The sequence below is a fragment of the Mycobacterium sp. SMC-15 genome (assembly GCF_045310925.1).
In the GTDB taxonomy this organism is placed as follows: Bacteria; Actinomycetota; Actinomycetes; order Mycobacteriales; family Mycobacteriaceae; genus Mycobacterium.
In genome coordinates this window covers 1-98,547 of sequence record NZ_JBJIAJ010000016.1, presented here as the reverse complement: position 1 = coordinate 98,547, position 98,547 = coordinate 1, and the positions used below count along the sequence as shown (strand labels likewise).

The following is a 98,547-nucleotide window of genomic DNA, read 5'->3' as shown; positions in this document are numbered from 1 at the left end:
AATCCTACTAGCCGACAACGACGAACCCACCTACCTACAACTAGTCAACCCAACATTCAGCGAAACCTTGACGCGCTGATGCGCATCGAATTGGGGAAGGGGAAATTGTCATGACGCTCAATGTGGTTCCGGAAGGTCTCGCCGCCGCCAGTGCAGCGGTCGAGGCATTGACTGCCCGTCTGGCTGCCGCGCAGGCCAGTGCCGCACCGCTGATCACCGCGGTGGTGCCGCCGGCGGCCGACCCGGTGTCGCTGCAGACCGCTGCCGGTTTCAGTGCGCAGGGCAGTGAGCACGCCGCGGTGGCAGCTCAGGGTGCTGTTGAGTTGGGCCGCGCCGGTGTCGGTGTCGGTGAGTCTGGCGTCAATTACGCCGCCGGTGATGCCGCGGGTGCGTCGACATACTTCTTGGGCACGCGCGGCTGATGTTTTCCGCCCCGGTCTGGATCGCCTCCCCGCCGGAGGTGCATTCAGCATTGCTGAGCAGCGGCCCCGGAGCGGGTCCGTTGTTGTCGGCTGCCGGGGCGTGGAATTCACTGAGCGTCGAGTACGCCTCAGTGGCAGACGAACTCACCGCAGTGCTCGGTGCAGTGCAGGCCGGTGCATGGCAGGGGCCCAGCGCCGAGCAGTACGTCGCCGCGCACGCGCCGTATCTGGCGTGGCTGGGCCAGGCCAGCGCCGACACCGCCGGGGTAGCGGCACAGCACGAGGTGGCCGCCACGGCGTACACCAGCGCACTGGCGTCCATGCCGACACTGGCCGAATTGGCCACCAATCACATGACGCACGGGGTGCTGGTCGCCACCAACTTCTTCGGGATCAACACAATCCCGATTGCGCTCAACGAAGCCGACTATGTCCGGATGTGGATCCAGGCGGCCACCACCATGAGCACCTATCACACAGTGTCCGGTGCGGCCCTGGCGTCGGCGCCACGCTCGGTGGAGGCACCGCCGGTGGTCAAGTCTGATTCGGCGCTGCCCGCCGACGACACCTCTTCGGGCTCCGGGGATTTCTGGACGGACCTGTGGAACCAACTGGTCCGGTTGTTCGAAGATCCGATCGGAACCATCAGGGCCATACTCGCCAACCCGTCGGCCTGGTTCCCGCTGTTGTTCTTCATCGCCTACGAGGCGTTCTTCATCCCCTTCGGCTGGACGTTCTGGTCGGTACTGCTCAGTTCGCCGTTCCTCTTGATGGGCATCGCAATCGGCGTGGTGAACGCGCTGTTGGCGGACGACATGGGCGAGCCGGTACCTGCCGCCGTAAAGCCGACGCCAGTCATGGTGCGCGGTGAACAGGCCCTCCCGCTGCCCGCGGCGGTGGGTGTCGGATCGGGCACGGTGCCAGCTGCGGGCGGCCCGGCAGCCGCTGGTGCACCGGCGGCCGGCGCGGCCCCAGGCGCGGTCCCCGGAACCCCGCTGCTCGCCTATTTGGTTGCGGGAGCACACCCCGGGAACAGCTTCGGTCCGACCCTGACCGATCGGGAACGGGGAAAGGCTCCCGCGGAAGGTATCCCCGCGGCCGCGGCGGGAGTGCGATCGGCGACACGCGAGAGTGCCCGGGCGCGACGCCGCAAGCGTGCGGTCATGCGAGACCATGCCGACGAGTTCATGGATCTGGATTCGGGCCCCATCAGCGGTCCGGCCGACGCTGCTGCGGTGGGTTCGGATCGGGGAGCCGGCGGCCTGGGCTTCACCGGGACGGTAGGCAAGCGCGGCACCGCAACGGCGTCGGGCCTTGCCACGATGGCCGGCGACGGGTTCGGTCGCGGGCCAAGTATGCCGATGTTGCCCGATACCTGGGGCGAGAAAGATCTTGGCGACTCCGCTGGGGAGTCGGAATCGGAACCGAAGTAGAAGTCAGGAAAGGAGTGCAGCGATGAGTATGTTGGATGCGCATATTCCGCAGTTGGTGGCGTCGGAGTCGGCGTTTGGTGCCAAGGCGGCGTTGATGCGGTCGACGATGGCGCAGGCGGAGCAGGCGGCGATGTCGGCGCAGGCGTTTCATGTGGGTGAGGCGGCTGCGGCGTTTCAGGGGTCGCATGCGCGGTTTGTGGCGATGGCGGCGCGGGTGAATGCGTTGCTGGATATGGCGCAGGTGAATCTGGCGGATGCCGGTTCGACATATGTGGCGGCTGATGCGGCTGCTGCGTCTGGTTACACCGGGGTTTAGGGAGGGTTTGTCTGATGTCGCAGATTATGTACAACTACCCGGCGATGTTGGCCCATGCGGCTGAGATGAATGGGTATTCGGGCACGTTGCAGGCTGTGGGTGCTGATATTGCCAGTGAGCAGGCGGCGTTGTCGGCGGCGTGGCAGGGCGATACGGGGATGACGTATCAGGCGTGGCAGGCGCAGTGGAATCAGGCGATGGAGGAGTTGGTGCGGGCCTATCACGCGATGGCCACCACGCATGAGACCAACACCTTGATGATGAACGCGCGCGACACCGCCGAAGCCGCCAAGTGGGGCTGATCCCAGTGATCCGCTCGATGAGGGAAGGCCGTGATGGGGACTGAACCCAACGCGGCCGAACTGACCGTCGAGCAAGCCTGGTACATCGCGGAAACCGTTGGTGCCGGGTCTTTTCCGTGGGTTTTGGCAATCACCATGCCCTACACGGACGCCGGGGAGCGGGGCGCGTTCATGGCGCGCCAGCGCGAGGAGCTCACCCGGATGGGAGTTGTCTCGCCTGAGGGCACGGTCAATCCGGCTGTGGCCGAATGGATCCGGGTGGTGTGCTTCCCGGACCGGTGGCTGGACCTGCGTTATGTGGGTTCGGCCGCCGGCGGGGCTCCCGAGATGTTGCGCGGTATCGTGGCGCGCCGCGACCAGAACACCGGCAAACCCGGCCGGACGGTGGTGGCACTGCGCAATGCGCAACTGGTCACGTTCACCGCGATGGATATCGACGATCCGCGCCTGCTGGTCCCGGTGCTCGGAGCAGGCCTGCGGCAGCGCCCACCGGCCCGGTTCGACGAGTTCACTCTGCCGGCCCGGGTAGGCGCTCGCGCCGACGAGCGGCTGCGTGCCGGTGCTCCACTCGCCGAAGTGCTTGACTACCTGGGTATTCCCGCCTCGGCACGGCCGATCGTGGAGTCGGTGTTCAGCGGGCCCCGCAGCTACGTCGAGGTTGTCGCGGGCTGCGCGCGGGATGGTCGGCACAGCACCACTGAGGTCGGGATGAGTCTGGTCGACACCGATGCGGGCCGCATCCTGGTCACCCCGTCGCAGGCCTTCGACGGCGAGTGGGTGTCGACCTTCCGGCCAGGAACAGACTTTGCGACTGCAGTCGCGATCGAACAGTTGACCGCCACCCTGCCCGAGGGCACATGGTTCCCCGGTCAGCGACTGTCCAGAGATTTCACCACCCAGCTGTCCTAAAAACAGCGAGAAGAACGTCCTAGCAGAGAAAAAGAATAGGGAACACCAATGACCGAAGCCCCGGTGCTGACCAGCGCCGTCATGCCGATTGTCCGCATCGCGGTCCTGGCCGACAGCCGGCTGACCGAGATCGCCGTGCCCGCGGAGTTGCCGCTGCGCGAAATCCTGCCTGCGGTGCAACGCCTGGTGGCCCCGGACGCCGGCGACGATGCCGAGCCGGCTCCCGGTGCCACCAACCGGCTGAGCCTGGCGCCGGTCGGCGGCGCACCGTTCAGCCTGGACGCCAGCCTGGACACCGTCGGGGTCGTGGACGGTGACCTGCTGGCGCTGCGTCCTGTCCCGGTCGGTCCGGCGGCGCCGGGCATCGTCGAGGACATCGCCGATGCTGCCGTCATCTTCTCAGCGTCTCGTCGTAACCCCTGGGGCGCCAAGCACATTCAACGCGCTGCGTTGGCCGCCGGGACGGGTCTGATCCTCGCCGCCACCGGGCTGGCCGCCGCGCACCGTGCGGTCACCGGTGAACCGGCCGGCCTGTTCGCCGCAGGGGCCATCGCCCTGCTCACGGTGCTCGCTGCGTTGCTGTGCCGCACGCGGTCGGCCGAAGCCGCACTCACCCTCTCGATTGCGGCACTGGTACCGCTTGCCGCGGTGGGCACCCTGGCGGTGCCTGGGCAGTTCAGTCCGGCCCACGTGGTGCTGGGCGCGGCCGCGGTCAGCGCATGGTCGCTGATCAGCCTGATCTTGCCGCCGGGCGGTCGTGGCGAGCGCGGGATCGCGTTCTTCACCGCCGCAGTGGTTGTCGGCGTCGGGGTGCTGGCGGCGGCTGCCGTCAAGACTTTCTGGGAACTGCCGTTCGTCACCGTCGGCGCTGGCCTGATCACTGCGTCTCTGCTGCTGACCGTTGCCGCACCGCAGGTTTCGGCGTTGTGGGCGCGGCTGCCGTTGCCGGTGATCCCGGCGCCGGGCGACCCGACCCCGTCGGCGCTGCCGGAGAGCGTGCTTGCGGATCTGCCTCGCCGGGTCCGTGTCACCGACGCCCACCAGACCGGCTTCATCGCCGGCTCGGTGCTGCTCGCTGTGCTTGGTTCGGTCGCCATCGCCTTTGCACCTGAGGGGCTTTCGGGCTGGGCGTGGTACGTCGTCGCGGGTATCGCGGTGGCCTCGGTGCTGCGGGCCCGGGTGTGGGACTCGGCGTGGTGCAAGGCGTGGCTGCTGGCCGAGCCGCACCTGACCGCGATCGCCCTGCTGGTCGGCTACGCGGCCACCGGCCGGTACACGGCTGCCTTCGGTGCCGTGCTGGTCTTGGCCGCCTTGGTGGCGGTGTGGGCGGTGGTCTCCTTGAGCCCGTCCGTGGCGTCGCCGGACAGCTACTCGCTGCCGGTCCGCCGCCTGGTGGGCTTCTTGGCTTCCGGTGTCGACGCCTCCTTGATCCCGGTCATGGCCTACCTGGTCGGTATTTTCGCCTGGGTTCTGTCTCGATGACCGTTGCCGCTCAACACAGTCGGAGCCGATCGGCGATCCGCGGAGCTGGCGTCGCGATGCTGGCCGCCTTGCTGACCAGCTCGCCGGCGTTGGCCATCACCCCGCCAACGGTCGACCCGACGGTGCCGCCGCCCAGCGGGGCACCCGGCCCCGTCGCTGCGATGGAACAGCGCAGCGAGTGCGTCAGCTCGGGCTTGATGCCGGGCAGCAACCTGAGCTCCGCGACGGCCGGACAGCGCATGCTCGACCTGCCCGCCGCGTGGCAGTTCTCTCGCGGCGAGGGCCAGACGGTGGCCGTCATCGACACCGGGGTACGGCCGGGCCCGCGCCTGGGGGCGGTGGACGCGGGCGGCGACTACATCGGCACCACCGACGGACTGACGGACTGCGACGGGCATGGAACCCTGGTTGCCGGCATCGTGGCCGGCCAGCCGGGTGATGACGGCTTCAGCGGGGTGGCCCCGGCGGCCCGCCTGCTGTCGCTGCGGACCGCCTCGGCGACGATCTCGCCGCGCCTGGGCGGAGACGATCCGCGGACAACTCGGGTGGTCACCGACATCACCGCCCTGTCGCGGGCGATCGTGCACGCCGCCGACCTCGGTGCGCGGGTCATCACCATCTCCACCACCACCTGCCTGCCGGCCGACCGCAACGTCGACCAGACGGCGCTGGGCGCGGCCTTGCGCTACGCGGCGGTGGAAAAGGACGCGCTGATCGTGGCGGCCGCCGGTGACGCCGGCCAGACCGGATCGGTCGGCGGCGGTGGGGAGGCGTGCGAGTCCAATCCGCTCACCGACCTGAGCCGCCCGCAGGACCCGCGCAACTGGGCCGGGGTGACGTCCCTGTCGGTGCCGTCGTGGTGGCATCCCTACGTGCTCTCGGTGGCGTCGCTGTCGTCGAGCGGCCGGCCATCCGGATTCACCATGGCCGGACCGTGGGTCGGTGTCGCTGCTCCCGGCGAAGACATCGTCTCGGTCAGCAACCGTGAAGACGGTGGTCTGGCCAACGCCCTGCCCGGCAACCAAGGCCGGCCGGTGCCGCTCACCGGCACCGGATACGCCGCCGGTTACGTGGCCGGCGTGGCCGCGCTGGTCCGCGGTCGCTACCCGGACCTGAATGCGATGCAGGTGGCGCACCGGATCGTTTCCACCGCGCACAACTCCGCGCGTGCACCTTCGGATGTGGTGGGCGCCGGAATGATCGACCCGGTGGCCGCCCTGACCTGGGAACTGCCCCCGGTCGCCGACCCGGCCGCCTCACCCGCGAAGAAGATCTCCCCACCCCCGGCGCCGCAACCCGAGGACCCGGCGCCACGGATCGTGGCCTTCGCCGGAACCGCGCTGCTGGCCGGGTTGGTCGTCGCCGTCGCCACCGGCGCCGCGGCGGCCGCTCGCCGACGAAAGGAAGACCAGCTGTGAGCTCGCACCGAACCACCATTCCCCGGCCCGGACCGGCCCGGATCACCTTGGTGCTGTTGGCCGCCACGCCCGCGCTGATGGCCAGCCCCTGGGAGACCACCGCGCAGCGCTGGGCGCTTGCGGTGGGAGTCGTCGTGACGATCCTGCTGCTCGGCTGGTGGCGTGGCCTGCACTTCACCACGATTGCCCGCCGCCGGTTGTCGATGTTGCGTTCGCGCGGCGGCGCGCACACCGACCGTCGGGACGCCGCCGGCGCCCGGGCGACGGGGGCGCTGCGGATCACGGCCTCGGCAGCAGGGAATGCTGTTCCGCTGTCGCTGATCGCCAGCTACTTGAACCGGTACGGCCTGCGGGCCGACACGGTGCGCATCACCAGTCGCGCCGGTGCGGGAACCACCGACACCTGGATCGGACTGACGTATGCGGCCGCACCGAATCTGGCCGCACTGCAGGCCCGCTCGGCGTCCATCCCGCTGCAGCGGACCGTCGACATCGCCGTGCGACGCCTCGCCGACCATCTCCGCGAAATCGGTTGGGAAACAACGATCGTTGCCGACGACGAGATCCCCACGCTGATCGACGCCGGTGCCCGGGAAGCATGGCGCTCGGTGGTCGACGGCTCAGGTGACCATGTCGCCGCCTACCAGGTCGGGATCGACGCGGCGCTGGCCGACACGATCAGCCGGATCCAGGCTGTCAATGCCAGTGAGACCTGGACGGTCCTGGAAGTGGCCGAAGACGACGGCCAGCAGACCATCGCCGCGGCCTGCGCGCTGCGTACCGGTTCGGCACCCGACGGTGGCGCCCCGCTGGCCGGACTCCTTCCGCAGCAGGGCAATCACCGCAGTGCGCTGCTGGGCTTGCACCCGCTGTCCGGCAGCCGCCTGGACGGCCACACCACGGTGTCGGGCGACGATCTCGCCGGCCTGCGGTGGCCTGTGTCGGCTGCGGCTGCGGCCGCGCGCTAGCGGTCGTAGCGCTAGAACATGTAGGGCCGCAGGAACGCGGTCATCCTGCGCAGGTAGGTCGGTTGGCTGACGTGCAGCACATGGTTTCCCGGAAACCAGTGCAGCGCGCACCGATCCCAGTGATGCCACAGCATTTCGGATTGTTCCGGTGGTGCCAGCCGGTCGCCAAGACCGGTGATGATCAGTCGCCGTTCCTTGGCCACCAGCGGGGCGTAGTTCAGCGGTGAATGGTAGGCCGTCGCAGCGACGAATTCGTCGCCGGCGACCTGCCCCAGCCGTTGTCCGCCGTGCAGCACCAGGTTGGCCGGAAACCAATCGCGGATCTCCGATTCGACGGCGACGACCGGCACATTCGGGATCACTGCCTGCAGGCGAGGTTCGACGGCGGCCAGCAGGGCAGTGGTGTAGCCGCCCAGTGACAGACCGGTCAACGCGAAGCGGTCGACACCGGTGGACTCCAGATAGTCGACCATCGATCGGAAGTCGTGGACCGCCTGGGCCATCGCCTCGGCGAAGCCCGACATGCCGTGCGAGAAGTAGCCGTATCCGCTGAAGGGGGAGTGTTTCTCGGCCCGGCGACCGTGGAAGGGCAGCGTAAACAGGGCAACGTCGTACCCGGTGCGGAAGAACCACGGCAGTGAGAAGAAGAGCCCGTTGAACAAGTAGGGCGAGCCCATGAACCCGTGGATGACGCACAGCGTCGGCCGGGGTCCGTCGTCGTGACGCCAGTGCTGAAATCGTGCGGTGTTGTTGTTTCCCAGGGCATGCCACGAATCGCGCATCGCCGGATTGACCGCTTCGAAACCGCTGCGGAACGAGACGTTTTCGACCGTGCCACGCGCGATCCGCTCCGCGATCGGATTGGCCCGCCGCGCCGAAACCCTCGGCAGCTCCGCGGGTGCGGGGAAAGACCGGATCGGGTCGTGGTGGGATGCCAGTTCGGCATAGAACGCCAGCCGTTCCCGCTCCTGCCGCGACTGCTTGCGCCCCACCGCCGTGGTGAGCACCGACGGGATCATCGCCGCGGCAACCAGGGAGGCGACCGCGGTGCGCAAGCCGATGTCAGCGAAGGCCGACGCATCCACGATAGCCTTCTCTCGCAACGACAACTCGCTGCGCCGCGGCAGTCCCTGTGCGCCGGCGTCGGCACCCGGAATATCGGGAATGGGGATGGGCGGGTTGATCGGGGTGACGTCAGTGCTCACGGTCGCCGGCCTCTCTCGGGTACTGGTCGCCCTGGCCCTACGGCCACCGGTGCGTCGTCAATCGGATGGTAACTCGATGGCGAAGAGCCGCGCGGCATTGTCGTGCAGAACCCCGCGCAGCCAGGTGTCGTCGATGCCGGGAAGGGCGGTGATCGCGTCGAGCGCCTCACGGTAGCCGTACGGGATATTCGGAAAGTCGCTGCCGAACAGAATCCGCTCTCCCGCGGTGCGTAGGCGCGGATCGACGCCGGTCGGGAACGGCATGAGCTCGTCGACGAACGCGGTGAAGGCCATTGTGGTGTCGAGGTGCACGCTTGGCGAATCCAGGCAGATATCGAGGAATTCGTCGTATTCGGGCATGCCCATGTGCGCGATGATCAACGTGAGTCGCGGGTGGCGGCGCAGTAGCCGTCGCACCGGTTCAGGCCCGGTGAACCGGCCGGGCTGCGGGCCGGACCCGCAATGGATGACGACCGGGATGCCGCAGTCCTCAATCACTCCCCAAACCTCGTCGAGCAGTGGATCGGTCGGGTCGTAGTCGCCGACCTGAATGTGTGCCTTGAAGATTTGGGTTCCAACGTGGATTGCGGCCTTGACGTAGTCGGCCGCCCCGGGCTCCGGGTAGAAAGTCGCCGTGGGCAGGCAATCCGGTGTGTCGTTGGCGAATTGGGCTGCCCACTGGTTGAGCCAGGCCGCCATATCCGGCTTGTGCGGATATACCAGGGAGGTGAAGCGGCGTACCCCGAACGCACGCAGGGCATCCACTCGCTTGGACTCGTCCATCCGGTAGTTGATGGGCCAGGGCCGGCCGACCATCGGGCCGGCCGCATCGAAGTACTGCCACACCTTGTCCATCACCGACTTGGGCATGAAATGGGTGTGGACGTCGATGATCCCCGGCAATCCGAGTCCCGACCAGACCCGGCGGACCGCGGCGGCTTCGTCGTCGTGTGTCATGCGATCTCCCAGGTGTTTTCGGATACGAACTCGCCCAAGGGCTGTCGGTAGGCCCACTCGTCGATCTCCAATGCCGGCCGGTCCGGAAATTCTGGGACGGGCCCTAGGCACAGGATCGCCACGGGCTCGGCGTCCGAGGGCATTCCCAGCAACTGCGCCAGCGCCGCAGGTTCGAACAATGACACCCAGCCCATGCCCAGCCCCTCGGCGCGGGCGGCCAGCCAGAGGTTCTGAATCGCGCATGACACCGACGCCAGATCCATCTGCGGCAAGGTGCGACGACCAAAGATGTGTGCCTGCCTGCCGTCTCGCAACGCCACCACCAACAGTTCGGCGCACTCGCGAATGCCTTCCACCTTCAGGGCCAGGAACTCCTGTTCGCGACGGCCCAGCGCCTCGGCGGTGCGATGGCGTTCCTCGTCGACCAGGGCGTGGATCCGCTGTCGAAGGCCGTCGTCGGTGATCCGGACGAACCGCCACGGCTGCATGAGGCCCACACTGGGGGCGGCGTGAGCGGCCGCCAACAGGCGCGCCAGGACGTCGGGGCCGACCGTGCTGTCGGGCACGAATCGGCGCATGTCGCGTCGCTCGGTGATCACCCGGTACACGGCTTGGCGCTCCTGCGCGGTGAACGATGGATCAGCCACGGGATCATGGTAGGAGCCACACGAAGGGACGCTCGTCATGAAACGTTCGCAACTGCTCGACCACTTCTCCGCCGATGCCGCCGCAAACCTCGTTTACGGCGAACCTCACCAGACTCCGGACGGGGCGACGGTCATCACCGCCGCGCGGGTGACCGCGTCGGGCCCGGGCGGTTCGGACGTGACCGCCACACCTCTGGGGGTAGTGGTGATCCGCGGTGACAAGGCCAAGTGGGTGGCCGCGGTCGATGCGAACCGGATCGCGCTGGTCGGGGTGCTCACCGGGTTGCTGTCCGCCGTCATCGCCTCCCTGGCGGTACTGCGCCGTCCGCCCTGGCCGGACCTGCGTGGCACCGGGTCTTCCCGCGGTGGGAACTAGGTGGTGACGTCTTCGGCGGCGCGTGCAGCGCTGATCTCGGTGGCGGTCGCGGCGATGGTCTATGCGCTGATGCTGATGGGTTATCTGCAGGGCTGGGGCTGGCTGGCCCGCGTCGACGCCGCCGCACTGGACGCGAGCTACGACGTCGCGGTCAAACACCCGATCTGGGTCCGGTTCTGGGATGGCATCTCCACCGTTTTCGAACCGGCGGTGTTCCGGGCGGTGGGCATGGTTGCGGCCCTGGTCGCCGTGCTGCGCCGTCGGTTACGCGCGGCGTTGTTCCTCTTAGCTGCCGTGGAGACCAGCGGGCTGCTGACCGTGCTGGCCAAGGGCTCGGTCGGCCGGCCGCGGCCGGTGACGGCGCTGGTCGCGGCGTCCTCGACCTCGTTTCCCTCGGGGCACGCCCTAGGGGTGACGATCGGTGTCGGTGCGCTGCTGCTGCTGGCGCTACCCGCGCTGCGGCGCAACGCCAGGGTGGCGGCCGTGAGCGTCGGCGTCCTGGTGGTGGGTGCGGTCGGGGTCTCCCGGGTAGCGCTCAACGTGCACCATCCCTCCGACGTGCTGGCCGGCTGGGCGCTGGGCTGGGCCTATCTGACGGTGTGGGCTCTGATGCTGCAACCGTGGCGGAGAGCGGAGTTGACCGGGTCCGCGGGTGCGTCGCAGGATGATCGTGATGACCAGCAGTAACGCCGATCCGGTGGGCGCACTCGTTTGCTCCCGCAAGGGCTGCAGCGCCGACGCGGTGTACGGCATGCTGTGGAACAACCCGAAACTGCACACCCCCGAACGTCGCAAGGTCTGGCTGACGTGTCCGCAGCACCGGGAGTACTTCCGCGACTATCTATCGTCGCGCGGCCTGCTCAAAGGTGAGGCGCCGGTCGAAGATCTGCCGCGCCGGGCGGAGCCGTGACCGCGGCGACCTGAATTCCGGCACGCCGTGAGCGGTGTTTGACCCGCTTCGGGCGTGCGCAGATGATGAGTCAATGCGCCGACTTGTGAGCTTGTTCAGCGCTGCCCTGTGCACGGTTGCTGCCGCGCTGACCGCGGCGCCAGGAGCCCAGGCCGATGTCATGCCGTGGTTTGCCCGCTCGGTGGGCAACGCCAGCCAGGTGATTTCGGTTGTCGGGGTTGGCGGTTCGGACGCCAAGATGGACGTCTACCAGCGCAGTGCGACGGGTTGGCAGCCGGTGGCCGCCGGGATCCAGACGCACGTCGGTTCGGCGGGCATGGCCGCCAAGGCAAAGAGCGGCTATCCGGCCACTCCGATGGGCGTCTTCACCCTGCCGTATGCGTTCGGCACCGCGCCGAACCCGGGCGGGGGACTGCAGTATGTGCAGGTCGGTCCGGATCACTGGTGGGACGGCGACGATCACAGCCCGACGTTCAACACCATGCAGGTGTGCAAGAAGGCGCAATGCGCGTTCGACACCAGTGAGAGCGAGAACCTCGAAATCCCGCAGTACAAGCACGCTGTGGTGATGGGGGTCAACACCGCGCGCAGTCCCGGTGACGGCGCCGCCTTCTTCTTTCACACCACCGACGGAGGCCCGACCGCGGGCTGCGTCGCCATTGACGACGCCAAGCTGGTGCAGATCATTCAGTGGCTGCGCCCAGGCGCGGTCATCGCGATCGCGAAGTAGTTTCCTCAGGCCTCTTCGCAGTAGGACGCGCGGGCGATGCTGACGAACTGGGACGCTCTGGTCAGGGTCAGGCTGGGGTTGGCGTTCTTCACGGCCTTGGCCGCCTGATTGGGGGAGTGCCCCCCGACGAGGTACTCGCACACCGAATGCCCGCCGGCGACCGCATCGGCCGCATCCGGGTAGGAGATGCCCATCTTGTCGAGCGCGCTGAGGAAGCCGCTGTCATCGGTATCGGCGGCCGCCGGTGCGGCCAGGCCGAGCGCACCGGCCACCGCGAAGGCAGTCACGGCGAGTGTGCGGGACATGCGAACCGTCATGGTCTTCCTCTGTCAATCGGTGATCGAGTCGGGGCAGAACGCCACTTGGGAGAACGTCACGAACCGGGCGGCGTTCTTCACCGACATGCTGCGGTTGGAGATCCGCACGGCACGCGCGGCGGAATCTGAGTGATGTCCCTCGCCCAGGTAGGCACAGACTTCCCGGCCGACGGCGACGGCGTCGACCGGATTGGTGTATTCGATACCGGCCTGCTCGATCGCGCTGATGAACAGGGCGTCGGTATCCGGGTCGGCGGCTGCCGGTGCGGCCGCGCTGACCAGCGCCGCAGCGCCGATCGCGATCAAGGCCCATCGTGGATTTATCACAGTGACAACAGGATGGCTGACCTGAATTAACCCCTAGCGGCAACAAAATGAACCATCGGTGAACACCGTCGGTACGGTGTGCGCCGGATGCGTCGCGCCGGTAGACGGCCGCCTAACAGTTCATTTACCCGCTACCCTGTTGACCACTTCGGCTTAACCTATGGTTCACCTGCGTGCCGTTTCGTAAGGATCGGAATAGCCGTTCGCAAACCGCTGAAGGCCACTGGAGTGCCACCTAGTGCCGTGAGCGAGGAGACATCGTGTACCTGGACTACGGGGTGCTGCCCCCGGAGATCAATTCGGGACGCATGTACGCCGGCCCCGGATCCGGCTCCATGCTGACCGCCGCTTCTGCGTGGGAGAACTTGGCCGCTGAGCTGAATACCGCTGCGGCGTCCTACGACTCGGTCACGTCAGGCCTGGCCGCCGGGCCATGGACCGGACCGGCGGCGACGGCGATGGCCGCCTCCGCGGCACCGTATGTGACCTGGTTGCGTGGCGCCGGCGTCCAGGCCGAAACCACGGCTCGCCAGGCCACCGCGGCGGCGGAGGCCTACTCGACTGCGGTGGCCGCGGTGGTGCCCCCACCGGTGATCGCCGCCAACCGCGTCCTGCTCAAGCAGCTGGTCTCCACCAACTTCTTCGGTCAGAACTCCCCGGCGATCGCCGAAGCCGAGCTCCAATACGCCGAGATGTGGGCCCAGGACGCGGCCGCGATGTACCGCTACGCCGGTTCCTCGGCGGTCGCATCGGCGTTGGCCGCGTTCAACCAGCCGCCCCAGACCACCAACGCGGCGGGGCAGTCTGCCCAGTCCGCCGCGGTTGCCCAGGCCGGGGTCGCGGCGGCCGGCAACGGTGCGGCCACCGACATCTTCAGTTCGTTGATTTCGATCATCGGTCAGATATCGCCGTTCACCGGGTTGGCCACCCAGGGCCTGAGCGCCACCATGACCGGTTGGTCGGGTACGGCCAACATGCTCAGCAACGTCAACAACGGGATCGGCCTGGCCGCGTTTCAGGCGGAGAACCCCGGCGGCCTGGACGAAATACTGCACCCGCCCAAGATCGGCCCGGCCGGTTTGGGCTTGGGTGGCCTGGGACTGGGCAAATCCGGACTCGGCAGCGCCGGGCTGGGTGCCGGACTGGGCAGTGTGGGGTCGTCGGCAAGCGCCGGCACTGCGCTCAAGATCGGGGCGTTATCGGTGCCCCACGGCTGGGCGATGCCGGTCACCCTGACCTCGGCGGGCGTGCCGCTACCGGCCGCCGCGGTGCCGGCGGCGCCGGTCCTGGCCGGCGGTGTGCCAGGCGGGGCGTTCGGTGAGACCATGCTCGGTACCTTGGCCGGCCGGGGTCTGGGTGCGGCGACGTCGCGGGCTGCCGCTCATCGCCGGACCGTGGTGCCCCGTCCGCCGGCCGCAGGTTAATCCCCCAACGACATGGACTTTGCGTTCCTCCCCCCGGAGGTCAATTCCGGCCGGATGTACACCGGCGCGGGGGCAGCACCGATGCTCGCCGCGGCGGCCGCCTGGGATGCCCTGGCCGCCGAACTGGAGACGGCTGCGGTCGGCTACGCCGGGGCGATCGAGAGTCTGATCGGGCACGCGTGGTCCGGCCCGACATCGGTGGCGATGGCCACTGCGGCGGCACCCTACGTGGCGTGGCTGCAGGCCGGGGCCGCCAACGCCGAGCGGACCGCGATACAGGCCAAAGCTGTTGCCGCGGCCTATGAGTCCGCCTTCGCGGCCACTGTCCCGCCGGCGGTGGTGGCCGCCAACCGGACCCTTCTCGCCACCTTGGTCGCCACGAATTTCTTCGGCCAGAACACTCCGGCCATCGCCGCCGCTGAGGCCGCGTATGCAGAGATGTGGGCCCAAGACGCCGTCGCGATGTACGGCTACGCGGCGGCGGCGATGCCGGCCAGCGCACTGCCGGAACTCGACCAGCCGCCGCAGACCACCAACCCGGCCGGGCCCGGCGCGCAGTCCACGGCGGTATCGCACGCGGCCGCCGGCAACGGCCAGGCATTGACGCAGGCCACGCTGCAGCAGTTCGCGAATCCGGCGGCCTCAACAGACCCACCGACGTGGTGGGAGACCCTTACCTCCGAATTGGGCCAGCTGACGCCGTTCAGCAGCATCGCCAGCAGCGGGCTGAGCTTCGACTCCAGCTTGTACACCGTGGTGAGCAACGGCGCCGGCTGGGGACGGCTGGTGTATGTCCGCGGTGGGACGGAGGGGGCCTTGACCTTCCTGGGGATCGGGCCGCGCGGTGTGCTGTCGGCGTCCACGACGCCGGTGACGGGGCCGGGTATCGGTAGGGCGATCCCGATCGGCGGGCTGTCGGTGCCGCCGAGCTGGGCGACCGCAGCCCCGGAGATGAAGCCCATCGCCTACACGCTGGCCGCCGCGCAGACCCCGTTGCCGCCGGCCGCCGGACTTCCGCCGGGAATGGCGTGTCAGGAGGCGATGATGGGAACGACCGCGGGCCAGGGCGCAACGCCCGCCACCACCGACCGCCGCAGCCAGAAGAGCAACGGCAAGAACGACGATCAGGACGGCAAGCCGATCACCACGCTGACCAATGGAAGCGGCTGGCTGGCGTCGTCCTGGGCGTATCACACCCGGCAGCGCGAGGGGCAGCCGCTGCCGTCGCACTGGCGGACGGGCTAGCGATCAGCTAACCGCGATCGCGCTGCAGGTAGTGGGCGACCATGTCGATCAGCGCCCGCCGCTCGGTCTGCCAGTCGATGGGTCCTCCCATGATCATCTGCGCCAACACAATTCCCCGCAGCGCTGCCCAGATCACCTCGGCGACACCGGAATCCGCGGGATCATCTGAGACCAGCCGCCCCAGCCTGTTGATCGCGGAGTTCATCTGCAGCAGGTGCTGATGGGACTGCTCGCCCAAACTGCCGCGAGTGGCCCGCAGGATCTCGAATGCGGCCAGTGAGGTCGGGCTGGCGTAGCAGCGCCACGCGGTGTCCACCACTGCCTCGATTCGCTCATGCAGCCCCAGCTCGCTGACGTCGACTGCGGACAGGCTCGTCAGCAGTTCGGCCACCCCGTCGTCGACCACGGCCATCAACAGGCCGTTGCGGTCCCCGAAGTGGTACTGGATGACCCCCCAGGTCACCCCGGCCCGCTCCGCGACGTGCTTGGCGGTCGCCGCGCCGAAACCCTCTTCGGTGATACAGCGCACCGTCTCGTCGATGATCCGGGCGCGGGTGTCGTCGCCGCGCTTGCGGGGCGCGCTGGTCCGTCGAGTGGGGCCAGTCGGCCGGGCGGAACCGGCGGAAATAGTCATTGTTGACTTTATAACATAGACACAACTATTTTTTAGCTCGTGACCGAATCCAGGTATGCCTCGCTGTCCCGCGAGGAGTTGGCTGTCCTCGTGCCCGAACTGCTACTGATCGGGCACATGATCGACCGCTCCGGAATGGCCTGGTGCATCTCGGAGTTCGGCCGCGAGGAAATGGTGCAGATCGCCATCGAGGAGTGGGCGGGCTCCAGCCCCATCTACACCCGGCGTATGCAGCGCGCGCTGGGCTACATCGGCGACGACGTGTTCACCATCTTCAAGGGCCTGCAGTTCGACATCGGATCACCACCGCAGTTCATGGACTTCCGCTTCACCATCCACGATCGCTGGAACGGCGAATTCGAGTTGGCCAGCTGCGGCGCGCTGCTCGACGTGGAGCCGATGGGTGACGACTACGTCTTCGGCATGTGCCACACCATCGAGGATCCGACGTTCGACGCCACCGCGGTGGCCACCAACGTCCACGCGCAGTGCCGTCCCGTACATCGCCCGCCCCGCACGCCGTCGGACCGGCAACCGCACTGCCACTGGACCGTCATCATCGACGAGGACTACCCGCCGGCCCAGCCGATTCCCGCGTTGGCGGTGATCAGTGAAAGCAAAGCCGCCACTTGGCAACTCGACGACATCGATGCCGCCGACGAAGGGCTGGCGGACTACACCGGACCGCTGCTGGCCGACGTCGACTTCACCGCGTTCTCTCACTCGGCGTTGGTGCGTATCGCCGACGAGGTGTGCCTGCAGATGCACCTGCTCTACCTATCCTTCGCGCTCGCGGTGCGGGCCCGGGCGGACTCCGACGAACTGGCCGCATCGGTGGGTCGGCGTCAGCTCACCGGCCTGGCCGGGCTGGGCGCCCAGCGAATCAAGAACGCGCTGAAGCTTCCTGGAGACATCGACGGTGCGCGACGCACCTTCGAGCTGCATCCGTTGCTCAATCCGATTGGCTACGTGCGCGCCGACATCGGCGAGAACACCATCGCGGTGCACCCCTCGCCCGCGCACGACGACGGCGCGTGGATCACGCTGTGCTCGCCCCAGGACGTCAACCCGCTGCAGGCCATCGCGACCGCCGTGAACCCGCTCCTGCGGGTGGAGGTCGAGGGGTCGGCAAACGAGTGGACGGCCCGGCTGATCGAGACCGACACCGAGGCAAAGGAAATGCCCGAGGTGATGGTGACCAAGGTCAGCAGCGGCGCGGATTTCGTGTTCCGCACCCGCAAATCGCTGCCGCTGACCGTGGTGTGAATCGGCTGATAGCCCGCCGACCGCCGGTGTGTCGGCGTTCCTGACCGGTTCGGCCCCGCCTATGGTGAGGCCATTCCAGCCGTTGTCGATCCAAGGTAGTCAGCCATGTACGACCCGCACGACGACGAGGCCACCAGGGAAGCAGAAGCGGTCGACGCAACTGACATGGCGCCGACCGTGATGTCTGCTCCGGGTTCCGGTGCTGTTGTGGACGCGTTCGCCTGGTCTCAGGAGGACGGCAGTGCTGGTGCCGAGCCGGTGCCCTACGTCGAGGACCCCTACTACGACCAGGATCTGAGTACCGGACGCCGCCCGACGGTTTCGGTGCCTGCTGCGCCGGTCCCGGGCCGTCGCGCGCCTTCGCGGCTACCGCGGTTGGCGTTCGGTGTGGGCATCGTGGTGGCGCTGATCGCTGTTGCCGGAGCGCTCTACAGCTTGGCCCGCAGTCAGGACGACGAGACGCCGGTTGCGCCCGAGACCAGTGCCGTGGTGCCGCCGACCCCGACGCCCAGTGCGCCACCGCAGCCCAGCGCCCCTGCGCCGCCGCCCGTGGCCACAACGTCGACACCGCCGCCGCAGACCACCACGGCGCCGCCGCCGACCACGACGACGGCGCCGCCCACCACGACCACCACGACCACCACCGCGCCACCGACCAGCACGACAACGACCACGACGGCTCCGTCTACGACGACGACCACGACCGTCCCGCCCACGACCAGTGAACCGCCCAGCACCACGGTGCCGCCGGCCACCACCGTGCCGATGACAACCGAATACCTGCACATTCCCTTGGTGCCGATTCCGATCCCGATCACGGTTCCGCAGAACTAGCTTTGGGCGTCGCCTGAGACCGTGGCCGGATTCGCCCCGCGCAGGCACACTGGGGTGTGGCGACCGGGCGAAAGGAGCTCGCAATGGGCGACAACGGTGCGTTCGGATTCGATTCCGAGGATTTGGACCGCATGATGCGTGAGGCGGGCGAGGGGCTGCGCGCAGCATTCGACCGCTTCTCCGGGACATTCGGCTCCGCCGGGGAGAAAGCCGGCTGGGGTGCGATCTTCGCGGACCTGGCCCGGGCGGCGCGGGCTGAGCCGGCGACCACCGGCGAGACCGGTGACGGCGTGTGGGCTATCTATACCGTCGGCGGCGACGGGGCAGCGCGCGTCGAGCAGGTTTACGCCACCGAGATCGACGCGTTGCGCGCCAGTCAGCGCAATCCCGACCCGAATCGCCGAGTCCGGTTCCTGCCTTATGGGATCGCCGTGGGCGTGCTCGACGACAGCGTCGAAGACGATGAGGTGACATAGGCCACGTGGGCGGGCTTGTCTTGTTTGACACCGGTGCGGTGTGGGTTAGATTGCCACCGTGTCCGAGATGAACCGCCGCCAGGTCATGATGATGCTGGGTGCCGGCGCATTGGCTGCCGCAGCGCCCACCCCCCAGGCCAGAGCCGTTCCCGCGGTCCCGGGAGCGCCCGGCGACCCGGCGCAGCCGCCGTCTGGTCCCGCTGCGCCTGCGACGCCCCCGACCGGTGCCGCCAAGCCCGGTGGCTTCATCTGGCATGACGAGTTCGACGGGCCGGCCGGCTCGGCCCCCGATCGGTCGAAGTGGACGATCTCCAATCACCGGACCCCGATCCGTCGTCCGGTCGGCTGGGACCGGCCCGAGTACTTCTACCAGTACCGCGACAGCCGCAAGAACGTCTTCCTCGACGGCAACTCCAACCTGGTGATCCGGGGCACCCAGGAGGGCAACACCTTCTTCGGCGGCTTGGTGCACGGCAACTGGCGTGGCGGCATCGGCACCACGTGGGAAGCCCGCATCAAGCTGAACTGCCAGACGGCGGGCTGCTGGCCCGGATGGTGGTTGTCCAACGACGACCCGGGCCGTGAGGGCGAGATCGACCTGATGGAGTGGTACGGCAACGGCGAGTGGCCCTCGGGCACCACCGTGCACGCCAACCCCTACGGCACCGCGTTCGAAACCTTCGCGCTCCCGGTGGACGGCAACTGGCACAACTGGCGGGTCACCTGGAACCAGAGCGGGATGTACTTCTGGCAGGACTATGCCGAGGGTATGGAGCCCTACTTCTCCGTCCCGGCCGTCGGCATCGAGAACATCGACGAACCGGGCCGGGAGTGGCCGTTCAACGACCCGGGATACACGGTGTTCCCGATCCTGAACCTGGCTATCGGTGGATCCGGCGGCGGTGACGCCCGAGTGGGGAGTTACCCGGCCGACATGCTGATCGACTGGGTGCGGGTCTTCTAGCCTGCTGTCCGCCTCGCCCGCCGTGCCGGTTCCGGCCGGCGGAGAGTTCGTGCACTAATCGCGACACGGGTTCTTTTGCTTCCGCCCCTCGCCGGAAACGTTAACGAAACAGGCTGTCTTTCACAGGATCTCGATCAAGTTAGCCGTCTTGGCTACTGGTCGGTAGGGCTTTGGAAATCGTACGCGGCACGACGAGGCGGAATGTGATTTGCGCCACATCATCGGAGTCTGCATGTGGAATCTGTTGCAGCTCAGCGGCATTGGCGAGCGACTCGACGCCCGTCAAGTCTGGGCAGGGTCCGGCAAGCAGGTGGATCGCTGAGGTAGCGTCCCCCTCGCTCGCCATCTAAGGCGATGCTGAGGGAGACACGACTGCCTGACGGCAAGTCCACAGGAGGGGATTTCTTTGATGAGTCAAGGTCACAACGGCGGCGCGCGTCGGCGCGTGGTGGGCGCTGCGAGCGCCGTGGGTGCGTTCCTGGCGCTGGGCCTGAGCCCGCTGGCCGCAGCTCCGGCCGCCAACGCGGACTTCGACTTCGACTTCGGCGATGTGCTGAGCGCGCTCGGTTGGGACGACTCGGCCGACGGCACTGCGGCCTTTGACGGCTCGAGCTTCGACTTGGCCCTGCCCGGCGCCGCGGACAGCACTGGGCTGGAAGGCATCTACGACTCGATCTACAGCAGCATCCACTCGATGGGCGACATGCTGATTCCGATCTTCGATGCGACCGGCATCAACACGCTGTTCGCGTTCGATGGCAGCTGTGGCTTGGTGTGCGATGGCGTTGACGCGTCCATCAGCGACGACGGTGTGCTGACCGCAGCCACCAACGGTGGTCTGCTGTTCGGCGACGGCGGCAACGGCATCGCCGGGTCCGCGGGTGGCGACGCCGGCCTGATCGGTAACGGTGGCGACGGCGGCGCCGGCGCGTTGGGTGCCATCAAGGACGCCGAGGGCAACGTGATCGAGGGCACCAACAACGGTGGCGATGGTGGCGCCGGTGGTTCGTTGCTGGGCAACGGCGGCAACGGCGGCAACGGTGGCGTCGGCGCCGCCAACGGTGGTAACGGCGGCAACGGTGGCTCGGCGGCGATGCTGGGTGCCGGTGGCGATGGTGGCGTCGGCGGTGCCGGCAGTGCTGGAGGCAAGGGCGACAACGCAACCAACACGACGGCCGCGGAGACCGGTGCCAACGGTGGCAACGGTGGCAACGGCGGTAACGGCGGCAACGGCGGTTCGCTTATCGGTAGCGGCGGCAACTCGGGCGCCGGCGGCGCCGGTGGTACTGGTGGCGCCGGTGGCGACGGTTCGCTGGTCAACACCACGTTCAACAACAACGGTGGCAACGGCGGCGTCGGTGGCGAGGGCGGCGCGGCCGGAGCGAAGGCTGGAACCGCGGGCATCCTCGGTGGCAGCGCCGGCACGATCGGCACCGGCGGCAACGGTGGCGTCGGCGGCGCCGGCGGTACTGCCGGGTTCGGTGCGACCGCCGGTACGGGCGGCACCGGCGGTGCCGGCGGTGACTCGACCTCGGGCAACGGTGGCAACGGCGGTGCCGGTGGCACCGGTGGGGCTCGCGGCTCGAACGGTCTGGCGTCCGGTACCGGTGGCGTCGGCGGCGTGGGCGGCGACAGCGCCACTGCTACCGGCGGCAACGGCGGTACCGGCGGTACCGGCGGCAGTGCTTCGGGCGGGCTTACGGCCGGCGACGGTGGCCACGGCGGTGCCGGTGGCGCCTCCGGCGAGACCGCGGGAGCACCGGGCTCCGCAGGCGCCGACAACAACGGGACCAACCCCGGTGCTGGCGGCCAGGGCGGCGAGGGCGCTGCTCCGGCAGCCGGCTAAGGGCCGCTACAACAGGCGACAGGAGCCCCGCACACCTTCGGGTGTGCGGGGCTTCTGCCATTGATGCCTCGGCCGCTGTAGTGGTTTCATGCGAAGGTGGCCGAGATAAATCGACGCAGCCTGATGTTGACGACCGGATTCGGCATGCTTGCCGCCGCGATGCGCATGCCGGAGGCATGGGCCCGACCGGGGCCCGCCGATCCGCTGCCCGACGCGCCGTCGCAGACCTACCTCTTCAGCGACGAGTTCGACGGCCCGGCTGGTTCCGCGCCGGACCCGGCGAAGTGGGCGGTGGCGCAGGCCCGGGAATCGATGAAGGACCCGACGTTTTGGGAGCGTCCCGAGAACGTCGGCCAATACCGTGACGATCGCAAGAACGTGTTCGTCGACGGCAAGTCGAACCTGGTGCTGCGCGCCGCCAAAGATAGCGACAACTACTACAGCGGAAAAATCCAGAGCCGGTGGATGGGCGGTATCGGGCACACCTGGGAAGCCCGGATCAAGCTCGACTGCCTCACCGCAGGGGCTTGGCCCGCCTGGTGGATGGGCAACGACGATCAAGGCGAGATCGACGTGCTGGAGTGGTACGGCAACGGCAATTGGCCATCGGCGACCACCGTCCACACGAGATCGAACGGTGCCGAATGGGCAACCCAACAGATCTCGATGGACAGCGCCTGGCACACCTGGCGGTGCCGTTGGGACACCGACGGCATCCGGTTCTGGCGCGACTACGTCGACGGAGCCGCACCCTACTTCTCCGTTCCGGCGAACTCGATCGCGGACTGGCCTTTCAATAATCCCGGCTACCACGTGTTTTCGGTGTTCAACCTGGCGGTGGCCGGTTCCGGTGGCGGTGATCCTCGATCGGGCAGCTACCCCGCCCAGATGCTCGTCGACTGGATCCGGGTCTTCTAAAGCGGTCTTACCTCGCCGGTCTCGCCGGGGCTGGCACCGTCTTCGCGCGCCTGGAGCCAAGCCACGCCTTGTTCGGCCGCTCGGATCAGCGCGCCACGCTCGCCGAAATAGGCGGCGAACAAACCCAACCCGGGCAGTGCCCCCAGACGCTGATAGAACTTCTTGGGGTGCGGGCGCTTGCTCACCTCGTCGAAAGTCGCCCGCAGGATGCCGGCCAGCTGCCAGACGGTGCGGGTGATCACCACCGGGGTCGATGACGTGATCGACTTCAGCGGCTTCCACCCCGGCGGCGGTGTTTCGGGAAGCGGTGCGGGATCGGGTTGCGTTGGTACGTCGACGTTCTCGGGAAGATGGCGCCCGCACAACACCTCGGCGAGCAGCCGCACCTGCTCGCGCCGGTCGGTGACGCCGTACTCGCGGGCCAGCGCGCACAACACGATGGCGTGGTTGACGAATCCCGCCAGCTCGCCCACCGGGACCACTCGGGTCAGCCAGCCGAACACCCCCGGGGAGGCGACCACCACGGTGTTGAGCGCACCCACCCGGTGCACCCACCAGTGCACCCGTTGCTCGCGACTCATCCGCTCCCACGCCGCGGTGCCGGGCAGATCCGCGGCGTTGATCAGCTGGGCCCCGGCGTTCAAGGCGCGGTTGGTGACGTTGGGGCCGCGACCGGCGTCGTGACGGCGCCGCCGCAGCCGAAACCGCCGGATGCGATGGGACAGGCCGCGGGGCGGGGTGAGCAGTCGGCGGGTGCGTTTGCGCAGCCCGATCGGATCGGCCTCGGCGAGCAGGTCGAGCAGCGGATCGATAACCGCGACCGCGCGGCCCAGCGCGTCGGCGACCTCGGTGTCGGTCAAGGTGGCGTGTGGCTTCGGAAACAGACCCATACCGGAGATTGTGGCGGGATCAGCCGGCTTGGGGGCCGTTTGGGGCGAGTGCACTGCGCAGCGCGACGTCGGCCAGCCGCCGCGCATGTTCCTCGGTGAGCGTGCAGTGGCCGCTCATGCGGCGAAAGATGAGCGGCCCGAACAGCAGATCGATGACGTCATCGATGGCTATGTCGGCGTCGACGTCGCCGCGGCTGACTCCCCGTTGCCACAGTTCGGTGATGGCCGCGCGGCGGCCGTCGAGAAAGTAGTCCCGGAAATAGGCGGCGCCCGCCGCGTCTTCGACGCAGGCGGCGAGCAGCTGCGCGAATACGTCACCGCGACTACTCGCGTAGAACGCCGAGACCCGCACCACCTGCTCGGTGAGATCGCCGACGGTGCTTCCGGTATCCGGCAGCGGCAGATCCTGGGCCATCATCGCGCCGAAAGCCTCGGCGGCCACCGCAGTTCGTGACGGCCAGTGCTTGTAGATGGTGGCCTTGCTGGCCCCGGACCGGGCCGCGATCGCGTCGACGGTGGAGGCGGCATAGCCGCCCTCGTCGAGCAGTTGCGCGGTCGCATCCAAGATGGCCTGGTGGATGCGATCGCTGCGGGCACCGGTAGGTCGGACGAAGGTGGATTCGCCCGACCGGCCGGCGGTTTCAGACGACATCGTCGAAGTCGGTCGATGCCGAGACGCCGCGCCACTGCGCCAACTCGGCCTGCACGTGGGCCAGCTTGCCCTCGACTGCGGCGATGGTGTCATTGCCCAGCAGCAGGCGCACCGGGGGCCGCTCGGATTCGACCACATCGATGATCGCGGCCGCCGCCTTGACGGGATCGCCGGGCTGGTCGTGGTTGCGCTCGCCCGCGGTGATGCGCATCTTGCCCGCGGGCCCGTCGGCGTAGTCGTCGATGGTGTGCTGCTGGACCTGCAGGCTGGACGAGTCGAGGAAGTCCGTGCGGAAGTAGCCGGGCTCCACCACCATCGCGTGGATTCCCAGGGGCTGCAGTTCGGCGTGCAGCGCCTCGGAGAGGGCTTCGACGGCGAACTTGGTGGACGCGTACACGCCCCATCCCGGGGAGCTGACGAACCCGCCCACCGACGAAATGTTGACGACGGTGCCGGACCGCTGCGCCCGCAGTACCGGTGTGACCGCGCGGGTGACGGTCAACAGACCGAACACGTTGGTCTCGTAGACAGCGCGAACCTCGGCGTCGGTGGCTTCCTCGACCGCGCCCAGCAGTCCACGGCCGGCGTTGTTGATCAGAACGTCGATGCGACCGAAACGGTCCACTGCCGCCTGCACGGCCTGGCGGGCCTGCGTCTCGTCGGTGACGTCGAGGGCCACGGCGAGCACGTTGTCGTTCTCGCCGAGCGCCTCGGTGACTGTTGCCGCGTCACGCGCGGTCGCGACCACCTGGTGGCCGCGTTCCAGCAGGTCACGTGCGATCTGCAGACCGAACCCGCGGGAAGCTCCTGTGATGAACCAAACGCTCATGTTCTCGCCTTCCGTAACTGAACTGCACGGCTAGTTTAGCTAATGGGACCGGGCGATGCAAGATTTGAGTCGAAGCCGCAGGATGTGCGGCTATATTCGCTGGTATCGACATCAACACCCGCAAGCTGCGCCACTTCGTTGTGGTTGCCGAGGAGCTGAATTTCAGCCGCGCCGCCACCAGCCTGTGTATGACCCAGCAGGCGCTTAGCCGCGAGATCAAGGAAATTGAGGCGTCGGCCGGTGCCAAACTGCTGAACCGCACGACGCGGAAGGTGACGCTCACCCCGGCCGGCGATATCTTCCTGGCCGGGGCGCGGGAGATGCTGGCGACGCTGGACGCCACCACCACCGATATCGCACGGGCGGTCCGCGGACTGTCGGGGACGCTGCGGCTGGGTTTTGGCCCCGGTGGCGCACTGGAGTTGACCGGCCTGATCGTCGACGAGTTCCGTCGTTGCTATCCCGGCGTCGACGTCACCATGCGTGAGTTCCCGATCGGCGACCCGTCGGCCGGGCTGGCGTCGGGGGTCAGCGATGTGGCGCTGCTGCGGTTGCCGGTAAGCACCCCCGATATTGAGACGGAATCACTGTTCGTCGACCCGGTCGTCGCGATGGTCTCCGCCAACCATCGACTTGCCGCCTGCTCCTCGGTATCGGTGCTCGATCTCATCGACGAACCGATTACGGTTACCGACACCACCGATGAGAGTCACCGTGCCTTCTGGTGTCTGGATGCCGTGCGCGATGATGCGACCGCGGTCCGGCGGTTCCCGATCAACTCGGTCACCGAGGAGGCACAGCTGGTTCAGGCTGGGGTGGCGGTCGCAATTACTAGTGCGGCAGTCACGCAGTACCTGCCGGCGCCGGGCGTGCGCTGCCTGCCGGTCGACGACTGGCCGGGATCTGTGGTGGCGGTCGCCTGGCTGCGCGATGAACCGAGCCCGCTGGTGGCGCGGTTCGTCGAGGTGGCTTGCGCCGTTCGAGACCGGGAGGTCGACGTGGTACGTGCAATCGAGGGCCGACTGGCGGGGCGCTCCTAGGGCGAGGGCCGCGCCTTTGCCTCGCCAGGGTTCGTTCATTTGCCGTTGCAAACGGAAAACATCGTTGACACATGACGCCGTTAGCGTTCGCGCTATGAGAATCGCCGTCACAGCGGTATTGCTGGCTACTACGTTCACGGGCGTGGCTGCGCCCGCCACGGCCGCTGCGGCGTGCGGAGATCCCGGCCAATCACTGTGTATCGGAAGCGTTCCCACCGCCGACGAGGTGCTCGCCGCGGTGGCCGAGTTGACCGACCCGAACATCCCCGCGGCGAACAAGACCAACGTCGTCACCCCCGGCTTCACGCCCGAGGAAGCCCAGACCATCGACGATCGCCTGCGCGAGACCCAAGAGGCCGGACTGTTGCCCTACCACTTCGTGGTGTCCGACATTCAGCCCGCGGGCGACAATCTCGCCGGAGCGACCGTCACCTCCGTGGGGGGCTTTCATGAAGAGAGCGCACCCGAGCCCATCGGCCTGATCAACCAGGGCGGGCACTGGCTGATAGCGCACGACACCGCCGTCTCCGCGCTGGAGCATTTCTGGCACAACGCCAACCGGCCGTTTGTGCCGATCGTGCCGTGGGTTAAATGAGCGGGTCTCCTCAGCAGGCCGGCACTGCTCAAACGTGGAGCCGATGACGGGAATCGAACCCGCGTAGCGACCAGTCATCTTTTCTTGAGGCGGTGCCAGGCGCGTCTAATCAAGCCGCCCCTCGAGCGTTGAATCTCCACTGCGTGTTGATCGGCGTGCCGGGCTCGTTGCGCCTGGACCGGGCTGAGATTCTGACGCCAGTCGACTTCGCCTCGGGTGATGAAATAGTGGGAGTTACACGGGAGCCCCGTAGCTGCCACCGACGGCCATAGCGAGACCTCGCCATCGAATGTGATCCGCCATCGGGCTGGGGAGAGCTTGGTGACGACTTGATGCCGGCATCCGCAGGGGCATAGATGACCGGCTGTGGAGTAATTCGGCGAGACGTACAGGATGCCGGGCTCCATTGGTGTAGGGAACGACTCGACGAATTCGGCGGCGTAGCGATCCGCGCGGGTCATGTCGTGTCGCCGTTTCGAAGTTCATTGAGAAACAATTTGTAGATGGTCTCGGCCGCCGGAGTGTGGGTGGCGTAGAAACCGAGATGACGCTTCCAGCTGATGACGGCGAGTAATGCGTTGAGGGCGTTCAGGTCTGCGACTTGTATGTTCGTACCGTAGTCGTCCTGGCCCGGTGTCGCCGGAGGGTTGACCGGTGACGTGATGTGGTTGTCGGGGAGGTACATGGTGGACCGGACGAGTCCGGTGAGACCCCCGTCTTCTTGATGGAGTCCCATCCCGACGTCGACAAACGGGATGTCGTGCTCGCTCAGCCAAGTCATGATGAGGGGCCGCTGGTCGGCGTCCGCCGCCGCAAGGAAGACGAAAGTGGTGTTCGCGAGCAGATCGATGTTGCTCATGGTCAGGTGTTCGGGATGTGCAGTGATGCCGGTGTGCATCCGGGAGTACTCCTCGGCGAAGTACTCCGCTTTGTTCCGTCTCGCCTGAAGTGTTTCAAGTGCAGCGGCGCCGGGTGCGCGGAAAGCATTGTGATTCTCGAACACGTCACCGTCGAAGAGGTCAATGCAGTCAACCCAAGTCTTCGCGACCTGGTCAAGGATGTAGCTCCCGCTGCCCCCGACGCCGATGACGGCGATTCGGTGGCCACGAAAGACGTTGTTCAGTGGTGTGAGTCCTGCTCGGGTGGAATTGGTATCGCGGTAGACGAGGGGCAGGTCGTCTTCGACGGCTTGGAAGGCGGCTCCGGGCGTCGTGGTGAGGGTCGAGTCGACTTCACGAGCGGGGATGCTGAGGATGCGAGCGTAGGAGCGCACCTTCTCGTACAGGCTGGGATAACTGCCGCCGGGTGGCTTGAAGGACAACATGAAGTTGACGCTGCCTGCTTTTCCGAGGTCACGGGGGCTCGCGCCGCCGAGGGGCGCTCCGCGCTCGTCGCGTGGTTCGTTGCCGCTGAACCAGATGGTGTGGTCGCCAATGGCATCGGTGATGACACCGCCGCTGTCATTCACCGGCAGAACCAGCCGGCCGTCGGCGCGCGGGCCGTCAGCGGTCAGGTAGGGCACACGATCGATGATCAGGTGTCCGGTCTGCAATTTCAGGTCGTAACCCTCGGCGAGCAGACGACCAATGGGTTCCTCAGGACCGATTAGTGGGTTCGACATCGAACGTCATTCCTTCCTTGACGCGAACACTCTCGCCCGGCCGCAGGGACTTATCTGGGCCGTGGCCCCGGCTGATTTCGACGGTCGTGCCCGCGGGGTCGTACGGTTGGCCGGGGGAGGCGAGCTCCACTACCTGCTCGAAAGTGATGTCTTTGCCGCCCCACAGGTGGGGCTTGGTGTTGACGATGATCGTGACCCCTTCACTCTTCGTACTGACGAACTCGTCTCCGTCGCGGACGGTGATCAGCTGCTCGTCGGCGAACCGCTCACGTCCACCTGCACCATTGACCCGAGCCAAGTCGTATTTCGCTGGGTCGAGCCCGGCCAACCGCAGCAGCGCCGCCGCAGTCTGGTCGTCGTCCCAACTTGTGTGCGGCTCGCCGTCGATCGTGAAGTGCACCTTGCGGCGGGTGTGGAACTCGTTGCCATCGTGCAGATCGACGATCTGCTTGTCCTTGATGTGCGACTCGATGCCGTGCTGGTCGACGATGAACAGGTCATAGTCCCTCGGGTCCCGGCCCGCGAGGCGAAGCAGCGACGCTGCCTCCTGGTCATCGTCAGTGACGAGGCGTTCGACGTTGTCGATAGTGATGCGCAATGTGGTCACGATCAGGCACTCCTTCTGCTCGGCGGGAGGTCAACCCGCGGCGTTGTTGCGACCGCGGTGCTCCACTGTGCGCGTGTTCGCATGTGTGCGTACATCATGACATTAGCATCATGCGTCGGCAATGTCTGTCAGCGCGGTGCGCGTGCGCTAGTTTGCGAACATGGCGAGTCGTGGCGCGGGCAAACCGCTCGGTGATCGGGTAAAAGATGCGAGGGTCGAGGCGGGCCTTACCCTGCGCGGCGTTGCGAAGTCGCTAGGCCTGTCGCCGTCCTACCTCAACGACATTGAGTACAACCGACGCACACCCTCGGATGACGCGCTGCAAAAAATCTCAGCTCTGTTTGGTCTCGACCTCGACGAACTGCTGGCCGCCGCAGGGCGTGTCGGCATCAGTAAGGATGCCGAGCAGTATATTCGGGAAAACCCCAGTGCTGGAGTTCTTTTCAGGCGTGTGACCAATGAGCGAATTCCTGAGGCGGAGCTCAAGAAGCTGATCGAGGCCGTTGACGAGTTGAAGCGAGATCGCGGACTGGAGTGAGCGATGCAATGGTATTCCGGCCCCGAGGGCGACCAGCGAATTTGGTACGAGGCTGACGAGATTGAGCAGATGGCTGTCGAGCAACTCCGAAAAGCAGAGCTGTTGCCGAGTCTGACGGATCCAGTAGCCGATTTGGAGCTGCTAGTCGAGGGTTACCTGCGATGCGATCTTGACCTGTATGCAGACCTTCCGTCGGATGTACTCGGTTTGACGATCTTCGACCCTAAACGGAAACCGCGAGTGCAGATCAACAGTGAGTTGACCTGCGCTCGGGATGAGGAGGGTGCCGGCACCGCCGCGATCGGACGTTGGAGAGCAACCATCGCCCACGAAGCGTCGCACGTTTACCTGCATCGGTACCTATACGAACCCGAGTTCGCGCGGCTCGCCGGAGCTGCGCAGCCGTTAACTGAGGCGGGTGCGAGAGTCGAGTGTCTGCACCGCGATATTTCGCCGGAACCTGTAGATGCCGTTTTGACGCGCCGGAGATCCGACTGGCGCGAGGTCCAGGCAAATCGAGGAATGGCGGCGTTATTGATGCCACGCAGATTGTTTAATCGGGTGGCACTCAGAGAAATGGGGCGCCTAGGTCTTGGGACGGCCGTCGCTGTTGACTCTGCTGAGCATCAGACATTGACTTCCGTGCTGGCCAGTACGTTCGAGGTATCGCTGCAGGCAGCCGGAATCCGTTTGAAAACTGCGTCGTTCGTCACCGCGGCGTAGGCGCCGGGACCAATGCCCAGATGCTCTGCCGCGTTTTGGCCGCACCAAAAGGCTGCCGTGGAGATGGTTCCCAACAGAAGCGCGGTTGGTGCTCGACTTGACTGCTCCGCTACGGCACCCGAGGTTCTGCAAAGCGGTGTACTGGCCTGCGGTGTTGCGGGCGAACCGGAAACGTTGTACCGCTGACGGGCTAGCTGACCGGTTCGGCGTCCCGGGCCTCCTGGCCGGTACGAGCAAGGATGTTGTCGCACAATGCCCTGAACTGTTCTTCGCTCGCCAACGCCTTCTTGTGTTGGTCGCCGAAAATCACGTCATCCACCTGTAGTTCGAAAATGGCCCGTCGCATGTTCTGCGCATACGGAACGAGGCTGTGATAGTTCTTCAGATCGCCGAGATCCGCGCCCCGGGCGAGGGCCGGATCAGCCAGGGTGGCATCTGTGCCGGTCCCATCTCCGAATTCGGACAGTGGCAGCAGTAGACCGTCGTGGAATGCGCCGGGCATCTGTTCGATCCAATGCCTGAATGCCCGCGTTGCCTCGCCCCTGTAGATATTGAACTGTTGTCGGACGTAGCCAAGCGTCTTTGGCAGTCCCAACGGAATGTCGAATGCCAACCCACGCGGGCAGACGGTCAATGCGGTGGCCCACTGCCGCACCCAAGTCTCCAGGCTGCCGCCGACGCTGGGTAGGGCCCGGATGGAGAACAGGTCGGCCGCCAGCGGCACAATCAGGTAGTCGCTTCCGAGGAGCACAGCCCTGTTCAGCGCGCCAACATTGGGACCAAGGTCAACAAAGGCATAGTCCGCGTCAACCTGGTCAGCAAGTTGCTGGATCAACCGATAAGGCGCACTCGTGACCCGGAAGCCGCGCTCGTTACCAGCCAACGCTTCGGTCCAGGCACTCGGCATGATGCCTTCGAAGTTGGTTAGACCGAGGTCGCCAGCCGCCAACCAAACTCCGCCGGGCCGTACGACGTGCGCCTCAGGGAGTGCGATGTCCCCGGAGCCGCCGACCAGCGGGTTGAACGCGTGCGCCACAGTCTGGTTTGTCGCACCGGCAACGAACAGCTGTTCCAGGGCTTCGTCGGGAAGGCTGATGGCGGTCAAGTTCGCCTGCGCGTCTAGGTCAACCATGAGCACGCGCATCCCGAGACGGGACATCTCGATGGCCGTGTTGAAGAGCATCGTCGTCTTGCCAACGCCGCCCTTGTGGTTGAAGAAGGAAATGATCTGCACGCGCGCCCCTCCACTGCCCGAGGCCCCTTTGCTGGAGCCGCCCTGCCAATCGACATTACGCGAACATCAGTTCGATGCAAGTGGACCGCAGATGACTCTTGACGGACGGGAGTAGAGACAGGGGTGCCCACCCCGGCGGCGTCTTGCAGGCAGAGCAAGGGACCGTTAAGGGACCGCCGGGCGGGTGAGGTGAGCTGATCGGGCTAAAACCCCTGCTCAAACGTGGAGCCGATGACGGGAATCGAACCCGCGTATTCAGCTTGGGAAGCTGATGTTCTGCCATTGAACTACATCGGCACTGGTGCGCTAGCAGGCTAGCATCCGGGCGCCCAGCCGCTCCGCGAGTGTGCGGAATCGTTGGCCGAACCGCCGAAAACCGAATCAAACCGCACACTCGGTGGCCACCACGGGCTTGGTCATCCGGCCCGGCCCGCGGGTCGAGCGATACGCTCGTGCCGTGCTGCTCTCCGATCGCGATCTGCGGGCCGAAATCGCTGCTGGCCGGCTGGGCATCGACCCGTTTGACGACGAGCTGGTACAGCCGTCCAGCGTGGACGTCCGCCTCGACAGCCTGTTCCGGGTGTTCAACAACACCCGCTACACCCACATCGATCCGGCCAAACAGCAAGACGAGCTGACCACGCTGGTCGAACCCAAACCCGGCGAACCGTTCGTGCTGCATCCCGGGGAGTTCGTGCTGGGCTCCACGCTGGAGTGCTGCACCCTGCCGGAGGATCTGGCCGGCCGGCTGGAGGGCAAGTCGAGCCTGGGCCGCCTCGGCCTGCTGACCCACTCCACCGCGGGTTTCATCGATCCCGGCTTCTCCGGGCACATCACGCTGGAGCTGTCCAACGTGGCGAATCTGCCGATCACGCTGTGGCCGGGTATGAAGATCGGCCAGCTGTGCCTGCTGCGATTGACCAGTCCGGCCGAGCACCCGTACGGCAGTACGCGCGTAGGGTCGAAATATCAGGGCCAGCGCGGGCCGACGCCGTCCCGCTCGTACCAGAACTTCATCAAGTCCGGTTAGCCCTCGGACCTGACGGCCGCCCCGCGGCTGCGATGAAGCCGGTATCGGCCAGCCCTGGTGGGGGTTCGGCCCACATACCTGGCCGATAAGCAGTAACAGGGGAGGTTTCGTGGAGATCGTTCTTGGGGTGTCGGTGGCACCCTCGGCGGTCCGCATGGTGTTGGTGGAAGGCGAGAACGCCGACGGGGTCACCGTGGAGCACGACGACTTCGACGTGATGGATGGCGCCCAAACCGCGCCGGAGCGTGTGGTGTCGGCGATTCTGGGCACCCGTGAGGGCGCCCGCGAGGGCGGCTATGAGCTGAGCTCCACCGGCGTGACCTGGAGCAATCCGGCCGAGGCGAACGCGCTGCGCGAGGCGCTCGCGGGCCGCAAGGTCGAAAACGTGATGCTGGTGTCGGCGTTTCTTGCCGCGGCAGCGCTGGCCCAGTCGGTGGGCAGTGCGACGCGTTACGCCCGGACAGCGCTGCTGTTCGTCGAGCCGGAAGCCGCCACGCTGGCCGTCGTCAATTCCGACGACGGTTCGATCACCGAGATTCACCGTCAGTCGCTGTCGAACGACGATGAGCGTGCGGTCGGCGAGATCACCGAGCTGGCCGCCGGTGCGCAACGGCTGGAGTCGAACCCCGACGGCCTGTTCGTGGTGGGCTCGGGCGTCAACGTGGCGATGATCAAACCGGAGTTGGACAAGGCCACTCCGCTGCCGGTCAGCGTGCCCGAGGAACCGGACATGGCGCTGGCCCGTGGGGCAGCGTTGGCCAGCGCGCACGCCCCGCTGTTCTCGTCCTCCACCCGGGCAGTGGCCTGGGCGCAGGACCCGGGCACCGGCGAAATGGATCCGGCACTGGCCGGTGCCGGATACGCCTACGTCGCGCCCGACGGGGTCAACTACGACGAGGTGGACTACAACGCCACCAGCGATAACGAGCCACTGGCCTACAGCGCGCTTCCGGACAGTGGCGTGGTCCTGGGGGCCGCGCTTCCGGATCTCGCCGACGATCCCGAACTCGTCGACTCCCGGATGCTGGACTTCAGTACCGGCATCCAGCCGCGGGAACGCAAGCCGATGCTGGTCACCGGCGGGGTCGCGGCGATATTCGTGATCGGGGTGCTGGGGCTGGCGATCGCGTTGGCCGTCGGGATGCGGGCGGCCAACCAGCACCGACCTGACGTGCGGGCGAACGTCGTCACCCATCAGGCACCGCCGCCGGCTGCCGTCGTCACGCCCGCACCGGCGCCTCCGCAGGCCCCGCCCGCTCCGGCCGGCGAACCGGCTCCGCCGCGGGCTCCGGCGCCAGCTCCCGCTCCAGTGCCCGAGGCCCCGGCTCCAGCAGCCCCCGCACCGGTGGCACCGCCTCCACCGCCTCCGGCGCTCCCGCCGCCACCGCTTCCCAACCTGGGGATTCCGGGCCTGCCCGGCGGTCCGCCGCTGTTCGGCCCGCCCCGGGGCGGTTGGGGCGGCGACGACGACTGGGGGCCCGGTGGTGGTCATGGCCGCGGTGGCGGTCATGGCGGTGGCCACGGTGGTGGTCACGGCCGCGGTGGTGGCGGGTTCCCGTTTAAGATCCCCGGCCTTCCTTTCTGAGTGGGGATTCACATCCAACAGTCGTAAGATGGGCTAATAATTCGCCGGCCGTAGTGGAGGAGGTGCGGTGGACATCGTTCTGGGGGTCTCGATGGCACCGCCATCGGTACGCATGGTCCTCGTCGAGGGGGAGCGCGCCGGTGGCGTGACCGTCGATGAAGACGGATTCGAGGTGGATGCCGACGAGAAGGCGTTCCCCGACCAGGTCGTGTCGGCCATCCTGGGCACCCAGGAAAGTGCCCGGGAGAGCGGCTACCGGCTGGCCTCGACCGGGGTGACCGTCGCCAACCAGCTGCAAGCCGGCCAGCTGCGTGATGCGCTGGCCGGTCACCGGGTCGAGAACGTGATGCTGGTGTCGGCGTTCTTGGCCGCGGCAGCACTGGCACAGACGGTGGGCGGGTCGATCGGCTACGAGCGGACCGCGCTGATGTTCATCGAGCCCGATGGCGCGACCCTGGCCGTCGTCGACTCCTCGGATGGCTCGATAGCCGAGGTGCAGCGGGTGGCCCTGCCATCCGATGACGCCGCCGCGGTGGGCGCGCTGACCCGTCTGGCCGCCCAGGCCGGCCGCCTGTCGTCGCGACCCGACGGCCTGTTCGTGGTCGGTTCCGGAGTCAACGTCGGCATGGTCAAGCCCGAGCTGGACGCGGTCAGTGCCATCCCGGTGAGCGTGCCCGAGGAGCCCGAGACCGCGCTGGCGCGCGGCGCGGCGCTGGCCAGTGCCCATGCGCCGCTGTTCGACTCCTCGACTTCGGCACTGGCGTGGGCACGCGACCCGGGCACCGGCGTGATCGACCCGGACTTGGTCGCGCTCGCCTATGCCCACCAGGCCGACTATGACGCCACCATGGGCGAGTATGCGCTGGCCTACAGTGCGGTGCGCGACGACACCGCCGACAGCGGCTATCTGAACCTGGTCGACGGTGACGGCTTTGACGGCGCTGTCATCGAGGACGACGACTACCCGCCGAGTTCCGGTGTGGATCTGTTCGAGGACAGCAAACCTCTTCGGCGACGCAACCCCTTCCTGCTGGCCGGCAGCGGGCTGGCGGCGTTCTTCGTGGTCGGGGTCTCCAGCCTGGTGGTGGCGCTGGCGGTCAGCATCCGGCCCACCGCCGCAGATCATCCGCCGCCCGCCGGTCACATCGTGGTCCCCACCCAGCAGGCCCCGGCCCCGGCGCCTGTCCCCGAGGCGGCGCCCCCACCTGCCCCCGCGCCGCCACCGGCGGCCCCGCCCGTCACCGAGGTCCCGGTAGCTCGGCCGGCGCCGGCCGCGCCTGCTCCTGCGCCAGCACCGGCGGCTCCGGCTCCCGCCCCAGCGGCCCCGGCTCCCGCGCCGGTGGCCCCGGTGCCGATTCCGGTGCCCATCCATGTGCCCGCGCCGGTCGAGGCGCCGGCACCTGCTGCACCGGTCCCCGCACCGCCTCCGATCCAGCAACCCGAGCTGCCGCCGATCTTCCGGCCACCGTCCAACAACGGCGGCAACCCTTCCTGGCTGCCGGGCAACAACAACGGTGGCGGCAACAAGGGTGGTAACCCGTCCTGGCTGCCCGACAACGATGGCGGCGGCAAGAAGGGTGGTAACCCGTCCTGGCTGCCCGACAACGATGGCGGCGGAAAAAAGGGTGGCAACCCGTCACCCTGGCTGCCCGGCATCGGCGGCAACGGTGGTGGCGGGAACCCGTGGTTCCCGGGCCTCGGCGGCGGCGGCAACGGCAACGGTGGTGGGCGCGGCGGTGGCGGTGGCGGCGGCTCCTGGTTCCCGGGCCTCGGCGGTGGCGGAGGCGGAGGCGGCCACGGCGGTGGTGGCGGTGGCGGCAAAGGCGGCTGGCCCTTCTGAGCCGGCACAGAATCCACTAGCCTGACGGCGTGGACTACGCCGCAGCATTGCTCGATGAGACGCGCGCGTTCGGGGGGCTGATCCGCGCCGGCGATCCGCAGTTGGCGATCCCGACTTGCCCGGAGTGGAACCTCACCCAACTGTTCCGGCACTTCGGGCGTGGAAACCGTTGGGCCGCACAAATCGTCGCCGATCGAATGGACGGTCCCCTGGACCCGCGTGACGTCGTCGACGGCAAACCGCCCGCCGAGCCCGACGCAGCCCTCGACTGGCTGCACGACGGCGCACAGCGTGTGTTGGACGCGGTGGCCCACGCTGGGCCGGAGACGCCGGCGTGGACGTTCATGGGTCCACGTCCGGCCTCGTGGTGGGTGCGCCGCCGGCTGCACGAGGCAACCGTGCACCGCGCCGACGCCGCGCTGGCGCTCGGCGTTGACTTCGCCCTGTCCCCGGAGTTGGCCGCCGACGGGATCGGTGAGTTGCTGGACCTGATCCCCACGCTCATCGCGCGCAATGGGCAGACGTTGCCGCTGGCCGAAGGCCACAGCGTGCACCTGCACGCCACCGATGACGGCCTCGGGCCGGCCGGGGAGTGGACCATCAGCAGACCGAGCGGTACCGACACGGTGAGCTGGTCGCATGAGCACGGCAAAGGCTCGGTGGCCCTGCGTGGTCCGGCGCGCGACCTGTTTTTGGCGGTGATGCGCCGGGTGCCGATAGCCGATACCGACATCGCGATCTTCGGCGACGCCGCGGTGTGGCAGAACTGGGTCGACCACACCGCCTTCTGATCGGGCGGTAGTTTTGGCGACCATGAGCACATCGGAGATCGCAACGGTCCTCGCCTGGCACGACGCCCTGGCCGCCGGTGATCTGGACACCCTGGAACAGCTGTCCAGCGACGACATCGAGGTGGCCGACGCAAACGGGGCCGGGCAGGGGCATCAGGCGTTGCGCGGGTGGGCCGCGTCGGCGCAGGTGAGCGCCGGAATCGGCCGAATGTACGTGCACGACGGCGTGGTGGTGGCCGAGCTGACCCCGGTGGGAGCGGGCACAGCCCAGGCGGTCGCCTTCCGGGTGGTGCGCGATCACGTCACCGCGGTGTTCCGCCACGACGACCTGGACCACGCCCTGGCCGCCACGGACCTCTCCGAAGCAGATCGGGTCGATTAGCCCGCTGTGTTGATGACGTCGACCCGCTGCGCCCGGCTCCGCCGCGCTTGCGATCGCCGTTAGGCTAGGCGGCATGCGCGGGATCATCCTGGCCGGTGGCTCCGGCACCCGCCTGCATCCGATCACCATGGGCGTCAGCAAGCAGCTGCTGCCGGTGTACGACAAGCCGCTGGTCTACTACCCGCTGTGCACGCTGATGCTGGCGGGAATTCGGGACATTCAGGTGATCACCACCGGCCACGACGCGCCCGCCTTCCAGCGACTGCTGGGGGACGGCAGGGCGTTCGGGGTCGACATCAGCTACGCCGTCCAGGAGCAGCCGGACGGACTGGCGCGAGCGTTCGTGATCGGCGCCGACCACATCGGCACCGACTCTGTTGCGCTGGTGTTGGGGGACAACATCTTCTACGGCGCCGGCTTGGGAACCAGCCTGCGGCGTCACCAATCCCTTTCCGGTGCAGTTATTTTCGCGTACTGGATGGCCGACCCATCGGCCTACGGTGTGGTCGAGTTCGACGCGAACGGGTCAGCGGTGTCGGTGGTGGAGAAGCCGACCTCGCCCCGGTCGCACTACGCGATACCCGGGCTGTATTTCTATGACAACGACGTCGTCGAGATCGCCCGGGGCCTCAAGCCTTCCGCGCGCGGCGAGTACGAGATCACCGACATCAACCAGACCTACCTCGAGCAGGGCCACCTCACGGTCGAGACCCTGGCCCGCGGTACCGCGTGGCTGGACACCGGGACTTTCGACTCACTGCTGGACGCCGGCGATTACGTCCGCACCGTCGAGCGGCGCCAGGGCCTCAAGATCGGTGTGCCCGAAGAGGTGGCCTGGCGGATGGGCTTCATCGACGACGCCGCACTCGCCGCCCGGGCCGCGGCGCTGTGCAAGTCCGGCTACGGCGACTACCTGATGGGCTTGTTGGATCGTCGGTGACGGGTGCTCACTGACGAATGGCGTCGGCCGCACGTCGCAGTGACAGCTCGGCGCTTGTCCGACTGTCGCCCATCCCGACGAACAGGTCGATGGTCATCGGGCTGAGGATGTGAGTCAGCGCCCGGCCGTCCTGCTCGAACGTGCCGACAAGTTCCAGCAGCACCACGCCGTGGATCATGCTCCAGATTCGCCCGGCCAGTTCAACGGCGTCGTCGGCGCGGATCCGGCCGGTGGTGACAATACGATCCACGGCGGCGACGAGTTGGTCGAAGGTCGCTGTCGCTACGGGTATTTCGGGGACGTGAAACTTCTGGGGTGCGGCGAGCCCGAACATCAGCCGATAGCGTTGCGGGCTGGCTAGCGCGAACTCCCGGTAGGCGTAACCCATGACGAAGAAGTCCGCCATCGGATCGTCGGTCTTGGGTGCGGACGCCAGCGCGGCGCCGAAACGCTCGAACGCGGCGGAGACGATTGCCTCCAGGAGCCCGTTCATCCCGCCGAAGTGGGTGTAGACCGCCATGGTGGAGGCGCCGATCTCGGCGGCGACCTTGCGGGCCTGCAGAGACTCGGGGCCCTCGCTGTCCAGCAGTCGGGTACCGGCCTCGATCAGGCGATCGCGCGGGCTCGAATTCACCCTTGCCATCCTGCCATAACAGTGTTATACATGGTCCATAACATTGTTATGGACAGGAGGTGTCCGATGACCAATCCTTACCTTCAGGGCGGATTCGCGCCGATCGCACAGGAGCACACCCTCACCGAGCTGGCGGTGACCGGGACTATCCCGGACTACCTGGACGGGCGCTACCTGCGTAACGGGCCCAACCCGGTCGGCGAGATCGATCCCGCGTTCTATCACTGGTTCATCGGGGACGGCATGGTCCACGGCGTGCGCCTTCGCGACGGCAAGGCCGAGTGGTACCGCAACCGGTACGTGCGGGGCCCGCAGACTGCGGCCGCGCTCGGCGAATCGCCGCGCCCCGGCCGGCACGGCGGGGCTTCCGGGATCGGCGCCAACACCAACGTGATCGGCCACGCCGGGCGGACCCTTGCGCTGATCGAGGGCGGGATCTCCTGCTACGAGCTGACCGACGAGCTGGAGACCGTCGGCACCTGCGACTTCGACGGCACGTTGTCCGGCGGGTACACCGCGCACCCCAAACGTGACCCCGACACCGGTGAGCTGCATGCCGTGTCGTACGCGTTCAACCGCGGAAACACTGTCCAGTACTCGGTGATCGGCGCCGACGGTCGGGCGCGGCGCACCGTGGATATCGAAGTCACCGGTTCTCCGATGATGCACGACTTCTCGCTCACCGAGAACCACGTCGTCTTCTATGACCTGCCGGTCACGTTCGACGCCCGCCAGGTCGCCGAGGGTGCAGCGCCGCCTGGCCTGCGGCTACCGGTGCGGCTGATCATGTCGGCTCTGATCGGCCGGGTGCGCATTCCGGATCCGATCATGGCCCGGTTGCCGATGCCCAAGAGCGGTGTTCGCACCATGCCGTATCGGTGGAACCCGAAATACCCTGCGCGGGTAGGAGTAATGCCACGTGACGGGGGCAACGACGACGTTCGGTGGTTCGAAGTGGAACCGTGCTACGTGTTCCATCCGATGAATGCCTACGACGAGGGTGACACCGTCGTCCTCGATGTGGTCCGGCATCCGAAGATGTTCGACACCGAGATGCGTGGCCCCGCCGAGGGGCTGCCCACGCTGGAACGGTGGACCATCGACCTGGCCGACGGCAAGGTCCGCGAATCTCGGGTTGACGATCGTGGTCAGGAGTTTCCCCGCGTTGACGAACGACTGGTCGGCAAGCGGCACCGGTTCGGCTACGCGGTCAGTATCGGCAACGGCGTAGTCCCCGACGCGACGCTGCTCAAACACGACCTGGTCGGCGGGTCGGCAGCGACGCGTTCATTCGGTGAGGGAAAACAGTTGGGTGAGTTCGTCTTCCATCCGGCAACGGCGGACGCGGCCGAAGATGACGGCGTTCTGATGGGCTTCGTCTACGACAGCTCGACCGACACCAGCGAGCTGGCGATCCTGGATGCGGCCACGCTGGAGGACATCGCGGGCATCCACCTGCCGCACCGTGTCCCGGCCGGATTTCACGGCAACTGGGTGCCTAACGGCCAATAGGGGTGCGACACATGACCACACGATTCGTCACGCCATCGGATTCTGCTGTACGAGTAGGTGACGCGGAGCGGGGCCGCACCGCCGACCATCTCGGTCAGGCGTTCACCCAGGGCTACCTGTCGATGGAGGAATACGAGACACGACTGGCCTGGGCGTTTGAGGCTCAGACAGCCGGAGCGCTCGAGGATCTCCTCACCGATCTGCCTGTCGCGCAGATCATCAGGAGAGACCCCCGCCGTTCTGCGCAACGCAGCGCGGCCGCCCGACGGGGCGTCCAGATTCACCTGGGCGTCTACCTGGCCGTGTCCGTGTTGATGATCGGCATCTGGCTGGTGACCGCGGTGACCGCCGGTGCGTGGTACTTCTGGCCGGTCTGGCCGATCCTCGGATGGGGCATCGGGATCGTCTCGCACGCGATTCCCGTCGGGGCGTGTGCGCGCAGGGCTTCGGGTGCCGTCGAGCCTGTTGTTAGCGAGTTCGGTACTCGAACTTTCTCGCGCTAACTACAGTTTCGGCGCAAGCGCCGAAGAAACTAGGGGCGGTAGCTGACCAGGAAGTTGCCCAGCCGCTCGATGGCGCTGGACAGGTCGCGGGCCCACGGCAGGGTCACGATGCGCAGGTGGTCGGGCGCCGGCCAGTTGAACCCGGTGCCCTGGGTGACCAGGATCTTCTCCTGCAACAACAGGTCCAGCACCAACTGCTCGTCGTTGTCGATCGGATAGACCTCCGGGTCCAGCCGCGGGAACGCGTAGAGCGCACCACGGGGCTTGACGCAGGAGACACCGGGGATCTCGTTGAGCTTGCTCCAGGCCACATCACGCTGTTCGAGTAGCCGCCCACCCGGCAGCACCAGATCATCGATGCTCTGGTGGCCGCCCAACGCCACCTGAATGGCGTGCTGGGCCGGCACATTCGGGCACAGCCGCATGTTGGCCAGCAGGTTGATGCCCTCCAGGAAGCTGGTTGCGTGCTCCTTGGGGCCGGTGATCGCCAGCCAGCCGGAGCGGTAGCCGGCCACCCGGTAGGCCTTCGACAGGCCATTGAAGGTCAAGCACAACAGATCTGGCGCCAGGGTGGCCAGGCTGGTGTGCTCGGCGTCGTCATAGAGGATCTTGTCGTAGATCTCATCGGCCAGCAGCAGCAGCTGGTGCTTACGGGCCAACTCGGCGATCTGGCCGAGGACCTCGCGGCTGTAGACCGCCCCGGTCGGGTTGTTCGGGTTGATCACGACCAACGCCTTGGTGCGTTCGGTGATCTTCGATTCCATGTCGGCGATGTCGGGCTGCCAGCCCTGGGTCTCGTCGCACAGATAGTGCACCGGGGTGCCACCGGCCAGCGAGGTCGACGCCGTCCACAGCGGGTAGTCCGGGGCCGGGATCAGCACCTGGTCGCCGTTGTCCAACAGCGCCTGCAACACCAGCGAGATCAGTTCGGAGACGCCGTTACCGAGGTAGACATCGTCGACGTCGAAGCGGGGGAAGCCTTCCACCAATTCGTAGCGGGTGACCACCGCGCGCCGCGCCGGCAGGATGCCCTGGGAGTCCGAGTAGCCCTGCGCATACGGCAGCGCCTGGATCATGTCCCGCATGATCACGTCGGGCGCGTCGAACCCGAATGGCGCCGGGTTGCCGATGTTGAGCTTGAGGATGCGGTGCCCCTCGGCCTCCATCCGGGCGGCCTGGGCGTGGATCGGGCCGCGGATCTCGTAGAGGACGTCCTGCAGCTTGGTCGACTGCGCGAACGTACGCTGCCGTGGCTGACTGCCGGTGGCAGGCCAGGGCATCTGGTGCGGCAACGAATGAGCGGTCACGTTGGCAATAATCCCATAGCTGTCCAATCAAAATTTGCCCGAGAAACAAGTTGGGGCCGTATGTGCACCCATACGGCCCCAACCTGTTATCTCAGCGTTTGCCAGGCGGTCGTGCTCCGCGCTGGATTCCCAGGCCCTTCACCGGCGGCTGTTCCTTGGGTGCCTCCGCTGCCGGAGCCGCCTCGGGAGCTGCCGGAGCCGTCTCGGGCTCGTCAGCAACCGGCGCGGAAGCCGGTTCGGGGGCGGCTTGCGCGGGCTCGGCGGCCGGAGCGGCCGGGGCGGCCTTCTTGGCGCCGGGCTTGCGGGCGCCTGCTGCCATGCCCAGGCCCTTGACCGGCGCAGCCGGTGCGGCGGGTGCCGCGGGTGCGGCCGACTCAGCGGGCGCCGCGGGAGCGGCGGTGCTGGCCTCGGGCGCGGGGGCCGCGGGGGCTGCGGCCGGGGCCGCCTTCTTGGCGCCCGGACGCTTGGCGCCGCCCGCCATCCCCAGCCCCTTCACCGGGGCAGCGGCAGCCGCCGGTGCGGGGGCGCTGGCCTCGGGCGCGGGGGCCGCGGGGGCTGCGGCCGGGGCCGCCTTCTTGGCGCCCGGGCGCTTGGCGGCGCCGGCCATCCCCAGGCCCTTGACCGGGGCCGCGGCCTTGGCCTCGGCAGCCGGCTTCTCCACCGTCGCGGTGGCCACAGCAGCCGCAGCAGGTGCCGGCGCCTTCTCCTCGACCTTCTTCGGACCCGCCTTGGCGGCGGCCTCGGCGGCAGTGCCCTTGGCCGGCAACGTCACCGAGTCCATGTCGAGGGACTCCAGCAGCAGCTGGGCGATGTCACGCACGTCCACACCGGAACGGCCGGACGCCTCGATGCGGTCGTCGATGCCGTCGCTGACCATCACCCGGCAGAACGGGCAGCCGGTGGCGATGGTGGTGGCTCCGGTGGCCAGCGCCTCGTCCACGCGGTCGTGGTTCACCCGCTTGCCGATGTGCTCTTCCATCCACATCCGGGCACCGCCGGCGCCACAGCAGAACGAGCGGTCGCGGTTACGCGGCATCTCGACCAAGTTGGCACCTGAGGCCTCGACCAGCTCACGCGGCGGCTCGTAGACCTTGTTGTGGCGACCCAGGAAGCACGGGTCGTGGTAGGTGACCTCCCGCGACACCGGAGCGACCGGAATCAGTCGCTTGTCGCGGACCAGCCGGTTGAGCACCTGAGTGTGGTGCAGCACCGTGTATTCGCTGCCCAGCTGCGGGTATTCGCGAGAGATCGTGTTGAAGCAGTGCGGGCAGCTGGCGATGATCTTGCGGTCCGGCTTGTCCAGGCCGTCGAACACCTCGTTGAGCATCTCGACGTTCTGCGAGGCCAACTGCTGGAACAGGAACTCGTTGCCGGCACGGCGGGCCGGGTCACCGGTACAGGTCTCGCCGGTGCCCAGCACCAGGAACTTCACGCCGGCAGCGGCCAGCAGCTCCGCGGTCGCCTTGGTGGTCTTCTTGGCGCGGTCCTCATAGGCGCCGGCACAGCCCACCCAGAACAGGTACTCGAACCCGTCGAAGCTGTCGACGTCCTGGCCGTAGACCGGGATGTCGAAGTTGAGCTCGTCGATCCAGGAGGTGCGCTCCTTGGCGTTCTGCCCCCACGGGTTGCCCTTGTTCTCCAGGTTCTTGAACAGCACACCCAGCTCGGAGGGGAACTCCGACTCCACCAGCACCTGGTAGCGGCGCATGTCGACGATGTGGTCGATGTGCTCGATGTCCACCGGGCACTGCTCGACGCAGGCGCCACAGTTGGTGCACGACCACAGCACGTCGGGGTCGATCACGCCGCCTTCTTCGGCGGTGCCCACCAGCGGGCGGACGGCCTGCTCCGGGCCGGAGCCGCCGATACGCTCGAAGCCCTTCTCCGGCACGTGGTGGCCGGGCAGCGGCTGGGCGTCGGCCAGGTCGACCTCACCGGTCGGCATCGGCTTGTCGCCGAGCAGGTAGGGGGCCTTGGCCATCCAGTGGTCACGCAGGTCCATGATGAGCAACTTGGGGCTCAGCGGCTTGCCGGTGTTCCAGGCAGGACACTGCGACTGGCAGCGGCCACACTCGGTACAGGTGGCGAAGTCGAGCATGCCCTTCCAGGTGAAGTCGTCGATCTTGCCGCGACCGAACACCGCGTCTTCCGGCGGGTTGTCGAAGTCCAGCGGCTCGCCCTGGTACTCGATCGGCAGCAGCGGGCCCAGGGCGTTGGGCAGACGCTTGAAGGTGACGTTGATCGGGGCCAAGAAGATGTGCAGGTGCTTGGAGTTCAGCACGATCAGCAGGAAGCCCAGTGCCACGGCGACGTGCAGCAGCAACGCGGCGGTCTCGATGTTCTCGTTGACGGCGAGCCCCAGCGGCGCCATGACCTTGCCCATGAGGTGCGACAGGTAGGCGCCCTTGCCGTAGGGCAGGGTGCCGGTGTTGGCCGCGGCCCCGCGCAGCAGCAGGAAGGTCCAGACCACGTTGAGGATCATCACCAGGATCAGCCAGGCACCGCCGTTGTGCGAGCCGTAGAACCGCGACGACCGGCCGTGCTCGGTCGGGTTGCGCAGGACCCGGATGACCATGAACACGAAGATCGACAGGGTGACCGCGGTGATGAAGAAGTCCTGCATGAAGCCCAGGAAGTCCCAGTGCCCCACGAGCGGGATGGCGAAGTGGGGGTTGAACATCTGGCCGTAGGCCTCGATGTAGACCGTGATCAGGACGAAGAACGCCCACATGGTGAAGAAGTGCGCGATCCCGGGGATATTCCACTTCAGCAGCTTGGCCTGGCCGGCGACTTCACGGATCTGGGTCTCGATCCGGGACTTGATGTCGTTCGTCCGTTCGGCACCGACCTTCTGACCGGACATGACCAGTCGGAAGAGCCAGAACACCCGGCGTGCGGCCAGCAGGCCGACGAGCCCCGTCATGGACAGGCCGACCACCAGCCTGATCAGCATCTGGGTATTTTCGGTCACGGAGAGCCTCTCCCATCCACAAGTTACCGGCCAGTAACTTAGCTATGGTTACTGACGGGTAACTTACCGCCAATCTTGCGCAGCACCAGTTCAAGCCCTGCTCGGTGCTCGCTCATAGTGCCACTCCGAGGCCGTTCAGCGCGACAAAGGCTGGCCTAACTGTATCGGCCGGCGACTGTTCGGCCGGGCTTTTGCGCCCGGTCAGGCGGTCGGAATTCAGAGTCCGGGCAGCGGGATGACGATCGCCGGTGGCTGTCGCGTCGACGTCGGGGTGGCGGGGGCAGCCGTGGTGCTCGGGGCCGTCGTAGTCGGGGCCTCGGACGTGGTCGGCGGCACCGTGGTGGTGGTCGGCGGTTCGGTGGTTGTCGTGGTGGTCGGTGCCTCGGTGGTGGAAGTGGGGGACTCCGACTCCGTCGCCGGCGGCGGGTTTTCGGCGGTGGGGGCGTCGGACGGGGCCTGTTCTGGGCCCGGGGCGGCGGGCGCTTCGGCGGGCGCGGTGGTGGTGGACGTCACCGGGGTGGTCGCCGGCGCGGTGGGGCTCGGTTCCTTGTTCACCAGCCGGACCATGCCCCACACCAACAGGGCGATCAGGATTGCGGTCACCACGCCCAGGCCGACCAGCGCGACTGGTCGCAGATACCAGGGGGTCGGTGGTGGCGGCTCGGTCCACTCGGGCTGGCGTCCCGTGGGCTCGCGGTACTCGCTGTAATAGGCCGGCTCGCCGTAGTTACCGTTGCCGCCGTAGTCGTAGCCGGCCATCTGGGTCGGCTCGTTATTCGGGTCGTCCGGCGATCGGTTCACACGAACCGAGGGTAGGGGCCGCGCCTGACGAAATCCCGCGACGACACTGGCGGAAACCCGTCAGCTGTCCGAGCGGCGACGTGCGACAAGCTCGGAGACGGCTCGCCAGCCGAGCAGGAACACGGCGGTCACCGTCGACGCGACCAGGATGAAACTCCTCGCCACGCCGGCCGAGGTCGCTTCGCGCAGCAGCATGCCGACCAGCACCGTCGATACCCAGACCGTGACCCCGGTGGGCCAGAGCGCGGTGGGATTGCGCCAGGCGCGCGATAACAGCCAGCCCAGCGCTGTGCCGCTCAGAAACGGCCAGGCCGTGGTCGCCAAGCCGCTGAGAGTGAGGCCTTCGTCGTGGCTACGCCGGCCGAGAGCGCAGAAGATCAACACGGCCACCACGTCAATGCCGAGCCAAGCCGGCTTCCGGGGTGGTTGCATGCGGCGAGAGTACCGGGCCGGTGGACTACCGGCGCGGCGGCAGTGTGATCACCGTCGGCAGCTCGGGAACCTTGGGGATCGGCGGGATGGTGATCACCGACGGCAGATGCGGCAGATGGCGGTGCGGCGGCTCGCTCGGCGGCGGCGCCTGCTGTGCCGGCGGCTGCTGCGGCGGGGCCTGTCGGGGCGGGGCGGCCGACGGCGCGGTGGTGCTGGGCGCACTGGACGAGGCACTGGTCGTGCTGCTGGTCGTACTACTGGTCCAGCTGCTGGTGGTGCTGGACGAGCTGGTCGCCGGGGTGGTGCCGCCGCCGGGTCCGTGGCTGGTCAGCTGGATGATTCCCCAGACCACCAGCGCGATCATCACCGCGATGAGCCCGAACCAGGCGATCAGCACCGATCGGCGGCGAAACCAGGGGATGGCCGATGGCGCAGCGAAATCTGCGCCCGTCGGATCGGTCGGTTCGTCGAAGGCGTTGTAGGAGGCGTACTGGGTGGGTGCGTTGCCCGGCTGGTAACGGGCATCGCCTGGGTTGCGTCCCGGGTTGGCGGGGCCGAAGGGGGCCGGGGGCGGCCCTGGCGGCCGTGGGCCGCGCTGGGCGGCGGGCATGGACCGAGTCTGGTCCTCGCTGGGTTTGCCGGAACCGTCCGAAGATCCGAAGCGCGCCATTTCACCGATCGTATCGGAAACTACTAGCAGGCGACGTGGCCGAAAAATCAGAAAGTATCGATGTTCTCGATGCTGACGACCATGCCGTGGCCGGTGCGGTCGTTGGTGAACCGCGTGCCGTTGATGTCGGCGTTGATCGTCCAGCCTTGAGCTTGGTAGGTGAGGTAGTCGATGGTGACGACCGGGATGTCACCCAGGTTGCCCAACACCCATTTCACGGACCCGTCGGTACTGATACTGACCCCGTTGGCGTGCTGTCCGTCCTTGAGCGGGGTATTGGTGAACTGGGCCTCGCAGTCGACCTGCGCCGACGAGATCTGGCAGCGGGTCCGGCCGGATTTCGTCTCGATGAAGACGTAACCGTTGTCGTCGGGAGGCAGCGGGATGGCATCGGCCGGCCGGTTGGGGGTGGCCGACTTGGTGGGGCTCGGCGAGCTCGTCGGGCTCGGCGGTGCGGTGCTGGTGCGGGGCGGCCGAAACGACGGCTCCGGCGGTCCGCCTCCCGGAACCGCGGTCGGGTGGCCGTCGACGGTGCTACTGCAACCCGCCAGTAGTAGCGCAGCCGCCAGCGCCAGTTTTCCGGCCGTCCGGCGTTTCGTCTGGTCTGGTACCCGCACTCATTCCCCCGCTGACATATGTTGCGGCCTAGCGTACGCATCCAGTGACATCAGTGGCTGTAGTGACGCGCGGTACCACCGGAGCGACGTCCGGTGCGCGGCCTGCGGTCAGGAAAAGTCGCGGAAGGCCAGCGCCGTACCGGCGACCGCCGTCACCGCGGCGAGCGCATAACCCACCAGCGACCACCAGCCGGCGTGCAGGTAGGCGGTGACGGCGACGATCGCGATGGCGCAGAAGACCAGCACCATTCCATACAGCGGGGGTCTGGCTGCGTAACGGTTGCGGGCCATCTGGTTTCGGGCCTTCTACTCGTCGGGATCCGGCTGCACGGCCATGGCCGGGGTCTGCTCGGGGGGCGTCGTTTCGGCGAGCGCTGCGGCGGCCTGCACCCGCCCGCGCACCAGGAACCAACCGACGATCAGTGCAGGTGTGCCGATGAGCAGCACTCCCCACACGAACGGGCCGCTGCGGTGATCGAACAGCATGAGCACCAGCACGCCCGCCAGGAACAGCAAGGTCGTGTACCCGCTGTAGGGGGCCAGCGGCATTCGGAACGACGGACGTTTCAGCACCCCGGCATTGGCCAGCCGGAGCAACCGTAATTGGCAGGCCACGATCGTCGCCCACGCCGCCATGACTCCGACCGCGGCGATGTTGAGCACGATCTCGAAGGCCTGGCCGGGACGCAGCGCGTTGAGCACGACGCCCAGCAGCCCGACGCCACTGGTCAGCAGAATGCCGCCGTAGGGCACCCCGTTCTTGGAGATCTTGGCGGTGAACGCCGGGCCGCTGCCGTTGACGGCCATCGAGCGCAGGATCCGACCGGTGGAGTACAGCCCGGCGTTGAGGCTGGAGAACGCGGCGGTCAGCACCACCAGGTTCATCAAGCTGCCCGCGCCGGTGAAGCCGACCTTGGAGAAGAACGTGACGAAGGGGCTCTGGTGCTCCTTGAACGCGGTGTAGGGCAGCAGCAGTGCCAGCAGCACTACCGATCCCACATAGAAGATCCCGATGCGCGCTACCACGGAGTTGATCGCCCGCGGCATGACCTTCTCGGGGTTGGGGGTTTCGCCGGCTGCGGTGCCGACCAGTTCGACCCCGGCGTAGGAGAACACCACTCCGGAGGTCACCAACACCAGCGGGAGCAGGCCCGTGGGCAGGAATCCGCCGTTCTGGGTCAAGAGGTGCAGGCCGGTTTCCTGACCGTCGACCTGGTAGCGGCCGCCCAGAAAGATGGTGCCGACCACCAGGAACGTCATCAGCGCGAGGACCTTGATCAGCGCTGCCCAGAATTCCAGCTCGCCGAAGAGCTTCACCGAGATCAGGTTCATCGACAGCACCGCCAACAAGGCGATCAGCGCCAGCGTCCACTGTGGGATCACCTCGAACAGGTGCCAATAGTGGAAGTAGCTGGCGATCGCGGTGGTGTCGACGATGCCGGTCATCGACCAGTTCAGGAAGTACAGCCACCCCGCGACGTATGCGGTTTTCTCCCCGAAGAATTCGCGCGCGTAGGAGACGAACGATCCCGGCGACGGCCGGTGCAGCACCAGCTCGCCGAGCGCGCGCAGGATAAGGAAGGCAAAGGCGCCACAGACCGCGTAGACCACGAACAGGCCCGGTCCGGCCGAGGCGAGCCGGCCGCCGGCACCGAGGAACAACCCGGTCCCGATGGCACCGCCCAGGGCGATCATCTGCAGCTGTCGGGGTGCCAGGTCCTTGTGGTAGCCCTCGTTCTCACGGGTCAGTGCAGCCGTGGAAACCGGGTGCGGGGCGGGGGAAAGTGACATCGGTGCGAGGGTAACGCACCAGGGTTGCTGGTCAGGACCAAAGCCCATGGCGCTCGGGCCCTGCTGTTTCGCTACGACGAGCCGACCCCGGTGCCGTCATCCAGCGAAGGCGACCATCGCCGCGGCGGCCAGGTAGAGGATCTCCTCGGCGGTGCGCACCGGCAGCCTCGTCGTCATTGCTTGGGGCGGATCAGGCATCCGGGCGGCGTAGATGTTGGCCGGGAACATCGCCAGCATCAGCACCAGCAGGCAGACGGCGGCGGCGACGCGGGTGGCCGGAAGCAGCAGGCCCACTGCACCCAGCAGTTCGAGCACGCCGGTGACGCTGACCAGCAAACCCGGCGCGGGCAGTGCCGGTGGCACGATCGCGATCAGCTGGCCGCGCAGCGGTGGTGCGAAATGGGCCACACCGGTGAGGAAGAACATCGCCGCGAGGCCGATGGCGATCGCGCGAACCCACGAGTCCACGTAGGCGATGCCGCACCAGCCGACGATCCGGGCGGCCAGGCTGCCCGCCAGCAGCGTGATCAAGGGAGCCATGACAACCTCCGGATCTAGGCAATGACAAGTTATGGCGCCGAGCGTAAATCCGGTATCTAGTCGGTGTCAAGATTGTCTTGTAGGGTGACCGCTATGGCCCGTTCGACCTACCACCACGGCGATCTGCGTGCGGCGATCCTGGCCGAGGCGGCGCGCCTGGTGGCCGAGCAGGGGGCCGACCGGGTGTCGCTGCGTGAACTGGCGCGCGCGGCCGGGGTGTCGCATGCCGCCCCGGCGCATCACTTCACCGACCGGCGGGGCCTGTTCACCGCACTGGCGACCGAAGGATTTCAGCTGTTGAGCGCCGCGCTCACCGCAGCTCGGGGCCGGTTCGTCGACGCCGCGTTGGCCTACGTGCGGTTCGCGCTGGATCATCCAGGCCACTACGAAGTGATGTTCGACAAGTCGCTGCTGGATCCCGCCGATGCCGAGCTGGTCGCTGCGGAAATGGCTGCCGGAGCTGAACTTTCCCGGGGCGTGGCGACGTTGGAGGACGTGGCTGCGCGTGCGGATCCGGCCGGTGCCGAGTTGGCGGCCTGGTCGTTGGTCCATGGCTTTGCGACGCTCTGGCTCAATGACGCGGTAGCCGACGGCGTGAAGGTCGCTGATCCGATGGTCACGGTCGAGCGGATCGCGCGCCTGCTGTTCGACGGGTGACTACGGTTGCGGTTATGGCCGATCGACCCGCGCGAGTCGCAGACGTGCACGAGGTCGCCGCGTCGATGCCGCACGTCACCAGAATCGAAGGGCCGAAAGGCAATCCGATTTACCAGGTGGGCGGCAAATCGTTCGTGTTCTTCCGCACCCCGCGGCCCGACGCCAAGGATCCCGTGACCGGTGCGGCCTACCCCGATGTCATCGTGATCTGGGTGGAGTCCGACGCCGACAAGCAGGCCCTCATCCAAGACCCCAGCACACCGTTTTTCAGCACTGACCATTTCAACGGTCATCTGTCCGTTCTGGTTCGGGAGGCAGACCTGTACGCGATCAGCAAGAGTGAACTGGCCGAAGTGGTTCAGGACGCCTGGCTGTCTCGAGCTTCGAACAGGCGGCGGACAGCCTGGCTGGCTACCCACGACACCGACGGTCCGGCCCGATGAGCAGGCGGATCGGCGTGGTGGGGGCCGGCATCGCCGGGCTGGCGACCGCGATCGGGCTGCAGCGACGCGGTCACCAAGTCACCGTCGTCGAACAACGGACCGACACCTCATCGGGCGCCGGCATCAGCATCTGGCCCAACGCGCTGGCCGCGCTGGACCACCTCGGTCTGGGCGATGAGGTCCGCGCGGCCGGGGGCCGGATCACCGCCGGCGCGGCGCGCTGGTACGACGGATCGTGGCTGCGCCGCCCGGCGGCCGAGCGGATGGTGCGGGCACTGGGTGAACCGCTCGTGGTGGTGCAGCGCTCGGTACTTCGCGACATCCTTGCCGAAGCGTTGGGGGAGGGCAGCCTGCACTACGGGGTCGCCGCCACCGACGTGGCGATGGCGGGAGACGGTGTCGCGCTGCAACTCTCGGATGGCACGGCAGAGAACTTCGATGCCGTCGTCGGCGCCGACGGCACCCATTCGGTTCTGGCCCGCCACCTCAACGGCCCGCTGCGCCGACGCTACGTCGGTTACACCGCATGGCGAGGAATCGCTGCCTACGCCTTGGACCCCGACCTGGCCGGGGAAACCATGGGGCCCGGAGTCGAAACCGGCCATGTGCCGATGGGGCCGGACCTGACCTACTGGTTCGCCACCGAACGGGTCCCGGAGGGACAGCGGGCGGGCGAAGGAGAACTGGCCTACCTGCGAGCCAAATTCGCCCATTGGTGTGAGCCGCTCCCGAGCATTCTGGCCGCGACCTCGCCCGCCGACGTCTTGCGCGACGACCTCTACGACCGCGCGCCCGCTCGGCACTGGGCGCGCGGACCCATCGTGCTGGTCGGCGACGCGGCCCATTCCATGCGTCCGCATCTCGGCCAGGGTGGCTGTCAGGGCTTGGAAGACGCCGCCATCCTGGCTGAGTTCGTCGACCGGGCACCGGATCTGCCCACCGCGTTCGCCCGGTTCGTCGCGTTCCGGCGGCCACGGGTGGCGCCGCTGGTCCGAGAGTCGGCGTGGTTCGGGAAGGTGGTCAACATGCGGCCCGACTTCCTCAGTGCCGCCGCCAGTCGCGCCACCGGTCTGATTCCGGAAGCGCTGTTGATGAGGCACCTGGCAACGGTGGCCGCAGGGTCGGCGTTCGTGCTGCCGGCGATAGGTGCGCAGCGATGAGACCAAAATTGTGGCTTCGGTGGGTGCTGTTGCAGGGGTTTCCGCGCGCGTTCCTTGCGGTGCAAGCGCGGCGCGGCGACCCGATGGCACGTTTGCTCATCGGCCCGGTGCGTGGCGGCGACCCGGAAGCGCTGACCGAACAGATCCGTGCCCGCGGTCGGTTGACGCGCACGCCGTTCGTCTCGGTGACCGCCGACCATGAGCTATGCCGCGCAATCTTGCGCGACGACAGGTTCGGGGCGAGTAACCCGGCCAATATCAATCTGCCGAGAACGACCCGCTGGCTGATCAGCCGAACGGATCCCCAGCTGCCGAATCCGGCTGAGCCGCCCTCGATGCTGGTGGTCGATCCACCCGACCACACCCGTTACCGGCGTGCGGTGGTGCGCGCGTTCACACCTCGTGCGATCGACAGACTGCGGACCCGGATCGTCGAGATCACTCATGAACTGCTGGATCGGGTGGAATCGACAGCACGCCCGGATCTGATCGCCGATTTCGCCGGGCCCTTACCGGCTTTGATCATCGCCGAGATTCTCGGAATCCCCGAGGAGCAGCGGCCGCAGATGCTCGACCGGGGTGATCGTGGCGCACCGTTGCTCGATATCGGGGTGTCCTGGAAAACCTTTCGGGTTGCCATGGAATCCCTGCGGGAAAACGATCACGAGTTCAGCGACCACATTGAGCGGTTGCGCAACAACCCCGGTGACGACATCTACAGCCAGATCATTCGCGACGGGGACCTGGACCGACGCGAGCTGGGCGTGACGGCACTGCTGCTCGCCGGCGCGGGTTTTGAGACCACCATCAACCTGATCGGCAACGCGATCGTGCTGTTGCTGCGCCACCGCGAACAGCTGGCGATGCTGCGCCAGGACCCCGAGCTGTGGCCGGGCGCGGTCGAGGAAGTCCTGCGCTTCGACAGCCCGGTGCAGATGACGTCACGCAACGCCCTCTGCGACCTCGAGCTGGCGGGCTACCACGTCGCCGCGGGCGAAACGGTGGCGCTGCTGCTGGGCGGCGCCAATCACGACCCCGACGTGTTCGAGGAGCCCGGCCGCTTCGACGTCACCAGGGCCAACGCCAAAGAGCATCTGTCGTTCAGCAGTGGTATTCACGCCTGCCTCGGGGCCAACCTGGCTCGCATGGAGGCCACCATCGCGCTGCGGGCGCTGTTCGAACGTTTCCCGGACCTGCAGCTCGACGGACCCCCGACGCCACGTGGACTGGCAACTTTGCACGGTTTCCGGCACATCCCGGCGTCCACCTGATCGGGCGTGTCGTCGCGCGGGTGTCATTCAGGACGTGGCGCCTTCGACCTGACCAGCCGTGCACCCAGTTCGCCGGGCTCGACGCGGTGACCTTCGGTGCAGCGGATCTCGACCAGCGCGTCCGCGCCGCAGTCCAGATGCGTCAGGCGTAGCCGACCGCGGTTGGGCAGGTGGCGTTGTCCCCACTGGAACATGGCCCAGACCACCGGCATGAAATCGGTGCCGGCCTCGGTCAGGACGTATTCGTCGCGGCTGCGCTGGCCGGGCTCACGGTAGGGCCGGCGGGCCAGCAATCCGAGGTCGACGAGTTCGGTGAGCCGTGTCGCGGTCGCGGCTTTGGTGATGCCAACCCGGTGCGCGAAGTCGTCGAAGCGGGTGGTGCCGTAGTAGGCCTCACGCATGATCAGCATCGCGGACTTGGTGCCGACCACCGCCATGGTCTTTTCGACGGGGCACTCGCCGATCGCCGACCAGCCATCGCGATCCGCCAGCGGGCCCTGCAGGAAAGTCATCTCCATCCACCTCACTCCTGAGTTGACTCTACTATACCCAGGGTGTATAGCTGAGTATAGAAAGCAATACTCAGATGTCAGGAGGTTGAGTGATGTCCGGATATCAAGGCCGCGACGCGGTCATCGTCGGGGCCGTCCGCACTCCCATCGGCAAGGGCAAGCCCGGCGGGGCCTTGCACGATGTCCTCCCCGCGGACCTGCTGGCGCACAGCCTGCGCGAGGTGGTGCGGCGAACGGGTATCGATCCGACCCGGATCGACGACGTCATCGTCGGTGCTGTCACACAGGTAGGCGATCAGGCTGTCAATATCGGCCGCAATGCCCTGTTGGGCGCGGGTTTCCCGGAGTCGGTGCCCGGCACCACGATTGACCGGCAGTGCGGCAGCAGTCAACAGGCAATCAGCTTCGCGGCCCAGGGTGTATTGGCGGGCGCCTACGACGTCGTCATTGCCGCAGGGGTCGAGTCGATGAGCCGCGTACCGATGGGCGTGTCGCTGTTGCCGGGCAGCAGCCCATTTGGTGAGGGGATGGCGGAGCGCTATCCGGAAGGCCTGGTGCCGCAGGGCATCAGCGCCGAGCTGATCGCGGCCCGGTGGGGTTTCTCCAGGACCGAACTCGACGAGTTCTCCGCCAACAGTCACGAGAAGGCGGCGCGTGCCACCAAGGACGGGCTGTTCGGCGATGAGCTCGCCCCTATCGCCGGCCTGACCACCGACGAGATCATCAGGCCCGGAACCAGCGTCGCAACCTTGGCGGCCTTGAGTCCGGCGTTCTACAACGAAGCGATGAAGGTGCGCTTCCCGCAAATCAATTGGGAGATCACCCCCGGAAATTCATCACCGCTGTCGGACGGCAGTGCAGCGGTGATGATTACCAGCTCTGAGTTCGCCAAGACGATGGGCCTGCGGCCGCTGGCGCGGATCCACACCACCACCGTCGTCGGGTCCGATCCGCTGTACATGCTCACCGGGGTGATCCCGGCCACCCAGAAGGTGCTGCAGCGGGCCGGTCTGAGGTTGTCCGACATCGACCTGTTCGAGGTCAACGAGGCGTTCGCTCCGGTGGTGTTGGCCTGGGCGAAAGAAACTGGCGCAGATCTGGCCAAGACGAACGTCAATGGCGGCGCGATCGCTATCGGGCATCCGTTGGGCGCCAGTGGTGCGCGCCTGATGACGACCCTCGTCAATGCGTTGCAGCACAGCGGAAAACGCTACGGACTGCAGACGATGTGCGAGGGCGGCGGAATGGCTAACGCCACCATCATCGAGCGGCTCGAGGGCTGAGGACGATGAACACAATTCGAGCCGCCGCCGTGCAGATCAGCCCCGTGCTCTACAGCCGGGAGGGGACCGTTGAGCGGGTGGTCGGCAAGATTGCGCAGCTGGCGCACCACGGCGTGCGATTCGCGGCATTTCCCGAAACGGTGATCCCCTACTACCCGTACTTCGCGTTCGTTCAGCGCCCTTTCGAGATGCGACCGGAACACCTCAGATTGATGGAGCAGGCCGTGACGATTCCGTCGCCGGAGATCGACGCGATCGCGGCGGCGGCCCGGCAGGCCGAAATGGTCGTCTCGATCGGCGTCACCGAACGGGACGGGGGATCGCTGTACAACACCCAGCTGCTGTTCGACGCCGACGGGAGCCTGCTGCAGCGCCGGCGCAAGATCATGCCGACCTACCACGAACGGATGATCTGGGGGCAGGGCGACGGCAGCGGGCTGCGCGCTGTAGACAGCACGGTCGGGCGGATCGGGCAGCTCGCTTGCTGGGAGCACTACATCCCGCTGGCGCGGTATGCCCTGATCGCCGACGGCGAGCAGATCCACTCGGGGATGTGGCCGGGGTCGTTCGCCGGTGACCTGTTCGCGCAACAGGTCGAGATCAGCGTGCGCAATCACGCGCTTGAGTCGGCCGCTTTCGTCGTGAATGCCACCGCGTGGCTGGACCCCGATCAGCAGGAACGAATCATGGCCGACACCGGGTGTCCGCCCGGTCCCATCTCGGGCGGGTGTTTCACCGCGATCATCAACCCGCACGGCGAAATGCTCGGTGAGCCACTGCGCTCCGGCGAGGGCGAGGTGATCGCCGACCTCGACTTCTCCGTGATCGACGCCCGTAAGTCCCAGATGGATTCGCGCGGTCACTACAGCCGCCCGGACGTACTGAGCCTGCTGGTGGACCGCACACCACGTGCACACGTCCAGGACCGATTCGAGCAATGGGCAGACCTCAACACCTTGGAGGCGGATCGTGTCGCAGTCTGAACCGCGTGAGACCCGGTTCTCCGGAGTCCGGGTGCGCTACGAGAGCGTCAAGAGCTATGACGAGCTGGTTGCTGCATTGCTGGCCGACGTCGGTGATCGACCCGTCCCGATCGATGACTTTCCGAAGGACTTCGTCAGTTGGGACTCTTACCGGGCGAAGGTCGAATCCTATGTTGGCCCCAGTGGATTCATGCTGTTTGCGACTTTCGACCATGGGGGCTGGATCACGAAGGCCGGCATCGACCGGAAAGTGCTGCGCGCCATCGTCGGCAACCCGTTGATCGCGATCGCCATGTTGCGCCATGACGTGACTGCGGGATTGTTCGCGCCGGTGGAACTGCTGCTTGTCGGTGAGGCGGACGGCCGCAGCAGCCTGACCTACGTCAAGCCGTCCTCGCTGATGGTCGTCGAACCCAATGCAGAGCTGCTGGCGGCTGCCGAAGAGCTCGACGCCAAGCTGGCCGTACTGGCGGAGCGGGTAGCGGACATTTGACGGTCGTTGACAGCTGACCGATCCTCCCGGGAACAAACCCGGGCTCCCTCCCGTTGACCACTTCGACAAGTTGAGTCATAAGCACTCAAGTCTGGGTTGACAGCCAAGCCGCCCAAGGAGCATCCTTGAGCGCAGTCCGCTCAGACTAGGGATATCGTCTACCAGGGAGGAACCACAATGGCTCGTGCGGTCGGAATCGACCTCGGGACCACCAACTCGTGCGTCGCAGTGCTGGAGGGCGGCGACCCCGTCGTCGTAGCCAACTCGGAGGGCTCGCGCACCACCCCATCGGTCGTCGCGTTCGCCCGCAACGGCGAAGTGCTGGTCGGCCAGCCCGCCAAGAACCAGGCGGTCACCAACGTCGACCGCACCATCCGCTCGGTCAAGCGCCACATCGGCACCGACTGGAAAGTCGAGATCGATGGCAAGGACTACACCTCGCAGGAGATCAGCGCCCGGGTGCTGATGAAGCTCAAGCGCGACGCGGAGGCCTACCTCGGTGAGGACATCACCGACGCCGTGATCACCGTGCCGGCTTACTTCAACGACGCCCAGCGCCAAGCCACCAAGGAAGCCGGCCAGATCGCCGGGCTGAACGTGCTGCGCATCGTCAACGAGCCGACCGCGGCCGCGCTGGCCTACGGCCTGGACAAGGGCCACAAGGAACAGACCATCCTGGTGTTCGACCTCGGTGGCGGCACCTTCGACGTCTCCCTGCTGGAGATCGGCGAGGGCGTGGTCGAGGTGCGGGCCACCTCCGGTGACAACCACCTCGGTGGCGACGACTGGGACGACCGTGTCGTCGACTGGCTGGTCGACAAGTTCAAGGGCACCTCGGGCATCGACCTGACCAAGGACAAGATGGCCATGCAGCGGCTGCGCGAAGCCGCCGAGAAGGCCAAGATCGAGCTGTCGAGCTCGCAGAGCACCTCGATCAACCTGCCCTACATCACCGTTGACGCCGACAAGAACCCGCTGTTCCTCGACGAGCAGCTCACCCGTTCGGAGTTCCAGAAGATCACCCAAGATCTGCTGGACCGCACCCGCAAGCCGTTCCAGTCGGTGATCAAGGACGCCGGCATCTCGGTGTCGGAGATCGACCACGTGGTGCTGGTGGGTGGTTCCACCCGCATGCCCGCGGTCACCGAGCTGGTCAAGGAGCTGACCGGTGGCCAGGAGCCCAACAAGGGCGTCAACCCCGACGAGGTTGTCGCCGTGGGCGCCGCCCTGCAGGCCGGCGTGCTGAAGGGCGAGGTGAAAGACGTTCTGCTGCTTGACGTCACCCCGCTGAGCCTTGGTATCGAAACCAAGGGCGGTGTGATGACCAAGCTGATCGAGCGCAACACCACCATCCCGACCAAGCGCAGCGAGACCTTCACCACGGCCGACGACAACCAGCCGTCGGTGCAGATCCAGGTCTTCCAGGGTGAGCGTGAGATCGCCTCGCACAACAAGCTGCTCGGCTCCTTCGAGCTCACCGGTATCCCGCCGGCCCCGCGCGGTGTCCCGCAGATCGAGGTCACCTTCGACATCGACGCCAACGGCATCGTGCACGTCACCGCCAAGGACAAGGGCACCGGCAAGGAGAACACGATCAAGATCCAGGAGGGCTCCGGCCTTTCCCAGGAGGAGATCGACCGGATGATCAAGGACGCCGAGGCGCACGCCGAGGAGGACCGCAAGCGTCGCGAAGAGGCCGACGTGCGGAATCAGGCCGAGTCGCTGGTCTACCAGACGGAGAAGTTCGTCAAGGAGCAGCGCGAAGCCGAAGGCGGCTCGAAGGTTCCCGAGGACACCCTTGCCAAGGTCGACGCCGCTATCGGCGACGCGAAGAAGGCGCTGGAGGGTACCGACATCGGTGCCATCAAGTCCGCGATGGAGAAGCTCGGCGTCGAGTCGCAGGCGCTGGGCCAGGCGATCTACGAGGCCACCCAGGCCGAGCAGGGCGTCGGTGACGCCGGCGGGCCGTCCGGTGGCGACGACGACGTCGTGGACGCAGAGGTGGTCGATGACGGAGACACCAAGTGAGCGAAGAGAACTCGCGCGAACAGTCTCCGGAGACCATCACCGTCACTGACAAGCGGCGCATCGACCCGGAAACCGGTGAGGTGCGGGAGGGTTCCTCCGGGCCGGCCCCTAGTGGGCCGGCACCGGAGGAGCCGGCCGCCGACGAAGGGCAGGCCGCCCAAGCCGACCAGGTCGCCGAGCTGACCGCGGACCTGCAGCGGGTACAGGCGGACTTCGCCAACTACCGCAAGCGGGCGCTGCGCGACCAGCAAGGCGTCGCGGACCGGGCCAAGGCCGCAGTGGTGACCGAATTGCTCGGAATCCTCGACGACCTGGACCGCGCCCGCAGCCATGGCGATCTGGAATCGGGTCCGCTGAAATCGGTGGCGGACAAGCTGACCGGTGCGCTCACCGGCATGGGGCTGACGTCGTTCGGCGCCGAGGGCGACGAGTTCGACCCTTCGCTGCACGAGGCGGTGCAGCATGAGGGCGACGGGACACACTCGGTGATCGGTAGCGTCCTGCGGCAGGGCTACAAGCTCGGTGAGCAGGTGTTGCGGCACGCGATGGTCGGGGTGGTCGACACCGTCCCGGACGCCGCGGCCGACGGCGCGGTTGTCGACGGTGACACTGCTGAAGAGAATTGACAGGTAAGGAGGTGACGCGTCATGGCTCAGCGTGAATGGGTCGAAAAGGACTTCTACAAGGAGTTGGGCGTCTCCTCCGACGCCAGCGAGAAAGAGATCAAGAGCGCCTACCGCAAGTTGGCCTCCGAACTGCATCCGGACCGCAACCCGAACAACCCGGCCGCCGCCGACCGCTTCAAGGCGGTGTCCGAGGCCTACAGCGTGTTGTCCGACGAGGCCAAGCGCAAGGAGTACGACGAGACCCGGCGGCTGTTCGCCGGCGGCGGCTTCGGGCGGCGCTTCAACGGCGGCAGCGGGTTCGGTGGCGGCAACTTCGATCGGTTCTCCACCGGCGGTGACGGCAACGAGTTCAACCTCAACGACCTGTTCGGCGCGGCCGGACAGACCGGCGGGGCGAACATCGGTGATCTCTTCGGCGGCCTGTTCGGACGCGGTGCGCAGCAACGGCCCAGCCGGCCGCGGCGGGGCAACGACCTGGAAACCGACTCCGAGCTGAGTTTCCTGGAGGCCACCAAGGGTGTGGAGATGCCGCTACGGCTGACCAGTGCCGCACCGTGCACCAACTGTCACGGCAGCGGCGCCCGGCCGGGCACCAGTCCGCGCGTGTGCGTCTCCTGCAACGGCTCCGGGGTGATCAGCAGTAATCAGGGCGCCTTCGGGTTCTCGGAGCCGTGTACCGACTGCCGTGGCAGCGGGTCGATCATCGAGCACCCGTGTTCGGAGTGCAAGGGAACCGGGCGGGCCGCCCGGACCCGCACCATCAACGTGCGGATTCCCCCCGGTGTCGAAGACGGCCAACGGATTCGTTTGGCGGGCCAAGGCGAGGCCGGCCTGCGCGGCGCGCCCTCGGGCGACCTCTACGTGACGGTGCGTGTGCGTCCGGACAAGGTCTTCGGGCGGGACGGCGACGACCTGACGGTCACCATCCCGGTGAGCTTCTCTGAGCTTGCTTTGGGTACCACTCTCTCGGTCCCGACGCTGGACGGCAAGGTCGGCGTGCGGGTGCCGAAAGGTACCGCCGACGGCCGGATTCTGCGGGTCCGCGGGCGTGGTGTGCCCAAACGTGGCGGCGGTAGCGGCGACCTGCTGGTCACCGTAAAGGTCGCGGTCCCACCGAATCTGGAGGGTCCGGCGCAAGAGGCGCTCGAGGCGTACGCGGCGGCGGAGCAGTCCAGCGGATTCGACCCGCGGGCCGGATGGGCGGGTAATCGCTCATGAGCAAATCGGACAATGCCCGCACCTTCCTGATCTCGGTGGCCGCCGAGCTGGCCGGGATGCACGCTCAGACGTTGCGGACTTATGACCGGATCGGTTTGGTGAGTCCGCAGCGCAGCTCCGGCGGCGGACGCCGCTACTCCGAGCGGGACGTCGACCTGCTGCGCGAGGTGCAGCGGCTATCGCACGACGAGGGTGTCAACCTCGCGGGCATCAAGCGGATCATCGAGTTGACCAACCAGGTTGAGGCGCTGCAGTCGCGGGTCAAGGAGATGAACGCGGAGTTGGAGATGTTGCGCGCCAACCAGCGTCGCGAGATCGCGGTGGTGCCCAAGAGCACCGCCGTGGTGGTCTGGCAACCGCGTCGCTAGCCGTTTGTCTCGTTGACTCTGCGTCCACGGCGTGCCCTACTCGCACTTTTGCGCCGTAGGCGCAGAGTCAACGGACGTGGATCGAGAATTGGGCCACGCCGGGCTGTCCTAAGCGTGCTACCGCATAGCCGCCGCGGCGCAGTGCGTCGGTAGGTGCGGCCATCGGCTCGAAGCAGACCACGTCTTCAGTGGCCGGCGCGTAGATCTGCGCCGCCGGATACCCCTGGTCGAACCGCACCTCGATGCGTCGGCCGTCGCCGGAGAGCGCGAACACCGCTCCCGGCGCCACCTCGTCGAAACCGTGATCGAAAACCTCCTCGCCCAACAGCTTTGCCGATGCCGGGTGCGGCTCGATCGCGCCGGTGGGGAGGCCGTGCGCGTCGACGATCCGCGACCGCATCGGCGGGGTCTCGACGAGCCATTGCGCCCTGGGCACACCGGGAAGCTGCAGATACGGGTGGAAACCGAAGCACAGCGGCACCGCCGTGGCGCTGGTGGCGGTGACCGTGGTACGCACCGTCAGGGTGCGGTCCGCCAGTGTGATGGCCAACTCCAGCAGGTGCGGGAACGGGAACGAAGCCAACAGGTCCGGGCGGGCCCCGAAGTCGAGTTCGGCGGTCAAGGCCGACGGCGATCGCGCGCTCACCCGCCAACCGGCATCCCCGGCCAGCGTGCCGTGGATCGGTGCGCCGAATTGGTCGGCGTGCACTCCGCCGATTCCCGGGATGAGCGTCACCTCCGTAGCGTCCACCTGGTAGCCGTTGCCGCTCAATCGATTCGCCCACGGATACAACAGCGGAATGCCCATGGTCTTGTGCTCGGCGACATAGCCGGCGACACCCCGGCGCTGGCCGAGCAGTTCCACGCCGTCGTCGCACAGTGACGTCCCGATCATGCCGGCGTTCGGGACGAACGTCGCCGTCAGCGACGACGACGGATCGGACAGTACGCAGGGCTCGAGATCAGTCATGCTCACTCCGACAATGGGTCGTGTTGAATGCGTTGTGGGGGAGCTCCTTTGGCGACCAAAGCCGACACGGTAGCCCGCGTCATCTCCGGACCGCCGCAGACCAGAATCTGGCGATCGCCCCAGCTGCCGTACCGGGTGACCACCTCCGCCAGCCGCCCGGTCTGCCGCACATGCAATCCCCGCGGCGGGGTCACGTCGGGGTAGTCGGCGGCCCATTCCGGATCGCGTGCGTACTCCGACACAGGGGTCACCGACAGCCACGGGTTGTGCGCCGCGATCTGCCACAGGGTGGGCAGGTCGTAGAGCTCGCAGGGATAGCGGCCACCGAAGAACAGGTGCACACGAGGATTCACGCCCCACCGGGTCAGGTCCATGATGATCGCCCGCAGCGGGGCCAAGCCGGTGCTTCCGGCCACCATCAGCACGTCACCGGCGTCGCGATCGACATGCAATCCGCCGTGGGGACTGGACAGTCGCCACCGCTCGCCGGGCCGTGTTTCGTTGACGATGGCGGTGCTGACCAGACCGGCGGGGACCGCGCGGACGTGAAACTCGATGGCCCCGGTCTGGTCGGGGGGCATGCTCGGGCTCAAGTAGCGCCACGATCGCGGGCACTGCGGCACCTCGACTTTGACGTACTGGCCCGGGTGATAGGGCAGCGGTTGGTCCAGCTGGATCCGCACGACTGCCATGTCGCGGGACACCCGCAGGTGCTCGACGACGGTGCCGTCCCACCACGCCGGGCCCTCTTCGGCGTCGGCGGCCCCGCCCATTACCCCGATGATCAGGTTCAGCGCTTCGCGGGCGGCGTCGTCGATGGCTGCGGTCCACCGGTCGGCCAACTCGTCACTCAGCGTAGCCAGCAGCACTCGGCCCACCACCTGGTAATGGCGTTGCGTCACACCGTACTTGCGGTGGTCACGGCCCAGTTGAGCCAAAAGCGCCACGGGTTCCTGGGCCCGTTGGGCGATGAATTCGCCGAGCACCCAGCTGATGGCATGCGCGAAAGCGGACCGCTGGGCGGTCAGGTCGGCGGGGAACAGGTCACGCACCGACGGGTCGGTGCCGAACCATCGGGTGAAGAACTGCGCGACAACACCGGAACCGTCGGATGGCACGGCAAACGCGTCATGCAGCACGCGCAGCGCATCGCGATCGTCCAGTCCCACGGCCGCGATCTTAATGCTGGCCGGCGGCGACGCCGGCTATAGCGCGTGAATACCGTTGTAGACCACCATCGCACCGATGAGGACTAGGACGACGGCGGTCAGCGCGGCGTGCTGCTGCTCCATCCAGTTCTTGAGCCGGTTCAGTGCCGGGTCGAGTCGGTCGCTGGCCGCCAGGTAGCCCAGAATCGGGATCAGCACCGAGGATGCGGAGAGCACGACAAAAAATACGGCCGCGGGCCAACTGTCCTCTCTACTCAGTCCGGCGCTGCCGATGGCCAGGCCGGCCGCCGCACACATGAACAGAACCTCGGGCCGAATCACGGCGAGCGCCGCGGCCGTCAGGCCCGCGCGGAGCGGGGACATCGAGGTGAATGAGCGCATCCAGCGCGGCATCTCGCCGTGCCCGTGCCGGGTCGCCCACCGGTAGACGCCGAACGCGATCAGCACCGTACCGACGACGATCCGCAACCAGGACGCCCAGGTCGGCGGGGTCGTGTGCAGTCCGCCCAGCAGTCCGGATATCGCGATGAAGGCGGCGTCAGGGCCGCCAGGCCCACCAGCCAACCGAGCAGGAAGGCCAGTCCGGTCTCGCGCGGGCGTGCGGTGTGCAGCACCAGTACGGCCGGGATGACGGTGATCGGCGAGAGGGCCACCACCAGCGCGAGCGGTATCAACGCGGTCCATAGCGAAGCCAGGCTGGTCGTCATAGCTGCACCGTATCGGACCGGGCGGCGCGTGCCGGGTCATGCAGAACCACACCCTTGCTAGATACCCATACGGGGTATAGGTTCACAAGATACCTACGGAAGGCGGAGATGTCACCCACGTCAGAATGTCGCGACCGGCCCCGCTCGTCGAAGCCCGCCGGGCGCCGATTCGGGGCGGCGGGAGTGGTTGCCGCACTGACCTGCACGCTGGCCTGTTGCCTGCCGGCGATCCTGGTGGCGCTTGGCGCCGGCGCATCGGTTGCGGCCGGTGCGGGGCACGCCGGGCACGGCGCCGGCGGATCCCAGGGGTGGCTCGCCACTGTGCTCGACACGCTGCACCGGATCAGTCCTGTGCTGCTGATTGCGTCGATCGTGCTCGTCGCGGTTGCATTCGCGCTGCGGCGTCGCGCGGCAGTGCTGCCGGCGCTGATTGCCGGTGTTGTGCTCTACCTCAGCGTGCACGGCCAGGACGATCCCCTCGTCATGTACGCGGGGATGGCTCTGGGCTACGGCGCCTGGATCGTCCTGTACCTGTGGACGCGTCCGCGGCCCGGCGCAAGCTCATGTCAGAAATCAACTCTGTGATGGGCTTGCCAGGCTCAGCTCGGCGCGCACCAGGTCTGCTGCGAACTTCACCAGTTCGGCACGGCTGACGTGCAGACGGCCATCGGCCCAGTCGAGAACCAGCGTGGTGAGCGCTCCGGACAGGGCGCTGGCACTCATGGCTTGTGCGGCGGTGGCGGGAGACGAATTGCCGGCGCCGGATGTGCCGATCAGCGCGCCCAGTAGGCCAGGCAGGACATCGGCGCGATGATCGGCCAACAGGGTGCTGGACTGCGGCTCGCGCAACAGGATCCGGAGCCGACGGGGATCCTCCTCGAAATAGGCCGTCGCCCTGTCGAGTGCCACGCTGATCGGAGCCGCTTTGCCTGCGACACCGGCCATGGTGGCAAGCAGCTCGGCATTGCAGTGGTCGTACACGGCCAGGATCAGCTCGTCTGTGTCACTGAAGCTTTCATAGAAGTAGCGAAGGCTGAGCCCGGCGTCGCGGCATGCCGCGCGCATGGTGACCCCGGCCGTGCCCCCGGTGCCCAGCAGCTCCACCCCTGCCTCGATCAGCTGAGCTCGACGTGCTTGGGACCGGGCATCGTGGGTCTGGCCGCGCCACACCCGCGGCGCCCTTTCGCCACCCATGCGCACCTCCGAATCGTGGGGACGCTTGAGGATACGTTCCCGGGCCTGCTTACATAGAGGAATCAGGCGATTCCAGTTGGTCGGAGGGTTGGGATATGTTCGACGAAGCGCTATTTCGGGAGGCGATCACCAAGCCGAGGCTGCGTCAGCCGTTGCCGGAATTCCTTCCCGGCAACAGGGCCGGCGGGAAGGTCAAGGTGCTCACCGAACCCGAGCTCAATGCCATGACCCAGCAGTGGTTCGTCGACCTGGACCGCAAGATCGCCCACTACGCCGACCGCGGGATCGACGTGGCTTTCGCGGCCGAATGGGCCAAAAAGTATTGGTGGAGTTGGCTGATGCGGGACATGTCGCTCAACCACGAGCTCTATGTCCCAGACCTGCGCTACAAGGACCCCACCACCTTCGGTCGGATCATCGTCGGGCTTGAGGAATTCGAGCGCTACAACTTCTCCTTCCTCGACGCCATCCCGGACTGGCGCTACGACCCCCTCCCCGGGCAGGTGTATTTCGACGTCACCCCGGAGGGTGAGACCCGGATCGTCGTTCGCTACATCGGCAGTGGGCACTTCAGCGGCACCCTGCGCTTCTACCCCTACGACGAGTCGGCCCCGGCGATCCACGGTGTCGGTACCTTCGTGCAGTGCACTGCGGTGGACCGCTACCACTTCAACACCGACGGGCTGATGTATGAGGGGGAGACGCTGTTCGACCTGCTCGATGCCACCCAGTCGGCAGGAGTGCTGCCCTCGGACGACAGTTGGTTGTTCCGGGCGTTGATGGGCGCCTCCCGGTTACCGCGGTTGGTTCAGAACGCGCGTCGCACGCTGCGCCTGGGCTGAGGCGGAGCGCCGCTCGGCAGAAAAATAAACTTGAGCGGAACAGACTCAACCTTGACGGCGTTGAACAACACGACAAGCATTTTTGGCGGGACCTTCTCGGCCCGCTCTGACCCCGAATGGAGGTGTCGTGGACTCGTTCAACCCGACCACCAAGACGCAGGCAGCACTGACCGCGGCTTTGCAGACGGCCACCGCCGCCGGCAACCCCGAAATCCGGCCCGCGCATCTGTTGCAGGCCCTGCTGACCCAGAACGACGGGATCGCCGCGCCGCTGCTGGAGGCGGTCGGTGTGAACCCGGCGACGATCCGCAACGAAGCGCAGCACCTGATCGATCTGGCGCCGCAGGTCGCCAGTTCCAACGCGCAACCGCAGCTGTCCCGCGACTCCCTGGCCGCGATCACCGTGGCCCAACAGCTGGCGACCGAACTCGACGACGAGTACGTCTCCACCGAGCACCTGATGGTGGGGCTGGCCACCGGCGACTCCGATGTCGCCAAACTGCTGACCGGCCACGGCGCTTCACCGCAGGCGTTGCGGGAGGCGTTCGTCAAGGTGCGTGGCAGCGCTCGGGTCACCAGCCCCGACCCGGAGGCCAGCTACCAGGCGTTGGAGAAGTACTCCACCGATCTGACCGCGCGTGCCCGCGAGGGCAAGCTGGACCCGGTGATCGGCCGTGACACCGAAATCCGCCGGGTGGTGCAGGTTTTGAGCCGGCGCACCAAGAACAACCCGGTGCTGATCGGCGAGCCGGGCGTCGGCAAGACCGCGATCGTCGAGGGCCTGGCCCAGCGCATCGTCGCCGGCGACGTCCCGGACAGTCTGCGCGACAAGACCGTCGTCAGCCTGGACCTGGGCTCGATGGTGGCCGGGGCCAAGTACCGCGGCGAGTTCGAGGAACGCCTCAAGGCCGTGCTGGACGAGATCAAGAACTCCGCCGGGCAGATCATCACGTTCATCGACGAGCTGCACACCATCGTGGGCGCCGGTGCCACCGGCGAGGGCGCGATGGACGCCGGCAACATGATCAAGCCGATGCTGGCCCGCGGCGAGCTGCGGTTGGTCGGCGCCACAACGCTGGAGGAGTACCGCAAGTACATCGAGAAGGACGCCGCCCTGGAGCGTCGTTTCCAGCAGGTCTACGTCGGCGAACCGTCGGCCGAGGACACCATCGGCATCCTGCGCGGACTCAAGGACCGCTACGAGGTGCACCACGGTGTGCGCATCACCGACTCCGCGCTGGTGGCCGCGGCCACTCTTTCCGACCGCTATATCACCGCAAGGTTCTTGCCGGACAAGGCCATTGACCTGGTCGATGAGGCCGCGTCGCGGCTGCGGATGGAGATCGACTCGCGGCCCGTGGAAATCGACGAGGTCGAGCGACTCGTGCGCCGGCTGGAAATCGAAGAGATGGCGCTGAGCAAGGAATCCGATGACGCCTCCAAGGACCGGTTGGAGAAGCTGCGCAGCGAGCTGGCTGATTACAAGGAGAAGCTGGCGCAGCTGACGACCCGGTGGCAGAACGAGAAGGGTGCCATCGACATCGTCCGCGAGCTCAAGGAGCAGCTGGAAGCGCTGCGCGGCGAGTCCGACCGAGCCGAGCGCGACGGCGACCTGGCCAAGGCTGCCGAGCTGCGCTACGGGCGCATTCCCGAGGTGGAGAAGAAACTCGAAGCCGCGCTGCCCAATGCGCAGGCCCGCGAGGATGTCATGCTCAAGGAAGAGGTCGGCCCGGACGACATCGCCGATGTGGTGAGCGCCTGGACCGGCATCCCCGCCGGCCGGCTGCTGGAAGGCGAGACCGCCAAGCTGCTGCGCATGGAAGAGGAGCTCGGCAAGCGCGTCGTCGGACAGCACAAGCCGGTGCAGGCCGTTTCGGATGCGGTGCGGCGCAGCCGGGCCGGGGTCGCCGACCCCAACCGGCCCACAGGCTCGTTCCTGTTCCTGGGTCCCACCGGCGTTGGCAAGACCGAGCTGGCCAAGGCGCTGGCCGACTTCCTGTTCGACGACGAACGGGCCATGGTCCGCATCGACATGAGCGAGTACGGCGAGAAGCACTCGGTGGCTCGCCTGGTCGGTGCGCCCCCCGGCTACGTCGGCTACGACCAGGGCGGTCAGCTGACCGAGGCGGTTCGCCGCCGGCCCTACACCGTGGTGTTGTTCGACGAGGTCGAAAAGGCTCACCCGGACGTGTTCGACGTGCTGCTGCAGGTCCTCGACGAGGGCCGGCTCACCGACGGACAGGGCCGCACCGTGGACTTCCGCAACACGATCCTGATCCTGACCTCCAACCTGGGGTCCGGTGGCTCCGAAGAGCAGGTGATGGCCGCGGTGCGGGCGGCGTTCAAGCCGGAGTTCATCAACCGGCTGGACGACGTGCTGATCTTCGAGGGCCTGGACCCCGAGGAACTGGTGCGGATCGTCGACATCCAGCTGCAGCAGTTGGCCAAGCGGCTGGCGCAGCGGCGGCTGACCATCGAGGTGTCGCTGGAGGCCAAGAAGTGGCTGGCCCAGCGCGGATTCGACCCGGTCTACGGGGCACGTCCACTGCGGCGGTTGATCCAACAGGCGATCGGCGACCAGCTGGCCAAGATGTTGCTGGCCGGCGAGGTGCACGACGGTGACGTGGTGCCGATCAACATCAGCGCGGACGGCGAGTCGCTGGTCCTGGGCTGAGATTCCCCTCACGATAAGGCCCCCCGGAAGCAGTTCCGGGGGGCCTGTCGTTGTCCAGCGCTCCTTTGCGGATGCGGTGTCGAAGCTGATCGGTTAGCCTAGCGGTTACTGAGAAATTCCGGTGTATTCCTGCACCGTTGTTCATCCGGAGGGTAGCCATGTCAGCTCGTCGCCATCGCCTAGCGGGTGCCGTCGGTGCCGTGGGGGCGGTCCTGGCATTGGGTGCGCCCGCACCGGCCGCTCAGGCTGACTGGGACGACCTGTTCCAGCCGATCATCGACGCGATCAGTTGGGTTGACCCCGGCCTCGCCGCAGACACCGACCCGGGTTCTGCGCTGTCCTCGTTGGACACCCTGTTCAACGGCTGGTACCAGGACCTCGTCTACAACCCGCTCAACAGCATCGCGCCGTGGCTGTTCGGTGACGCCCTTCCTGGCAGTGCCGTTGCCTACGGCCCGGACAGTGACAACCTGCCCGACAGCTTCACCGTCCCGATGGAAGTCAATCTCAACACCCAACCGGTGATCAACGTCTCGGTGGGCGGCGGCGCACAGACCGAGGTGCTGGTCGACACCGGCGCCGCCGGGCTGGTCATCCCGATCTGGAACATCAACCCGTTCGGCATCACGGGCCTGCCCACCGGTTTCAACATCGGTCAATTCGGCGGTGCGCTGAATTACTTCTATCTGGAACTGCCCACCACGGTGACCTTCACCGGTGAGAACGGCGACACCCTCACCGCGGACACCACCGTGGATGCGGTGCTGTTCGCGTTCCCGGCGGACTTCAACCTGTTGGGCCCGTGGTCCATTGAGAGCTACCTGGCCGGCTCCTCCACCGGAATCTTGGGCATCGGACCCAACGCGCTCGGACCCACCCCCGACCACATTCCGACCGCCGATCTGCCGGGCAACCTCGGCAACGGCGTGCTGATCGACCAGCCGGGCGGCAAACTGATCTTCGGGGACAACCCGTATGAGGGCGGAACCGTCATCCAGGGTGCACCGTGGGCGGACCTGAAGGTGCAGCTCAATGACGGACCGCTCACGAATGTCCGCGGGGTGATCGACTCCGGCGGGGTGTACGGCACCATGCCGTCCTCGGCGCTCGGGGGCATCACGCCGACCGCCGACGGAAAGCTGCCTGACGGGACGATCATCTCGGTCTACGCCAAGGACGGCACGACGCTGCTGTACGAGTACAAGGTCAACTCGATGCTCCCGTCGCCAACGGATGAAGCCACTCGCAGCCCGTTCGTGGTGGGCGGTAACAACATGAACACCGGTAACTGGCTCTTCGGCCAGCAGCCCGTCTACATCAACTACGGCGTACCCGGCGGGCAGACCATCATCGGCGGCACCCCCATCGAACCCTGATGAGGTGGTGGCCGGGAGTCGGGTGAGCTTCCCAACCGATTTTTGGCTCTTTCTTGGCTGAATCCCCTGGTGTTCTGCGCCCCTGGGTGGGTTAGCTGACCGCGGTTGGTTACGGCTCAGCGGGTGTCCGTGACCTCACGCGGGGGAGGTTTCGGAGATGGCAGCTCGTCGACGGATGATCGGTGTCGCCGCGGCGGCCGGGGTGTCCCTGGCGCTGGGAATTCCCGCGCCGCCGGCTCACGCCGACATCGATGACCTGTTCCAGCCCATCATCGACGCCCTCAGTGCGATGGACCCCGGTATCGCCGCAGACACCGACCCCGGTTCCGCCCTGGCCTCGATGGACACGCTGTTCGACGGCTGGTACCAGAACCTCGTCTTCACCCCGATCAACGATCTTGAGCAGTGGATCTTCGGTGGGGCCGCCGACGCGAGCGTGGCCGGCAGTGCCGCCGCCTCCGGCTCAGATGTCAGCATCCCGGACAGCTTCACCGTTCCGCTGCAGATCAACAGTGATACCGAGCCGGTGGTCAACGTCTCGGTGGGCGGTGGCCCGGAATCGTCGGTGCTTGTCGACACCGGCTCGGCTGGTCTGGTCATGCCGATCTGGGACATCAACTGGTCCGGCATCAACTGGTCGGATCTCTCCGGGCTCCCCACCATCCAATATGGCGAGTACGGCAACTCGCTGGGCTATCTCTATACCGAGCTGCCCACCACGGTGGGCTTCACCGACGCCGCCGGGGACACGGTCACCAGCGGCACGACCGATGTCGATGCCGTCTTGTTCGCGTTCCCGGTCAGCCTCACTTCCCTGCTCAATGGGGACTGGACTCTCAGTTCTTACCTCGGCGGCAACGCCGACGGCATTCTGGGCATTGGGGCGAATGCCGTCGGTCCCAGTCCCGGCAGCATCCCGACCACCGCGCTACCGGGTGCGCTCGGCGACGGGGTGCTGATCAACCAACACGCCGGCACCCTGACGTTCGGCGCCGACCCGCTGACCGGCGGAGTCACGGTCGAGGGCTCGCCGAATGCGCCCCTGTACGTGTCGTTCGACGGAGGCCACACGGCCACCCAGGTGAGCTCGGTCATGGATTCCGGCGGGGTGAACGGGACGATCCCGGTAAGCCTGACGAACGGAAGCGCGGGAGACGTACTGGCCCCCGGCCAGCAGGTCAGCGTGTACACCGGCGACCCCACCAAGGGCGGCACCCTGCTGTACGACTACACGGTGAATTCGACCTCGTCGAACAGCCCGACGATCGTGTCAGGTAGCTCGATGAACACCGGTAACTGGCTGTTCCAGCAGAACGAGGTATACGTCTCGACGGCCGGTGACGGGTCCATGCACATCGTTCCGAACAACATCGTGACGCCGTAGCGCCGCGGTGATACAGGGTTGTGACCTGAGGACATTCGTCGATCGCGCCGGAGAACAGATACGCTAGGCCCAATGGTCCCGCTTTGGTTCACGCTGTCCGCGCTGTGTTTCGTCGGCGCGGCGGTATTGCTGTACGTGGACATCGACCAGCGGCGCGGCCGCAGTCGGCGCCGTAAGTCCTGGGCTCGTTCGCACGGTTTCGACTTCGAACCGGAATCCGCCGAGATCCTGCACCGCTGGAAACGCGGCGTGATGTCGACGGTGGGCGAGGCGCCGGTGCGCAATGTCGTGCTCGGCCAGATCCGCGGTGAGGCCGTCTACATCTTCGACCTGGACGAAGTGGCGACGGTGATCGCCCTGCACCGCAAGGTCAGCACCAACGTGGTCGTCGACGTGCGGCTCAAGGGCCTCAAGGAGCCGCGCGAGAACGACATCTGGCTGCTCGGGGCCATCGGCCCGCGGATGGTGTACTCCACCAACCTCGACGCGGCGAGGCGGGCCTGCGACCGGCGGATGGTCACGTTCGCCCACACCGCCCCGGACTGCGCGGAAATCATGTGGAACGAGGCGAACTGGACGCTGGTGAGCATGCCCATCACCAGCACCCGCGCCCAGTGGGACGAGGGACTGCGCAGCGTCCGCCAGTTCAACGACCTGTTGCGGGTGCTGCCGCCGAACCCGCGGCGCCAGCCCGCCGAAGCCGCTGCCGCCGCAACGGGCCGCCGCAACGGCCAACCCAGCCGTCCGCTGGGCTCGTCGGCGAGTGCCGCGGAGGCGGCGGACGACAGCGAAGCCGAGCAGCTTCCGTCGGCGCCGCGAGCTGCCACGCCGGCACCGGGCAACGCCGCCTCGGCCGCCGAGCCGCAGCAGCGCCGCCGGACGAGCCGAGATAGTTCCTCGGACGTGCTGCACGCACCCGGCGGTCGCAACGGACGCCAGACCGCGCACTATCAGCGCTGACATCCGACGACGGCCGACACCGCCGGCTTCGCTACTCTGACGGGCATGTCTCGCCCCGTCGCCGTGGTCACCGGGCCCACCTCGGGGTTGGGCGCCGGCTATGCCCGCCGCTACGCCGCCGACGGATATGACCTGGTCTTGGTCTCCCGCGACGTCGAGCGCCTGGAGACCCTGGCAACCGAACTGCGTGGCAGCCACGGCGGTGCCGTCGAGGTGCTGCCCGCCGACCTGGCCGACGCCGCCGGCCGCGCCACAGTGGCCGAGCGGCTGCGCGCCGGGGTGCGGGTGCTGGTCAACAACGCCGGGTTCGGCACGTCCGGTGAGTTCTGGACCGCCGACCCCGCCCTGCTGCAGTCGCAACTGGACGTCAACGTCACCGCGGTGATGCAGCTGACCCGAGCCGCGCTGCCCGCGATGGTCGAGGCAGGCGCCGGCACCGTCATCAACATCGCCAGCGTCGCCGGGCTGCTGTCCGGACGCGGTTCGACGTACTCGGCCTCGAAGGCCTGGGTGGTGTCGTTTACCGAAGGACTGGCCGGCGGCCTGCAGGGCACCGGCGTCGGAATCCACGTGGTCTGCCCGGGCTATGTGCACACCGAGTTCCATGAGCGCGCCGGGATCGACATGGCCACGTTGCCGTCGTTTCTGTGGATGGAGGTCGACGACGTGGTCGCGGCCAGTCTGGCCGACGTCGCGCGCGGTGAGGTGGTCAGCGTTCCGGGTCTGCAATACAAGACATTGGTAGGCGCCAGTCGGCTCATTCCGCGCGGGCTTTCGCGCACGCTGACCAACACGTTCGGGAGGGGCCGTGGCCGCACTTAACAACGACGAACGCGATGAGCTCGCCGCGCTGGTGCGCCAGCTTTCGGTGGTGCACGGCCGCGTGACGCTGTCCTCGGGCGCCGAGGCCGACTACTACGTCGACCTTCGTCGTTCCACCCTGCACCATCGCGCCGGCGCCCTGATCGGGCGGTTGGTCCGCCAACTCACCGATGACTGGGACTACGCCGCCGTGGGCGGCCTGACCCTGGGTGCGGACCCGGTGGCGACCGCCGTCATGCACGCCGCGGGCCGCCCGATCGATGCATTCGTGGTGCGTAAGTCGGTGAAAGCCCATGGCATGCAACGCCTTATCGAAGGGTTCGACGTGGCCGGCCAACCGGTTCTGGTGGTGGAGGACACCAGCACCACCGGTGGGTCGGCGCTGACCGCGGTGCGCGCCGTGCGTCAGGCAGGCGGACACGTCGTCGGCGTGGTCACCGTGGTCGATCGCGCCACCGGCGCGGCCGAGGCCATCGAGGCCGAGGGCGTGCCGTACCGCAGTGTGCTCGGCCTGGCCGAGCTGGGCCTGGACTGAACACCCCGAGGACGGTCGTGCGGAGACTCATCGCGCTGATATCGGCGTTGGCCGTCACCTGCGCCGCGGCCTGCTCGGGCTCCGGCCCGACCGGTCCCTTCGGTGCCGAGGGCGCCCGAATCGGTTCGGAGATCACCGTTCTGGGCTGGCAGATGACCCTGTCCAACCTGCGCTGGGAGCTTGACTACGCGCTGATCGACGTCAAGGCCCAGGTCGCCGACGCCGACGGGGGACACGCAGCGCCCGGCGATCTGCGGTTCGGGGTGTATGGCACCCCCGCGCACCCGGTCGAGGTCACCGGGGTGGGCAGCTGCAAACTGCTGGGGGAGTTCGTGCCGACACCGTTGTCGGGCAAGGAATCCGACCGGTTGAACGGGACCGTGTGTCTGGGTCCGCTCAAAGAGCGCAGCGCGGTGCGCGGGGTGTATGTCTACTCACCCGCCGACCGGATCAAAGACACGACGGTGGCCTACGCTGCCGCGTTCCCGGTGGGCCTGGCGCCGGTCAACCCGGGTGACACCGGTCTGCTGCTCACCGCGCAGGGCGTGGCGGCCTATCGGGCCGACGGCGTGCCGCTGGCGCCGACGGCCCTTGGCGACCCAAAGGCGTTCACCGGCAACGGTTATATGGTGCTGAACCTGTCCGTCGACGCGGTGGCTACGCAGTACCGCGACGACGCCCAGGCGCGTGGTGGACCGTTGATGCTGATCGCCGGGCCGTCGACGCCGATGCCTGGGCTGGGGGCGGACTGCGTCGCGGCCGGGTCGTCGGTGTTGATCCTGCCGGAGGCGTCGCTGAACTCGGTGCACGTGCCGACCTCGCTGTGCACGCACGGGGAGATCAACGCCGCGCTGCTCTACCCCTCGGTGTCGGTGGTGGGTACGCACGCCGCCGTGTGGACCACCTCGTGAACGAGTCGTCGGACCATCCCGATTCATGCGGCGGTCCCAGCTTCGCCTCTCCTCCGTCGAGCCTCGCTGAACCGCCGGGCCCTACCGAGTGGTTCTCGCCGGCCAACGGCGTCGGCCCCTGGCAGGGACCACCGCCGAGCGACTCCCGCTACGACCCGGAACTGCTGCGCGAGGGTGACCGCCGCAACGTCGTCGACGCCTACCGCTATTGGACCCGCGAGGCGATCGTCGCCGACATCGACCGCCGCCGGCACCGGCTGCACATCGCGATCGAGAACTTCGGGCACGACGCCAACATCGGTTCGGTGGTGCGCACCGCTAACGCGTTTGCTGTGCACACCGTGCACATCGTCGGGCGTCGGCGTTGGAATCGGCGCGGAGCCATGGTCACCGACCGCTACCAGCGGCTGGCCCATCACGAAACAGCCGCCGATCTCCTGGAATTCGCTGCCCAGCAGGGGCTCACCGTCGTCGCGGTGGACAACGTGGCCGGGGCGGTGCGCCTGGAGCAGACCGCCCTGCCCGTCGACTGTCTGCTGGTGTTCGGCAGTGAAGGCCCCGGTATCAGCGACGAAGCTCGTGCCGGCGCGGACCTGACGGTGTCCATCGCCCAGTTCGGCTCGACCCGCAGTATCAATGTCGGGGTGGCCGCCGGGATCGTGATGCACGCCTGGATCAGCCGTCATGGCCACCTCGATCAGGCCTGGTAGGGCAGGATCAACGGCTATGGATCTCCTCTGGGCGAATCGCGCCGAAAGCGCCGAAGCTGCCGTCATCGCGAGGCATCTCAAGTCGCTCTGGCATCTGCCAGGCACCCAGCTCGGTGTGGTCGCCTGGCCGCCGATCCGGCGCGCCCCGCACTGGCACTACTGGTGGCAGGCGCACCTGATCGATTGCCTGGTCGACGCCCAGCTGCGTGACCCGCAACCCGAACGGGTGACCCGGATCAAACGGCAGATCCGCACGCACCGTCTGCGCAACGTGGGCCGCTGGACCAACGCCTACTACGACGACATGGCCTGGCTGGCGCTGGCAATCCAACGGGCCTGCCTGGTCACCGGCCTCGACCGGCACCGTGCCCTGGGCACCCTGACCCGCGAGCTGACCGACTCATGGATGCCCGAAGCCGGCGGCGGCATTCCATGGAGGAAGGAGCGTAAGGACGCCGAGCCCCCCTTCTTCAACGCCCCCGCCAACGGTCCGGCCGGGATCTTTCTGGCCCGCGAGCCCGGGTGGCTGGAGCGCGCCCAGCAGATGGGCGACTGGATCGACGCCACCCTGATCGACCCGGACACCGACCTGGTGTTCGACGGCATCAGGGAGGGTTCGCTGGTGCGCGCCGAGTACACCTACTGCCAAGGCGTGGTGCTCGGGCTGGAGACCGAACTGGCGGCGCGCACCGGAGCGCAGCGGCACGCCGCTCGCGTGCACCGGCTGGTGGCCGCGGTCAGCAAGCAGATGGCCCCGGGCGGGGTGATCAAGGGCGCCGGCGGCGGCGACGGCGGGCTGTTCGCCGGGATCACCGCCCGCTACCTTGCGTTGGTCGCCACCGCGTTGCCGGGCGAGTCCGCCGCCGACGCGCAGGCGCGCGACACCGCCGGCAAACTGGTGCTGTCGTCGGCGAAATCGGCGTGGGATTACCGGCAATCGGTCGACGGGCTGCCGTTGTTCGGGGCGTCCTGGGACCAGATCGCCGAGGTGCCCCGGGCCGACGGCGCGGTGGCCACTTCCATCGCCGGTGCGGTGCGTGAGTCCGAGATCCCCGAACGGGACCTGTCGGTGCAGTTGGGCGGCTGGATGCTGATGGAGGCTGCGCACAACGTCGCGGCCGGCCCGCCGGCTCGTTGACTCTGCGCTGAGGGCGCGGTCTACTCGGACTTTTGCGCCGTGAGCGCAGAGTCAGCGTCGACAGACGGGGCGCGGCGGCTGCGGTAGGCCTTCGCCGCGGCGATGAACGCCGGGATCATCGACACGAACAGGATCACCAGGATGATCTTTTCCAGGTTCTCGTGGACGAACGGCACGTTGCCCAGGAAGTACCCCAACGTCGTCACCCCGGCGCCCCACAGGATGCCGCCGACAATGTCGAACGCCAGGTACACCGGGTAGCGCATGTAGGACACTCCCGCCACCACCGGCACGAACGTCCGGACGAACGGCGCGAACCGGGCCAGGATGATCGCCCACGGCCCGTACTTCTCAAAGAACGCGTGCGACTCGGTGACGTAGTGCTTCTTGAAGAAGCGAGAGTCTTCCTTTTTGAACAGCGCCGGCCCGATCCGCCGGCCGATGAAGTAGCCGCACTGATCGCCCAGCACCGCCACCACGGCGACCGCGGGCGCCAAGATCCAGATGTCGGGGGCCAGCCCCTTGGCGGCCAGCAGGCCACCGGTGAACAGCAGTGATTCGCCCGGCAGCAGCGGGAACAGCAGGCCGGTCTCGATGAAGACCACCACCAGGATGGCCGGCAGTACGGCGCCGTGGAAGATGCCCCCGGCACCCAGCCAATACATCGGGTCCAGCAGGCCCGGCATCGCGACCGCGGTGGTGCTCATGACGCACCAACATACCGGGGGCCACCGGTGAAACCGCCCCTGCGATACTCGAGGGCAGTTTCGGACAGCTCAGAGGAGAGAGTTCCCATGCCCATCGCCACCCCCGAGATCTACGCCGAGATGCTGGGCCGCGCCAAGGAGAACGCGTACGCATTCCCCGCGATCAACTGCACGTCGTCGGAGACCATCAACGCGGCGATCAAGGGCTTCGCGGACGCGGGCAGTGACGGCATCATCCAGTTCTCCACCGGCGGCGCCGAATTCGGCTCCGGCCTGGGCGTCAAGGACATGGTGACCGGTGCGGTGGCGCTGGCCGAGTTCACCCATGTGATCGCCGCCAAGTACCCGATCAACGTGGCCCTGCACACCGACCACTGCCCGAAGGACAAGCTGGACGGCTTCGTGCGGCCGCTGCTGGCGATCTCAGCCGAGCGCGTCAAGGCCGGCGAGAATCCGCTGTTCCAGTCGCACATGTGGGACGGCTCGGCAGTGCCGATCGACGAGAACCTGGACATCGCCCAGGAGCTGCTGGCCCAGGCCGTGGCCGCCAAGATCATCCTCGAGGTCGAGATCGGCGTGGTCGGCGGTGAAGAGGACGGCGTGGAAGCCGAGATCAACGAGAAGCTCTACACCTCGCCCGAAGACTTCGAGAAGACCGTCGCCGCCCTGGGCGCCGGTGAGAAGGGCCAGTACCTGCTGGCCGCCACCTTCGGCAACGTGCACGGCGTCTACAAGCCGGGCAACGTCAAGCTGCGCCCGGACATCCTGGCCGAGGGTCAGAAGGTGGCGTCGGCCAAGCTGGGCCTGGCCGACGGCTCCAAGCCGTTCGACTTCGTCTTCCACGGCGGCTCGGGCTCGCTGAAGTCCGAGATCGAGGAGGCGCTGCGTTACGGGGTGGTGAAGATGAACGTCGACACCGACACCCAGTACGCGTTCACCCGCCCGCTGGCCGCGCACATGTTCACCAACTACGACGGCGTGCTCAAGGTCGACGGCGAGGTGGGCAACAAGAAGGTCTACGACCCGCGTAGCTACCTCAAGAAGGCCGAGGCCGCCATGACCGAGCGCGTCATCGAGGCCTGCAACGACCTGCACAGCGCCGGCAAGAGCCTGGCCTGAGTCGTTGACTCTGCGTCCACGGCGGGAAAGTTCGAGTAACCCCCGCCGTAGGCGCAGAGTCAACGAAGCATGCTAGCTGCCGTGCGACTGGCAGATCTTCCACTGGTCGTCGCGGAACTGAAGGTCGAAGCTGCGGGTTGAGCGGACCCGCGGCTCGTAGGCCATGAAGGCGGTGACGTTGGCTTCGGCTTGACCGTCGTTGACCACCACCTCGTCGATGCTGGCGACCACCGGGTACTGCTTGGCTGCCGCAATCCGGCGGTAGGTGTCGTCCCAAGCCTTTTGGTCGTAGTTGACGTAGCGGTCGCGGATGTCGCCGCAAGTCAGGCTGCGCAATGCGGCCAGGTCACCGTTCTGCATGGCGACGTCGAAGTTCTGAATGGTGGCGCGGACGTGCTCTTCCTGCGAGGCGGCCTGCCGAGTGTCGCGAGTAAGCCACAGCGTGCCCAGCACCGCGATGACCGCGAGCGCCAGGATGATCAGGATCACCGCCATCACCCAGCCCCAGCTGCGGGAGACGGTAGAGGGCAGTTTGCCGCCGACCCGAGCCGGAATCTGTTGCGGGATGGCCTTTCCCGCGTCATCGCTTTGCTGGGCGATCAGTTCGGTGTCCGCATCGCCCACCGACGGTATGACTTCGGTGTGCCCCGCGTCGAACCCGGGTGCGGTGAACCGGCGCTCCGGTGATCCATCGGGCCCGGGTTCCTGGGGCGTGGCCTCGGTGGTGATCACCTCGGTGACGGCGTCGGCTTCCGCGGGTGTTTCCGCGAGGATGGCCGTCGCGGTCTCGTCGTCCGCTGAGGTGACGGGCTGGATCTCGGTGACCTGATCGTCGCCGTCGGGTTGCTCCGTGGGAGCGGCGTCGTCGGTCGGCTCGGTGGCATCCGGTTCCGGTGGGTTTGGCATGAGTGGCTGATCCTCCAATGTCCGCCGGCTGTTTCGGATCGGCTGCCGCTAGTTTACTGAGCGAGGCGCCGGCTTGCTGGAGTGGCTGGCCATGGACGGCACGGCAGAATGGACGATGTGACTCTCACCGGTGATCTCCTCAGGCCCGATCCGATCTTGCTGCCCGGCGACCCCGAAGCCGAGGCCGGCCTGCGGGCCAACCAGGATCCCGCGATTGTCGCGGCCGCGCATCCGGCGGCCTCGGTGGCGTGGGCGGCGCTGGCCGAAGCGGCACTGGCCGAGGGCAACGCGGTCACCGCCTACGCGTACGCACGCACCGGCTACCACCGGGGCCTGGACCAGCTGCGCCGCAACGGGTGGAAGGGCTACGGGCCGGTGCCGTACGCACATGAACCCAACCGGGGCTTTTTGCGGTGTGTGGCCGCGCTGGCGCGTGCCGCCGACAGCATCGGGGAGACCGACGAGGTGACGCGTTGTCTGGCTCTGCTCGACGACTGCGACCACACCGCCCGCTCGCCGCTGGGCCTGAGCTGACCCGCTAGGGCATCAGCAGCCGAGTGGGCAGCGGCCACCCTGCCCGGCAGGTTCCACCTGCACGGTGGCGTGGGTCAACCCGCGAGCGGCCAGCACGGCCCGAGCCTCGGCCAGTACGCGCCCGGTGTCGGCGCTGGTGCCCAGGTGGGCGGTGGCCATGTCCTGGCCCGGAACCAACGTCCACACGTGTAGGTCGTGCACGTCGGTCACGCCGTCGACGGCGGCGAGCGCCGCGCGGAGTTCGGCTACGTCGATGTGGCTGGGTGAGGCCTCCGACAGGATCCGCAGTGCCGCCCCAGCCAGCGCGAACGCGCGCGGCAACACCCACAGCGCGACGAAGACCGCGACCACCACGTCGGCGTAGGGCCAGGTGGTGGTGAGGGTGACCACGCCGGCGATCAGCACGCCCACGCTGCCGACGGTGTCGGCGACCACCTCCATGTACGCGCCGCGCACCGCGAGACTCTCGGCAGACTGCGAACGCAGCAGCAGGGCGACGCCGATGTTGACGGCAAGCCCGGCCAGGGCGACCACGACCATCGGTACACCCGGCACGTCCGGCGCAGTGCCGATGCGGCGGATCGCCTCGGTGAGGATGAAGGTCGCTACCCCGATCAGCAGCACCGCATTGGCGACCGCAGTGAACACCTCGGCGCGGTGCCAGCCGTAGGTGCGCGACGGTGACGTACTGCCGCGCCGGGCCAGCATCACCGCCGCCACTCCCATGAACAGGGCGGCCAGGTCGGTCAGCAGATGGCCCGCGTCGGCGAGCAGTGCCATCGAGTTGATGGTGATGGCGGTGGTCAGTTCGATGACGAAGAAGGCGCTCAGGATGGCGGCGCCGACGACCATTCGAGACAGGCGGGAGTCGGTGTGACGGTGATCGTGACCGGCGCCCATGGGAGGTGAATATAGGCGGACTGGCCCGCTGCCGGGCGTGAAGTCGGGTTCACGCCCGCCGGGATCACGGCGGGGAACTCAGAACCAGGTGCTCCAGAACTGCGTCAGGCTCAGACCCCACGACACCAACAGGCGCGGCACGTCGAACAGGTCGAAGAACCACAACACCAGTGCGAAGAACTTCTGGTTCAGCACCGGCGAGGCAAGCAACAACACCAGCAGCACCAGCAGGCCCCATTGCTGGAAGGGCGCCACGGCGCGGCGGGTCGCCGGACTCAGGTGCGGCTCGAGCGCCCCATAGCCGTCCAGCCCCGGTATCGGCAGCAGGTTCAGCACCACCGCGGTCAGCTCCAGGAAGCCCAGAAACGCCACCCCGGACCAGAACACCGGGTGCGCGGGGTCGTAGAAGGCTCGCGTGGCGCCCAACAGCAGCACGGCCAGCACCAGATTGGCCGCCGGACCCGCCAGGCTGACCAGGGTGCGCCGTCGCGGCGTCATGAACGACGTCTGCACGAAGACCGCCCCGCCCGGTAGGCCGATGCCGCCCAGCACGATGAAGAGCATCGGCAGCACCAGCGACAGCCCCGGATGGGTGTAGCGCAGCGGGTTGAGGGTCAGATAGCCGCGCATCTGCGCGCCGTGGTCACCGAACCGCCAGGCGGTGTAGGCGTGGCCGAACTCGTGCAGACACAACGAGACCAGCCAGCCGGCGATGACGAACACGAACACCCCGGCGTAGGCGAGCGGCCGGATCTCTTCACCGGCCCGCCACGCCAACACACCGCCCAGGGCGGTCAAGGCCACCAGCGCCAGGAACACCGGGCTGGGCCGTACCGCCTGGCCGCGTAGGGGATGCACGTTCACGCAGTAGAAGCTAGCCGACCAGCAGCCAGTCCTCGATGTGCCGATAAAAGGTAGACCGCTTCACCGTCCGGCTGCTGTAGCTGCCGTCGCGCACCACCAGGGCACCGGTGGTGCCCAGTTGGGCCGCGCGCCCAGCCACCCAGCGTCGTACCCGGCCGCGCCGGTCCGGGACGCCGGCGCGCACGCCCGGTGCGGCGCCCATCGGCTCGATCAGCACCGCGCTCACCTCGCCGTCGAACAGGGCGGCGTCGTCGACGATTCCCTCACCGCGCAGCACGGCGGCGCCGTCCACCGGCAGCCACCGGCCAACGCCCACCAGGACGGTGCCGGCGTCGTCGCGGATCAGTGGCACTGGCGCAGCGGTACCCCGCCGGGACCGCCGCGCGGCCCGCCACCCGGCCGGCAGCCGGTAGGCCGCGGTGGCCGGCGTGCGCCGTCGCGGTGCGTAACCGAGCTCGACGTCGAGCCGGTCGGTGCGCAGCAGCCGGGTCAACGTCTTCGCCAGGTCCGCGTCGCCGCCTACCACCACCAACCTGCGATAACGGGCGATGGCGGCATCCAGGTCACCGTCGCTCGCATCGTCGCCGACCGGCACTGTCGGCAGCCCCCGCAAGGGGCGTGGCAGTGGCCGTCCGGCAAACAGCAAGACGGCGGTTTCGGGCGGCCTCTTCAGGCTCCTGGTGCCGTTAGTGGCGTTCAACACGCTCCTTGTGAATCTCTTCAGATAGGCTCAGTCACCGGCTGGACCACAGTAAGCCAAGACAGTTAGCGAGAATTCCATGCCGGCAATCGTCGTCATCGGCGCCCAGTGGGGCGACGAGGGCAAAGGTAAAGCGACCGACCTACTCGGTGAACGAGTGCAGTGGGTGGTGCGCTACCAGGGCGGCAATAACGCCGGCCACACGGTGGTCCTGCCCACCGGGGAGAATTTCGCGCTGCACCTGATCCCGTCCGGGGTCTTGTCGCCGCACGTCACCAACGTCATCGGCAATGGCGTGGTGGTCGATCCGGGGGTGCTGCTCGACGAGCTGGCCGGCCTGGAACGCCGTGACGTGGACACCTCGCGGCTGCTGATCTCCGCCGATGCGCATCTGCTGATGCCCTATCACGTGGCCATCGACAAGGTCACCGAGCGCTACATGGGCAGCAAGAAGATCGGCACCACCGGTCGCGGCATCGGGCCCTGCTACCAGGACAAGATCGCGCGGATCGGGATCCGGGTCGCCGACGTGCTCGACCACGAGTCGCTGGCCCAGAAGATCGAGGCCGCCCTGGATTTCAAGAACCAGGTGCTGGTCAAGATCTACAACCGCAAGGCACTGGAACCCGAACAGGTGCTCGAAGACCTGTTGGAGCAGGCCGAGGGTTTCAAGCACCGCATCGCCGACACCAGCCTGCTGCTGGGCGCCGCGCTGGACCGCGGCGAGAACGTGCTGCTGGAAGGCTCGCAGGGCACCCTGCTCGACGTCGACCACGGCACCTACCCGTACGTGACGTCGAGCAACCCGACCGCGGGCGGCGCGGCGGTGGGCTCCGGCGTCGGACCGACCCGCATCACCACGGTGCTGGGCATCCTGAAGGCCTACACCACTCGAGTCGGCTCGGGGCCCTTCCCCACCGAGCTGTTCGACTCCTACGGCGAATACCTGTCCAAGACCGGTGGTGAGGTCGGGGTGACCACCGGGCGCCAGCGGCGATGCGGCTGGTTCGACGCGGTGATCGCTCGTTACGCCACCCGGGTCAACGGCATCACCGACTACTTCCTGACCAAGCTCGACGTGCTCTCCAGCCTGGAGACCGTGCCGGTCTGTGTCGGCTACACCGTCGACGGCAAGCGCACCGACGAGCTGCCGATGACCCAGGAAGAATTTGCGCGTGCCGAGCCGATCTATGAGGAACTGTCGGGCTGGTGGGAGGACATCTCCGGGGCCCGCACCTTCGAGGACCTGCCCGCCAACGCACGCGACTACGTGTCACGGCTCGAGGAGATCGCCGGCGCCCAGGTCTCGTGCATCGGGGTCGGTCCCGGACGCGAGCAGACCATTGTGCGACGCGACGTCGTGAGGGGCGGCGGCGCGTGAGCGAGGGACAGCCGCTGGCCGGCGCGGACGACCCGGCCACCGATCCCGACTACGCCAACCACGGCGGTTTCCCCGACTACGGGGTCGTCGACCCGAGCCCTGGTTTCGAGCGGTTCGTCACCACCATGCGGCGCCTGCAAGACCTGGCGGTGTCGACCGACCCCGACGACGCCACCTGGGACGACGCCGCTGACCGCGTCGAAGCGCTGGTCGGGTTGTTGGAGAAGTACCCGGCACCCGCGGGCGTCGCCCCGGCCGGGCGGGCACCGTCGATGCCGGGCATGGGCAGCCTGCTGCTGCCGCCGTGGCGGATCAGCCGGTTTGAGGCCGACGGCGTCTCGATGACGGGATCGTTCAGCCGTTTCCACGTGGGCGGGAACTCCGCGGTGCACGGCGGCGTGCTGCCGCTGCTGTTCGACTGGATGTTCGGGATGGTGGTGCACGCCGCGAACCGCCCGATCAGCCGGACGGCATTCCTGCATGTCGACTACCGCAAGGTCACCCCGATCGACACCCCGCTGCTGGTGCACGGCCGGATCGACAAGGCCGAGGGGCGCAAGGCGTTCATCACCGCCGAGCTCACCGACTCCGACGGCACCGTGCTGGCCGAGGCGCAGGGGCTGATGGTGCGACTGCTGCCGGGGCAGCCCTAGCGTCGATCGCAAGCGCGGCGGAGCCGGGCGCGGCGGGTCGGCGCCGTTGAGCTCAGCCGTCTCGGCGCGGCCCGCGCAGCGTCATCGCCGCGAACAGGGCCAGGAACGACGCGGCCGGCACGGTGTTGACGATGCTGTCGCGCACCCGGATGTGCGCACCGACCGCCAGGACGAAATACAACGTCAACGCCGCGGTGGTCAGCCGTGCCAGGCCCGGAAACCGGTGCACCGACAGCAGGCCGACCGCGGAAGCGGCTTTGACGATCGGCAGGACCGGCCGGATCTCTTGCGGGACCTGCACGGTGTCGAGTGCTTTGGCGATGTAGGGCACCGAGATGGCGCACAGCACTGCGTCGGCGGCTTGGAAGGCTGCCAGGCCGGTGTAGGTCTTCGGTGACGTCAGCGCGCTCATGGGACCAACTGTATGCCGATGTGCCAGGCCCGCTAGTCCAGGTTCAGTGTCGCCTCTTCCAGATCCAGCCGGTGCAGCACAGTGCGCAGCACCTGGTCGTCGATGCGGCCGATGTCGCGTTCATGGATCAGCGCCGCCCGCTCGGTAGCCAGCATCTCCAGCCGGAGCCGGCGAAACGCCGCGGCGGCGGTCTCGTCGCTGTCGTCGTGGTCGGGGTCGAAACGTCGCAGCCGCTCGCGAGCCGCGTTGCGCCGCCGGGTGTTCAGGCCGCGCAACGCGTCGGCGGCGCGCTCGCTGGCCGGCGACGGCTCGGTCGAGGCGAGCACTTCGTCGAGCCGTTGGGCCGCGGCCAGGGCCGCCTTGTCCTGCGCGGCGGCCGCGGCTACCGCATCGGCGTGGTCCTGGTTGGTGGGAACGCCCAGGTGGCGGATCACCCAGGGCAGCGTCAGACCGTGCAGCAGCAGGGTGCCGACCACCACCACGAAGGTCAAGAACACCAGCTGTGGACGCCCCGGAAACGGTTCTCCGGACAGCGTTGTCAGCGGCACACCGAATGCGGCCGCCAGCGACACCACACCGCGCATGCCGGCCCAGGCCAGCACGAACACCTGCCCCGGGGTCGGTGCGGATTCGCGTTGCCGGACCTTCGCCGAGAGCATCCGGGGGGCGTAGGCGAAGATCACCACCCACAGCGCCCGCACTGCCAGCAGCGTCCCGAACACCGCCAGCGACGCAACCGTGAGGGTTGAGAAGCGCACGCCCTGCATGTTCTGCACGACCGCCGGCAGTTGCAGCCCGATCAGCAGGAACGCCAACGACTCCAGCACCAGTTGCGCGGCACGCCAGACGGCCTGGTCCTGCAGGCGGGTGGCGTAATGGGCGCGGGTGAAGCGCTGCCCGAGGATCAATGCGGCGACCACCACCGCGAGTACGCCAGAGCCGTGGATCTCTTCGGCCGCCAGGTAGATGACGAACGGGGCCAGCAGCCCGACCGCGCTCTCCACCACCGGATCGGTCAACCGGGCCCGGATGACCACGATGACTGCCCCGAATGCCACGCCGACCGCCACGCCGCCCACCGCGGCCAGTGCGAAGGTCAGCAGACCCATTCCCCAGCCGGTCGCCACGCCGATCGCCGTGGCCAGCGACACCTTGTAAACCGTCAGGGCGGTCGCGTCGTTGAGCAGGCTCTCGCCGCCCAGCAGCGTCATGATCGGACGTGGCAATCCGACTCGACGGCCGATGGCGGTGGCCGACACCGCATCCGGCGGCGCCACGATCGCGCCCAGCGTCAGTGCGGCGGCCAGGGTCAGCGCCGGCACGGTGTAGTAGGCGACCACGCCGACGGCGACGGTGCTGGCCAGCGGTAGCCCGACGGCCAGCAGGATGATGGGTCGCTTGTTGCGGCGCATGCTGATCACGGAGCTTTCCAAACCGGCCGACCACAGCAGCGGCGGCAGGATCACGAACAGCACCAGCTCGGGCCGCAGGACGATCTCCGGCACCGCGGGGATCAGTCCGACCAGCAGGCCGGTGATCACCAGGACCAGCGGCGCGGACAGCTGGCGGTGCCGTGCGATGGCCGCGACCAGCACTGCGGCCACCAGGGGGCCCAACAGTGCGGCGTTCACCGTCGCTGCACCTCCGTTCGCGTTCACCCCTATCCTGGAGCAGCATGCAACATTGCCGTGGCGCGGGGAGGGTGGGGCGGTGAACGGCGAGGCGGGTGAGTTTGCGACCGACCGGTTGTCCGCCGACGGTCCTAGCCGTACCAGGGTTGTGTTGCTGGGGTCCGGTGATCTCGGGCGGGAGCTGGTGACGGCGCTGCAGCGCCTCGGTGCCGAGGTGATCGCCGTCGACCGCTACGCCGACGGCGCGTTGCACGGCGTCGTCGATCGCTCGGTGGTGGTCGATCTCAGTGACAAGGACGAACTGGCGGCGACCCTGCGATGGTTGCAGCCGAAATTCGTGGTGGTCGCCGCCGAGGTGGTGGCCACCGATGCCTTGGCCGACTCCGTTGACACCGGATTCACCCAAGTGGTGCCCGGGATCCGCGGGGCCCGGTTGGCCGCAGACCCCGAGGGCATGCGGCGGCTGGCCTCCGACGAGCTGGGCCTGCCCACCGCGCCGTTCTGGTTCGCCGGCTCGGTCGAGGAACTGCGCGCGGTGGCCGAGCGGGCCGGTTACCCGATGTCGGTCAAACCGGTGGGCGGCGCGCTCGGCGAGGGCCGTTCGGTGATGGTCCGCGACAGCGACATCGAACCCGCGTGGCAGCGCGCAGTGGCGGCAAGCGTCGCGGAGATGCCGCCGCGGGTGCTGGCCGAGACCGTGGTGGAGTTCGACAGCGAGGTCACCCTGCTGGCCGTCCATCGTGACGGTCCGGACGGACCGGCGCTGGACTTCTGCGCGCCGATCGGTCACCGCAGTGTCGAGGAGCCGAACGGGCAACTGACAGTGGAGTTCTGGCAACCTCACCCGATGAGCGCCGTGGCGCTGGATGCGGCCAAGTCGATCGCCGCGCGAGTCGCTCGCGCCCTCGGTGGACGCGGGTTGTTCGGGGTGGAGCTGCTGGTATACGGCGATGAGGTGTATTTCGCCGGGGTCGATGTGCGCCCGTACGACGCCACGCTGCTGACGTTGCGCACGCAACGGCTCTCCGGTTTTGAGCTGCAGGCGCGCGGGATCCTCGGACTGGCGACCGACACCATCATGGTCTCGCCCGGTGCCGCCCGGCTCATCTACTCGCGCCGCCGCACCGGCACCGCGGCCGAGGCCACACCGGACAGCGTGGCGGTGGTCGCCGATGCACTCAGCGTGACTGAAAGTGATGCGGTGGTGTTCTCCCACCACGAGGGGCACCCCCGCCGGCGGCTGGGTTTGGCGCTGGCCACCGGGCCGGACGTGGTGGTTGCCCGCGACCGTGCGGCGCAGGTGGCGACCGTTCTGGGCAAGCTCTGGCCGTGAACCCCCATGGCGTGAACCCGGCCGGAGGTGGGAGACTTCCGCAGGTGAGCTACGCGGGAGATATCACCCCTGAGCAGGCCTGGACGATACTGCGCGATGACTCGGCGGCGACGCTCATCGACGTGCGCACCGACGCCGAATGGCGCTTCGTCGGACTGCCCGATGTGTCCGGTCTGGGCCGCGACGTGATCTGCATCGAGTGGGTTCACTCCGACGGAACACCCAATCTCGACTTCTCCCGCGAACTGGCGGCGCGCGTCGCCAGCGGGCCCGCGATCTTCCTGTGCCGCTCGGGCAACCGCTCCATCGGGGCCGCCGAAGCCGGTACAGCACTGGGTTTGACGCCGTCCTACAACGTGCTGGACGGCTTCGAGGGCAACCTCGACGAGCACGGCCACCGGGGTGGTACCGGGTGGCGGGCCGTCGGACTGCCCTGGACGCAGTCATGAGCGAGCCGGAACCGACCCGCTCCGTCCGCATCCCGAAACCGCTGCCGGACGGTGTCAGCGCGGCAACCATCGGGGTGCGCGGCGGCCTGCTGCGCACCCAGTTCGAGGAGACCGCCGAGGGTCTGTTCCTGACCTCGGGATACGTCTACGACTCGGCGGCCGCTGCCGAGCAGGCGTTCACCGGGGAGGTCGACCGGTTCGTCTACTCGCGATACGGCAACCCGACGGTGTCGATGTTCGAGGAACGGCTGCGCCTGATCGAAGGGGCTCCGGCAGCGTTCGCAACTGCCAGCGGCATGGCGGCGGTGTTCGTGGCGCTCGGCGCGCTGCTGAAGGCCGGCGACCGTCTGGTGGCCGCGCGCAGCCTGTTCGGATCCTGCTTCGTGATCTGCAACGAGATCCTGCCGCGCTGGGGCGTGGAAACCGTCTTCGTCGACGGCGAGGACCTGACGCAGTGGGAGCAGGCACTGTCGGTACCCACCAACGCGGTGTTCTTCGAGACGCCGTCCAACCCGATGCAGTCCCTGGTGGACATCGCCGCGGTCACTGAGCTGGCGCACGCCGCCGGCGCGAAAGTGGTGCTGGACAACGTGTTCGCCACCCCGCTACTGCAGCGGGGCCTACCGCTTGGGGTGGACGTGGTGGTGTATTCGGGCACCAAACACCTGGACGGGCAGGGGCGGGTCCTGGGCGGGGCGATCCTGGGCGACCAGGACTACATCGACGGACCGGTGCAGACCCTGATGCGGCACACCGGACCGGCACTGAGCGCCTTCAACGCGTGGATCTTGTTGAAAGGTCTTGAAACGCTGGCCATTAGGGTTGACTACGCAAACTCCGCGGCGCTCAAGATCGCGGAGTTCCTCCAGCAGCATCCGGCGGTGAGTTGGGTTCGCTACCCCTTCTTGGCGTCGCACCCGCAATACGATCTGGCGCGCAAACAGATGTCCGGCGGTGGCACCGTCATCACCTTCGAACTCGACGGCCCCCAAAGTGGCGCCAAGCAGCGGGCATTCGCGCTGTTGGACAAGCTGAAGCTGATCGACATCTCCAACAATCTGGGGGATGCGAAGTCGTTGATCACCCATCCGGCAACCACCACCCACCGGGCGATGGGGCCCGACGGGCGCGCCGCGATCGGCCTCGGTGACGGGGTGGTGCGTATCTCTGTCGGTCTCGAAGGCACCGACGATCTGATCGCCGACCTGGATCAGGCGCTGGCGTAGCGCCGGTCGCTCAGTCGCCTTCGACGACGCCGGTGGCGTGCTGCGCGCGATCCTCGTACGCCTTGCGGGCCGCGGTGTCCAACTGCAGGAACACGGTGTCGTTCTGCGTCTTCTTGTTCAGCCAGCGACGGGCCCGATCCGGGAGCAGGGTTGCCATGATCGCGGCACGACGCCCGAAACCGGGTACTGAGACCAGGGTCTTGGGCTTGTCGAGCACCTTGATCACCCCGGCGGCGATGTCTTCGGGCTCCACCGGCTTCTGCGCCGCCGACGGCGAGGTGCCCGAGATCAATTCGGTGTTGGTGAACGTCGGTAGCACGGCGGAGACCGAGACGCCCTGCGGGGCGAACTCATCGGACATCGCGGTGCTCAGGCCGACGACGGCGAATTTCGTTCCGGCGTACAGCACTTGGCCCGGCACCGCGACGATCCCGGCCATCGAGGCGATGTTGATGATGTGGCCGCTGCGTCGCTTGATCATCTCGGGCAGCACCAGCTGGCAGCCGTTGAGCACGCCGTAGAAGTTGACCTCGGTCGCCGAGCGAATGGTCTCCTGCGTCTGGTCCAGGAACGGCCCGACCGGCATGACGCCGGCATTGTTGATCAGCACGTCGATGTGGCCGTCGCCGTCGGCGCGGGCCTTGTCCAGGAAGGCCGAGAATGATTCGCGGTCGGTGACGTCGAGGGGGTGGCCGCTGACCTGGCCGCCCGAACTCAGCTGCTTGACCGCTTTGTCGAGAATCGCGACGTCACGGTCGCCGATGACGACGCGAGCGCCACGCGCCAGCAGGGCGGTGGCAGTGGCCAGCCCGATGCCACGGGCGGCGCCGGTGATGGCGATGGTCTTACCGCGAATGTTGTCCACGACGACGAACTTAACAGGTGTCAAATTCGGTGTCGACGGTCGGGAAGGCTGCGCTCAGGCCCAGCGGGCCAGGACCTCATTGGCGTGCTTGCCGAGGGCGACCTGCAACAGCGGTCCGAAGCTGATCCGCGCGATGCCGAGCGGTCCGAACGAGGCAGGGTCGGCGGTGTCGGGTGCGGCGAGCGCGTTGACCGGCTTCGGCAGGGCGGTGGCCAGGACACGTAGTGTCTCTGCGTCGTGGAAACCGACCGGGTAGAGCACATCCGCTCCCGCGTGTGCGCATTCGGTCAGCCGCGCAATGGCGCGGTCGATGCGGTCGGTGTCGTCACCGTCTTTGCGCAGGAACAGGTCCGTGCGGGCGTTGATCACCAGATGGGGGCCGGCCGCCTCCCGTAGCGCGCCCACATACTCCGCGTGCTCGGACGATGACCGCAGTCGCTTGTCTTCGCTGTGCACCGTGTCCTCGATGTTGCACCCGACCACACCGGCGTCCAGCAGGCCGTCGACCAGGCGGTCGGGGGACTGGTCGTAGCCGGACTCGATGTCGAGTGACACCGGCACATCGACCGCGGCGGTGATCAGGCGTGCTCGGTCCAGGACTTCGGCGAACGACATACCTTCGCCGTCGGTCTTGCCCAGAGATTCGGCGACCGGCTTGCTGCCGATCGTCAGCGCGGCGAAACCGGCGCCGGCGGCCAGCTTTGCCGACCACGCGTCCCACACCGTTGGCAGGAACACCGGGTTGCCCGGTTGGTGCAGCGCCAGGAATGCCGCCGCCTGTTGCCCAAGAACCTCGCGACTCGTCATTTTCACAAGCCTGCCATGTGAGAATTATTCGGCCGTCATCGGCCCTCGGTCCTGGCCGATCGTTGATGAACCCGGGCTGGCGGTCCCCCTTCTGCGAAGATCGCGCCCTAAGTCGATACCGGATGCATCGGATGTCGACTCCCCTCCATCGAGATAGATCGAATTCCATTGCGGGCCTGCTGGTTACGGGTTCCGTTCGTACCGGTAGTGGGTTAGTCTGGCCATATTCCGGGCGGGGGGTATGACAGGCCCGTGAGTCACCAAAAGACCTGCAGTGCCGCAGGCCGACGATCCCGACACAACATTGCGTGTTCGGTCAGCACGTAGGGGGAAATGTGCAGATGTCCGGTCAATTTTTCGTGAGAAGCCTCGGTGCCGGAGCTGCCGCGGCGGCGTTCACGGCGGTCAGCCTCAGCTCACTTTCCTCAGCGCCGACGGCCCATGCCGACGAGCTGGACTGGCTGATGGACCTGTTCACCCCGGCCGACTGGGCGGCGCCGGCCGCAGATACCGGAACGACCACCTTCGACTGGGATGCACTGGCCGCCCCGATGAACTCGCTGGCCGGCTCGGCCGACGCCAGTACGTCCGGCGCCGACGCGTCGCTTCAGGCCACCGCTGACAGTCTGTTCGGCATCTTCCCGGTCGACGCGAACACCTACGACATGATCCACAGCTTTGAACAGGCCTGGATCACCAGTGATCTGGGTCAGTTCGTCGACAACTCGATCAACACGCTGGCCGGTCAGTTCTTGATCGGCAACGGCGCTGACGGCGTCGACGGTGGCACCTTGGCCGAGGCGGCCGGCGGAAACGGCGGGTTGTGGTTCGGTGACGGCGGTGCCGGTGGCACCTCTGCGGACGGCATCGGCGGGGTCGGGGGAGACGCCGGAATGATCGGCAACGGCGGCATGGGAGGTGCCGGGGCCGACGGTGGTATCGGCGGCGACGGCGGCGCCGGTGGAACGCTGATGGGTGTCGGCGGTGCCGGTGGCACCGGCGGCACCGGGTTGGACGGCGCGCTGGGTGGTGACGGCGGTGTCGGCGGTGTCGGTATGGGCTCGATGTTCGGTGCGGGCGGCGTCGGCGGGACCGGTGGCAGCGGTGGCGTGGGCGTGGCGAACGGCTCCGGCGGCGACGTCACCGCGGGTAACGGCGGCAGTGGCGGCCTCGGTGGCGTGGGTTCGGACATCGGTGGCAACGGCGGGGTCGGTGGCGCCGGCGGTGAGTCCACCGCCAACGGTTCGGACGGGACGGCGGTCGGCGGCAATGGCGGCCAAGGCGGCAACGGCGGCGTCGGTGGTCAGACGATGGGCGACGGCGGCGTCGGCGGGGCCGGTGGAGAGGCCACCGCGAACGGTTCCGGCGGAAACGCCACCGGCGGTGACGGTGGTCAGGGCGGCGTGGGCGCAGGCACCGCCGCCGGGACGGCCGGGCCGGTCGGCGGTGCCGGCGGTGACGGTGGAGCAGGCGGCGACGCGACGTCGCACGGCGAGGGCGGCACCGCTACCGGCGGGACGGGCGGCACCGGCGGAACCGGCGGTGAAGGCGGGACCGGCAATAACGGCGGTCCCGGCGGGAACGGTGGAGTCGGTGGGGGCGCTAAGACCACGGGCTCCGACGGTCACCCGACCGGCGGGAACGGCGGCGACGGCGGGACCGGTGGAGCCGGTGGTACGGGCGCCGAGGGCGGTGCCGCTGGTGAGCCCGGTCAGCCCGGCCCGACAAGCGCGAACGGTGGCAGTACGGGAACGCCCGGCACACCCGGTCAGCCGGGCCAGCCCGGCGACGACGGGCCGCCCGCGGCTACCGGTTCCTGACCGCGCGGTCCCGGCCCGTCTTAGCGGAAGGCGCCGAGGCCGGTGAAGGCCTGGCCGAGCACCAGTTGATGCATTTCGGGGGTGCCCTCGTAGGTCAGCACCGACTCGAGGTTGACCATGTGCCGAATCACCGGGTATTCCAGTGATATCCCGTTGCCGCCCAAGATGGTTCGCGCGGTGCGACAGATCTCCAACGCGGTGCGGGTGTTGTTGAGCTTGCCGAAGCTGACCTGCTCGGGGCGCAGCCCGGCGCTGTCTTTGAGCCGGCCCAGGTGCAGGGAGAGCAACTGTCCCTTGTGCAGTTCGAGGGCCATGTCGACGAGTTTGGCCTGGGTGAGCTGGAAGCCGGCGATCGGCTTGCCGAACTGGGTGCGTTGGGTGGCGTAGTCGCGGGCCGCCTGCCAGGCCGAGCGGGCCGCACCCATTGCGCCCCAGATGATTCCGTAGCGCGCTTCGGACAGGCTGGCCAATGCGCCCTTGACGCCGCGGGCTTTGGGCAGCATGGCCTCGGCCGGCAGACGTACGTCGTCGAGCACCAGCTCACTGGTGATCGAGGCGCGCAGCGACAGCTTGTGGTGGATGGTATTGGCGGTGAACCCCGGGGTGTCGGTGGGCACAATGAAACCGCGGACACCGTCGTCGGTGGCCGCCCAGACCACCGCGACGTCGGCGATGGAGCCGTTGGTGATCCACATCTTGCGGCCATTGAGAACCCAATCGGATCCGTCACGCTTGGCCCGGGTGGTCATCCCGGCCGGATCGGAGCCGACGTCGGGCTCGGTCAGTCCGAAGCAGCCGATCAGTTCACCGGCGGCCATGCCCGGCAGCCACTGCTGCTTCTGCTCTTCGGAACCGTTGTTGTAGATCGAGTACATGGCCAGCGAGCCCTGCACCGACACCAGGGAGCGCAGGCCGGAGTCGGCGGCTTCCAACTCCACGCAGGCCAATCCGTAATGCACCGCCGATGCCCCGCTGCAGCCGTAACCGTCCAGGTGCATGCCCAGCAGCCCGAGCTTGCCGAACTCCCGGGCCAGTTCGCGCGCCGGTAGGTCGCCGATCTCGAACCATTCGGCGATGTGCGGCATGACGTGTTCGGCGCAGAACTTGGCCACGGTGTCGCGCAGCGCGATTTCGTCGTCGGAGAGCAGGGTGTCCAGGCTCAGCGGATCGATCGGGTCGAAGGGCGCGGTGCTACCGGTTGCCATCCGTTCATCCTGCCACCTGGAGGGTGGCGTGGATCAGGTCAGCTTGCGCTGTCGGAAGTCGCGCTGGGCGTCCCGGGCGCGCCCGGGGTTCCGTCGGCGCTGCCGTTGCCGCCGGTCCCGCCGGCCTCACCAGCCGCGCCGTCCGCACCGCCGTCGGCGCCGTTGCCCCCGACGCCACCGCTACCGTCGCCGTTCGGGCCGATCTGGCCCCCGGTGCCGCCGGCGCCGCCCGCGCCGCCGGCACCGCCGGGGCCGGACTCGGTGGCGTTCGCACCGTTACCGCCGTTGCCACCGGCGCCGCCGTCGCCGCCATTAGCGGTCGCTGTGCCGGTGCCTCCGGCGCCGCCCTTGCCGCCGGCACCGCCGGTACCGCCGGGTTGGGTGGTGGTGTCGGCCGGGTCGTCACCCCGCGTGGTGTGGTCGGAGCCGCTGGTGCCCGCGTCGCCGCCCTGCCCGCCGTTGCCGCCGGTGCCGCCATCCAGCCCGGTGCCGCCGTTGCCGCCGGTGCCGCCCTGCACGGTGGTGCTGCCTCCGCCGGTGCCGCCGTTGCCGCCCGTGCTGCCTGCACCGATGCCGGCACCGCCGTTGCCGCCGGAGCCGCCGGCGACCCCGCCGGATACGTAGTTGGTGCCACTGCCCGCGGCGCCTGTGCCGCCGCTGCCGCCGGTGCCGCCGTCGACTCCGGCACCGCCGGTGCCGCCCTGGCCACCGTTGGACATGCCGCCCGCGCCGCCGGCGCCACCGTCACCACCGCTGCCGGCATTCCCGGCGCCGCCGCCACCGCCGCCGCCACCGCCGGCGGCACCGGCGCTGGGCGATGTGTCGGGAATTCCGCCGGGGTTGTTGAAGCTGTTGAACAGGCCGCCCAAGCCGGTACCGCCGGCTCCACCGGCACCGCCCTGGCCGGCGACGCCGCCGCCGCTGGTGCCCCCGGCACCGCCGGCACCGCCGGCGCCACCGCTGCCGCTGAACGGGCTGCCGGCCCCGCCGCTTCCACCGCTACCGCCGTAGCCGGCCAGAGCTCCTTCGGAGCCGTTGCCACCCACACCGCCGACGCCGCCGACGCCGCCGTTGCCGCCGATCGGCGAGGCTATGGCGCCGTTGCCGCCCGTACCGCCGTTGCCGGCGACGGCACCGCTGCCGCTGGCGTTGCCACCGTTACCGCCTGCACCAGCATTACCGGGCGTACCCGCGCCACCTAACATGCCACCGCCGCTGCTGTCGCCGCCATGGCCGCCGTCTCCCGCGAGACCGTCGGCGCCGCTGGCCATGCCCCCGGTTCCACCGGCACCGCCGTCGGCGCCGTTGCCGCCGAAAATGCTGCTGGCCGAGATCAAGTTAGCTAGCGGATTCCCGGATAGTTCGGCGAGCCTGTCGAGCTGGGCCTGCAGTTCCTCAGTGGACTTACCGGTGAGGGCGGCGAGCTGGGTGATGGCCGCACCCCACTGACTGGGCGAGCCGTAGACACTGCCCAGCGAACCGGCACTGCCGCCGTCGCCTCCGTTGCCCGCGATGCCACCGGTACCGGTGCTGGCGCCGCCTGTTCCGCCGGTGCCGCCCGCGCCGGCGAGGCCACCGACAAGAATGCTGCCAAGTCCGCCGGTGCCGCCGTCACCACCTGCACCGGCGACGCTGCCGACGCCGGAGACCGCGCCGCCGACGCCACCGACTCCACCGGCGCCGCCTGTGCCACTGAAGATCGTCGTCATGGCAATGCCGCCGGCGCCGCCGGTGCCTCCAGCACCGGCGATGCTGTCGTCGCCGGTCGCGGCTCCACCTGCGCCGCCGTTGCCGGCCGCACCGCCAGCGCCGCCGAAGATCCCAACGACGGTACCGCCTTGACCACCGGCGCCACCGGCTCCGCCGATGGCCTGGTCACCGTCGCTGGCTCCGCCGGCGCCGCCCAGGCCGCCGCTACCGCCGGTCAGGCCGAAGACGGAGGTGGCGCCGCCACCCATTCCGCCGTTTCCGCCTGCACCCCCGGTGTCGCCGTCGCCGCCGGCGCCGCCCTGTCCGCCGGAGCTGCCGACGACCCCGGGCACCTGAGATGTTGAGAAGCCTCCGCTGCCTCCGTTACCGCCTTCGCCGCCGGTCAGCCCGGTACCGCCGGCCCCGCCGTTACCGCCCTCGCCGCCGATCTTGAAGAGGTAGGCGCCGCTGTGCTTGACGCCGCTGTCGGGGCTACCGGCCACGGCCAGGGAACCGCCGTTGCCACCTAGGCCTCCATTGCCGCCGGTGCCGTCCAAGGCGTCGCCGCCGGCCCCGCCGTTTCCGCCGACGCCGCCGAAGGAGAACCACTTTCCGGTCGCGTCGCCGCCGTCGCCGCCGTTGCCGCCGTTCGCACCGGCCAGGCCCGCGCCGCCGTCGCCGCCCGCGCCGCCGATACCGATCAGCGTCCCGCTGGTGCCGCCGTCGCCGCCGTCGGCTCCGGCGCCGCCGATACCGCCGGCGCCACCATTGCCGAACCAGCCTGCCGCGCCCCCGTTGCCGCCGGCCAGGCCAGCCACATCGGAGTCATAGCCCGCGCCGCCGTCGCCGAACAGCCAGCCACCGCCGCCGCCGGTCGGGTCGTCCTCGGTGCCGGCGAGACCATTGCAGATCAGCCCGCACACGGAGTCGGAGGCGAACAGTGGGTTGATCAGATCGCCGAACTGCTGCCCGAACGAGCTGGACATCCAGTCCTGCATGCCGGCGTGCAGATCCAGGTAGATGCTCTGCGTGAAGTCATCGAAGCTGAACGCCGAGAAGCTGAAGTCGGCCGCTCCCACACCGTCGAACCAGGTCGACAGATCCCCGAGGCCCAGGGCATCGGGGTCGAAAACCGCGCTGCCGACATCGCCCGGCTCGAACCAGCTGGTCGGGTCCAACCAGTAGCTCGGGTCGAACAGGTCTTCCAGATCGGCGCTGGCGGTCGGGGCGAATCCCAGGGGGCTCAGCCCCAGTGCCAGCGCGGCGCCTGCTGCCAATGTGCGGTGACGGCGTTGGGGTGCAACGGATTTGCGCTGGCGCGACATCAGGTGCCTCTCGGTGCAGCGGTCGCGGCCGTAACGCCGAACCAGATTTAGGGGTCTCAGATCCGGAATTTACCGTAACTTAACAAAGTCCGCAGTCCACTGGAAGATGACTGCGGATCACCTTGAAGAAATCTGTGAGGTCACTGTCCGTCTGGTCGGTCCGAAAGCACGTCGCGGAGCTGGTACTTCACCACTTTCCCGGACTGCGTTCGGGGTAGGGCGTCGACGAACTCCAGCCGGATCGGCAGTTTGAACGCCGCGAGCTTGTCCCTGGCGTGGTCGCGTAGCTCATCGAGCTCTAACGTGGCGCCCGGCCGCAGGACCACCACGGCCGTCACCGCCTCGCCCCACTTCGCGTGCGGGGTGCCCAGCACGGCCACTTCGGCGACAGCCGGGTGTCCGTAGAGCACGTCTTCGACCTCGGCTGGATAGACGTTCTCGCCGCCGGAGATCACCATGTCCTTCACCCGGTCGAGCACCCAGACATAACCGTCGTCGTCGGCCTGGCCGATATCGCCGGTGTGGAACCAGCCCTCGGCGTCGATCACCGCCGCGGTGGCGTCGGGATTTCGCCAGTAGCCGGCCATCACCTGCGGCCCCCGCACACAGATCTCTCCGCGCGTGCCGGCGGGCACCGGCTGGTTCTCGAGATCGACAAGCCGCACATCAGACAGCGGCAGCACCTGGTTACCCGCGGCACCGATCTTCACGCCGACCTCATCGGTGCGCAGCACCAAGGCCAGCGGGGCGGTCTCGGTGAGCCCGTAGCCCTGCGCGAACGGGATACCGCGCTCTGCGTAGCGGCGGATCAGCGGCTCGGGCACCGGCGCGCCACCACAGACGAAGCTGCGCACGCTGGACAGGTCGGTCTCGGCGAACTCCGGCCGCTGGCTCATGAACAAAAACATCGCCGGCACCCCGAACATGGTGGTGATCCGCTGGTCGGCGATGAGCCGCAACGCTTCGGCCGGATCGAAGGTGGGCATCAGCACGATCCGGCCACCCTTCTGCAGGGTCACCAGCGTGGTGACGTTGAGCCCACCGATGTGAAACAGCGGAGCGCAGACCAACGACACGTCGTTCTGGCTGGTGTCGAAGGTGAGCAGCGCATTGACGTTGTTCCAGAACAGGTTTGCGTGGGTGAGCATGGCGCCCTTGGGGTGCCCGGTGGTGCCGGAGGTGTACATGATCACCGCGACGTCATCCGGGTCGGCGAACACCGGGTCGGTCAGTGGCGCCCGCCCGGCCAGCAGTTCGTCGAGCACTTCCCAGCCCGGGGTCGGGGCCAGCGCGATCACCCGGCGTAGCCCGGCCTGCGCGCGCACCGGATCGATCACCGTCGCGCGCTCGGCGTCGGCTACCAGGGTGTGTACCTGCGCATTGCTCAGGATGTAGCCGAGCTCGTCGGTGGTCAGTCGCCAGTTCAGCGGCACAAAAGAGGCGCCGATTCGCGCGGCCGCGAACAGGGTGACCAGAAAGTCCGGGTGGTTCAGGCCTGCGTAGCCGACCCGATCCCCGCGCTGCATTCCCCCGGCGGCCAGTTCGGCCGCCAGCTGGTCGATGCGATTCGCGAATTCTCGGTAGTTCCAAGTGCTTTCGCCGTAGGTGATGGCTGGGAGGTTCGGCGTTGCGGCGGCCCGCCGGGAGATCCAGGAGCCGAGATCGATCGGGGGAATGTCCACCTCATGAACGCTAACCCGCGAGGTGTCGGCGCAGGTGTGGTTCGCCGCAGGGACGCCTTGAACAGCGTTGCCCCGATTTATCGATCGCGCTGATTTTATTGCCCCGAAGGTGATCGAACTTCAATAAAGGATAGGAACCGGGGGAGCTTTTATGTGGATCGCTGAATTATTTGCCGTGTATTAGGTTCCGGCCTTTGTGACGCCGGTCTCAATTATGGGCTCGAACAGGGGAAATACCGTGTTTTCTGAGCGCGGTGACTGGAGTGGTGACGGAAAGTGAACGGTCCTTGAACATTGTTATTCACAGGGCTTTGGGGTCGCCCAATTGAGGGAGAAACGGCTACGTTCGTCTTCGCCCGAGCGGAGCATCGACGGGCGAGGTTTTCGAGGAAGGTCTGGGCGGATGAGCGGTCCCCGAGGTGGCGGCCTAGGTGTACTGCCCAGGCAGGTTGGTCAACCTGGTGATGGGCGGAATCTTGCCGATCGCGGAGTGTTGCCGATGGT

101 protein-coding genes, 1 tRNA gene and 1 pseudogene are annotated in these 98,547 nt (G+C 67.7%); 62 read left to right on the top strand and 41 right to left on the bottom strand.

Translation table 11 applies throughout. The features are described 5' to 3' along the window. Positions 1-110 precede the first annotated feature (110 nt). From ACJH71_RS20845 to eccE, 8 genes are read left to right on the top strand one after another with little or no spacing between them, the layout of a single operon-like run. Positions 111-422, top strand: coding sequence for a PE family protein (locus ACJH71_RS20845; RefSeq protein WP_406759881.1), 312 nt, complete (start codon positions 111-113; stop codon positions 420-422). Then, positions 422-1,855, top strand: coding sequence for a PPE family protein (locus tag ACJH71_RS20840; protein WP_406759880.1), 1,434 nt, complete (start codon positions 422-424; stop codon positions 1,853-1,855). The genes ACJH71_RS20845 and ACJH71_RS20840 overlap by 1 nt, the downstream gene beginning before the upstream one ends. A gap of 22 nt (positions 1,856-1,877) precedes the next feature. Then, positions 1,878-2,171, top strand: a complete 294-nt coding sequence (locus tag ACJH71_RS20835) for a hypothetical protein (RefSeq protein WP_064890669.1) — start codon at positions 1,878-1,880, stop codon at positions 2,169-2,171. Between the two features lie 14 nt (positions 2,172-2,185). Then, positions 2,186-2,473 carry a WXG100 family type VII secretion target gene (locus tag ACJH71_RS20830; RefSeq protein ID WP_406759017.1) on the top strand — a complete coding sequence of 96 codons (288 nt, stop codon included), beginning with the start codon at positions 2,186-2,188 and terminating at the stop codon, positions 2,471-2,473. Positions 2,474-2,506: 33 nt separating this feature from the next. Next, entirely contained in the window at positions 2,507-3,382 is an 876-nt protein-coding gene (locus ACJH71_RS20825) for an ESX secretion-associated protein EspG (protein ID WP_406759879.1), read from the top strand. A gap of 48 nt (positions 3,383-3,430) precedes the next feature. Further along, entirely contained in the window at positions 3,431-4,864 is a 1,434-nt protein-coding gene (gene eccD / locus ACJH71_RS20820) for a type VII secretion integral membrane protein EccD (protein WP_406759878.1), read from the top strand. Then, the gene (gene mycP / locus ACJH71_RS20815; RefSeq protein WP_406759877.1) at positions 4,861-6,282 is read left to right on the top strand and encodes a type VII secretion-associated serine protease mycosin; all 1,422 of its coding nucleotides are present in this window, start codon (positions 4,861-4,863) and stop codon (positions 6,280-6,282) included. Before eccD ends, mycP begins: the two co-directional genes overlap by 4 nt. After that, on the top strand, positions 6,279-7,250 hold the full coding sequence (eccE, locus tag ACJH71_RS20810) for a type VII secretion protein EccE (RefSeq protein WP_406759876.1): 972 nt from the start codon (positions 6,279-6,281) through the stop codon (positions 7,248-7,250). Before mycP ends, eccE begins: the two co-directional genes overlap by 4 nt. 11 nt (positions 7,251-7,261) lie before the next feature. Here eccE and ACJH71_RS20805 read toward each other — a convergent pair whose 3' ends face one another. The 3 genes from ACJH71_RS20805 to bluB are packed head-to-tail and all read right to left on the bottom strand — an operon-like array spanning position 7,262 to position 10,059. Beyond that, positions 7,262-8,455 carry an alpha/beta hydrolase family protein gene (locus tag ACJH71_RS20805; RefSeq protein WP_406759875.1) on the bottom strand — a complete coding sequence of 398 codons (1,194 nt, stop codon included), beginning with the start codon at positions 8,453-8,455 and terminating at the stop codon, positions 7,262-7,264. 57 nt (positions 8,456-8,512) lie between these two features. Further along, on the bottom strand, positions 8,513-9,412 hold the full coding sequence (locus ACJH71_RS20800) for an amidohydrolase family protein (RefSeq protein WP_406759874.1): 900 nt from the start codon (positions 9,410-9,412) through the stop codon (positions 8,513-8,515). Beyond that, the gene (bluB, locus tag ACJH71_RS20795; protein ID WP_406759873.1) at positions 9,409-10,059 is read right to left on the bottom strand and encodes a 5,6-dimethylbenzimidazole synthase; all 651 of its coding nucleotides are present in this window, start codon (positions 10,057-10,059) and stop codon (positions 9,409-9,411) included. Before bluB ends, ACJH71_RS20800 begins: the two co-directional genes overlap by 4 nt. 37 nt (positions 10,060-10,096) lie before the next feature. On the opposite strand from bluB, the gene ACJH71_RS20790 reads away from it, so the two are divergent. The 4 genes from ACJH71_RS20790 to ACJH71_RS20775 all read left to right on the top strand — a co-directional run bounded on the left by ACJH71_RS20790 (position 10,097) and on the right by ACJH71_RS20775 (position 12,075). Beyond that, the gene (locus tag ACJH71_RS20790) at positions 10,097-10,435 is read left to right on the top strand and encodes a hypothetical protein (RefSeq protein WP_406759872.1); all 339 of its coding nucleotides are present in this window, start codon (positions 10,097-10,099) and stop codon (positions 10,433-10,435) included. Beyond that, positions 10,436-11,122, top strand: coding sequence for a phosphatase PAP2 family protein (locus tag ACJH71_RS20785; protein ID WP_406759871.1), 687 nt, complete (start codon positions 10,436-10,438; stop codon positions 11,120-11,122). It abuts the gene before it with no gap. Next, complete coding sequence (locus tag ACJH71_RS20780; RefSeq protein ID WP_406759870.1) at positions 11,109-11,345, top strand: hypothetical protein; 237 nt, start codon at positions 11,109-11,111, stop codon at positions 11,343-11,345. Before ACJH71_RS20785 ends, ACJH71_RS20780 begins: the two co-directional genes overlap by 14 nt. Before the next feature lie 73 nt (positions 11,346-11,418). Then, positions 11,419-12,075 (top strand): L,D-transpeptidase, encoded by a 657-nt coding sequence (locus ACJH71_RS20775; RefSeq protein ID WP_406759869.1) that lies wholly within the window; start codon positions 11,419-11,421, stop codon positions 12,073-12,075. A gap of 5 nt (positions 12,076-12,080) precedes the next feature. Here ACJH71_RS20775 and ACJH71_RS20770 read toward each other — a convergent pair whose 3' ends face one another. Together ACJH71_RS20770 and ACJH71_RS20765 are read right to left on the bottom strand one after the other, a co-directional pair. After that, positions 12,081-12,380 (bottom strand): DUF732 domain-containing protein, encoded by a 300-nt coding sequence (locus ACJH71_RS20770; RefSeq protein WP_406759868.1) that lies wholly within the window; start codon positions 12,378-12,380, stop codon positions 12,081-12,083. 24 nt (positions 12,381-12,404) lie between these two features. Continuing rightward, positions 12,405-12,719, bottom strand: coding sequence for a DUF732 domain-containing protein (locus ACJH71_RS20765; RefSeq protein WP_406759867.1), 315 nt, complete (start codon positions 12,717-12,719; stop codon positions 12,405-12,407). Positions 12,720-12,979: 260 nt separating this feature from the next. On the opposite strand from ACJH71_RS20765, the gene ACJH71_RS20760 reads away from it, so the two are divergent. Both ACJH71_RS20760 and ACJH71_RS20755 read left to right on the top strand, forming a co-directional pair. Further along, a complete protein-coding gene (locus ACJH71_RS20760) occupies positions 12,980-14,143 on the top strand; it encodes a PPE family protein (RefSeq protein ID WP_406759866.1) in 1,164 nt (387 codons plus the stop codon). Positions 14,144-14,155: 12 nt separating this feature from the next. Next, positions 14,156-15,388 (top strand): PPE family protein, encoded by a 1,233-nt coding sequence (locus tag ACJH71_RS20755; RefSeq protein ID WP_406759865.1) that lies wholly within the window; start codon positions 14,156-14,158, stop codon positions 15,386-15,388. 7 nt (positions 15,389-15,395) lie between these two features. Here the strand turns inward: ACJH71_RS20755 and ACJH71_RS20750 are convergent, their stop codons facing one another. After that, entirely contained in the window at positions 15,396-16,022 is a 627-nt protein-coding gene (locus tag ACJH71_RS20750) for a TetR/AcrR family transcriptional regulator (RefSeq protein WP_406759864.1), read from the bottom strand. A 39-nt stretch (positions 16,023-16,061) separates the two neighbouring features. Here ACJH71_RS20750 and ACJH71_RS20745 point away from each other — a divergent pair, with 39 nt between their 5' ends. From ACJH71_RS20745 to ACJH71_RS20720, 6 genes are all read left to right on the top strand, one after another. Beyond that, the gene (locus ACJH71_RS20745) at positions 16,062-17,288 is read left to right on the top strand and encodes a hypothetical protein (protein ID WP_406759863.1); all 1,227 of its coding nucleotides are present in this window, start codon (positions 16,062-16,064) and stop codon (positions 17,286-17,288) included. A 105-nt stretch (positions 17,289-17,393) separates the two neighbouring features. Beyond that, positions 17,394-18,122 carry a hypothetical protein gene (locus ACJH71_RS20740; protein ID WP_406759862.1) on the top strand — a complete coding sequence of 243 codons (729 nt, stop codon included), beginning with the start codon at positions 17,394-17,396 and terminating at the stop codon, positions 18,120-18,122. A gap of 83 nt (positions 18,123-18,205) precedes the next feature. Next, entirely contained in the window at positions 18,206-18,598 is a 393-nt protein-coding gene (locus ACJH71_RS20735; RefSeq protein ID WP_406759861.1) for a hypothetical protein, read from the top strand. A gap of 67 nt (positions 18,599-18,665) precedes the next feature. Then, positions 18,666-19,562, top strand: a complete 897-nt coding sequence (locus ACJH71_RS20730; RefSeq protein WP_406759889.1) for a family 16 glycosylhydrolase — start codon at positions 18,666-18,668, stop codon at positions 19,560-19,562. A 409-nt stretch (positions 19,563-19,971) separates the two neighbouring features. After that, positions 19,972-21,408 carry a hypothetical protein gene (locus ACJH71_RS20725; RefSeq protein ID WP_406759860.1) on the top strand — a complete coding sequence of 479 codons (1,437 nt, stop codon included), beginning with the start codon at positions 19,972-19,974 and terminating at the stop codon, positions 21,406-21,408. Positions 21,409-21,531: 123 nt separating this feature from the next. Beyond that, the gene (locus ACJH71_RS20720; RefSeq protein ID WP_406759888.1) at positions 21,532-22,326 is read left to right on the top strand and encodes a family 16 glycosylhydrolase; all 795 of its coding nucleotides are present in this window, start codon (positions 21,532-21,534) and stop codon (positions 22,324-22,326) included. Here the strand turns inward: ACJH71_RS20720 and ACJH71_RS20715 are convergent. The 3 genes from ACJH71_RS20715 to ACJH71_RS20705 are packed head-to-tail and all read right to left on the bottom strand — an operon-like array spanning position 22,323 to position 24,697. Continuing rightward, on the bottom strand, positions 22,323-23,216 hold the full coding sequence (locus ACJH71_RS20715) for a hypothetical protein (protein WP_406759859.1): 894 nt from the start codon (positions 23,214-23,216) through the stop codon (positions 22,323-22,325). The two genes, ACJH71_RS20720 and ACJH71_RS20715, sit on opposite strands and share 4 nt — an antisense overlap. Positions 23,217-23,235: 19 nt before the next feature. After that, entirely contained in the window at positions 23,236-23,868 is a 633-nt protein-coding gene (locus tag ACJH71_RS20710) for a TetR/AcrR family transcriptional regulator (protein WP_406759858.1), read from the bottom strand. After that, positions 23,858-24,697, bottom strand: a complete 840-nt coding sequence (locus tag ACJH71_RS20705) for an oxidoreductase (protein ID WP_406759857.1) — start codon at positions 24,695-24,697, stop codon at positions 23,858-23,860. Before ACJH71_RS20705 ends, ACJH71_RS20710 begins: the two co-directional genes overlap by 11 nt. A 92-nt stretch (positions 24,698-24,789) precedes the next feature. Here ACJH71_RS20705 and ACJH71_RS20700 point away from each other — a divergent pair, with 92 nt between their 5' ends. Further along, a complete protein-coding gene (locus ACJH71_RS20700; RefSeq protein ID WP_406759887.1) occupies positions 24,790-25,737 on the top strand; it encodes a LysR family transcriptional regulator in 948 nt (315 codons plus the stop codon). A 94-nt stretch (positions 25,738-25,831) separates the two neighbouring features. Further along, positions 25,832-26,332, top strand: a complete 501-nt coding sequence (locus tag ACJH71_RS20695) for a hypothetical protein (RefSeq protein WP_406759856.1) — start codon at positions 25,832-25,834, stop codon at positions 26,330-26,332. Between the two features lie 74 nt (positions 26,333-26,406). Here the strand turns inward: ACJH71_RS20695 and ACJH71_RS20690 are convergent, their stop codons facing one another. Genes ACJH71_RS20690 through ACJH71_RS20680 form a run of 3 tightly spaced genes read right to left on the bottom strand, consistent with a single transcriptional unit; the run spans position 26,407 to position 28,560 of the window. Next, positions 26,407-26,739 carry a DUF6527 family protein gene (locus ACJH71_RS20690; RefSeq protein ID WP_406759886.1) on the bottom strand — a complete coding sequence of 111 codons (333 nt, stop codon included), beginning with the start codon at positions 26,737-26,739 and terminating at the stop codon, positions 26,407-26,409. A gap of 50 nt (positions 26,740-26,789) precedes the next feature. Next, positions 26,790-27,953 carry a ThiF family adenylyltransferase gene (locus ACJH71_RS20685; RefSeq protein WP_406759855.1) on the bottom strand — a complete coding sequence of 388 codons (1,164 nt, stop codon included), beginning with the start codon at positions 27,951-27,953 and terminating at the stop codon, positions 26,790-26,792. Continuing rightward, a complete protein-coding gene (locus ACJH71_RS20680; RefSeq protein WP_406759854.1) occupies positions 27,928-28,560 on the bottom strand; it encodes a multiubiquitin domain-containing protein in 633 nt (210 codons plus the stop codon). Before ACJH71_RS20680 ends, ACJH71_RS20685 begins: the two co-directional genes overlap by 26 nt. 160 nt (positions 28,561-28,720) lie before the next feature. On the opposite strand from ACJH71_RS20680, the gene ACJH71_RS20675 reads away from it, so the two are divergent. Together ACJH71_RS20675 and ACJH71_RS20670 are read left to right on the top strand one after the other, a co-directional pair. Beyond that, the gene (locus ACJH71_RS20675) at positions 28,721-29,098 is read left to right on the top strand and encodes a helix-turn-helix domain-containing protein (protein ID WP_406759853.1); all 378 of its coding nucleotides are present in this window, start codon (positions 28,721-28,723) and stop codon (positions 29,096-29,098) included. Positions 29,099-29,101: 3 nt separating this feature from the next. Further along, the gene (locus tag ACJH71_RS20670; protein ID WP_406759852.1) at positions 29,102-29,821 is read left to right on the top strand and encodes an ImmA/IrrE family metallo-endopeptidase; all 720 of its coding nucleotides are present in this window, start codon (positions 29,102-29,104) and stop codon (positions 29,819-29,821) included. 190 nt (positions 29,822-30,011) lie between these two features. Here ACJH71_RS20670 and ACJH71_RS20665 read toward each other — a convergent pair whose 3' ends face one another. Further along, complete coding sequence (locus tag ACJH71_RS20665; RefSeq protein ID WP_406759851.1) at positions 30,012-31,055, bottom strand: ParA family protein; 1,044 nt, start codon at positions 31,053-31,055, stop codon at positions 30,012-30,014. Positions 31,056-31,278: 223 nt separating this feature from the next. Further along, a tRNA-Gly gene (locus ACJH71_RS20660) sits at positions 31,279-31,352 on the bottom strand. A 160-nt stretch (positions 31,353-31,512) separates the two neighbouring features. On the opposite strand from ACJH71_RS20660, the gene dcd reads away from it, so the two are divergent. From dcd to rfbA, 6 genes are all read left to right on the top strand, one after another. After that, complete coding sequence (gene dcd / locus ACJH71_RS20655; RefSeq protein WP_406759850.1) at positions 31,513-32,085, top strand: dCTP deaminase; 573 nt, start codon at positions 31,513-31,515, stop codon at positions 32,083-32,085. Between the two features lie 109 nt (positions 32,086-32,194). Then, complete coding sequence (locus ACJH71_RS20650) at positions 32,195-33,670, top strand: hypothetical protein (protein WP_406759849.1); 1,476 nt, start codon at positions 32,195-32,197, stop codon at positions 33,668-33,670. 112 nt (positions 33,671-33,782) lie between these two features. Beyond that, positions 33,783-35,510, top strand: a complete 1,728-nt coding sequence (locus tag ACJH71_RS20645; protein WP_406759885.1) for a hypothetical protein — start codon at positions 33,783-33,785, stop codon at positions 35,508-35,510. A gap of 29 nt (positions 35,511-35,539) precedes the next feature. Further along, complete coding sequence (locus ACJH71_RS20640; RefSeq protein WP_406759848.1) at positions 35,540-36,301, top strand: maleylpyruvate isomerase family mycothiol-dependent enzyme; 762 nt, start codon at positions 35,540-35,542, stop codon at positions 36,299-36,301. Positions 36,302-36,323: 22 nt separating this feature from the next. Further along, on the top strand, positions 36,324-36,683 hold the full coding sequence (locus tag ACJH71_RS20635) for a nuclear transport factor 2 family protein (protein ID WP_406759847.1): 360 nt from the start codon (positions 36,324-36,326) through the stop codon (positions 36,681-36,683). A gap of 73 nt (positions 36,684-36,756) precedes the next feature. Further along, the gene (rfbA, locus tag ACJH71_RS20630; protein ID WP_406759846.1) at positions 36,757-37,623 is read left to right on the top strand and encodes a glucose-1-phosphate thymidylyltransferase RfbA; all 867 of its coding nucleotides are present in this window, start codon (positions 36,757-36,759) and stop codon (positions 37,621-37,623) included. A gap of 7 nt (positions 37,624-37,630) precedes the next feature. Here rfbA and ACJH71_RS20625 read toward each other — a convergent pair whose 3' ends face one another. Beyond that, the gene (locus ACJH71_RS20625) at positions 37,631-38,257 is read right to left on the bottom strand and encodes a TetR/AcrR family transcriptional regulator (RefSeq protein ID WP_406759845.1); all 627 of its coding nucleotides are present in this window, start codon (positions 38,255-38,257) and stop codon (positions 37,631-37,633) included. A gap of 66 nt (positions 38,258-38,323) precedes the next feature. Here ACJH71_RS20625 and ACJH71_RS20620 point away from each other — a divergent pair, with 66 nt between their 5' ends. Further along, positions 38,324-39,769 (top strand): carotenoid oxygenase family protein, encoded by a 1,446-nt coding sequence (locus ACJH71_RS20620; RefSeq protein WP_406759844.1) that lies wholly within the window; start codon positions 38,324-38,326, stop codon positions 39,767-39,769. 11 nt (positions 39,770-39,780) lie between these two features. Then, positions 39,781-40,272: a DUF1707 domain-containing protein gene (locus ACJH71_RS20615; protein ID WP_406759843.1), complete on the top strand. Its 492-nt coding sequence runs from the start codon at positions 39,781-39,783 to the stop codon at positions 40,270-40,272. Positions 40,273-40,301: 29 nt separating this feature from the next. Here ACJH71_RS20615 and ACJH71_RS20610 read toward each other — a convergent pair whose 3' ends face one another. The 9 genes from ACJH71_RS20610 to ACJH71_RS20570 form a co-directional block, all read right to left on the bottom strand. Next, entirely contained in the window at positions 40,302-41,552 is a 1,251-nt protein-coding gene (locus ACJH71_RS20610) for a pyridoxal phosphate-dependent aminotransferase (protein WP_406759884.1), read from the bottom strand. Between the two features lie 118 nt (positions 41,553-41,670). Then, complete coding sequence (locus ACJH71_RS20605) at positions 41,671-44,532, bottom strand: (Fe-S)-binding protein (protein WP_406759883.1); 2,862 nt, start codon at positions 44,530-44,532, stop codon at positions 41,671-41,673. A gap of 234 nt (positions 44,533-44,766) precedes the next feature. After that, entirely contained in the window at positions 44,767-45,351 is a 585-nt protein-coding gene (locus tag ACJH71_RS20600; RefSeq protein ID WP_406759842.1) for a hypothetical protein, read from the bottom strand. A gap of 60 nt (positions 45,352-45,411) precedes the next feature. Continuing rightward, positions 45,412-45,783 carry a DUF3054 domain-containing protein gene (locus ACJH71_RS20595; RefSeq protein ID WP_406759841.1) on the bottom strand — a complete coding sequence of 124 codons (372 nt, stop codon included), beginning with the start codon at positions 45,781-45,783 and terminating at the stop codon, positions 45,412-45,414. Between the two features lie 25 nt (positions 45,784-45,808). After that, the gene (locus ACJH71_RS20590) at positions 45,809-46,453 is read right to left on the bottom strand and encodes a hypothetical protein (RefSeq protein WP_406759840.1); all 645 of its coding nucleotides are present in this window, start codon (positions 46,451-46,453) and stop codon (positions 45,809-45,811) included. Positions 46,454-46,500: 47 nt separating this feature from the next. Further along, positions 46,501-47,070 (bottom strand): hypothetical protein, encoded by a 570-nt coding sequence (locus tag ACJH71_RS20585; RefSeq protein ID WP_406759839.1) that lies wholly within the window; start codon positions 47,068-47,070, stop codon positions 46,501-46,503. A gap of 108 nt (positions 47,071-47,178) precedes the next feature. After that, the gene (locus tag ACJH71_RS20580; RefSeq protein WP_406759838.1) at positions 47,179-47,361 is read right to left on the bottom strand and encodes a hypothetical protein; all 183 of its coding nucleotides are present in this window, start codon (positions 47,359-47,361) and stop codon (positions 47,179-47,181) included. Positions 47,362-47,376: 15 nt separating this feature from the next. Next, positions 47,377-48,861 (bottom strand): amino acid permease, encoded by a 1,485-nt coding sequence (locus tag ACJH71_RS20575; protein ID WP_406759837.1) that lies wholly within the window; start codon positions 48,859-48,861, stop codon positions 47,377-47,379. A 96-nt stretch (positions 48,862-48,957) separates the two neighbouring features. Then, positions 48,958-49,401: a hypothetical protein gene (locus ACJH71_RS20570; protein WP_406759836.1), complete on the bottom strand. Its 444-nt coding sequence runs from the start codon at positions 49,399-49,401 to the stop codon at positions 48,958-48,960. Positions 49,402-49,494: 93 nt separating this feature from the next. Between ACJH71_RS20570 and ACJH71_RS20565 the strand changes: the two genes are divergently transcribed. From ACJH71_RS20565 to ACJH71_RS20550, 4 genes are read left to right on the top strand one after another with little or no spacing between them, the layout of a single operon-like run. After that, complete coding sequence (locus tag ACJH71_RS20565; RefSeq protein ID WP_406759835.1) at positions 49,495-50,058, top strand: TetR/AcrR family transcriptional regulator; 564 nt, start codon at positions 49,495-49,497, stop codon at positions 50,056-50,058. Positions 50,059-50,072: 14 nt separating this feature from the next. Then, a complete protein-coding gene (locus ACJH71_RS20560) occupies positions 50,073-50,501 on the top strand; it encodes an MmcQ/YjbR family DNA-binding protein (RefSeq protein ID WP_406759834.1) in 429 nt (142 codons plus the stop codon). Continuing rightward, positions 50,498-51,661, top strand: coding sequence for an FAD-dependent oxidoreductase (locus ACJH71_RS20555; protein WP_406759833.1), 1,164 nt, complete (start codon positions 50,498-50,500; stop codon positions 51,659-51,661). The genes ACJH71_RS20560 and ACJH71_RS20555 overlap by 4 nt, the downstream gene beginning before the upstream one ends. Continuing rightward, a complete protein-coding gene (locus ACJH71_RS20550) occupies positions 51,658-52,932 on the top strand; it encodes a cytochrome P450 (RefSeq protein ID WP_406759832.1) in 1,275 nt (424 codons plus the stop codon). Before ACJH71_RS20555 ends, ACJH71_RS20550 begins: the two co-directional genes overlap by 4 nt. A gap of 23 nt (positions 52,933-52,955) precedes the next feature. On the opposite strand, the gene ACJH71_RS20545 is transcribed toward ACJH71_RS20550, so the two are convergent. Further along, the gene (locus tag ACJH71_RS20545) at positions 52,956-53,444 is read right to left on the bottom strand and encodes a winged helix-turn-helix transcriptional regulator (protein ID WP_406759831.1); all 489 of its coding nucleotides are present in this window, start codon (positions 53,442-53,444) and stop codon (positions 52,956-52,958) included. A gap of 92 nt (positions 53,445-53,536) precedes the next feature. On the opposite strand from ACJH71_RS20545, the gene ACJH71_RS20540 reads away from it, so the two are divergent. From ACJH71_RS20540 to ACJH71_RS20510, 7 genes are all read left to right on the top strand, one after another. Next, complete coding sequence (locus tag ACJH71_RS20540) at positions 53,537-54,727, top strand: thiolase family protein (protein WP_406759830.1); 1,191 nt, start codon at positions 53,537-53,539, stop codon at positions 54,725-54,727. Between the two features lie 5 nt (positions 54,728-54,732). Further along, the gene (locus ACJH71_RS20535; protein WP_406759829.1) at positions 54,733-55,710 is read left to right on the top strand and encodes a nitrilase-related carbon-nitrogen hydrolase; all 978 of its coding nucleotides are present in this window, start codon (positions 54,733-54,735) and stop codon (positions 55,708-55,710) included. Further along, positions 55,697-56,203 carry a DUF302 domain-containing protein gene (locus tag ACJH71_RS20530; protein WP_406759828.1) on the top strand — a complete coding sequence of 169 codons (507 nt, stop codon included), beginning with the start codon at positions 55,697-55,699 and terminating at the stop codon, positions 56,201-56,203. Before ACJH71_RS20535 ends, ACJH71_RS20530 begins: the two co-directional genes overlap by 14 nt. Before the next feature lie 177 nt (positions 56,204-56,380). Beyond that, positions 56,381-58,231, top strand: coding sequence for a molecular chaperone DnaK (gene dnaK / locus ACJH71_RS20525; protein WP_406759827.1), 1,851 nt, complete (start codon positions 56,381-56,383; stop codon positions 58,229-58,231). Further along, positions 58,228-58,857, top strand: a complete 630-nt coding sequence (gene grpE, locus ACJH71_RS20520) for a nucleotide exchange factor GrpE (protein ID WP_406759826.1) — start codon at positions 58,228-58,230, stop codon at positions 58,855-58,857. Before dnaK ends, grpE begins: the two co-directional genes overlap by 4 nt. A gap of 21 nt (positions 58,858-58,878) precedes the next feature. Then, a complete protein-coding gene (gene dnaJ / locus ACJH71_RS20515; RefSeq protein WP_406759825.1) occupies positions 58,879-60,075 on the top strand; it encodes a molecular chaperone DnaJ in 1,197 nt (398 codons plus the stop codon). Then, complete coding sequence (locus tag ACJH71_RS20510; RefSeq protein ID WP_406759824.1) at positions 60,072-60,443, top strand: heat shock protein transcriptional repressor HspR; 372 nt, start codon at positions 60,072-60,074, stop codon at positions 60,441-60,443. The genes dnaJ and ACJH71_RS20510 overlap by 4 nt, the downstream gene beginning before the upstream one ends. Positions 60,444-60,510: 67 nt before the next feature. Here the strand turns inward: ACJH71_RS20510 and ACJH71_RS20505 are convergent, their stop codons facing one another. The 3 genes and pseudogenes from ACJH71_RS20505 to ACJH71_RS20495 form a co-directional block, all read right to left on the bottom strand. Beyond that, positions 60,511-61,413, bottom strand: coding sequence for an aldose 1-epimerase (locus tag ACJH71_RS20505; protein ID WP_406759823.1), 903 nt, complete (start codon positions 61,411-61,413; stop codon positions 60,511-60,513). A gap of 2 nt (positions 61,414-61,415) precedes the next feature. Continuing rightward, positions 61,416-62,582: an FAD-binding oxidoreductase gene (locus ACJH71_RS20500; protein WP_406759822.1), complete on the bottom strand. Its 1,167-nt coding sequence runs from the start codon at positions 62,580-62,582 to the stop codon at positions 61,416-61,418. A 36-nt stretch (positions 62,583-62,618) separates the two neighbouring features. Beyond that, a pseudogene (locus ACJH71_RS20495) lies at positions 62,619-63,289 on the bottom strand (GAP family protein). A gap of 108 nt (positions 63,290-63,397) precedes the next feature. Between ACJH71_RS20495 and ACJH71_RS20490 the strand changes: the two are divergent. Further along, positions 63,398-63,874, top strand: a complete 477-nt coding sequence (locus ACJH71_RS20490) for a hypothetical protein (protein WP_406759821.1) — start codon at positions 63,398-63,400, stop codon at positions 63,872-63,874. Here the strand turns inward: ACJH71_RS20490 and ACJH71_RS20485 are convergent. Beyond that, entirely contained in the window at positions 63,863-64,483 is a 621-nt protein-coding gene (locus ACJH71_RS20485; RefSeq protein WP_406759820.1) for a TetR/AcrR family transcriptional regulator, read from the bottom strand. The two genes, ACJH71_RS20490 and ACJH71_RS20485, sit on opposite strands and share 12 nt — an antisense overlap. 95 nt (positions 64,484-64,578) lie before the next feature. Here ACJH71_RS20485 and ACJH71_RS20480 point away from each other — a divergent pair, with 95 nt between their 5' ends. From ACJH71_RS20480 to ACJH71_RS20435, 10 genes are all read left to right on the top strand, one after another. After that, positions 64,579-65,325 (top strand): nuclear transport factor 2 family protein, encoded by a 747-nt coding sequence (locus ACJH71_RS20480; protein ID WP_406759819.1) that lies wholly within the window; start codon positions 64,579-64,581, stop codon positions 65,323-65,325. 127 nt (positions 65,326-65,452) lie between these two features. Continuing rightward, positions 65,453-67,999 carry an ATP-dependent chaperone ClpB gene (clpB, locus tag ACJH71_RS20475; RefSeq protein ID WP_406759818.1) on the top strand — a complete coding sequence of 849 codons (2,547 nt, stop codon included), beginning with the start codon at positions 65,453-65,455 and terminating at the stop codon, positions 67,997-67,999. A gap of 158 nt (positions 68,000-68,157) precedes the next feature. After that, positions 68,158-69,375 (top strand): PecA family PE domain-processing aspartic protease, encoded by a 1,218-nt coding sequence (locus ACJH71_RS20470; RefSeq protein ID WP_406759817.1) that lies wholly within the window; start codon positions 68,158-68,160, stop codon positions 69,373-69,375. A 157-nt stretch (positions 69,376-69,532) separates the two neighbouring features. Continuing rightward, positions 69,533-70,759, top strand: coding sequence for a PecA family PE domain-processing aspartic protease (locus ACJH71_RS20465; RefSeq protein ID WP_406759816.1), 1,227 nt, complete (start codon positions 69,533-69,535; stop codon positions 70,757-70,759). A 72-nt stretch (positions 70,760-70,831) separates the two neighbouring features. After that, a complete protein-coding gene (gene ttfA / locus ACJH71_RS20460) occupies positions 70,832-71,719 on the top strand; it encodes a trehalose monomycolate transport factor TtfA (RefSeq protein ID WP_406759815.1) in 888 nt (295 codons plus the stop codon). A gap of 45 nt (positions 71,720-71,764) precedes the next feature. Next, complete coding sequence (locus tag ACJH71_RS20455; RefSeq protein ID WP_406759814.1) at positions 71,765-72,541, top strand: SDR family NAD(P)-dependent oxidoreductase; 777 nt, start codon at positions 71,765-71,767, stop codon at positions 72,539-72,541. Then, positions 72,528-73,076 carry an orotate phosphoribosyltransferase gene (gene pyrE / locus ACJH71_RS20450; RefSeq protein WP_406759813.1) on the top strand — a complete coding sequence of 183 codons (549 nt, stop codon included), beginning with the start codon at positions 72,528-72,530 and terminating at the stop codon, positions 73,074-73,076. Before ACJH71_RS20455 ends, pyrE begins: the two co-directional genes overlap by 14 nt. 17 nt (positions 73,077-73,093) lie before the next feature. Further along, positions 73,094-73,987 (top strand): hypothetical protein, encoded by an 894-nt coding sequence (locus ACJH71_RS20445; protein ID WP_406759812.1) that lies wholly within the window; start codon positions 73,094-73,096, stop codon positions 73,985-73,987. Then, on the top strand, positions 73,984-74,697 hold the full coding sequence (locus tag ACJH71_RS20440) for a TrmH family RNA methyltransferase (protein ID WP_406759811.1): 714 nt from the start codon (positions 73,984-73,986) through the stop codon (positions 74,695-74,697). Before ACJH71_RS20445 ends, ACJH71_RS20440 begins: the two co-directional genes overlap by 4 nt. Positions 74,698-74,713: 16 nt before the next feature. Next, positions 74,714-75,835, top strand: a complete 1,122-nt coding sequence (locus tag ACJH71_RS20435; RefSeq protein WP_406759810.1) for a glycoside hydrolase family 76 protein — start codon at positions 74,714-74,716, stop codon at positions 75,833-75,835. 20 nt (positions 75,836-75,855) lie between these two features. On the opposite strand, the gene ACJH71_RS20430 is transcribed toward ACJH71_RS20435, so the two are convergent. After that, complete coding sequence (locus tag ACJH71_RS20430; protein WP_406759809.1) at positions 75,856-76,542, bottom strand: DedA family protein; 687 nt, start codon at positions 76,540-76,542, stop codon at positions 75,856-75,858. An 87-nt stretch (positions 76,543-76,629) separates the two neighbouring features. On the opposite strand from ACJH71_RS20430, the gene fbaA reads away from it, so the two are divergent. Beyond that, positions 76,630-77,661, top strand: coding sequence for a class II fructose-bisphosphate aldolase (gene fbaA, locus ACJH71_RS20425; protein ID WP_406759808.1), 1,032 nt, complete (start codon positions 76,630-76,632; stop codon positions 77,659-77,661). A 72-nt stretch (positions 77,662-77,733) separates the two neighbouring features. Here the strand turns inward: fbaA and ACJH71_RS20420 are convergent, their stop codons facing one another. Continuing rightward, positions 77,734-78,567 (bottom strand): hypothetical protein, encoded by an 834-nt coding sequence (locus tag ACJH71_RS20420; RefSeq protein WP_406759807.1) that lies wholly within the window; start codon positions 78,565-78,567, stop codon positions 77,734-77,736. Positions 78,568-78,684: 117 nt separating this feature from the next. Between ACJH71_RS20420 and ACJH71_RS20415 the strand changes: the two genes are divergently transcribed. Beyond that, a complete protein-coding gene (locus ACJH71_RS20415; RefSeq protein WP_406759806.1) occupies positions 78,685-79,101 on the top strand; it encodes a DUF3151 domain-containing protein in 417 nt (138 codons plus the stop codon). A gap of 12 nt (positions 79,102-79,113) precedes the next feature. On the opposite strand, the gene ACJH71_RS20410 is transcribed toward ACJH71_RS20415, so the two are convergent. The 3 genes from ACJH71_RS20410 to ACJH71_RS20400 form a co-directional block, all read right to left on the bottom strand. Beyond that, positions 79,114-80,001: a cation diffusion facilitator family transporter gene (locus tag ACJH71_RS20410; RefSeq protein ID WP_406759805.1), complete on the bottom strand. Its 888-nt coding sequence runs from the start codon at positions 79,999-80,001 to the stop codon at positions 79,114-79,116. Positions 80,002-80,079: 78 nt separating this feature from the next. Next, positions 80,080-80,865: a site-2 protease family protein gene (locus tag ACJH71_RS20405; protein WP_406759804.1), complete on the bottom strand. Its 786-nt coding sequence runs from the start codon at positions 80,863-80,865 to the stop codon at positions 80,080-80,082. A 10-nt stretch (positions 80,866-80,875) separates the two neighbouring features. Beyond that, positions 80,876-81,565, bottom strand: coding sequence for a peptidase M50 (locus ACJH71_RS20400; protein WP_406759803.1), 690 nt, complete (start codon positions 81,563-81,565; stop codon positions 80,876-80,878). 79 nt (positions 81,566-81,644) lie between these two features. Between ACJH71_RS20400 and ACJH71_RS20395 the strand changes: the two genes are divergently transcribed. Continuing rightward, the gene (locus ACJH71_RS20395; protein WP_406759802.1) at positions 81,645-82,946 is read left to right on the top strand and encodes an adenylosuccinate synthase; all 1,302 of its coding nucleotides are present in this window, start codon (positions 81,645-81,647) and stop codon (positions 82,944-82,946) included. 14 nt (positions 82,947-82,960) lie between these two features. Then, positions 82,961-83,599, top strand: coding sequence for a PaaI family thioesterase (locus ACJH71_RS20390; RefSeq protein WP_406759882.1), 639 nt, complete (start codon positions 82,961-82,963; stop codon positions 83,597-83,599). Between the two features lie 52 nt (positions 83,600-83,651). On the opposite strand, the gene ACJH71_RS20385 is transcribed toward ACJH71_RS20390, so the two are convergent. Then, positions 83,652-84,011 carry a DoxX family protein gene (locus ACJH71_RS20385; RefSeq protein ID WP_406759801.1) on the bottom strand — a complete coding sequence of 120 codons (360 nt, stop codon included), beginning with the start codon at positions 84,009-84,011 and terminating at the stop codon, positions 83,652-83,654. A 32-nt stretch (positions 84,012-84,043) separates the two neighbouring features. Further along, positions 84,044-85,642, bottom strand: coding sequence for a Na+/H+ antiporter (locus tag ACJH71_RS20380; protein ID WP_406759800.1), 1,599 nt, complete (start codon positions 85,640-85,642; stop codon positions 84,044-84,046). Between ACJH71_RS20380 and purT the strand changes: the two genes are divergently transcribed. The 3 genes from purT to ACJH71_RS20365 are packed head-to-tail and all read left to right on the top strand — an operon-like array spanning position 85,590 to position 88,650. Further along, positions 85,590-86,975, top strand: a complete 1,386-nt coding sequence (purT, locus tag ACJH71_RS20375) for a formate-dependent phosphoribosylglycinamide formyltransferase (protein ID WP_406759799.1) — start codon at positions 85,590-85,592, stop codon at positions 86,973-86,975. The genes ACJH71_RS20380 and purT overlap by 53 nt on opposite strands. Before the next feature lie 44 nt (positions 86,976-87,019). Then, the gene (locus ACJH71_RS20370) at positions 87,020-87,424 is read left to right on the top strand and encodes a rhodanese-like domain-containing protein (RefSeq protein WP_406759798.1); all 405 of its coding nucleotides are present in this window, start codon (positions 87,020-87,022) and stop codon (positions 87,422-87,424) included. After that, positions 87,421-88,650 carry an O-succinylhomoserine sulfhydrylase gene (locus ACJH71_RS20365; protein WP_406759797.1) on the top strand — a complete coding sequence of 410 codons (1,230 nt, stop codon included), beginning with the start codon at positions 87,421-87,423 and terminating at the stop codon, positions 88,648-88,650. The genes ACJH71_RS20370 and ACJH71_RS20365 overlap by 4 nt, the downstream gene beginning before the upstream one ends. Before the next feature lie 10 nt (positions 88,651-88,660). Here ACJH71_RS20365 and ACJH71_RS20360 read toward each other — a convergent pair whose 3' ends face one another. Together ACJH71_RS20360 and ACJH71_RS20355 are read right to left on the bottom strand one after the other, a co-directional pair. Continuing rightward, entirely contained in the window at positions 88,661-89,515 is an 855-nt protein-coding gene (locus ACJH71_RS20360) for an SDR family oxidoreductase (protein WP_406759796.1), read from the bottom strand. A gap of 54 nt (positions 89,516-89,569) precedes the next feature. Continuing rightward, complete coding sequence (locus ACJH71_RS20355; RefSeq protein WP_406759795.1) at positions 89,570-90,322, bottom strand: isocitrate lyase/phosphoenolpyruvate mutase family protein; 753 nt, start codon at positions 90,320-90,322, stop codon at positions 89,570-89,572. A gap of 341 nt (positions 90,323-90,663) precedes the next feature. On the opposite strand from ACJH71_RS20355, the gene ACJH71_RS20350 reads away from it, so the two are divergent. Beyond that, positions 90,664-92,142 carry a PGRS repeat-containing protein gene (locus ACJH71_RS20350; protein ID WP_406759794.1) on the top strand — a complete coding sequence of 493 codons (1,479 nt, stop codon included), beginning with the start codon at positions 90,664-90,666 and terminating at the stop codon, positions 92,140-92,142. A gap of 20 nt (positions 92,143-92,162) precedes the next feature. Here ACJH71_RS20350 and ACJH71_RS20345 read toward each other — a convergent pair whose 3' ends face one another. The 3 genes from ACJH71_RS20345 to ACJH71_RS20335 all read right to left on the bottom strand — a co-directional run bounded on the left by ACJH71_RS20345 (position 92,163) and on the right by ACJH71_RS20335 (position 98,043). Continuing rightward, positions 92,163-93,347 (bottom strand): acyl-CoA dehydrogenase family protein, encoded by a 1,185-nt coding sequence (locus ACJH71_RS20345; protein WP_406759793.1) that lies wholly within the window; start codon positions 93,345-93,347, stop codon positions 92,163-92,165. 38 nt (positions 93,348-93,385) lie between these two features. Then, the gene (locus ACJH71_RS20340) at positions 93,386-96,361 is read right to left on the bottom strand and encodes a PGRS repeat-containing protein (RefSeq protein ID WP_406759792.1); all 2,976 of its coding nucleotides are present in this window, start codon (positions 96,359-96,361) and stop codon (positions 93,386-93,388) included. A 140-nt stretch (positions 96,362-96,501) separates the two neighbouring features. Beyond that, the gene (locus tag ACJH71_RS20335) at positions 96,502-98,043 is read right to left on the bottom strand and encodes an acyl-CoA synthetase (protein WP_406759791.1); all 1,542 of its coding nucleotides are present in this window, start codon (positions 98,041-98,043) and stop codon (positions 96,502-96,504) included. Positions 98,044-98,547: the final 504 nt, after the last annotated feature.

What these genes read in the sequence shown, in the direction of transcription:
- ACJH71_RS20845 (WP_406759881.1), top strand. Translation starts at nt 111, where the DNA reads ATGACGCTCAATGTGGTTCCGGAAGGTCTCGCCGCCGCCAGTGCAGCG.
- ACJH71_RS20840 (WP_406759880.1), top strand. Translation starts at nt 422, where the DNA reads ATGTTTTCCGCCCCGGTCTGGATCGCCTCCCCGCCGGAGGTGCATTCA.
- ACJH71_RS20835 (WP_064890669.1), top strand. Translation starts at nt 1,878, where the DNA reads ATGAGTATGTTGGATGCGCATATTCCGCAGTTGGTGGCGTCGGAGTCG.
- ACJH71_RS20830 (WP_406759017.1), top strand. Translation starts at nt 2,186, where the DNA reads ATGTCGCAGATTATGTACAACTACCCGGCGATGTTGGCCCATGCGGCT.
- ACJH71_RS20825 (WP_406759879.1), top strand. Translation starts at nt 2,507, where the DNA reads ATGGGGACTGAACCCAACGCGGCCGAACTGACCGTCGAGCAAGCCTGG.
- eccD (WP_406759878.1), top strand. Translation starts at nt 3,431, where the DNA reads ATGACCGAAGCCCCGGTGCTGACCAGCGCCGTCATGCCGATTGTCCGC.
- mycP (WP_406759877.1), top strand. Translation starts at nt 4,861, where the DNA reads ATGACCGTTGCCGCTCAACACAGTCGGAGCCGATCGGCGATCCGCGGA.
- ACJH71_RS20800 (WP_406759874.1), bottom strand. Translation starts at nt 9,412, where the DNA reads ATGACACACGACGACGAAGCCGCCGCGGTCCGCCGGGTCTGGTCGGGA.
- ACJH71_RS20790 (WP_406759872.1), top strand. Translation starts at nt 10,097, where the DNA reads ATGAAACGTTCGCAACTGCTCGACCACTTCTCCGCCGATGCCGCCGCA.
- ACJH71_RS20780 (WP_406759870.1), top strand. Translation starts at nt 11,109, where the DNA reads ATGACCAGCAGTAACGCCGATCCGGTGGGCGCACTCGTTTGCTCCCGC.
- ACJH71_RS20775 (WP_406759869.1), top strand. Translation starts at nt 11,419, where the DNA reads ATGCGCCGACTTGTGAGCTTGTTCAGCGCTGCCCTGTGCACGGTTGCT.
- ACJH71_RS20770 (WP_406759868.1), bottom strand. Translation starts at nt 12,380, where the DNA reads ATGTCCCGCACACTCGCCGTGACTGCCTTCGCGGTGGCCGGTGCGCTC.
- ACJH71_RS20755 (WP_406759865.1), top strand. Translation starts at nt 14,156, where the DNA reads ATGGACTTTGCGTTCCTCCCCCCGGAGGTCAATTCCGGCCGGATGTAC.
- ACJH71_RS20750 (WP_406759864.1), bottom strand. Translation starts at nt 16,022, where the DNA reads ATGACTATTTCCGCCGGTTCCGCCCGGCCGACTGGCCCCACTCGACGG.
- ACJH71_RS20740 (WP_406759862.1), top strand. Translation starts at nt 17,394, where the DNA reads ATGTACGACCCGCACGACGACGAGGCCACCAGGGAAGCAGAAGCGGTC.
- ACJH71_RS20735 (WP_406759861.1), top strand. Translation starts at nt 18,206, where the DNA reads ATGGGCGACAACGGTGCGTTCGGATTCGATTCCGAGGATTTGGACCGC.
- ACJH71_RS20730 (WP_406759889.1), top strand. Translation starts at nt 18,666, where the DNA reads ATGAACCGCCGCCAGGTCATGATGATGCTGGGTGCCGGCGCATTGGCT.
- ACJH71_RS20725 (WP_406759860.1), top strand. Translation starts at nt 19,972, where the DNA reads ATGAGTCAAGGTCACAACGGCGGCGCGCGTCGGCGCGTGGTGGGCGCT.
- ACJH71_RS20720 (WP_406759888.1), top strand. Translation starts at nt 21,532, where the DNA reads ATGTTGACGACCGGATTCGGCATGCTTGCCGCCGCGATGCGCATGCCG.
- ACJH71_RS20715 (WP_406759859.1), bottom strand. Translation starts at nt 23,216, where the DNA reads ATGGGTCTGTTTCCGAAGCCACACGCCACCTTGACCGACACCGAGGTC.
- ACJH71_RS20710 (WP_406759858.1), bottom strand. Translation starts at nt 23,868, where the DNA reads ATGTCGTCTGAAACCGCCGGCCGGTCGGGCGAATCCACCTTCGTCCGA.
- ACJH71_RS20705 (WP_406759857.1), bottom strand. Translation starts at nt 24,697, where the DNA reads ATGAGCGTTTGGTTCATCACAGGAGCTTCCCGCGGGTTCGGTCTGCAG.
- ACJH71_RS20695 (WP_406759856.1), top strand. Translation starts at nt 25,832, where the DNA reads ATGAGAATCGCCGTCACAGCGGTATTGCTGGCTACTACGTTCACGGGC.
- ACJH71_RS20690 (WP_406759886.1), bottom strand. Translation starts at nt 26,739, where the DNA reads ATGGAGCCCGGCATCCTGTACGTCTCGCCGAATTACTCCACAGCCGGT.
- ACJH71_RS20685 (WP_406759855.1), bottom strand. Translation starts at nt 27,953, where the DNA reads ATGTCGAACCCACTAATCGGTCCTGAGGAACCCATTGGTCGTCTGCTC.
- ACJH71_RS20675 (WP_406759853.1), top strand. Translation starts at nt 28,721, where the DNA reads ATGGCGAGTCGTGGCGCGGGCAAACCGCTCGGTGATCGGGTAAAAGAT.
- ACJH71_RS20670 (WP_406759852.1), top strand. Translation starts at nt 29,102, where the DNA reads ATGCAATGGTATTCCGGCCCCGAGGGCGACCAGCGAATTTGGTACGAG.
- ACJH71_RS20645 (WP_406759885.1), top strand. Translation starts at nt 33,783, where the DNA reads ATGGTCCTCGTCGAGGGGGAGCGCGCCGGTGGCGTGACCGTCGATGAA.
- ACJH71_RS20635 (WP_406759847.1), top strand. Translation starts at nt 36,324, where the DNA reads ATGAGCACATCGGAGATCGCAACGGTCCTCGCCTGGCACGACGCCCTG.
- rfbA (WP_406759846.1), top strand. Translation starts at nt 36,757, where the DNA reads ATGCGCGGGATCATCCTGGCCGGTGGCTCCGGCACCCGCCTGCATCCG.
- ACJH71_RS20620 (WP_406759844.1), top strand. Translation starts at nt 38,324, where the DNA reads ATGACCAATCCTTACCTTCAGGGCGGATTCGCGCCGATCGCACAGGAG.
- ACJH71_RS20615 (WP_406759843.1), top strand. Translation starts at nt 39,781, where the DNA reads ATGACCACACGATTCGTCACGCCATCGGATTCTGCTGTACGAGTAGGT.
- ACJH71_RS20610 (WP_406759884.1), bottom strand. Translation starts at nt 41,552, where the DNA reads ATGCCCTGGCCTGCCACCGGCAGTCAGCCACGGCAGCGTACGTTCGCG.
- ACJH71_RS20605 (WP_406759883.1), bottom strand. Translation starts at nt 44,532, where the DNA reads ATGCTGATCAGGCTGGTGGTCGGCCTGTCCATGACGGGGCTCGTCGGC.
- ACJH71_RS20595 (WP_406759841.1), bottom strand. Translation starts at nt 45,783, where the DNA reads ATGCAACCACCCCGGAAGCCGGCTTGGCTCGGCATTGACGTGGTGGCC.
- ACJH71_RS20590 (WP_406759840.1), bottom strand. Translation starts at nt 46,453, where the DNA reads ATGGCGCGCTTCGGATCTTCGGACGGTTCCGGCAAACCCAGCGAGGAC.
- ACJH71_RS20580 (WP_406759838.1), bottom strand. Translation starts at nt 47,361, where the DNA reads ATGGCCCGCAACCGTTACGCAGCCAGACCCCCGCTGTATGGAATGGTG.
- ACJH71_RS20575 (WP_406759837.1), bottom strand. Translation starts at nt 48,861, where the DNA reads ATGTCACTTTCCCCCGCCCCGCACCCGGTTTCCACGGCTGCACTGACC.
- ACJH71_RS20570 (WP_406759836.1), bottom strand. Translation starts at nt 49,401, where the DNA reads ATGGCTCCCTTGATCACGCTGCTGGCGGGCAGCCTGGCCGCCCGGATC.
- ACJH71_RS20565 (WP_406759835.1), top strand. Translation starts at nt 49,495, where the DNA reads ATGGCCCGTTCGACCTACCACCACGGCGATCTGCGTGCGGCGATCCTG.
- ACJH71_RS20560 (WP_406759834.1), top strand. Translation starts at nt 50,073, where the DNA reads ATGGCCGATCGACCCGCGCGAGTCGCAGACGTGCACGAGGTCGCCGCG.
- ACJH71_RS20555 (WP_406759833.1), top strand. Translation starts at nt 50,498, where the DNA reads ATGAGCAGGCGGATCGGCGTGGTGGGGGCCGGCATCGCCGGGCTGGCG.
- ACJH71_RS20550 (WP_406759832.1), top strand. Translation starts at nt 51,658, where the DNA reads ATGAGACCAAAATTGTGGCTTCGGTGGGTGCTGTTGCAGGGGTTTCCG.
- ACJH71_RS20545 (WP_406759831.1), bottom strand. Translation starts at nt 53,444, where the DNA reads ATGACTTTCCTGCAGGGCCCGCTGGCGGATCGCGATGGCTGGTCGGCG.
- ACJH71_RS20540 (WP_406759830.1), top strand. Translation starts at nt 53,537, where the DNA reads ATGTCCGGATATCAAGGCCGCGACGCGGTCATCGTCGGGGCCGTCCGC.
- ACJH71_RS20535 (WP_406759829.1), top strand. Translation starts at nt 54,733, where the DNA reads ATGAACACAATTCGAGCCGCCGCCGTGCAGATCAGCCCCGTGCTCTAC.
- dnaK (WP_406759827.1), top strand. Translation starts at nt 56,381, where the DNA reads ATGGCTCGTGCGGTCGGAATCGACCTCGGGACCACCAACTCGTGCGTC.
- dnaJ (WP_406759825.1), top strand. Translation starts at nt 58,879, where the DNA reads ATGGCTCAGCGTGAATGGGTCGAAAAGGACTTCTACAAGGAGTTGGGC.
- ACJH71_RS20510 (WP_406759824.1), top strand. Translation starts at nt 60,072, where the DNA reads ATGAGCAAATCGGACAATGCCCGCACCTTCCTGATCTCGGTGGCCGCC.
- ACJH71_RS20505 (WP_406759823.1), bottom strand. Translation starts at nt 61,413, where the DNA reads ATGACTGATCTCGAGCCCTGCGTACTGTCCGATCCGTCGTCGTCGCTG.
- ACJH71_RS20490 (WP_406759821.1), top strand. Translation starts at nt 63,398, where the DNA reads ATGTCACCCACGTCAGAATGTCGCGACCGGCCCCGCTCGTCGAAGCCC.
- ACJH71_RS20485 (WP_406759820.1), bottom strand. Translation starts at nt 64,483, where the DNA reads ATGGGTGGCGAAAGGGCGCCGCGGGTGTGGCGCGGCCAGACCCACGAT.
- ACJH71_RS20480 (WP_406759819.1), top strand. Translation starts at nt 64,579, where the DNA reads ATGTTCGACGAAGCGCTATTTCGGGAGGCGATCACCAAGCCGAGGCTG.
- ACJH71_RS20470 (WP_406759817.1), top strand. Translation starts at nt 68,158, where the DNA reads ATGTCAGCTCGTCGCCATCGCCTAGCGGGTGCCGTCGGTGCCGTGGGG.
- ACJH71_RS20465 (WP_406759816.1), top strand. Translation starts at nt 69,533, where the DNA reads ATGGCAGCTCGTCGACGGATGATCGGTGTCGCCGCGGCGGCCGGGGTG.
- ttfA (WP_406759815.1), top strand. Translation starts at nt 70,832, where the DNA reads ATGGTCCCGCTTTGGTTCACGCTGTCCGCGCTGTGTTTCGTCGGCGCG.
- ACJH71_RS20455 (WP_406759814.1), top strand. Translation starts at nt 71,765, where the DNA reads ATGTCTCGCCCCGTCGCCGTGGTCACCGGGCCCACCTCGGGGTTGGGC.
- ACJH71_RS20435 (WP_406759810.1), top strand. Translation starts at nt 74,714, where the DNA reads ATGGATCTCCTCTGGGCGAATCGCGCCGAAAGCGCCGAAGCTGCCGTC.
- ACJH71_RS20430 (WP_406759809.1), bottom strand. Translation starts at nt 76,542, where the DNA reads ATGAGCACCACCGCGGTCGCGATGCCGGGCCTGCTGGACCCGATGTAT.
- fbaA (WP_406759808.1), top strand. Translation starts at nt 76,630, where the DNA reads ATGCCCATCGCCACCCCCGAGATCTACGCCGAGATGCTGGGCCGCGCC.
- ACJH71_RS20420 (WP_406759807.1), bottom strand. Translation starts at nt 78,567, where the DNA reads ATGCCAAACCCACCGGAACCGGATGCCACCGAGCCGACCGACGACGCC.
- ACJH71_RS20410 (WP_406759805.1), bottom strand. Translation starts at nt 80,001, where the DNA reads ATGGGCGCCGGTCACGATCACCGTCACACCGACTCCCGCCTGTCTCGA.
- ACJH71_RS20395 (WP_406759802.1), top strand. Translation starts at nt 81,645, where the DNA reads ATGCCGGCAATCGTCGTCATCGGCGCCCAGTGGGGCGACGAGGGCAAA.
- ACJH71_RS20385 (WP_406759801.1), bottom strand. Translation starts at nt 84,011, where the DNA reads ATGAGCGCGCTGACGTCACCGAAGACCTACACCGGCCTGGCAGCCTTC.
- purT (WP_406759799.1), top strand. Translation starts at nt 85,590, where the DNA reads ATGGCCGCGACCAGCACTGCGGCCACCAGGGGGCCCAACAGTGCGGCG.
- ACJH71_RS20365 (WP_406759797.1), top strand. Translation starts at nt 87,421, where the DNA reads ATGAGCGAGCCGGAACCGACCCGCTCCGTCCGCATCCCGAAACCGCTG.
- ACJH71_RS20355 (WP_406759795.1), bottom strand. Translation starts at nt 90,322, where the DNA reads ATGACGAGTCGCGAGGTTCTTGGGCAACAGGCGGCGGCATTCCTGGCG.
- ACJH71_RS20350 (WP_406759794.1), top strand. Translation starts at nt 90,664, where the DNA reads ATGTCCGGTCAATTTTTCGTGAGAAGCCTCGGTGCCGGAGCTGCCGCG.
- ACJH71_RS20345 (WP_406759793.1), bottom strand. Translation starts at nt 93,347, where the DNA reads ATGGCAACCGGTAGCACCGCGCCCTTCGACCCGATCGATCCGCTGAGC.
- ACJH71_RS20340 (WP_406759792.1), bottom strand. Translation starts at nt 96,361, where the DNA reads ATGTCGCGCCAGCGCAAATCCGTTGCACCCCAACGCCGTCACCGCACA.